Raw genomic sequence first — 115,343 nt, 5'->3', positions numbered from 1 at the left:
GTAATTAAGCTGAGGGGAATTTCACTAAAATTTATTTATGATAGACAATATTATGAATTTATTATTTAGGTTTGTTGAAAAGGACGCGTTATGAGTGAGACTGTTGTTTCCAGGAAAAGAGACGGATTTGCGGGCCAGCAAGCCATTGTGCTACCGAAAAGTGTGGTTGACATTTGCTCGGAAACCGCACCGATTAATGCCATGTTCGTCACCGATATGGGATTTTATCCAAAAGCCCAGTTTCACTACCGACAGCGCCTGGACGGTGTCCCTGAAAACATCCTTATTTACTGTGTAGACGGAAAAGGCTGGGCGCAAATGCCGGATAAGGGGATTGTGCCCATTAGTACCGGAGAATTTCTGATCATCCCGACCGGGACACCTCACCGGTATGGAGCCGATGAGGCACACCCGTGGAGTATTTTCTGGATGCATATTAAGGGCGAGCAAGCGACTGCGATTGCCAAATTGATGATGGATTCGGGGAAGAGCCATATCAATGCGGTGCCTTATGATGAAGAGCGCGTCCGGTTGTTTGATGATATGTACTACGCGCTGGAAAAAGGATATGGGCTGGACAATCTTATTTATGTGAACATGACGCTCTGGCGGTTCCTGGTGTCATTTATTCAGAGTGATAAGTTTACTTTGACAAGGAAAACGATTGACAAGGACGCCATCAGCAAGACCATTGATTACATGCAGGAGCATCTCGATGCTACTTTAAAACTGGATGATTTTGCTGCCTATGTCAACATTTCGCCATCCCACTATTCCGCGCTTTTTAAGAAAAAAACAGGTTACGCTCCGATTGAATATTTCAATCATTTGAAAATTCAGAAAGCATGTCAGTACCTGCAATTTACAGATCTACGGATTGGTGAAATCGCGCAGAAAGTCGGGATCAGTGATCAATACTATTTTTCCCGGCTTTTCAGGAACATTATGGAATGCCCGCCGATTGAATACAGAAAGAAACGGTTACTGATCGAAGATAATTTTGCTGCGCGACAGGTATAAAAGTTCTTTATTTAATAAAAACCTTGTCAATATCAGACTCTGAAATTTCTACTGATGGGTTGAATTTTTTGCTGTTCAAATAGTTAAACAAACTGTATCGCAGCTGCCGCGCTGAATGTCTTTCACCAAGATCGGATTCCAGGTCTGCGCTGCAAATCAATAACTTTCCATTGCCCATTTTTGCCTCAAATAACAGCCCCAGTTTTCTGTTCTCAAACCAGGTATCTATCGGTTGAATCAACGGTTTTAAATTCGGGTCAAATTCGCCTAACATCATTGCCTGAGAATGGCTTACGATTTCCTGCCATTGATAGTCGCTGTGGAAGTCGGTCGGGAAGTTTCCAAACAATGGATGCTTGGGATCAAGCAGCAAGCCCAATGTGTGGGGGCCTTGCCCTTTTGTCCAGGATGTGTTCCAGAAAATGCTTGAAAAGCCAATCTTAATGTCGCCACCTTGCTCTTTTTTTACCTTTCCAAATGCTTCGAAATACACTGTTGCGCCATTTTTGATCTGATCCAGCACTTCACGGGTTAGCGATTTGACCACCAGTACCTTGTCCGTGTTTTCAGCCACTTTGTCCGGGTACACCCAGACATTCCAGCTGTTGTAAATGGATGTGCCTTTTAATTGAATTTTCAAGGTAAGTCGTTGTGCACGCTTGAAATTGGCCAATGGAAACGTAATCGAGCCAATGGACTGCGCATTATCGATCAGCACACGGTCTTTCCGAATCTCGCCACTCTTTTGCGTTTTGCCGGTTTCGTCTATAATGCTCCAAATTAAAGTCTGATTCGTCAATTGGTTCGCTCCGAAATGAGCAATTTCGAGATCTGCTTTGAATGTGTCGGACGATGTGAAGAGCAACTTGTTCATTTTGGCCAGCAGGACAGTTTCGTTGCAAAAAGTCCTGTATTCTTCCGGGGTAATGTATCCTTTGGACTGCCAAAATGCATCCAATACGCCCACCAATGCAGTTCCCTGGCCTGGGAAATCGTGTAAGCCCAAAAGTTGAAACCCTGCAAAGCCTGGCGTGCGTAGCGCAGCCTCGATGTCAGCTTTATAACAAAGTGCTTGCAGCTTGCCTGATGACATCAAAAAGGGTTTCGCCAGGTTTCCCATTCCATTCTTTTGCAGACTTTCTTTAAAAATCTCAAAATTCCCTGCCCTCGTTACCCCAGTGTATTTTGCGATCTCGTCGAAATTCGGATATGCACACCATTGCCCGATTTCATGGCTGACGTAAGGCCGGTGGTGCGATTTTATGATCTCCCGCCAGTCGTAAGCCGTATTCGGAGTTCCTTTGTTGATAATGCTGGTTAGCTCTTCTCCCCACCGCTGGATCCGCGCATCAGAATGAATGTCAAAATCATTTTCGGGAATAGAAGGCCACCCGGCGGCGCTGGTATATAGTCTCCGGCTGTCATATTGTTTGAAAAAATTCACATACCTGCCCAGAAATGCCTCCTGATCAGCACCCGCAGGCTCGTTACCATAGGACATAAAGCAAAATGACGGGTGATTGCCATATTCTGCGATGATCCGCAGAGATTCGTCGTAGATAAATCGATCAATGATACCGTCCGTTCCGACGGCACTTCCCTGGTTAGCCCACAGTGGCGCTTCTACATACAGATACAATCCAAGCCTGTCCGCCACTCTGAATGCTGCGTCAGGAGGGCACCAGGAGTGAAACCTGAGGTGATTGAGGCCATAATCTTTTGCAGTTTTCATGATCGTTTCCCATTCCTGCTCAGAAGTCGGAGGGAAGCCGGTCAATGGGAATGCGGCACAATCGACGTCACCTCTCAGGAAAACTGGCCTGCCATTCACTGTTATCCGCGTGTCTTTTTTACCAAGTTCCCGCAAACCGAAAGTATGCTGCTGATCCGAAACAAGTTGTCCATCCTTACTTTTAAGTTGAACAGACATCGTATATAGATTCGGCGAAAATTCGTCCCAGAGTTTTGCATTGTCAATCTTGTAACTAGCGAAAAGCGTGGTGGTGTCATTGGTCAGCCGCACCGGAAACTCAACGATTTTACCGTTTTCGCCCACTTTAATGGCAAGAGTACCTTCAAAAACCCGGTTTCGGTCCTGACGAACTTTAATGATCGTGTTCACTTTGCCAGCCGCAATGTCGGAATGGATCTGAACGTCGTCAATATAGGTACGATCAGATACCTGCAAAGACATACCGCCTATCAATCCATTCCAGTTGGTCTGGGTGTGGTCGGATACGCTGTGAGAATTCGGGCCAACATTTATTTTAATTCTGTTATCAACCCTGATCACTATGGAATTGCGTCCTGCCTTTAAATAAGGCGTAACATCAAACCGGTGCGGCGCTACCAGGCTATTTCTTGCTCCGCAGAATGTACCATTAATGTATACTGACGTTTCCCAGTGGCACCTTTCGAGATTAAGCGTGATCTTTTGTTTTAACCATTTTTCAGGGACGTCGATGCTTCGTTTGTACCATGCGGGGCCGACGTAGTATCGCGTCGGATTCAGCCAAAACGGCACTTTTACATGTCCTTCTCTATAAGTTTTATATTTGTCCGATCTGAAAAAAGTACTATCTATCAAATCGCCCGTCCAGGGTGTATTCACGCTGATCGTATCTCCAATACCGTTGGACGTAAGCGATCCGGGCAATTTTACTTTGTCAGGATAAGCTGCATTCCAGTAGTGGCTACGCACACCTTTGTCAGTCGGATCCAAAAGAAGCGCCCAGTCGCCCTGCAAAGAAATGGTAGATTGGGCTGATGAACTGAAATGTCCGGTAATGATCAGAAAAAGCAGGCCAGTCAAAAGCGATAATGTACTTAGTCGTTGCATAAAAAATCAAATACGGTTAAAAGCGCAAGTACTTACATTTTCCGTCCGCACTCAATGGATAGCAATCGGAATTTCATGGATTATTCTGTTTTATTCCAATATTAAATGGAGTTAAAGCCATAGGAGTATAGTTCATCATTTCGATAAGTTAGTCCATTCTGTAATTCAAATCAAAAGGGCATTTTTGCATATTAATGCGTTTATAAAAACTGATATGATCGACAAGCCAATACAATACAATGGTGGTTACGTTTTGGGCATTTCGCTTATTTCCGCACTGGGGGGCTATCTTTTTGGATTTGACTTCGCTGTAATCTCCGGTGCGCTGCCATTTCTCAGAGCCGAATTTCTGCTTGATGTATGGTGGGAGGGTTTTCTGACCGGCTCACTCGCACTGGGTTGTATGCTGGGCTGCATGGTTGCGGGTAAAATGGCGGACCTGTATGGCCGCAAACCAGGACTGGTACTCGCGGCAGCGATATTTGCGCTGTCGTCCATTGGTATGGCTTTGTCCGGCAATCTGTCGGTGTTCATTATCATGCGGTTCGCAGCGGGTATAGGCGTGGGGATGGCGTCCATGCTCAGTCCCATGTACATTGCGGAGGTATCGCCTGCGGAGATGCGCGGCCGTAATGTATCCATTAATCAGCTGACGATTGTTTTCGGGATTCTGATTACCAATTTGATCAATTATATGCTGGCCGACACCGGGCCCGATGCCTGGCGCTGGATGTTTGGCCTGGGCGCTGTACCTGCCGTTCTGTTTCTGATCGGAGTCATATGGCTTCCTGAAAGTCCTCGCTGGCTTATGAAGGCGGGTCAGCATGAAAAAGCGAACCGGGTACTGGCGAAAATTGGCAATGAACATTTTGTTGAAATGACCCAGGCAGCGATCCAAAAAACATTGGTAGCGGCGCCGAAAGCTTCTTATGCCGATGTATTTCAAAAAACTGTAAGACCTGCGTTGCTCGTGGGGATCACGCTGGCAGTATTCCAGCAGCTGTGCGGGATTAATGTGGTCTTCAATTATACCTCCACCATATTCGAATCCGTTGGCGCGGACCTGGATCGTCAGCTTTTTGAAACGGTGGCCATTGGTGTCGTAAACCTTGTTTTTACCCTTGTAGCCATGTGGCAGGTGGATAAATTGGGCAGGCGGCCGCTCATGCTCATCGGTTCGCTCGGGCTTGCGGTCACTTATCTGGTTCTCGCATTTGTTTTGCAAAACGGCGCATCAGCGGGCATTGTATCGCTACTGGTCCTGGCGGCAATCGCTTTGTATGCCACCTCACTGGCGCCTGTGACCTGGGTTTTGATCACCGAAATATTTCCGAACAGCATTAGAGGCGTCGGTATTTCCATTGCGACAGTATCTCTCTGGGGCGCTTATTTCGTGCTGGTTTTTACATTTCCTGTACTTGCAAAAACTCTGGGCGCATACGGGCCTTTTTATCTCTACGCCGCCATTTGCCTCCTTGGTTTTGTGTTCATCAAAGCGAAAGTAACCGAGACAAAAGGGCAGACATTGGAGAATCTGGAAGAAAGTTATATCAAACATTAATCAAATTATCACGGTAATGAATAACGTCGAGATTTGGGAGGCAAAAGTCACCATTCCTACTTATGAGGTTGGTGAGCCTGAGAAAAATCCCATGTTTTTTGAGAAAAGAGTATACCAGGGAAGCAGCGGCGTGGTTTACCCGAATCCGGTGATCGAAAAAATATCTGATACCAAAATTGAAAAGGAGTATACCGGTCTTTTTCTTGAAAACAAGTATCTGAAAATCATGATCTTGCCCGAGCTGGGTGGTCGTGTTCAGATGGCTTATGACAAACTCAAACAAAGGCATTTTGTTTATTATAATCAGGTAATCAAGCCAGCTTTAGTAGGTCTTACGGGGCCGTGGATTTCCGGCGGCATCGAGTTCAACTGGCCGCAGCACCACCGTCCGTCCACTTTTGAAAACGTGGATTACCGCATTGAAGAGAATGCTGACGGCAGTAAAACGGTTTGGGTGAATGAGATCGAGAAGATGTTCAGGACAAAAGGAATGGCTGGTTTTACACTATATCCCAATCATGCCTACCTGGAAATCAAAGCCCAGCTTTACAATCGCAGCACGCTGCCACAGACATTTTTATGGTGGGCAAATCCGGCCGTGAAAGTGAATGACGACTATCAGTCTGTGTTCCCGTCCGACGTCAATGCCGTTTTTGATCATGGAAAAAGGGATGTGTCCACTTTCCCGATAGCCACCGGTACCTACTATAAAGTGGATTATTCTCCCGGTACTGATATTTCGCGGTACAAAAACATACCGGTGCCTACCTCCTACATGGCCATTAATTCCGACTATGATTTTGTAGGAGGTTATGAGCACGATGCCAGGGCCGGGTTGCTGCACGTTGCCAACCACCATGTATCGCCGGGGAAAAAGCAATGGACATGGGGCCACGGTGATTTCGGGCAGGCGTGGGACCGCAACCTTACCGATGAGGACGGGCCTTACATTGAGCTTATGACCGGCATGTTTACCGACAATCAGCCTGATTTTACATGGCTGATGCCTAATGAAGAAAAGTCATTTACACAGTATTTTCTTCCTTATCACGAACTCGGAGTGGTCAAAAACGCCACGAAGGATATATTGATAAGTCTGGAAACCGAAGCTTCGGAGGTCAAAATTCAGGTACTGGTCACGTCCGATCAGGAAAATCTGCGCATTAAATTGGCGCAGGGTTCTGAGGTTATTTTTGAAATCCAAACCAATATCACGCCAGAGCAGATCTTTGAACACACATTAATCCTACCCGCTCACATTGATCCTGCCCAACTTTCGCTGGCGGTTTATGATCAGTCAGGAAAAGAGAAAATCCGCTTTGAGCCTTCTGTTAACCGTAAAAACGAAGTTCCCAGTCCCGCAGCTGCCCCGGCTGCTCCGGCAGAGGTAGAAAGTAATGAGCAGCTTTTCCTTATTGGTCACCATTTGGAGCAATACCGGCATGCTACTTACAGCCCGGTACCCTATTATGAGGAGGCGCTTCGCCGCGATCCTTCCGACATTCGAAACAACAATGCATTGGGTGCCTGGTACCTCAGAAGAGGACAGTTCGCGAAGAGTGAGGTATATTTTCAAAAAGCGATTGAAAGCGCAACCAGCCGCAACCCAAATCCCTATGACGGCGAGGCTTATTATAATCTGGGTATTTGTTTGTTGTTCCAAGACAAAACGGACAATGCTTATAAGGCGTTTTACAAAGCGGCCTGGTCTTCGGCCTGGCAGGATGCGGCTTATCTGTCTCTTGCACAGATAGATGTGAAACGGGGAGACTATGAACTTGCGCTGGAACACATTTGCTTTTCGCTTGATCGTAATGCACGCAGCAGCAAGGCATATGTAGTGAAATCGGCGATTTTAAGGAAACTAGAACGCTTCCGGGAGGCTGCTGCCGTGTGTGAAGAAGCGATACGCAGAGATGGGTTTAATCTGGCTGCCAGGTACGAGCTTGTTCAAACCGAGCAGGCCTTGAATGGTGCTGCCGAAGACCTTTCTCAAATTGAAAAACTGGCAAGAAACGATGATAATAACTACATCGAGTATGCATTGGATTACTTCTGGGCGGGCTTATACGGGGAAGCGCTGGACTTTCTAACCCTTGCAGAAAAATCGGGCTCGGGCAACCCAATGGTGTATTACCATTTGGCACACATTCATAAAGCTATGGGCAATGGCGAGCTGGCGAGTGGTTATCTTGCGAAAGCAGCAGCTCAGAAGCCGGAATATTGTTTCCCGAATAAACTGGAAGACATTCTGGTTTTAAGGTCCGCCATTGAAAATAATCCGTTGGACGGTTATGCGCCGTATTATCTGGGGAACCTGTTTTACGACAAACGGCAATATGCCGAGGCGATCACGTTGTGGGAGCAAGCCATTAAGATCAATCCTGACTTTCCCACGGCATTGCGAAACCTGGGTATAGCTGTTTTCAATAAACGCAATGATGCGTCGCTGGCAGTGGCGTATTTTGAAAAAGCTTTCGCCCTCGATCCCAACGATGCGCGTATATTGATGGAGGTTAATCAGCTGTATCTGCGGCTGAACAAGTCGCCGGAAGAGAGGCTGAGCTTTTTAATGCAGCACGCTGATACGGCCGCCAAAAGGGATGACCTGTATCTTGAAATCGCTGCGTTACGCAATTTGACAGGAGAACATGCCACAGCATTAAACCTCATTGAAAACCGCAAATTTCACCCTTGGGAGGGTGGGGAAGGGAAAGTTTCAGGTCAGTACGTACTTGCATTGGTAGGTCTCGCGCAGGAAAACCTGACCAATGGTAATTATCAGCAAGCGATAGCGCAACTCACAGCAGCTCAGACGTTACCTCACAACCTGGGAGAGGGAAAGCTGCCGGACGCGCCTGAGAATGATATTTTCTACTGGTTGGGATGTGCCTATGAAGCATTGAATGAGCCTGATATTGCAGCAGTGTGCTTTAAAAAGGCCACGAGAGGTATTAGTGAACCATCGGCAGCCATATTTTATAATGATCAGCAGCCCGACAAAATATTCTACCAGGGACTTGCATGGAAGAAGCTCGGACAGGCGGAGATGGCGGTGGCAATTTTTAAAAAACTGATCGGGTATGGCGACGCGCATCAGGACGATCAGGTCGTACTGGACTATTTCGCGGTATCCCTCCCGGATTTATTGATTTTTGATTCAGACCTGAACGTGCTTAACCAGATCCATTGTCTCTATATCAAAGCGCTAGGCTATCTCGGTTTGGAGAATTATCAGATGGCGGACGATTTGTTCAGAAAAGTGCTCGCTAAGGATCAGGCACATGCCGGTGCGATCATTCATTTGGGACTGATCAGAAAAACGCAGGCTATCGGGTAGACGGTGACGTCAATTCGCCACAAACAAAAGAGCCTTGAAATTTACGTTCCAAGGCTCTTTCCAGTCTTACTTCATGATCACAATTTCCAGCCTGGTCTCTCAAAGTGGCAGGTATATCCTCCCGGGTGTTTTTGCAAATAATCCTGGTGTTCGACTTCTGCATTCCAGAAATCAGTGGCAGGTACTACTTCGGTGACGATTTTGCCTGGCCATACACCCGAAGCTTCCATCTCGGCGATCAATGTATCCGCAACTTCCTTTTGGTTTTCGTCCAAATAAAAGATAGCAGACCGGTAGGAAGTTCCAATGTCGTTTCCCTGACGGTTTCGTGTAGTCGGATCGTGGATTTGAAAGAAATATTCAAGGAGTCCGCGATAGGTTAATTGGGCAGGATCGAACACGATCTCAATACCTTCTGCATGCGTTCCGTGATTCCGGTAAGTAGCATTTGGCACATCTCCGCCTGTGTATCCCACTACCGTTGAAATAACGCCGGGCTGATGTCTGAAAAGTTCTTCTACTCCCCAAAAGCAACCACCTGCCAAAATGGCTTTTTCAGTATTCATATAGTTTGTTTTAATGTATTAATCCCATTGTAAAAATTCCATGCCCTCAAATTACGGCCGCTTACGAGATACTAGTAAAACCAGCGGGCTTTGTAAACGTGAAGATCGGGGAAAGCCATTCTTCTCGCTGGGTTTTTGAAATTAACATGAAAAGTCCACCAGCTTTCTTCCGGATAAGTGTAGATGTACTGCGAAGATTGATCCAGGCCCAAACTTTTGATATTCTCCCGATCCGGGAAATCCTTTATTTTTTCAAATTTCTGGCTTTGAAGATCGAATATCCAGGCACCGTGGTGCTCGGTCACAAACAATTGATTATTGTTCGGTGACATCAGCAATTCATGCCCGCCAATACCCGGGATTTTCCAGTGTCGCGTGAGATCCAGTCTGTTGCCTGAAATTTTATATTCCCTCAAAACCTCGTATCCGAGCGTGTAAAGACGCTTGCGGGTGTCGTCCCAAACGGTTCCGTGAGCCGAATAGAGCGTATCGGTGAATACCGGCTCATTTCCTTTGGTCATATCAAAAAGCACGATCTTGTTCCCGGTTGTTGCGGTGGAGGCAGCAGCTACCAGTTTATTGTCGGGTAATAGGGCAATGGAATGTGCATTGGGTACTTCTGCGTAAAATCCTACTTTTTTGGTAGCAATATCAACAATGGCTATCGCGCCGGAGGACGAGGATAGTAACACCTTTTTTCCGTTTGCGATAGCTTTGCAGTCGTCCATCGTTTTAAATTTCGTAGTCCGGTAGCTTTCCGGAATGTCCACCGCCTGTCGCGCGTCCCACGACCATATCACCGCAGGAATACTGTCTTTCGACTGGTTGTAATCTACTATCAGCACCTGGCTGTCTCCGCATACGAGGAAGGATTTGAGCGGGATCGTCTGCGCATTGCCGGAAAAAGGGGCGCAGAATGTGCTCAGTAGGAATGAAACAACCGGGATCAGGAATAACTTTTTCATGTTTTGGATAAATTCTATTGCCGTAAATTGTTGTGGGTCAAATACTAAATTATTTATGTACTAAGCTCTCTTGCGAAATGTTGTCGGACTGCTGCCCGTATATTTTCTGAATTGTTTACAAAGGTGGCTTTCATCCGTATAGCCAAATTCATCTGCAATTTCGGTAAGGGTAAGCTGGCTGTAAAGCAGGCGTGCTTCAATGAGTTTGATCTTGTGCCGGATAATGTACTGTTTGAGCGGTTCGCCGGTTTGTTTTTTGAAAAACAGGCTGATATAGGCAGGTGCATAATTGAATGTACTGGCCAAATGCTCAATACTCAGGTCTTCCGGTTGGTAAATATGTTGCCTTATGTACATCAGGATTGCTTCTATCGAATCTTTTAAAACGGGCCTTGCCGGTGTCTGACTGAACAGGTTCCGGGCCAGAATGACCAGCATGCTGCGCATCAGGCTGTCGCGGATCATTTCAAAATATGGGGACTGATCATTGGCATATTCCGCCTCCATCACGTGAAGTAAATGGTGCAGTTTCTGCTTCTCCTGCTTGTCCGCCACAATGGAACCACGGCTCTGGGACGAAGTATTGAGCAATGTCCGGATGACAGGCTGCCAGGGCCGGTCCTTGTCGCCCGGATATTCCTTGTGGATCGACTCATTGAAACGGACAAAGCAAAATTCAGTGGGGTCCCCGATATCAAAATGATGAAAATCCTCAGGCCCTAAAAGAAAAACATCCCCCTCGTTATACTGGAATGCATTGCCATTGATATGATGGATACCATTTCCACGGAGTATAAAAATAATCTCGAAATAGGTATGCTTATGGACCGAATGCGTCCAGGTGCTGGTCTCGAAATGATAAATGCTAAAAGGAGTATGCAGTATGTATCGTTTCATCGGGATTGGTCGTGGTCATAAACCTACCGATAAATAATGGTTTTTTACAATGAGATCATCTGTGAGGCCTCCTATTTTTGTTTCCTGTACCTGGCATACTGTTTGAATACAGGTTAATTTGAAGATAATGAACCACTCTGATGGATTTTATTTCAAATAAGATGAGCGCCCGAATGCAACGGAAATATACCCAAAACCTGTACCGGTTATTCGCTGCTAAACATCATTTTTAACTCAATTTTAAACGACAGAAACAATGAAGGATCAATCACGAAGAAATTTTGTCAAAAGCAGCGTGGCTGCCGGACTGGGTATCCAGCTATCCAATGAGTCAGCTCCGAAGGACATATTCATCCACCACGTATTGTTTTATCTGAAGAACGCGGGCAATGCTGCCGACAAGGACAAATTGCTCGAAGGCCTGAACAAGCTGGCCAAATGCCCGACTATCAAGATGGTACATATAGGCACGCCCGCCGCGACAAACCGTGAAGTGATCAACAGGGATTATGTGTACTCATGGCTATGCTTCTTCGATAGTCCGGCCGACGAAGAGCTGTACCAAAAGCATCCTATCCACGATGATTTCAGAAATAACTACTCGCACTTGTGGGAAAAGGTCGTGATTTATGATTCGGTTGGACCAAAGCGGTAAACCGAACGTATCCGCCAATTATTTCTCGGGATCATTTTTCCTTTTTGAATGCGACGGCTTCAATTTCCACCAGATAATCAGGGTTAGCGAGGCCAGCAACAACGATTCCGGAAATGATTGGGGGATTACTTAATTTTTTCAAGAACCCCTGGGCCCCTTCAAAACCCTTCAAGACATCCTGCCCCTGGACAATGTAAATTGTCAGTTTAAAGAGGTCGTCCAGCGACGCATCGCAAGCGTCCAGGGCGATTTCAATGTTTTTTAGAATGTATTCCGTTTGTTTAGCGATATCGCCTTTCTCGATTATTTTCAGGTCTTTGGTGATGGCATTTTGCCCGCCGATGTAAATGGTGCTGCCGTTTCCCCTGGTAACCGCGATCTGAGTGAACGCGGGATTTTTCAGGAGCTCATCCGGATTCAGAAACTCTACGCCTGATTTCATATCTCAATTATTTTATGGTGTTGTTGATAAAGTTACACTAGCCACAAAATAGAAGAGTATCGTTTACGGTAGACTAAAAGTAAATACATGGTCTCAGAAAGTCAATTTTCACTCCTCGTAATTTGAGGCTGAACTTCTACATTGGCGCGTATCGTTGCCATCATAAATCACCAAAACATTGTCTTTTTTGTAAAATATCAAGTTCTAATATGGGGATTTTTCTTTCTGCTTGTCTGTAAGATGATTTGTTACGAATTACTTCTTACTAAAAGCACGTTTTATGAAAAGATCAATCCGAATGATGATCCTGTTGATTGCACTGACAGGAGCCCTGAATTTTGTAGCCAAAGCACAGACTTACAACTGGAAACCGGTACGGATCGGCGGTGGCGGTAATGTGACGAGTATCAAAGCGCATCCCAAAGTGCCCAATCTCTATTTTATTACTACGGATGTAGGCACACCTTACCGCTGGAACCATGCTGCCCAGAAATGGGAAGACTTGATGTGGTACAACAAAATACCGACGAACTACTGGAACTGGGAAGCAGCCGCCAAATGCGGGGACCTTGCTTTTGATCCCAGCGATGCCACCGGAAATATTCTTTACGCAACGCATCAGACAGGAATGGGTACAGTTCCCGGAGGAGGCACTTCCCCGGGAACCGTCATGAAGTCGGTGGACCGGGGGGCTACCTGGACAGACAGCCAGCTTCGGATCACAGTTCTGCCTAATAGTGACCAGACTTTCACGGACCGTGTGGCAGTTGATCCAAACAATAGTAATGTAGTGTATGTCACAAGCCGGGCGAATGGTACCTATAAAAGTACAGCCGCAGGAGCGGTAGGTTCATGGACGAAGGTGAACACTACTTTGCCGGATTCAGTGTCGGGCAGGTTTATCTTTTTTGACAAAAGCGGCGGTGTGGTCAATGGCGTCACCCGAAACATTTTTCTCGGCGGCAAGGCCGGCGTATATCGCAGTACAGACGGAGGAAATACTTTTGCATTGATGGCTGGAAGTCCGGCCGAACCAAGGCGTGCCAGCATCGCCGATGACGGTACTTTTTTTGTGAGCCGGTTACCATCAGCCAGTTATCGCCCATTGGGAGGTTTTACATTGCATAAATGGAATGGAAGCAGCTGGATTGATATTACACCGGTTGCCGGTAAAGAATTTAGCAGCGTAGGCGTCAACCCTGCCAATAGTAATGAAGTGGTCGTAGCAACCACCGGCTCCTGGAACCACGATGTCGCTTACCGCAGCATTTCGGGCGGAAGCCAGGGTAGCTGGACGTCGATGGTACCGGCAACACGGGATGTCTCCGAAGCGCCGCATTCGGCAGGAAACGGGGCCGACGGAAATATCGGTCATAATGTCAATGGTTTCGCGTGGGATCCCTTCAATGCAGGTCATGTCTGGTTTACGGATATGCTTGATGTTGGACAAACGACCAATGTCTGGGAGAGTCGGGTTACCTGGAAATTACGGGATAACGGATTGGAAGAAATTGTGGTGGCCGGGCCAATGGTTTGTCCGCCTTCGGGCCCTAACTATCTCGTTTCTACAACAGGCGATGTAGGCGGTTTCGACCACAAATCACTGGATTCACCCCCCGCAAAAGGAATATCCGCCTGGTTTGCAACCCAAACCGGGTGCAACACATCCGGAGGCGCCATTCAGTATTCAGACCCGAATTTTATAGCGCGCGTAGGAAGCGATGGCTGGAATGGTCCGGGCATAGGAGGCTATTCAACCAATGGCGGAGATTCTTACCTGAAATTTCCTTCCATTCCGGGAGCAAGGGGCAGGATCGCCGTTTCTGCTACCAGCCGGAACATGGTCTGGGTCACGCAAGGCGGCTTGACTTATCGTTCCGATAACCTGGGTACGAGCTGGACGGCCTGTAACGGCGTTCCCAATGCGGTTTTAAAGCCAGGCGATATTTACCAGATCTGGGCCGGAATGCAGCCGTTGGCAGCTGATAAGGTGAATGGTAATGTCTTTTATATTTATGCCAGTGGTAAGATTTATAAGAGCACCGATGGCGGGGTTAATTTCGCTCCAACTGCGGCGACTAATTTGCCAAACGTTGGCAACGTGGCGCAGATGAACCTTGAAACCACACCGGGCAAGGAAGGCGATATCTGGATAGCATTCTCCGGTGACGGCCTGTTCCACTCTACTGATGGTGGCCAGAGTTTTACCAAAGTGAACCCCGATGTTATTAAAAAACCGAAATGGGTTGCAGTCGGTAAGGCAGATACTACGGCATCTTCCAACCCGGTGATCTATGTTAGTTCGGAAGGCACTGCGATGAACGGTGTTTCATACGGAGTTTTCAGGTCCGACGATAATGGCGCTACCTGGACGACGATCGTTAACCCGGTTCCGGGCATTGTGAGTAACATGACGGCCGATTTGCACGGCAGGGTATATCTCGGAATCGGGGGCAATGGCATTTTTGTGGGCGAACCCGCAGGCGGACCGGTTGTTTCTGTGGCCGTAACGCCCGCTGCCGACTCTGTTATCGTAGGTTTTACGAAACAATTAAAAGCCACGCTTACCCCTGCTTACCCTACCAACAATGCAATCAGCTGGGCGTCATCTGACCCGGCAATTGCAACAGTTAATGCAACCGGACTCGTAACCGGAGTCGCCCCAGGCGTTGCTACCATTACAGTGACGACACAAGACGGTGGAAAAACTGCCCAAAGCAGCATCAAGGTTACACCCACTATTGGTGTGACTGGTGTAACGCTCGACCCGGCCATCTCAATGGGATTAGGTACCAGCAAAAATCTCACCGCAACGGTGCTTCCTGCCGACGCAACAAACAAAAAGGTGAGCTGGGCTTCAACAGACACTACCGTAGCCAGGATCAATTCCAGCGGACTGGTGACCGGTTTCAAGCTGGGTACGACTACCATTACCGTCACCACGGAAGATGGGGCAAAAACAGCGACATCCCTTTTGACGGTCGGAACTGTTGTTGTCGCGAATAACTGCGGCGGCCCTACGATTGGAAATTTTGTTGCTGATTCACCGCAGTCGGGGTACCAGTGGACAATATCTACACCAACAGCTATTGATTTAAGCGGCGTAGGTACTCCGGCTCCGGCAGATGCATACAGGTCACAGCGCAACGGCGGCCAGCCGCTTGTTTACTCCTATGGAAACCTGGTACCCAACAGCTTGTATGTTGTGAGGCTTCATTTTGCTGAAATTACGACAGGGATTACTGCGGGAAAGAGAAAATTTAATGTGACGGTCGGTGCAGATACATTGCTTAAAAACTTTGATATTATCGCGCAGGCCGGTGGAAGATACAAAGGCATTGTCAGGGAATTTGCGGTCCGGTCAAATGCCTCAGGGGTGCTCAATGTTGTTTTCAGGCCCATACCGAATTTTGATTATGCTGCCGTCAATGCCATTGAAGTGGGACTTACACCAGTTACTTCGGTTGCTGTAAACCCCTCCACCGCTGCTGTCGGTGTAGGCGACACGACCCGCTTGGCGGCCACCATAATGCCCGTCAACGCCACCAATCAAAAGGTCGTTTGGAGTTCCTCGAATACATCTGTCGTAAGTGTGGACGGAACAGGACTGGTAAGGGGCGTATCTCCCGGTACTGCCACCATTACCGTTACCACTAACGAGGGCCAGAAAACGGCTTCATCCACTGTAACTGCCTCCAATATTGACGTAAGCGGCGTTACGGTGTCACCTACGACCTCCGTTGGCGTGAATAACTCCGTCACCCTTGTCGCAACTGTACAGCCTGCCAATGCTACCAATAAAACACTGGCATGGTCAACGTCCGATGCAGGCATTGTTTCGGTCAGCCAAAGTGGCGTATTAACGGGCGTTTCGCCTGGAACTGCAACCGTTACAGTCACGACGCAGGATGGAGCCAAAACTGCAAGCAGCGTGGTCACGGTTTCCAATGTTTTGATCACATCCGTTACATTAAACAAACCGTCAGCGACTGTTGGTGTAGGGGACACAACTTCCATTAAGGCAGCGATAGCCCCGCTCAATGCAAGCAACAAAACGGTGGTATGGAGTTCATCCGATCCATCTGTGGCCACTGTGAATGCAACCGGGATTGTAACGGCTGTTGCTGTCGGTAATGCTACTATTAATGCCACAGCACAAGATGCAGGCGGTGTTTCCTCCGGTTCGGCGGTGACGGTCGTCAGTGCAGGTGCATGTGGTGTGCTTACCAACAATGGTTTTGAAAGTGGATTTGTAAACTGGATCAGGAACCCGAATGCTACCGTTGCCACCATTGGGATCTCGGCTCAGAGCGGATTGAAGAGTGCTGTCATTACCGCCGATGGCGGAGCGATTAATTACGGGAAGACAATTACCGTAACCGGAGGCAGGGAAATCACTTTTGAGCTCTGGGCCAAAGTGGAGGGAACACCTAATCCCGCCAATGCCTCTCAATTGATCATGCCTTATTGGGCCGGTATCGGGATTGATTTTTATGATGCGCAGGGAGCGAAAATTGCCAGCGGTACTACCCAGTTCCAGGCTTATCCATCAGCAACGCCGACTGTATTTACCAAGTATTCGGTCACAAAGTTGGCACCTGAGAACGCCGCAACGATCGGTTTTTGGGCGTCAAAAGCGGGTCCGAGCGGAAAGCTGATACTGGACGAGTTCTGTCTGACTATCGCAGCTCCTCCTATGGTTGCACAAACGCTTTCTATGGATAGTTTGATGCACAAAACTGTGGGTGATGCCGACTTTGATCCAGGTGCTGTGGCATCGTCGGGTTTGCCGGTAAATTATGGAAGTTCGGACACAACAGTGGCGATTATCTCGAATGGAAAAGTACATATCGTTGCACCAGGGACTACTGTGATCACTGCTTCTCAGAACGGGAATGAAGCATATAGCCCCGCTCAGCCGTCGAGCCGTATACTGGTAGTGTCATCCGGTTTGAAAGTGCTTTCTAAGGATGGCGACAATGGCCAGGTCAATAACAATACCGTCAAACCATACCTGACCATTGCCAACGAAAGCACTGTGGCGGTTCCGTACAGCGAACTTACCGCGCGCTACTGGGTTACTGCCGAGAATTATGCAGGTATTAACAAATGGGTCGATTTTGCCGAAATGGGCAACGGCAAGGTTTCGATGAACTATGTGGAACTGCCCAAACCGCGCGATGGCGCATTAGGTTACGTGGAGGTTGCATTTAATGCATCAGCCGGTAATTTGAATGCAGGTGCCAATTCGGGCGCCATCCAAACCAGGTTTGCCAACGTGAATTGGGCCGATCTTTCGGAAAGTGATGATTATTCTTTCAAAAGTGGTTCCGCTTACGTTGTGAATGACCATATCACTTTGTATCGCAACGGAAAACTCTGGTGGGGCGTTGAGCCAGATACAACAGCTGCGGTTATGGATCTGAAAGTTTATTCAGAAAACAAAAATACCAATGCAGCGCCAACCTCGCTGAGCACGTGGATCAAGGTGGAGAATAAAGGTAATGTACCGGTCGACTATGCCGATCTCGCGATCCGCTATTGGTTCACATCGGATGGTAACGCCAGTCTCAACCATTGGATCGACTTCGCTGCACTGGGTGCTGCAAACGTGAGCGGCCAGTTCACGGGTAATCAGCAGAAAGTCAACGCGGATACCTATTTTGAACTGAAAGGCGCGCCGTCGCTAGGGAAACTGTATCCTCTGAGCGGCACAGGTAATATTCAGTACAGGATCGCCAAGGCGAATTGGTCTGTATTTGATGAAACGAATGATTATTCCTTCAAAGCCGCCGCCCCGTTTGCTGAAAACAGTAAGATTACTGTCTACTACAAAGGGCAACTTGTGTACGGCCAGGAACCGGCAGCTCAGGCTAATGGAAGGTTTGGTGTAATCGAAAATGAAATAGCGCCAGCCAAACTGACTGCGACGCTGATGGGAAATCCGGTAAGCAGCGACCAGGCCGAGGTTGTCATAACCGGCGCCAACGCATTGCCGCTCCAAGTGACGGTTACCGACTTGAATGGCCGTTCATTATTCAGCAAATCGATCCCCAAACCAGCCGACCAGGAGCGACACACATTGCCGCTCGGCAAAACCGCAGGGCTTTACCTGATCAAGATAGGTTCCACGCGGGAGGTGGTTGTGTTGAAGGTTGTGAAACCTTAATTGTTAAAACACCCGCTAGCGCCAATCCCGTAGAGATGCAATATCGGCGGCCGCCGATTGCATCCCTACGGGATTATTATCATTTCGACCTGTTGCCGGTACCTTTAGCCCAGGGCTTCAGCCCTGGGCTAAAGCATCTCCAAATCTGAATGTAGGGCTTTAGCCAAAGCCGTTCGAGCTCAATGACGGGCTAGGGGATGGCGTGACACACGTTCTTTGGCTAAGGCCGGTCTTGGTTTCCTTAGGGTTCTGGTACCCAAGGCTGAAGCCTTGGGTTACGGGGCTTCCTCTAGCCACGCTAGGCGTCTATCGAGATTTTGATTTTGGGGGTAATAAATCCATAGATGAGCAATAGCGCCCACCACCCATGGCCTCAGCCCTGCGAGCATCCCCAAACTTTTAATTGAATTATTTTCTGAAAAAAAAATATTATTTATAGTATGGGGATGAGGCTTGCGGACTTGTCTGTGTGAGAGAACTGCAAATATGCAGCTGGGTTAATGAAACGATATGGCTATTAATTCTATCAAAAAACTACCGTCCCCATCAGCCGAAAAAGACAGCATCGATTTGTCTGTGCAGGATAACGGATCAACGATGCTCGACGACGAATACCTGATCCGCAAGACGTTCAGCCAGGACCCGCAAAAAGGGTGCGAGCTGCTATTCCGAAAGTATTACACCAATTTATGCAACCACGCAATCCGGTTTGTCCATTCCAGTGAGGTGGCGGAAGACATTGTTTCAGAGGTATTTGCGGCGTTTTGGCAAAGCCGGACTTTTGAACTGATCAACACTTCGTACCGCGCTTATCTGTACAAATCTGTCCGGAACCGGTCCTACAACTATCTGAAATGGGACCTGAACCGCACGTCCCCAATGGAGGTGATGACCACACCTTTCGCCGCCCACGCGCTCAACCCGTGTGAAGCATTGCAGTACAGCGAATTGCACCAGCAGGTCGAGCGCATTGTACAAGACATGCCCCCGCAATGCAGGAAGGCCTATTTGCTCAAACGCGTTGAAGGTAAATCGCTCGAAGAAATTGCGGCTGAGCTTCAGATCACCCCAAAATCTGTGGAAGCGCTCATCACCCGGGCCATTGCGAGACTACGCAATGGGCTGAAAGACAGCTGGTTCATATGCCTCGCGCTGATGCTTTCAATTAAAATATAAACCCGGCATGGGGTTAGGAACACCGTACTTGTCTATCCGGTAAGATTACCATTTATGCACGTTTCAGGGTCGCATTTCAAATGGTCTTTTTGAGTGCCGTGAATTATCCAAACAGCCCTCACCGGACTGTAAAAGCTAAAAAATATAAAATGAAAGAATCCCTATCTAAAGATGTCCTGTTCGATTTTTTTGACGGAAGGACCACATCCATTCAGCGTAAGCTTGTCGAAGACTGGCTCGCCGACCCGCAGAATGAAGAACTCTACTACCGATATCTCGATGAATGGGAAAGCCGTCATCCACAGTTTTCGCCACAGGTCGAAAGCGCTCTGTCCGAGTATATAGCATTGATCAACAATGAAGCGGTAGACGAAGAGATACCTTTTCCCCAGGCAGAAACAAGGCAATTCCTGATCCTGAAAAGCGCGTGGCTTTATAGTGCCGTGGCGGCTTGCCTGCTGATAGTGGCTGGCTTTGTTTTCAGGAAAGAGTTGATATATAAATCGTTAACGTCGGAGAATGGCCGGATCGCTTCGTATCAGCTTTCGGACGGAACGACGGTGGTACTGAATGCTAACTCGGTACTCAGAGTTCCGAGACTTGGCTTCGGATCCGGTAACCGCGAGGTAATGCTGGAAGGAGAGGCTGAGTTCAAGGTGGTGCATACGGAAAGAGACAGTCGTTTCATTGTGAGAATGGACAAAGATTATCTCATTGAGGTACTGGGGACCGAATTTGTGGCTTTCTCCCGGGAGCGCGGTACCAAGGTTTTTCTGACCAAAGGAAAAGTGAAATTGAGCCTTCCGAAAGGAAAACAGCTTTATATGAAACCTGGAAACCTCTTCTCGACAGAGAAAAACGGGCAGTTTACCCTCACTTCTTCGGCTACGCCGGCCCGGTTCGTGGCGTGGAAACAGGATATGTTTTATTTCGACAATACACTTTTGTCAGAAGCGGTGGAACAAATGAACGACCGCTTCAAGGTGGATGTGCGTATACTAGATCCCGTTCTCGGCAAGCGTCGCATCGGCGGAGTCTATAAAGCTAAGCAAGCCGACGACCTGCTGGCCATATTATCCGAATTGCTTCATCTGGAAGTGGTCAAACACAATGAATTTATTGAATTGAGAACATCAGTAACCAATCCTAACCATGAGTAGCAGATTTCTACAAAAGACCCGTATCGTGCTGACCATGTTATCTGTTCAGCAGCTTTGCACGGCGCAGGGAATTTCATTTGCAAGCCAGTCAGCCCAGCGGAATGCCCCTCAACTTGAAGAAAGCCGTAACAAAGCTAAGAACCTGAAAGACTTACTAATAGATCTGGGCAAGCAGCACCAGGTAAGCATATTGTTTGAAGAAGAAACGGTCAGAAATATCACCATTACCGGCGCGGACTACCGCCAGGAAGGGAGCAAGCTCGAAAAACAACTGACCGACCTGCTCAAACCGTTCAACCTTCGTTTCAGAAAAGCCGGTAAGGAGGCGTATGTAATCGTGTCGCGGTATGAAAAGAGGACTCCCGAGGCCGGGGTCGCCACCATTGAAAGTGCGACCATTGCCCCCGTTTCTCCCTCTGAATCGATGAACAGGCCTGATGTTTCCATTTCCAAAATAACAAAGGCCGGTCCGAAAGAGGTAACTGTGAAAGGTAAAGTTAGTGATGAACGAGGTGAAGGGTTGCCCGGTGTTAGCGTGGTGCTCAAAGGCTCTCAGCGCGGCGTTACTACGGATATATCGGGTAAATATGAAATTACCGGCGCTGGTTCGGACGCTACGCTGATCTTCTCATTCGTGGGTTATCTGCCAAAGGAAGAGATTATCGGCAATCGTACCGTGGTGGATGTTTCGCTCTTGGTTGATACCAAAGCTTTGGAGGAAGTGGTCGTGATCGGCTATGGTACTGCCAAAAAGAAAGACCTTACCGGGGCAGTTGCAGTGGTAGGTCGTAAAGAATTTGGCGATGTATCCGCCACGTCCGCCCAGCAGCTTTTGCAGGGAAAAATAGCGGGTGTGCAAATCGTCAATACTGGTGGATTGCCAGGTTCCAATGCCAAAATCATCATTCGTGGCGTCGGTTCGCTGACCAATTCGGATCCATTGTATGTGATCGACGGGATTCAGGGTGGCGATATTAACTCAGTGAGTACTTATGATATTCAGGACATTACGGTTTTAAAAGACGCAGCGTCCGTGGCAATTTACGGCGCATCGGCTGCGAATGGTGTAGTGCTCATTACTACCAAAAAGGGAAAAGCCGGAACGCCAAAAGTGACTTACAATGGCTACGTGGGCGTGGCGCAGGCTTGGAGAAAACTGGATATGCTCAATGCAACCCAATACGTTCAGCTGGTGAAAGACATTGACGAGGTACAAGGAAATAAGGTGCCCGACAAGCTGAATACACCCGATGTGCTGGTGACGAGGACCGACTGGCAAAAGGAGATTTTCAGGAATGCAAAAGTGACCGAGCATCATGTGAATGTGACCGGCGGAAGTGATAAAGCGACCTATAATTTTTCGGCCGGTTATACCAATCAGGAAGGTATTATGAAGGATTACGGCTACCAACGAATCAATTTACGGACACAGCTTGAAGAGCAGATCGGCAAAAGAATACGACTGGGACAGACTATTAATTTTAAATACACCAGGACGACCGGCAATGCCGCCAGTTTTGTGGAAGCCCTCCGGATGCCGCCCTATGCACCCACAATGGACCCTACGAACCTTGGGGGATACAGCAAGGTCACGACCATCATTGACCAGAACGATGCACTTAATCCCCTGCCAGGTATTTATCTTACTGAAAAACTGGGAAGAGGCGTTTCCAACCTGTTTCAATTGTGGGGTGAAATGGATATTATCAACGGTCTCAAATTCAGGACCCAGGCAAACATTGGTCTCTCGAATGGCAACAGTTACAATTACACAGGCGAATATTTGAATGGTAATACCAAAACCGATCGTAAAATCGATGAAAGTTATTCATTCAGTGTTTCTCCCATTATCGAAAATATCCTGAGCTACACCAGGACATTGGGCCGCCACGATTTCTCTCTCACGGTCGGTAATACCTTCAACGAAGGCAGCAGGAGCAGGAGCGTGAATTTGACAGGTTCTGGTTTTACCAATGACCTTATCAAACAGATCGGCGTTTCCAAATCCAACAGTATCACAGGCACCGGTTCGAGTATTTATGCGTCGCGCTCCTATTTTGGCCGTCTTACCTACGCTTTTCATGACAGGTATCTGGTGAATGCGTCTATCCGCCAGGACATTAACCCCGCATTTGGCAAGGCTTACCGGAAAGGCAATTTTCCTTCGGTCGGTGTAGCCTGGAAGGTTGCCAATGAGGAGTTTATGAAAAATATCTCTTTCGTTTCCGATCTGAAAATCAGGGGCAGCTGGGGTATTACCGGAAACGCGAATATTGGCTTATTCCTCACAGATCCGACGGTTTACCGGGGCTATGGAAACAACAACATTGTGTATTCTTTTGGTGAAAATAAAGCATTTCAGCAAGGTGCTACCGTTACCCGCGTACCGAATCCCTTCCTGAAATGGGAGGAAACGACGCAGACAGATTTCGGACTGGATTTTGGCCTCTTGCAAAACCGGTTACAGGTTAGCCTTGACTATTACAGGCGCAACAGCAAAGATCTGCTCCTCGATGTGAAACTGCCCGTATCAACAGGTCTGGGAGACGTCTACAATGATGCTAGTATGGTGCAGAATGCGGCCAATGCAGTTAATAAGGGCTTTGAAGCATCTCTTTCATATGCCGGACAAGTTGGCGATTTCAGTTACAGCATATCTGCCAATACAGGTTATAACGAGAACAATGTGGCATCTCTCGGTAACGGTGGCCCTATCGTGAGTGGTACCACCAATGGCGGGATCAACATTACCAAAACGGACGTCGGCGCAGCGATCGGTTCATTCTACGGCTTTCAGGTGGACCATGTGGTGTCGAGTAATGCTGATGTGAACAAATACAATGAGCAGGCGATTGGTAAAGGTTTCAAGACCTATCAGGACGGATTGAAAGCAGGTGACATTGTTTATAAGGATTTGAATGGTGACGGGCACATCACAGACGCAGATCAGGCGTTTTTGGGCTCGGCAATACCAGTATGGACTTATGGAGGCTCTGTGAATTTGTCTTACAAAGCATGGGACCTTTCCATGGGGCTGGCCGGGATCGGAGACGTGAAAGTGTACAATGCGCTGCGCTACTGGACAGAAGGTACAACCCGGCCGTTTAATTCATCCACGGCTGTTTTGAACGCGTGGAAAAAGGAGGGGGACATTACCGACATGCCAAGATCAGGACAAAATACACCATCGAATCTGCGCGCTTCCGATCGTTTTCTTGAAAATGGTTCCTTCATGCGGCTGCGCAACCTGACATTAGGATTCTCAATTCCCAAATCGGTACTGAATTCAGCGACCGGGAAAGTATTTTCAAGCTTCCGCATTTACGCGACGGCGATGAACCTGCTGACATTGACCAAATACAAGGGTTATGACCCCGAAGTAAGTGCCAGTGTGAATGATGCCAAGTCCTTTATTTTTACAAAAGGCGTCGATACAGGTCAATATCCACAGCCAAGGACATTCCTTCTCGGATTGCAGGTCGGGTTTTAATTCTTTCCATTCAACTCATTTTCGTGATAATGAAAAAGCAAATACTTTCGCTGGGAACACTGGCCTGCCTGACCATCGCTGGCTGCGACAACTCGCTGGACAATGTCAAAAACCAGTCGAGCTATAACGACGATACCTATTTTACGACACCGGCCACGATTTCAGAAGCGGTAACTGCTACATATGGCCTGATGCTCTACAAAGGGCTATATTCAAGGGATTTCTATTATTTAATGGATCTCACGGGCAATGAAGCAGAGGCAGACGCGCCGCTTTTGGGAGATGTTTTGCAGCTGCACGATTACAGTTACGCTGCCAACCATGCGCAAATCAATGACCTCTGGTCTACTGCCTACAAAGTGACATTCAGGGCCAATCTGGTGATCGATAAAGCCGCCAAAGTTACTCCCGCCTCGGATGCTGAGAAAGCCAAACTGACCCAGTATGTTTCCGAGGCCTATTTTCTGAAAGCTTATGCGGAGTTTTTGCTGGTAACCCTTTGGGGCCGGGTGCCCATCCGCAAGGATTACAGTGAAAACGATGAATTCTATTTACCAAGGGCCAGTACCGAAGAAAATTGGAAGCAAATAGAGTCTGACCTGGTCAATGCGATCGCAGGATTGCCAGCGAATTATGCAAGCGCAAACGATCTCGGCAGGGTTACCAAAGGAGCGGCCATTGCATTGCTGGGCAAGTCTTATCTGTACCAGAAAAAATATGCCGAAGCCGCTACACAGTTCGATTTGCTGACCAAAGCGCCTTATACCTACGACCTGGTGCAAAACCTGGACGAGCTTTTTACCAAATCACCGGTAAAAAATGCTGAAACGGTCTTTGACATACCGCATAAAGCATGGGGAGGCTGGGCCGAAGGAAGTCCTTACTATATGTTCGGCTCACAGGAAGGATCGGGTAGTGGTAAAAACACGCTGACCGGTCGCGCGATGGAATATGGCTGGAACGACTGGCGCAATGTATTTATCTCCGATGCGGCGGTAAAAGCCTTTACCTACAAGGATGAAACCGGTAAAACCTACGTCGATCCGCGGGCCAGGAACACTTTTTACGGAGACAAAGCGAGTGGTGGCGATGTGACATTCTGCGATAACTGTACCGGCGGCGCGAAGCCATATCCTTTTGCAGAAAATGGCAATGGGTTCCGCTGGAGAAAATATGAACCTTACGAGTACAAGGAAAAAGGAGAGCTGCCCCAGTCCGACATTAATTCGCAAGTGATCCGCTACGCCGATGTGCTGCTGATGCTTGCCGAGGCGCAGATCAATGTAGGTAAGATAGCCGAGGCGCTTCCGTTGATCAATAAAGTACGTGCGCGCTCAGGTGCATTCGCCTATACAACGCTCGGCACCAAGGATGAAGCCATGAAGAAGATCATGCTGGAACGTCAGCTTGAACTTTCCGGTGAACAAGTGCGCTGGTTCGACCTGATCCGCTGGGGTATTGCAAAACAAACCCTCAATGCGGAAAAAAAAGAGAAATATCCGACTTCAAGCCAGTCCTTTTTTCAGGATAAACACGTACTGTTTCCTATACCCCTGACCGAGAAAAACACGAACCCACTCGTTGCCAAAGATATCAGCAATGACTGGAATTAAGTCAATATGTGCCAATAGTCAAATCAGCCGGCGATACCGTCGGCTGATTTTTTTGCCCAAAAGCTCACCTGTTCACCGGCTGCGCGAGTTTTCCCGCCCAGGCAATGCCCCCGATCATGTGACGCATAGCCGTTGGGTCCGAGAATGTGTCTGCGTGATGGCCCATTGCCGTATAAAACATCCTTCCTTTTCCAACCCGATGCGTCCAGGAAATCGGGTGATCGCCGTTCATTTTGTACCAAAAGGAAGGATATGAGCCATCATTGAGGCTCAGCAGGACCTGGAAACCTTCATTTTTTCGAATGTTTTCTTTGAAATTATACCATTCATCGGCCTTTGTCCATCGCCCTGGCAGGCCGCGGTTTGCCGGGTGAGCAGCGTTTTCTGTGATGATTTCAGCCTCAGGTAAGTGAAGGGGCAGGAATGTGTGGTCACGGAAGAATGTGCCCAGTAACTTCCCGTACCAGGCCCAGCCGTGTTCCGTATCCGAGGCAGAATGAATGCCTGCATACCCTCCGCCATTCTCAATGTATTTTTCAAACGCTGATTTTTGAGCAGGAGTCAGTATTTCACCGGTTGTGGAAAGAAATACAACGACTTGGAACTGATGAAGGTAATCCGAATTGATCAGCGCACCGTTTTCAGTTGCATGGACATCCCAGCCATTTTCAAGACCAGCCTTTTTGAATGCTGCGATACCCACTTCAATGGATTCATGCCGGAAGCCATTGGTCTTGCTGAAAATAAGAACAGCATGGGCACCAGTGAGCGGAAGAGTTGCTGGTAAGGCTGTATCAAATACAGGAGATTGCCAGGGTAACATCCTCATACTGTGCAGCACGTAAGCTCCGAGCGACAAGCATAGGGTTAAAATGCCAGGAAGCAGATACAGAAATCTTTTCCGAAAAGTACTAGCCATAACGTTGACAATATACTGGTAACACCTATTTGGAGAGCTGGTTCCCAATCCGGGACATATACTGAAATAAACTTTGAAAAAACGCATACCTACGAAAAATCCGGACCAGGATATTCCAGGCCCGGTTCCCTGTGGTCACTGGTTGGTTTCAAAGACCATATTTTTTGCAATGAATGGGAGTAATCTAGTATAAAACCGGCCGTTTTCGGTCCAGTTCTTGCTCCACGGATCACCACGATATTCTTCGGCCTGGTGTTCGATACCGAGTTCGTCGAGCTTCCTTGTGAATGACTGATTGGAAACCACGTGGTCCTGATTTGGATCGTAACGTCCCCAATCGAAGCCGATAGCCCGCATTTTTCTGAGATTTTCCGCTCGGGTGCCGAGCATGTGATCGAGCAGAAATCCTGTTTTTAGCTTCTCCGAATTTTGAATGTTGAGCACAGGCTTTCCGTTTTCCATTTCAACCATAAAATCGCAATAAAAAGGTGGGCGATTTGGATTTGGTAAAAATGCCTGGGAAATGCTTACGAATGGCCGGGCGAAATCCACGCCATCCAGCTCTTTCAATTCTTTGGCATTATGGATTTTGTTCCAATCGGTTTTCCAGGCCATTGGGGTCGATCCCACGCCGGTAGCAACCGGGTGAAGTGCATAAGTGACACTGAAAAGATCGGGGTAAAGCATTGCAAATAGCAATGCGCCGCGACCGCCGACGAAATCCCCCGCAACTGCCCGGCTGTCGCGGTTGCGGATGGTACGGAAGCGGTTGTCTATAAACGGTACCAGTTCCTTAACAGTGAAATCGATCCATCTGCCCGTAGTGGGAGAGTTTTCATACCAGCTTACCGAAGTAGGAGTACCATAGGTCGCTGCTACGAGGATAAACTCTTTTACGACACCATTCGCAAATCCCCGTTCGAGTAACTTCACCAGATTTCCATCTGCAAACAGCTGCTCGGCATTGAAATTGAGATTATGGCAGTAATACAGGACAGGGTAGGAGCTGCCCGAAGTAGCATAGCCCGGTGGCAGGTAAACCTTCACAGTGCGATTGAGGTCAATGCCAACAAGGTTTTCGCTGAGTTCGATGGAATTAATGTGCTCGGTGACGACTGTGCCCTGTTGCCCCGATACCGAAGTAAGTGTGGCGCAGATGAATATTCCAATCAGGATTTCGATTTTGAGTGAGCGCATGGGATCAATGGTTTACACTTAATTTTTTTGTTTCAAAAAGCAGGTGCCGCTGAAAAAACGGAAGTAGGCGGGAATAAAACCGTCCATCTTCGGCCCAATTTTCAGTCCAGTAAATGCCGCGATATTCTTCGGCTTCATGCTCGATTCCAAGGCGTTCGAGTTTTCGTGTAAAATCCTGAGAACCATAGATATGGTCCGGGATAGGGTCGTAGCGCGACCAGTCAAATGCAATACCGCGCAGCTTTTTGAGGTTGGCCGCATATTCGTCCAGCCTGTCGTTTAATGAGAACCCTGCGACCTGCCTGCGTGCATTTTCACCGTTATATATCAGCTTGCCACCCGCCATTTCCATGATAAAGTCGCAGTAGAATGGCGGGCGATTGGGGTTAGGAAGAAATGCCTGTGACATGGTTACAAAAAGCTGCGAGATCGGCTCACTTTTGAGATCAGAGAAAGACTTCGCTTCATGCATTTTCTGCCAGTTCGGGTAATTTTGAATGGGCAGCACACCTTGGCCGGTACCCACCGGGTTCATCGCATATACAACGCTGAAAATCTCGGGATTCCGCATTGCGAGCAGCAAAGCGCCGCGCCCTCCCATCATATCACCGGCCACAGCGCGGCTTTCGGGGCGCGGCAGGGTACGGTAGCGGCTGTCGATAAATGGTACCAGCTCCTGGATCGTATAGTCGAGCCAGCGACCGGTAGCGGACGAGTTTTCATATAAACTGCCCGTCGTGGGTGAACTGTAATCGCCGACCACGAAGATAAATTCCTGAATAATGCCACCTGCAAATCCTCTCTCCAGCAATCTTACCAGGTTGCCGTCTTCGAACATTTTCTCGGGATTCTGGAAAACGGTGTGACAATAATAAACAACCGGGTATGCCTTGCCAGACTGCTCGTAACCAGGCGGAAGGTAAATTTTGATACTGCGGGTGGTATCAAGCCCGGTACGTGTCCCGCGAAGTACCGTGGAGATCAAACGCTCGGTAACAATGCTGCCATGCTTTGTCGGTTGGGCCCAGGTACCTTGTGCACCCAGGTAAAACATTACTGCGAACAGTAGTATGGATTTGGTTCGTATCATCTTCCGGATGAAGCGTTTAAGGTGGAATATTCGCTGCGCTAACTGAACTGATAGTCAAAGAAACGAATGCTGTACCAACCTGGAAAAGTGCGTTGACGACCGGAATGATTTAATTGACGAAATGCATTTATATTCCTCAAAATGAGAATACTTTGCCGATAAAAGGCCAGCGCGGAAAGTATCTGCGCCGGAGTTATAATCTGGGTAGCTTTTTAAGTTTCAGATCGAAAAGTGAAGGGGATTTGTCAGCCATGAAAATAAATCGGGGCAATACAGTAAATTACACGATATGAAATTTTATTATATATTGTGTAGTATATTGCAGTGCCCTGAATCATTGGTTCACGGATTTACCGAACTAAGCCAAAAGTGATGACACGATTATCAAAACTGCCGAATTTGTTCTTTTTGCTGACATTAACGCTGGTTGTCGGTTGCTCGGATGAAAAAGACAAACTAGGAAAACCGGTCGTCGGAACGGAAACTTCAATGTCTGATTTTACACATTTTTGGTCCTACTACTCGACGCATCTCAAATTTTATAAGCATTTTGATGCATTCAACACAGATTCGAAGCCTATGCCGGTTGATAGTTTCATGACCAAATATGCGACAGGTAAATATATGGTTTATAAGTACATTGCCCGTGATTCGGTTATTCAATACAAACTGGAACCGCTCAAACCGGATGCCGAGGACAACATCAAAAATCAGCTGCTCGCCCAGGCTTATACGGACTATCACTACTATCTGAAAATGGGTAAACCGCTAGCCGGACTCCATTTTACCGATCTGGACGGTGAGGCTTATACACCCGAAAATACACAAGGCAAATATGTAGTGATGAAATTCTGGTTTATCGGCTGTATACCCTGCGTGGAAGAAATGCCCGAACTCAATGAAATCGTTGCCAAAAATAAAGACCGTGACGATGTTGTTTTTCTGAGCGTCGCGCTGGATTCGGAGAATGCATTAAGGAAATTCCTGAGCAGACAGCGTTTCGATTACAAAACAGTTGGAAATAAAAAAGGTTACGTAACGGATACACTCCAAATCAATCAGTTCCCGACGCATTTGATCATCAACAAAGACGGCAAAGTAATGGGCCTCTGCAATTCAGTGAAGGAATTGAAGGATCTTAGTTCACAGACTTCGATTGCTATTTGAGAATGGGTCATTCTACAAACCCAGGCCCTTTCACGAACCTGCCCGGCCTGGCATTGGTATGTTCTCCATTTTTCAGGACGAGCACGCCATTTACGAATACGTCTGAAACGCCCGTTGCAAACTGTTGCGGCCTGTCATAGGTGGCGTGATCCTGTACTTTTTCAGGGTCGAAAATGACTACATCGGCATAATTGCCGACTTTCAATTCGCCGCGCTTTTTCAGTTTCAGATTCGTCGCAGGTAATTTGGCGAGTTTATAGATCGCTTTTTCTAATGGCAGTATTTTTTCATCCCTCACATAATGGCCGATCACCCGGGCGAAGTTTCCATATGATCGGGGATGGGGCTGCGATTTCAGAAAAACACCCTCAGGAGCATAACTTCCTGCATCAGACCCAAAGCTCACCCAGGGCAAAGCGATTTCTTTTTTCAGGTTACTTCCGGTCATGAAAAAGTACGCGACGTCTATCCGGGTGCTGTCCTGAACGATCAGGTCCATAGCCGTTTCCTCTGGCGAAGTACCTCTGATTTTGGCGACCTCGGCCAGTGATTTGCCGGTATATTTTTTCAGTGAATCCTGCTTAAAGCCCAGCAACAGCACTTTTTCAGGCGATCCGGCACCGTAGTACAGGTTTTCCCAATCTTTGGGGTTCGAGTTCATCACCTTCTTCATTTGCGACCGAATGGCCGGATCTTGCAAGCGTTGCCTTAATTTGCCAAAGCCTCCATCCTGCAATGAAGGAGGGAATGCAGAAGTCAGTCCCGTCGCACTAGCCTCATACGTGTACATGTCGGCGGTAATGTGCAATCCCTCCGACCTGGCCTTTTCAATGCGTTTGATGATGCCATCCATTTTATGCCAATTGTCTTTACCCACGGCTTTAATGTGATATATCTCAGCCGGAATGTTGGCCTCTTTTGAAATGGTGATCAGTTCCTCAACGGCCTCATCCAGTTTGTTTCCTTCGCTTCGCATATGGGAAATGTACATGCCGCCATGCTTCGCAGCTTCTTTACAAAGCGCGATCAGCTCCTGGGTATCTGCAAAAAAATCGGGCGGATAAATCAGGGATGACCCTACGCCCATAGCGCCTTCCTCCATGGCCCGTTTCACCAGTAATTGCATGCTGTCGAGCTCGGCGGCCGTCGCCTTCCTGTTGTCCTCGCCCACCACATAAGTGCGGACAGTGCCGGCGCCAATAAACGACGCAACATTGCAGCTGACACCTTTCTTTTCAAGGAAATTCAGGTATTCCCCGAGCGTGTTCCATTCTACTTTGTATTTGATGTCGCCCTGTCCGGCTTGCCACTCGCGTTTCATCTTCGCATTAAATGGTCCGGCACTGGAACCTTCGCCCATTACTTCCAATGTGACTCCCTGCCGGATATCGCTCTGACTACGACCATCTTGTATCAGCGTTTCAACCGCCCAACTAAGCATATTGATAAACCCGGGAGCTACCGCTTTACCTTTTGCATCAGTCTCATTTTTTGCTTTCGCATTCTTCAAATCTCCGATAAAAGCAATGGTATCCGCGTTGATGCCAATGTCAGCCAGATAAGGCTTTTCACCATTGCCGTCGTAGATCATCCCGTTGCGGACAATGGTTTCGTACTCAGGTTTTGTCTTGCAGGACAATGCAATAGTGAAGATCAGGAGCGATATGATCAACTGTTTCATAAGCGTCGGGCCGGTAAAGGAGTGAAGGTTGTATTTTTCAACTAAAAGATAAATGTGGTTTAATTATCAATTTCCAAAATACTATGAATTTCTAACAATGGGACGTTTTTCGCTCCGCTAATAATCATTCAAAAGAAATGGATTTATCGGGCTGCTTGCCTCAGCGTGGATTTTAACCCTATTTCTAAATGTTGGGTAAATAGTTCAGGTACCTGTCGCTACGAGAAAATTACTAACTTGGGAACCCAATTACCCATCAGAATTCCCGGTTATGACTAACTTTTACAAACAGAAAAAACAATGCATGCTGATCGCTTTAGTGATGCTATTCTGTACGAATGCGTATTCTCAAAACACTGATTATAAGGTTTATGCCATCAAGTTCGCCGATTCAACCTATCCTTTTACAATTGGTGATTGGGCAGACGGGGGCCCAAAAACGGAAAGTGTCGAGATAGATTTCATGGTCTGGCTGATAAAAGGCAGCAATGGGAAAGGAATATTGGTGGATGCAGGTTTTTTGGGTGATACCAAAGATGCAGCGGATTTCAAGCTAGCCGGTTACATCAGGCCTGATTCCGCGATTTTAAAAGTTGGGGTGAAGCCAGAGGACATCACAGATATTATTTTAAGTCACCCGCATTGGGACCATATGGGTGGCATTGGTCTTTTTCCTAATGCCCAGATATGGATGCAGCGAGACGATTTTGAATATTTTGTAGGAAAGGCCTGGCAAAAAGATGGTAACAAAGGCGGTTTCGCCAAGCGTGATGTTCAACAAATTGTAGACCTGAACCTGAAAGGTAAAGTGACCCTGGTTGAAGGGGATGACAAACAGATACTCCCAGGCATAACCGTATATACAGGGTCGAAACATACATTTGATTCACAGTATGTGCTGGTGAATACGGGCAAGAATAAGGTGATCCTCGCCTCGGACAACATTTGGGTCTATTACAGTCTGGAACATTTAGCGCCTGCTTCGCCGGGTGGTACGCTGGATCCGGCCGGATACGTTAGGGCGATGCAACGAATGAAATCCCTGGTGAGCGATCCAAAGTTCATCATTCCCGGGCATGATTCGGCGGTATTTGGCAAATTTCCCGCTGTTTCTGAGGGCGTTGTCGAAATAAAGTAGTGTCGTCCGGCTGACTATGAGGTCATTTAAGCAGGCTGTTCTTTTTTTATTGAAAACACACATCTACTTTTATCCTTATTTCTTAAACCTGATTTATGAAGTCCTTTTCCCCCGGCTTAGTTTTAACGACATTACTCATTATCCTTTGTGGGCGATCCTCAGCCCAGACCAATAAAGTTCCTGCGCCGCTGGTACTATGGTACGACAGCCCTGCCACCGAATGGATGACCCAGGCATTGCCCATTGGCAATGGACATGTGGGTGTCATGTTTTTTGGCGGTGTGGATGAAGAACGGCTGCAATTTTCGGAAGGAAGCCTTTGGTCCGGTGGTAAAAATGCAAATGCCGAGTACGATTTCGGGCTCAAAAAAGGAGCCAGCCAGTATCTGCCAAAAGTGCGCGAACTGCTCGCCGCCGGCAAAATGAAAGAGGCGCACGAACTAGCCAACAAAGAGCTTACCGGTGCCATTCATGAGAAAAAAGAGAACACCCCGTCCAGTGATTTCGGCGCGCAACAGACTGCGGGTGACCTGTATGTGAAGGTATCACATCAAGGGACCATTCAGAACTATCATAGAGAGTTGAACATTGCCGATGCAGTAGGAAAAGTAAGCTATGACGCAGGTAGCAGCCATTTTGAACGAACTTTTCTTGGCAACTATCCATCGAAAGTAATGGTATACCGGTTCACATCTTCCACACCTGAAACGTACTCAGTCCGGTTCACGACACCGCATCATAAAGGATATGAGCAGTTTGAGAAAAACCAGTATACATTCGGAGGTAGCCTGAAAGACAACCACCAGGAATTTGAAACCACTTACCGCATTGATACGGATGGTAAGACGGAATTCAAAGATGGAATTTTGACGGTAACCAATGCGAAGTCTGTGGTGCTTGTTCATACCATCGCCACGGATTATGTGATGCAATTTCCGTCTTATAAAGGCAATGATTATAAAAAGGCCAACCGCACTACCATGGCCAATGTGGTAGCAAAGCGTTTTGAAGCATTGTATGCCGAGCAGCAGAAAGACTACCATAGTCTTTTTAACAGAGTATCGCTGCGGCTTGGCAAAGAACAAAGCAAAAATATGCCGACTAATCAACGCCAAATTGCTTACTCGCAGGGCCAGGCGGACAATGGGCTTGAAGAATTGTATTTCCAGTACGGCCGCTACCTGATGATCTCTTCGACCCGCCCGGGGACCATGCCGATGAGCCTTCAGGGCAAATGGAATGATAGTACCAATCCACCCTGGTCGAATGATTACCATACCAATATCAATGTTCAAATGCTATACTGGCCTGCCGAGGTTACAAACCTGGCGGACTGTCATTTGCCGTTAATGGACTTCACGAAGTCGATTGTAGAGCCGGGCAAGCTGGCAGCGAAGGAGTTTTTTAATGCAAAAGGATGGATTGTGAACACCATGCTCAATGCTTATGGTTACACGTCGCCAGGTTGGGACTTTCCCTGGGGTTTCTTTCCGGGAGGCGCGGCTTGGCTTTCGCAACATTTGTGGGAGCATTATGCATTTACCAACGACAAGGTTTTTCTAAAAAATACGGCCTATCCGGTGATGAAGGAAGCGTCTCTCTTCTGGATGGACTACCTGGCCGATGACGGCAAGGGAAATCTGGTGTCCTCGCCATCGTATTCGCCCGAGCAGGGAGGGATTTCCACCGGGGCAACGATGGACCATGAAATTGCCTGGGACATTCTCAACAATACAGCGGAAGCGGCAGCTGTACTGGGTATCGACAAGGATTTTGCAGAAAAGGCGGCCAAGATTCGGGATAAAATCCTGCCGTTGCAGATCGGAAAATGGAAGCAGTTGCAGGAGTGGCGGGAAGATGTGGATGATTCTACTAACCATCATCGTCACGTGTCACACCTTTTTGCATTACACCCGGGAAAGCAAATCTCGATCGCCAAAACACCTGCCGAGGCAGAAGCTGCCAAAATCAGCCTCAATGCACGCGGAGACGACGGAACCGGATGGTCGCTGGCGTGGAAGGTTAACTTTTGGGCACGTTTGCAAGACGGAAACCGTGCGCACAAATTGCTAAGCAGCGTTCTCAGGCCTGTAAATAGCCAGGGTACCAATATGGCAGACGGCGGAGGCTCTTATTCCAACCTGCTTTGCGCCCACCCGCCGTTTCAGCTGGACGGTAACATGGGCTCGACCGCTGGTGTAGCCGAAATGCTGGTGCAATCTCAGACCGGCATCATTGAATTGTTGCCCGCATTGCCTGATGCCTGGCCAGCAGGCGAAGTGAAAGGATTGAAAGCAAGAGGAAATGTGACCGTAGACGAAGTTTGGGAAAATGGCAAGCTCGTATCAGTGTCTATCACGTCGCCGCAAGCCCAGAAAAGGACTTTGAAATATGGCGGGAAAACAATGGAAGTCGCGCTCACTGCGAACGGCTACAAAACGCTTCTTGCAAAGGATTTCAAATAAAAAACATTACCCGGGGTTAAAACTTAACCCTGGGTAATGCAGGTTAATTCTTCTTACTTTCCTGAAAGCTGTCGATATTAACGAAGATTTTTTTGTCGGGCATTTCAACGATCTCCATCAGGAAAGTAATCTTTCCGGCTTTGCCCTCCGTAGTCATCGTGGCATGCATCTGAGCACCTGACGGCCCATCAAAAACCGCTTTAATAACCGTGTTCCCCTCCTGATAGGCGCTTGTCCAATTACAGGTGGTGGACTCGATCTTTCCCACCATTTTGTGATCGGCATTGCCGGGTGTAATGGTGATCTGCGATTTATTAATTTCAATGATGCTTTGTTCATCCTCCTCTCGCTCCACAGCGCCTGAGCCATTGAGATACGTCGTTTTTGATGCCGTGAGTGTCACATCCTGATCGCATTGACCAAAACTGATTGTCGCTACCAGCAGCAAAGCCGCTATTAATGTACTTTTTTTCATAGCTGTTTAAATGTTTAGGTGAAAAACATTCAAACATAGTTTTATGCAAGGTACTATGCAACGCAATGTACCTGGTTGCGCTTTGAATTTTGATAAAAGGTTAGTTATCAGGATGAATGGAGAAAATTTTGGCTATTTATCATATTTCCAGAACCTTCCCTTGCCTTCGGATATCCATTCCAATGATTCGTCCATTCTTTTTTGCCGGGTCGCATCGGTTTTGGCGTCCGTGATCCATATGATGTAGTCTTTGCGGAATGAATCCGACTTGCTGTCAAAAACTTCCTTCGCTCTTGGATTGGCAGTGAGCTTTTCTGCAAAGTAATCGGGCAGTTCAAGCACTTTGGGCGCATCTGATTTGACGGGAGGTGTCACCTTTATTCCCTTTTCATTGAGGTCCATTGCCTCTTTGATAAACGCAATAAATTCCTCGTCTGGTGGCAGGTCGGACATGGTTTTGACTTTGCCTAAAAATCTTTGAATAGGTTTCAGGTTTTTACTTTCCTTTAACCGCGGATCGCTCATCAACTCCGCCTTGATAAAAGTGAACGAACAATGACTTTTGTAAGAAGCCATCACACACATAAAGTCACCTTTATAGTCAAAATGCGGAATGCTCCATTTGATAGCCTCGACCATTTCCGGGCAATGATCGTGGACGAGTTGCCGCCAATGTCCTAAAATCGGTTGTGCAAATGCCTCTGAATTTGCAATGTATTCGTCCACTTTTGAATTGAACTGTGCCATATTTTGCTCGTTGATTCTTGTGTTACGCTAATTTTAATAACAGGTCGTCTAACCGTTCCATGGTCGACGTCAATCCATCTTTCAATCCCATTTGAATCACTGCTTCCAGGTCTTCCAGGGATTTATAGGTGACGATCGTTTGTACAAGCGAATTTTCAACCTGATCCTGAAACGTAACATCCCATTCGGCCCGGGGGAGTTCAGGGTTAAGGTCACCATTCTCATCACAAAAGCCGTCCAGTCCGGTGTAACTTTCGATCGGGTTGATCTTCAAATAGTCCATGCGGCCCCAGTAAGTTGGCCCATCCGGTTCCACCATGCCGTAAAGCCAATGTCCTCCTTCGCGGAAATCCATAAACTTTGTTTTAGTCGTAAGTGGTTGAGGTGCAAACCATTGATCGAGTAGTTCACTTTTAGTATGGCAGTCCCAGATCAGCTGGCGGTTGGCAGCAAACTCTCTTTGAATAGTAATCGTGTTCTTCTCCTTATCGACAACGAAGTCGAAATGCAGTCTGTTTTTCATTTTTCTTTTGTTTGGATAATAGATATTAAAGTGTCAAGCTGGTTATAGCGGTCCTCCCACATCTTTCGGAATTGGGTGAGCCATTTATCGATTTCCTTCATTTTGTCAACCTTCAATTCATAAAAAATCTCGCGGCCCTTCTGATTAGATGTGATCAGTTCACACTCATTCAGAATTTGAATGTGCTTGGATATGGTAGGGCGGGCCACATTGAAATTGTCGGCGATAGCCCCTGCGGTCATCGTTTGCACGGCCAGCAGTACCAGAATGGCCCTTCTGGTAGGATCTGCTATTGCCTGAAATGGGTCTCTTCTTAGTTTCATTTTTTCAACATCATTTCAAATGTGAAGTTATTTGGCTACAAATATATAAATGCGAAGTTAAATGGCTACATATTAATCCAATTTTTTTTCAGAAACGAAAATCATGCGGGAATGACGGGGATTTTTCTGAGTTGCTGATCTTTACTAGCCAAAGCCTGACATAACGTGATTTTGAACAGATAGGCCTCCAAATTTATGAATCGTAACAAAATTGCATTGTTGTTTCTGGGTTTGCTTTTACTGAAAAGCAGTGTTTTTGCCCAAATAAAAAAAGACGCGTTTGCCGTAACCGATGACGGTTACCGCCTTTGGCTGAAATATGACCCGATCGCGGATGTCGGGGTCAAAAAGGAGTATCAAAAATTTACTCAATTTATTGCAGCACCGTCGGCAAATCCGGTGGTAAAAAGTGCTACTGACGAGGTACAGCAAGGATTATCGGGTCTACTTGGCAAAGTGGTACCGGTGGTTTTATCGGCCAAAGGCCAATCCGGCGGTATTGTATTAACCTTAGTAACCGATAAAAGTCAGGATTTTGCCAACAAGGAAGGGTATAGCATTGAAACCGTTCAGGGAAACATTCGTGTCAGTTCGGAGAGCGAAGTGGGATTATTGTATGGCAGTTTTGCATTGCTGCGACATATGCAAACCCTCCAATCGCTTAGTGCCATCACATTAAGAAGCAGTCCCAAAGTACGGTACCGGATGCTGAACCATTGGGATAATCATGACGGGACCATTGAGCGCGGCTACGCGGGTTCGTCGCTTTGGAAATGGTACGAACTGCCGGAGAGGATTGATCCGCGGTACCGGGACTATGCGCGTGCGAACGCGTCGTTGGGGATCAATGGCTCGGTGCTCAACAATGTAAATGCAAGCGCACGGTTTATGTCTGCCGAGTACATTGAAAAGGTGGCCGCGATCGCCAATGTATTTCGTCCGTATGGCATTAAGGTATATCTGTCGGTTTATTTTGCTGCACCCAAAACATTGGGCGGCCTGGGTACATCCGACCCGTTGAATCCCCAGGTACAGGCTTGGTGGGCGGCTAAGGTGAAGGAAATCTATCAATACATTCCTGATTTTGGTGGGTTTTTGGTTAAGGCTAATTCCGAAGGCGAGCCCGGCCCGCAGGACTATGGCCGTACGCATGCCGACGGGGCGAACATGCTCGCAGCCGCATTTAAGCCGTACGACGGCGTGGTGATCTGGCGGGCGTTTGTTTACAAATCCGATCCAAAAGGAGATCGTTTTAAGGCTGCTTATGAGGAATTTACACCATTGGATGGCCAGTTCGATGAAAAAGTGATCGTTCAGGTCAAAAACGGCCCCATTGATTTCCAGCCCCGCGAGCCATTTTCACCACTGTTTGGCAATATGCCCAAAACACCACTGGGTATGGAATTTCAGCTGACGCAGGAATATCTGGGATTTGCCACGCACGCCGTGTACGAAGCCCCGATCTTCAAGGAATGTCTTGACGCTGATACTTATGTGAATGGGAAAGGATCTACGGTCGCCCGGATTGTGGACGGTACTTTGCACGGATATGCAAGAACGGCGATGGCAGGAGTTGCCAATACCGGGTCAGTGCGGAACTGGACGGGCCATCCGCTGGCGCAGGCGAACTGGTACGCTTTCGGGAGGCTGACCTGGGACCACCAGCTATCTTCCGAACAAATCGCCCGTGAATGGGTAGCATTGACTTTAACCAAAGACAAAAAAGCGAATACGCAAATCGTGAACATGATGCTCCATTCCAGGGACATTTATGTTGATTATAACACGCCGCTCGGACTTTCGCGACCGTGGACGGGTGTACATTTTGCACCTGAGCCTTGGCAAAACCGCAGTTCCCGCCCCGACTGGACGGCCGTTTATTACCACAAAGCCGATTCCGTAGGCCTGGGCTTCGACAGGACTGCCAATGGAAGCAATGCGCTGGCACAATACCGGCCCGAAGTTCAGCGGCAATGGAGTAACCCGGATAGCTGCCCATTGCCTTACCTGCTTTGGTTTCATCATGTATCATGGGATAAAAAATTGAGCACCGGGCAAACATTGTGGCACGAAGTATGCAGCAGGCTATACGCCGGGGCAGATTCTGTTCTGTGGATGCAGCAGCAGTGGGATCAGGTGAAGGCGCATATAAACCCCGAAACTTTTGCTGACGTAGAGGCAAGGCTCCGGACTCAGCACAAAGAGGCGATCTGGTGGCGAAATGCCTGGGTGCTTTATCTGCAAAGCTTTGCCAGACAGCCCATTCCACCTAAATTTAAAAAACCTGAACAAACTTTGGAACAGGTGATTAAGTCGGTAGATGTGTATTTGTTGAGGTAGTTTCAAGCTCGTGGGCTGATCTTTCCAATTCCGCGATCGTTCTGGAAAGGGTTTGTTTCTCAGCTTTGGATTTGGTCAGGTTCACCGCCTGCTGATAATGAAAAATCGCTTTTCGATGATCTATTTCGGTATATAAGTAACCCAATAATGAATGGTAGTAGCTGTTGTCGGCGAGATGTAGTTTTTCGGCTTCTTCCAGACCGGCGGCGTTTCCGTAAACTTTGGCGAATGCGAAGGTGCGGTTTAATGCAGTCATCGGAGAATATTCGCTTACAATCAGTTGGTTATACAAGTGGAGAATCTGCGACCATTTCACCGACTCTTCGGAGGTAGTATGCCAATAGGCAATTCCAGCCTCCAAATGGTATTTTGAAATTTCATCGCCTGAGCACGCATTGATCAAATAATAATGTCCCCTGTCGATCAATTCCTGATCCCAACGGCTTCTATCCTGCTGTTCAAACAGGACGGTATCCCCGTCATCATCCAAGCGTGCGTGGAAACGGGAGCTCTGGTAGCACATTAAAGCCAGCAATGCCTTTGCGGGAAGCATGTTACTCAGGTTGCTTTCGGCCAGAATGACGGCCAACCGCATTGCTTCCGAGCAAAGGTCTTTTCGGATCAAATGATTGCCGGATTTGGAAAAATAACCTTCATTGAAAAGCAGGTACAAGGTTCTCAAAACAGTATCCAACCGGGCTGCAGTGGCAGATTCTTCCAATTGGCTGATCTCAAAATAGTCATTGCGCAATGCGGCGCGAGCACGTAACAACCGTTTTTTAATGGTTTCCGTTTTGGTAAGGAACGCATTCGCGATTTCTTCAACAGTGAAGCCACACAGGATTTGCAGAGCGAGGCAAATCTGAGATTCTTCCGAAATAGCGGGGCTGCAAACGGCAAATAGCATCGAAAGCTGGCTGTCGGCAATCGCCTCATTTGTAAATTCGAAGTCAGGCTCCGGCTGAAACGTTTCCTGATCAATGGCATTTTTAACCCGGTTTTCAAAAATGGAAGCTCTTTTCAGGTAATCCTTTGTCTTGTTTTTGGCGACTGTATAAAGCCAGGCAGAGGGATTTTCGGGAAGTCCCTGATCATTCCAGGTTTCGGTGGCCTTCAAGAATGTCTCACTGACGATATCTTCTGCAATTTCAAGCTGTTTCAACCCAAAATGACGGCATAGTACCGCCGTCATTTTGGTATACTCCAACCGGAACAATTGGTGTAGAACTTGATTCAGCTGTTCATCAGGTCGGGTCATCGAAATTACTTACGTTGTACGATTTCTCTCACTTCGATGTTGCCACCCATTTTAAAAATAGGATTGGCTTTCGCCAATTCCACTGCCTCGTCAATGGTGTCGGTCTTTACGATGACATAACCACTGATAAATTCCTTAATCTCCGTATAAGGCCCGTCGGTCACGACATTCTCCGCTCGTACTGTTTTGGCGCTTTCGTTGGACAAGGTATTGCCTTTGTCCGCCAATTTATTCTGCGCGGCGATACTGGCAAGCCAATTCATTCTCTCCTGAATCTGCTCAGGCGTTGTTTTGAGCTCCATTTGATTGCTGAGCCTAAAAATTAATGCGAATTCTTTCATGATTTTCAATATTGATTTACCCCATAACGATCAGGGAACTTCAATGGGGACAGCCCAGCCGCGCAAGTATTTTCTGTCCCCGTTTTTCAATATCAGTCGTCATCTGATCAAACTAAAATTAGGAGAAAGATGAACACTGACAATTTGTTTCGACCATTTAATTTAAAATCACTGCATACGAAAAACCGCTTCGTGATGTCGCCCATGACCCGCGCATGCTCGCCCGGTGGGATACCTGCCGGTAATGTCGCGGATTATTATCGTAAACGGGCGGAGGGAGAAGTGGGACTTATCATTACCGAAGGAACGGTCATTGACCGGCCGTCTTCGAAAAATGATCCTGGTGTACCGCACTTTTACGGGCACGATGCGCTTGCAGGCTGGCAAAATGTGCTGGATGGCGTTCACAGCGCAGGCGGACAAATGGCCCCGCAGCTGTGGCATGTAGGTATACAGGAAAATCACGCTTCTGGCTGGCTTCCCGGCGTCCCGTTTGAAGGCCCGTCGGGGATCGGCAATGGAAAGGTAATGAGCGATGCCGACATTGCGAATACGATTCAGGCTTTTGGGCAGGCTGCATTAAACTCATTCCGTATGGGTTTTGACTGCGTGGAGGTACAGGGTGCGCACGGGTACCTTTTAGACCAGTTTTTTCGGCCGGATACCAATCTGAGAAATGACTTTTTTGGAGGTAAAACGATAGGCGAGCGCACCAGATTTGCGGTGGAAGTTGTCAGGGAAATTCGCAGGCAGGTAGGGCAACATTTCACATTAATGATGCGGATTTCTCAATGGCGGTTTTCAGATTACAATAGTCAGCTTGCCAGCACGCCGAAAGAAATGGAGGATTGGCTGTTACCCTTGGCAGATGCAGGGGTTGACATTTTTCATTGCTCGACGAGGTATTTTTGGAAACCAGAATTTGCTGGTTCTGACCTTAATTTTGCGGGCTGGGCTAAAAAGATAACGGGTAAAGCCACGATCATGGTAGGTTCCGTTGGATTGGAAAAGGACATTACGAGCCTTTATCGTGGCGAGAATTCTGGCGCAGCTTCTTTGGATGAACTTGTAAGAAGAATGGACAATGATGAATTCGATCTGGTAGCAGTCGGTCGATGTCTTTTGGCTGATCCGCATTGGGTTCAAAAGGTAAAGCAAGGCCGTCTGGCAGAGTTACGGGGTTTTACGAAGGATGCATTGTACAGCTTAAACTAACTGGCAATGATCGACCTGGTTTAACGGCTTTTGTATTGGAATAATAGTGATTTGTCGCCTGAGAAACGATGTCTGTCGATGCGGCTTTAATACCGTGAACGGCGGCTCTAACTTAGGCGATAAATCATTCATTATTAGCCAGAAAAAGTGAAAATAAAGCGACTATTTTGGGCAGTACTGGCCTTTGCGGGCTGCTCGGACCCTGATCCCGACATTGCGAACAAGTTTGTCGGAACATACATTCACGAGGAGCAAACTCCGAACGAGTCAGTACTTACCCAATGGAAAATCTGGAAGGCCGGATATAAGGACCGGATAAGGATCGAGATAAATATTAAGACCGATTTTGCCGATCCGGGAAGACAGGACGCGATCGAAAGCCTGTCCGTCGATTCAGTGCTCGTGGACTCGGATTATACATTATTTTTCAAGAATCGCTACGTCGGCGGAGAGGTGGGCCGCAAGATTTATGGACAGGCCGTGTTATCCGGCCAGGAGTTGACGGCAGATATCACGATAGTCAGCCAGAACGGACATTCCGATAGCCAGAGGTTAAGGTTTGCGAAGACGAAATAGGGTCTGGGGGCAGTAAAACTATTAGATAAATGTATCAACACCAGTTTTTATTTCAGGTGATGTCCTTTATCTTGCCCATTCATTCCCCAATCCCAAACCATGAAACCTACCTTCAAAGCAACCATATTATTTTTGTCCTTGCTGACTTCCAGCCAGTTATTCGCACAATCAAAGTCTGCGGCTGAGGAGGCTAATGGCAAGCAGTTCATAATCGACTCGGAGATTCCGTGGCAGGATCTGGGCGGCGGGCTGAAACGTAAGATCATGTCTTACGACGAAACGATGATGATGGTGAAAATCGTGTTCGAAAAAGGGGGCATAGGTACGCCGCACAAGCATGTTCACACCCAGATGAGCTACGTGGAAAGCGGTATGTTTGAGGTTACAATCGGCGATAAAAAGCAAATTCTTAAAAAAGGGGATGGCTACTACATCCCGTCCAATGTTATGCACGGAGCCGTGTGTAAGGAGGCCGGCGTGCTGATCGACATGTTTACACCCATGCGGGAGGATTTTGTAAAATAGAAACTAGTATCTATCATTCTTTTTCCTCGATTTTTGGCCATGATCTTTAATTATTTCAAAATTGCCTGGCGCAACTTATTGAAAAGCAAATTCTACTCCCTGATCAATGGTGCCGGGCTAACCCTCGGGCTGGGCGTCGGGATACTGATTTTGTTATGGGTGCAGGATGAGCTCAGCTTCGATCGTTTTCACAAGCATGCCGATGACATTTACAAGCTTGAAAACCGGGTAGGGACGGGTTCAAGCAAGCAGATATGGACCACGACCGTGGCACCCATTGCCATGCTGGGAAAAAAGGAATTGCCGGAAATTAAAGACGGAGTGAGGTTGTGTTACAATGAATCTTACATTCTGTTCAGGTATAAGGACAAGGTTTTCAATGAGGAAAACTCACAATTTGCCGATCCTGGCCTGTTTTCAGTATTTGATTTCGGATTGGTACAAGGCGATGCGAGAAAACCATTTACTGACGATAATTCAGTGGTACTGACTGAAACCACGGCTAAAAAATACTTTGGAAACGAGGACCCGATCGGAAAGATTCTTGTGGTAAATGACCAGATGAACTTCAGGGTAAGCGGCGTGGTGAAGGATTTCCCAAAGAACTCAACCATTCAAGGCGACCTGTTTCTGCCGATCAGCAAGTTGTTCAACGACATGTATAGCAGACGGCAGGACGGCCGGAACCGGGACAATGATTTTCATCAGTTTAATTACAATACCTACCTGCTGCTACAACCCGGGCAAAATATTTCCGGACTAGCCGACAAGCTCAGGAACATTCATTTGCGCAACAAACCGGACGATACCGACCTTACTTACCTGTTGCAGCCGCTGGTTAGCAAGCATCTTTATAAAGCCGATGGATCGGACGGAGGCATTGAAACCGTCAGGATGTTTATCATCATTGCATTGCTGATTTTGGGCATTGCCTGCATTAATTATGTCAATTTGTCCACGGCGCGTTCCATGTTGCGGTCGAAGGAAGTAAGCATGCGCAAGATCGTCGGGGCGGCACGGAAGCAGCTTTTTACACAATTTATCATTGAAACTGCCCTTGTTTTTGGCATGGCGTCCGCAGTGGCTGTCATTTTGATTTATTCTTTTTTACCACTTTATAATCAGTTGTCAGGAAAGCAGTTGGTTTTTGATTTTGCCAATTTTCAGATCTGGAAAGTGATCGGGCTAACACTTTTGGGGACATTGGCGGTGTCCAGCATTTATCCGGCGTTGCTATTATCCTCTTTTGATCCTTTGAAAGCATTTAAAGGAAAAACAGCAACGGGAATCAGCGACGCGGCATTACGGAAAGTACTTGTGGTAACGCAGTTCGCTGTTTCGGTTATTCTGATCATCGGCACATTCGTCATCAGCACGCAGCTGAAATACATTCGTTCCAAAGCGCTTGGTTACGACAAAACACATGTTCTGTCATTCGGAATGCGTAATATGAACAGCCACTTTGAGGCAGTGAAAGCAGATTTGCTTAATCAGCCGGGCGTTATCGGGGTTACCCGTGCCAGTTCCAACATTGTCAGGATTGGAGGGCAAACCGGTAGCAATGAATGGGATGGAAAAGAAGTCGGCGAAACAATGATGTCGCGACCGATGGCGATTGAGAAAGATTTTTTATCATTTTTCAAAATGCAGTTGGTTGAAGGAAAGGGCTTTACGGGTTCCGTGTCCGATTCCTCGCATTTTATACTGAATGAAACGGCTGTAAAAGCGACCCGTTTGAAGGACCCGATTGGCAAACGTTTCAAACTCTGGGATAAGGAAGGGACGATCATTGGCGTGGTTAAGGATTTTCATACCACCTCCATGAGGCAAAAAATTGACCCATCCGTTTTCTATTACGACGCGGGGGACGCGAACAGGATCTATATTAAAACAACAGGTAATGACGCGGAAAAGGCGATTGCAGCCGCCGAACGTTCCTGGAAGCGGTACAATGGCGATTTCGCATTCACCTATGGTTTCCTGGACGATGCATTCAACGACATGTATAAATCCGAGCAGCAGAGTGGGTTTCTCTTCAATTTGTTTGCGGGAATCGCCATTGTCATATCTTGTTTGGGATTATTCGGCCTGGCGGCGTACACGGCGCAAGTCCGCACCCGTGAAATAGGTGTGCGTAAAGTTCTGGGTTCCAGTGTTACCGGCATTGTCAGGCTGCTCGCCAGTGACTTTATCCGGCTCATCGTCATCGCCATCGTGATCGCGGTGCCCATTGCCTGGTATAGTATGAATATCTGGTTGCAGGACTTTGCCTACAAGATCCATATTTCCTGGTGGATGTTTGTGGCTGCCGGAGGTCTGGCGTTGGCCGTAGCTATGCTGACGATCAGTTTTCAGAGCATCAAGGCTGCATTGATGAACCCGGTAAAAAGCCTTCGCAGCGAATAATCTCACGAATGCGCCGGGAGGCTTCGCAGGCATTTGCTGATGCAATTATCGAGCTCGATCGCTATTGAACCGGCAAATGACGTAAATTACGCTCTGGAAATAAAAAGTTTTAGAGTGAGATCACAAGCATTCATCAAGCCGGGGAAATTTTACCTTTTGATATTTTGCTTCCTGATGGTATGCGAGGCGGCGGTAGCGCAGATCAGGGTGGAAGTAGTACGTGTTGCCCCATTTATTACTGCCAATACCCGCATATTTTTAGCCTGTGATTGCAATCACTGGGAGCCGGGAGGGCTTAGCTACGAGCTCATCCGACAAGAAAACGGTGTCTATTTTATCAATCTTCCCGACTCGTTGACCCAGTTCAAATACAAGTTTACACAAGGTAGCTGGGGGCTTGTAGAAGGTAATGCCGACCGGACCAGCAGGCCTGACCGTAGTTACAACAAGAGTTCAGCGGCTAATCCCAAGGTCGTCCGGGACACGATCCAGGGTTGGGAAGCTAAACCTACTTACCGTTTTGTAGTCAACAAGCTTCCTGCCAATACGCCCAAAGATGCCGTGCTGTACATTACCGGCAATTTCAACAACTGGAATCCTTCTGACGAAAGTTACCGACTGCAAAAGCAAGCCGATAATACATTCAGAATAGCAGTTGTTTCGGATCTTGAACAGTTCGAATACAAGTTTACAAGAGGCGACTGGCAAAATGTGGAAGGGCAGGAAAATGGTAAAGCGCGGCCCAATCGCGTTCTTTTTAGAAGTACCGTCAATAAGATCGACAACATACCCGTTGAAATCATCAGCTGGGAAGACCTGTCCGGCACATTCAATTTTTTCTCCCTTTATGACTTGCTGCTGCTATTTTCGGCATTTCAATGTCTGCTGCTCATTGTAGCCATTCCGAGCATCCAGGACTACAACAGAAAGGCCAACCTGTGGCTTGTGATATCCATTGCTTTTATCGCGGTAATGGTGGGGATCAGGGTGGTAAGCGACTATAGGGATGTGGCGCAGACATATACCAAATTGCTCCTTATACCGGACTTTGCCGCGTTCCTTTACGCACCGCTGTTCTTCTTCTATATTCGGAAACTGCTCTTCAAAACCCCTACATTCCCTGATAAATGGTGGCTTCACTTTCTGCTTCCATTAGGACAACTGCTGGCATACATGCCGTTTTTCCTGTCTGAGAAGAAGGTGCTGCAACTGAAAATCGTGAACCATTCACCTGATCTGCAAACTCTGTACATCATCACGGGCATCATTGCCCTCGGGACGAATACCTGGTATTGGTTTCAATGCAGGAAAATGATTTTCACCTACAAGCGCCAGTACACTACGCTCGCTTCCGACGAACAAAACCTGCAATACTTGTCTACTGTACTGGTCATCCAGGCCATATGTCTGGTATTCTGGCTCTTTTCGGGCGTTTTGTCCGCAGCCGGCCAGATTTTTCCTTTCGAGACTGGCTACATTACCAGCAGAAGTGTTGATTTTATCTGGTTTGTTTTTTCGCTGATCCCTTATTTTCTGGGCTACTTTGCCATTCATCAGCCCGAGATTTTCAAGATCGCAAATGACCAGATCGTCCCGTTTTTTAATACAGAAGAAACGGTACCCTCTGAAACCAACGGGTTGACAGTACCGGAAAGTGAAAAGGCGCCCGATATCTCCGACCAGCATTTGCAGGAATGGAAAGAGAAGATCGGTACTTACATGCAAAAGAGCAAGCCACATCACAACCCCGGGCTGACGCTCGGTAACCTTGCCGCCAAACTGAAAATCTCTCCGCATTTGCTTTCAAAAGTGATCAATGAAGCGTATGAAAAGAACTTCTTCGACTTTGTGAACTCCTACCGGATCGAGGATTTTAAAGAACGTTTTGAAGACCCGAAGAACAAACATTTCACGATGCTCGCCATTGCTTTTGAGGTAGGTTTTAATTCCAAAACTGCTTTCAACAGGGCCTTCAAAAAGATGACCGGGAGTACCCCGAGGGAGTACTTTTTTGAGTCCAGATTAGAGGATTAATTTTCTGCTTTCCTATAATTTTCAATAAAAATGAGGTGCCACATTATAAAGTGGACACCTTTTTTTTTGTCCAAATATTTATGAATCAAATACTTATATTCTGCTGCCGATAATCATAAAAATTCTGGCTGGATTTATAAAGTGGCGCGACAAGGGGTTATTTGACTGGTACTTTTGCAAGAACATTTTTAATAAAAGTGTGAAGCAAAATGATACCTGACCAAATTTTAATCTAAAAGTTCGCAAAGTAATGTTAGAAATCTACAAACTTCCCGGCAGGAAATTCTGGTCTGCCGGTTGGACAAAACCGAAGATTGCATGGGTGCTGATGCTGGTATTGACGGGGCAGATCGCTATCGCTCAAAGCCAGGTCACGGGGACTGTGAAAGACGGAAGCGACGGTTCACTCATACCGGGTGTGACGGTGCTGGTAAAAGGGAGCGGGAATGGAACGCAGACTGGCATGGATGGTCGCTTTACATTGAATGGCGTTTCTCCGGAATCAGTTCTGGTATTCAGTTTTGTGGGTATGCTCACGCAGGAAATTCAGGTGGGCAATCAAACCAATCTGGATGTGAAACTGGCAAGCGATTCCAAAGTGTTGCAGGAAGTGGTAGTAGTCGGTTACGGAACTCAAAAGCGGCAGGACCTTACCGGTGCGATCACTTCCATCAGCTCCCAGGACTTTGTAAAGGGTAACGTCGTGACGCCCGATCAGCTGATCGCCGGAAAGCTTGCCGGTGTGCAGATCACTTCCAATGGTGGGGCGCCGGGCTCAGGCAGCCGCATCCGTATCCGTGGCGGGTCTTCATTGAGCGCGAACAACGATCCTCTTATTGTAGTAGATGGTATTCCGCTGGATAACAGCGACATCAAAGGTGCGGCGAATGCGCTGAGCTTCATCAATCCCAACGATATCGAATCATTCAATGTACTGAAGGATGCTTCGGCGGCAGCAATATATGGCTCCCGCGCAGCCAATGGTGTCATCATCATTACTACCAAAAAGGGAAACAAAAAGGATAAGCTTCGGGTTAATTTTGGCACATTGTTTTCTGCCAGCACCATCGCGAAAAAGGTGGACGTGCTGTCGCCGGAGGAGTTCAAAACAGCCGTGGGAACCTATGGTACCGATGCGCAAAAGCAACTTCTGGGAACTTCCAGTACCGACTGGCAGGATCAGATCTACCGCACTGCATACAGCACAGGCAACAATCTCAGCCTAACGGGTGCCCTGAAAAGCATTCCTTACCGGGTTTCAGTGGAGTATACCAAACAAAACGGGGTGCTGAAAACCTCCGATATGTCGCGTACTTCCGGTTCGCTGGGCCTTACGCCCATGTTGTTCAAAGACCATTTGAAGATTGATATCAATGTAAAAGCATCGTCGACCAAGAGCAATTTTGCAGACGAAGGTGCGATTGGCAGTGCGATCGGTTTTGATCCTACGCAGCCTGTTCGCACCGAAAACGAAAAATTCGGCGGCTATTTTCAATGGCTTAACCCGCAAGGGAATATTGAGTCACAAGCTCCTTCCAATCCGCTGGCTTTGCTCGATCTGAAAGGTAATGAAGCGGTTCTTAAACGGGTTATCGCCAATGTGCAGTTCGACTACAAATTCCATTTTCTGCCCGATCTCCGTGCTAACTGGAACATTGGAGTAGACCAATCCGATACGGATGGGGACGAATATGCTTCGCCGCTCGTGTCAGCCAGCTCGTTTACCAACAACGGTTCGACAGGCTACTATACCCAGTCCCGCAAGAATTTCACCAACCAGTTTTACCTCAATTATGTGAAACAGGTAGGGATTCAAAGCATTAATGTAATGGCCGGTGTTGAAAATCAGGGTTTTGTAAGAGAAAATAAAAATGGGACGACCTACGGAGCCCCGGACGTTCCTGCCATTAAATCTTATTTCAAAACTGATTATGCATTGCTGTCTTACTTCGGTAGGGTCAATTATGTGCTCAATGACAAGTACCTGGCGACAGTAACGGTACGCCGTGACGGTTCTTCGCGTTTTGCCAAACAGAATCGCTGGGGAACATTCCCGTCGGTGGCGCTGGCCTGGAAAATCAACAAAGAGTTTGTCAGGGACGATATTTTCTCAGATCTGAAACTACGTGCAGGCTGGGGGATCACCGGGCAGCAGGACCTTTCGACAGGTGATTATCCTTACCTGAACGCATACACTCCCGGCCAGGGTATCAAGTACCAGCTGGGCAACACATTTGTAAGCGTGCTCCGCCCCAATGCCTACGATCCTGACATTAAATGGGAGCAGACGGCGTCGAGCAACATCGGTCTTGATTTCGGGTTGAGCAAAGCGCGGATATCGGGTAGTATCGATTTTTACCTCAAAAAAACGACCGATCTGATCAATGAAATTGACGTTGCGGCTGGTTCTAATTTTAGCAATAAAGTGACAACCAATGTCGGAAGCCTTGAAAACAAAGGTGTAGAGGTGGTTTTGAACTATACCCCGGTGTCAACCGAATTCCTGACCTGGGATGTCAGCGCCAATTTTACCTACAATAAAAGAAAGATCACAGCCCTTACCAAAGTCAATAACCCAACTTATGTGGGTGTTTTGGTAGAAAGTGTGGAAGGTGGAACCGGTAACTACGGACAAGTGCATTCAACTGGTTTTGAACCTAATGCATTCTTCGTCTACAAGCAGGTTTACAACGAAAACGGCACGCCGGTAGAAGGTGCCTTTGAAGATCTGAACGGCGATGGCGTGATCACCGAGCTGGACCGTTATCGCTACCAGGCTGCCGCTCCGAACTATTTTCTGGGTTTCAGCTCTCAGCTTGCCTACAAAAAAGCGAGCATTGGTTTTGTGATGCGGTCGAACGTGGGCAACTATGCTTACAATAATGTGTATTCCAATCGCGGGACTTACCAGAATCTGACGGGTACCGGTAATTATATCAACAATCTCTCAGCCAATGTGCTGGAAACCGGTTTTAAATCCCGTACAGACCAGTCCATTCTGTCCGATTACTATGTTCAGAACGCCTCTTTCCTTCGTATGGATAACATTAACCTGGGTTATAATCTGGATAACCTCTTTAAAAACAAGAAGATAAGAGCGCAATTGAGCCTGGTAGCACAAAACGTGTTTGTCATTACCAAATACAAAGGCCTTGATCCGGAGATCGCAACAGGTATCGACAAGCAGGTGTATCCGCGTCCGCGCACCTATTCATTGGGGCTGAACTTAAACTTCTAAATCAGAAAATCGTGAAAAATATAATCAAATCAGCTTTTTACGCGGGTACGGCATTGCTGGCGTTGAACTCCTGCAAAGACCTGGATACCAAGCCATACGTGGGGGAAGTTTCCGAACTTGTATACCAGGACCCGGCCAGTTACAAGCAGATACTTGCGAAATTATATGCGGGGCTTGCGGTATCGGGCATTAAGCCAAAAGACGACGATGTAGATCTTAAAAATTACGACGGAGGCTCCCAGGGCTACATGCGGGTGTATTGGTACCTGCAGGAATTCCCTACCGACGAGGCAATCGTAGGATGGGGAGACCCGGGGCTGCCCGATCTTCACAAAATGAGCTGGACAGCGTCGAATCAATGGAGCTCCGCTTTTTATTCACGGATATTGTATCAGGCAACGGTCGCCAATGAGTTTTTGCGTGAAACCACGGATGAAAAATTAAGTGCCCGTGGCATTCCAAACAGCGATGATATCAAGAATTTTCGCGCCGAGGCCAGGTTCATTCGTGCATTGGTTTATTCACACGGAATTGACCTTTTTGGCAGCATTCCATTGGTGACGGAACTGGACAAGGTAGGCTCTGCGCTACCCAAGCAAGCAACACGGGCTGAATTGTTTACCTACCTCGAAACCGAGCTGAAAGCTTTGGAAGCCGAATTGCCCGATGCACGTACCAATGAATACGGCAGGGCCGATAAGGCGGCAGCCTGGATGACACTCGCCAAATTATACCTCAATGCAGAAGTGTATATGGGTCAGGCCAAATACTCGGAAGCAGCTGCTTATGCGAAAAAAGTGATTGATGCAGGTTACGTGTTATCCGCTGACTATCAGCATAATTTCCTGGCGGACAATGATACTTCCAAAGAAATTATTTTTCCAATCAATTTTGACGGAAATGAAACGCAAACCTGGGGTGGTACCACTACCCTGATCCATGCATCGATTGGCGGGACAATGAACCCGACGGACTTCGGTGTGGACGGTGGCTGGGGCGGTTTCCGCACTACGAAGGAGCTGGTAGGGCTTTTTACAGATAAGAATGATAAAAGAGCCTTGTTTTACAGCAGCGGCCAGAATCTGGAAATTGATAACATTACCACATTCACAGACGGTTATGCCGTGACGAAATGGAAGAATGTCAAAAAAGATGGCAAGCCCGGTAAGAACCTTACCCATACCGACACTGATTTCCAACTTTTCAGGCTGGCGGATGCACACCTCATGTATGCGGAGGCGGTGGTGCGCGGCGGAACGGGCGACGCGACGCTGGCGCTCACATTGGTGAATGCATTGCGGACGAGGGCAGGAGCAGCGAAACTGACTGCTCTTACACTGGACAATCTTTTGGCAGAAAGAGGCCGGGAGCTGTTCTGGGAAGCACATCGCAGGACCGACCTGATCCGGTTTGGAAAATTCACTACCGGATATAACTGGGCCTGGAAAGGCGGTGTGAAAGCGGGAAAAGACGTAGAAGCTTTCCGGACATTGTTCCCGCTGGCCGCTACCGACCTTGTAGCAAATCCAACTCTTAGACAAAATCAGGGGTATTAGGCGGCTTTCGGCAATCGGCAATCGGCTTTCGTTCTTTTTTGACGGCCGACTGCTGACAGCCGAGGTCATGCGCAATCCTATCAAACTATATGAAAACATTGAACAAAATAATTTTCCTTGGGCTGACTATGGTGGTTGCCTGGGGATGTGAAAAGGAGCAGGATATGGCCATTCTGAATGCTGGGGCGGTGCCGGTGGTCAAATTATCTTCCGGCGAGGTGCTGCTGGACAAGGATAAAGCCGATGCGGATGTGCTAACGGTTTCCTGGGACACTGACTTTGGCTACCAGGCAGCGGCGAGCAATACGATCCTGATCGATAAAAAAGGAGCAGATTTTTCGAAAGCGGCCTCGATTTCAGCAGGTTCGTCTAAGTCGAAAGTGTTCAAAGCTTCTGAACTGAATGCGATACTGATCGGCCTGGGGCTCACTGCCGGTACTGCCGGCGAGATTGATATCCGCGTTACTTCTTCCATTGGAGCGGCGACGGTACTGACTTCAACGCCTGCGGTTTTGAAAGCGACTGCTTATTCGGTGCTGCTGGACCTTACTTCGAAATGGGGGGTGGTTGGAAGTGCTGCTAATGATTGGGGTGCGTCGCCTGACCTGCCATTTTATAAAACCGACGTAGCCAATGTTTTCGTAGCTTACGTAAATCTGATTGACGGGGAAATGAAATTCCGTGAGAACAACGACTGGGCTGTCAACTACGGTGGCGCAAACGGTGTTTTGAAAGCCGGAGGCGACAATATCAAGATCACGAAAGGGAGCTACAAGATTACATTCAATCCGGTAGCATTGACCTACAAAATTGAAAAAGGTGTTTTCTGGGGCATCGTTGGTGATGCTACTGCGACAGGATGGGGAGATAAACCTGACCAAAAATTTAGCTATAACCCTGGTTCTGAAACCTGGTACCTGAACAATGTCGTTTTGAAAGATGGCCAGATCAAGTTCAGGCTTAATGATGACTGGGGTGCGAACCTAGGCTCCACGGCAACAGCAGAACCTGATCCTATCGCCGCGAGCGGTGCATTGAAGGATGGTGGCAAAAACTTTGGCGTAAAAGCGGGCACCTGGAATTTCGAATTGAATGTAAAAGATCCGGCAAAGCCAACTTATAAGGCTACCAAGATCAAATAGAAATCTGTTATCATCAACTTACTTAACCAGGCGGGCACCGGAAAAAAGTGCCCGTCATTTTTCCTGTTTACGCCTTAATCCTGATCACCGATGAAGAACATTTTTACATTAGTGCTGTTTTTAATGTTTGGCCAAACCTATGTGAACGGTCAGGCCCGGATACAGCATCTGGAACCCATGAACTGGTGGGTTGGCATGAAAAATTCTAATCTGCAACTGCTGGTACACGCGTCCGGGATCTCTGACTATCAGCCTAAAATTGACTACAAAGGTGTCAGAATTGAGAAAACACATAAAACCGTCAATCCCAATTACCTGTTCATTGACCTAGTGATTTCTCCCCAAACAAAAGCGGGCGAATTTCAGATTGTTTTTGAAAGTAGGGGCAAGCCGTCGATCACACATCCGTACTCGCTCAGGGACAGGAAGCAAAAGTCTGCGGAACGAACTGGCTTTAACACCAGCGACGTAATCTATATGATCACTCCTGACAGGTTTGCGAATGGAGACTCCACGAACGATTCGGTCAAATCACTGGTGGATGGATTGAACCGGGGCAATATCAATGGCCGGCACGGCGGGGATATTGCAGGAATTATCAATCATTTGGATTACATAGGCGGCCTGGGAATGACCGCGCTCTGGATTAACCCATTACTTGAAAACGCGCAGCCGAGAGATTCCTACCACGGCTATGCGATCACAGATTTTTATAAGACTGACCCACGGTTTGGCAACAATGCAGACTATGTCCGGCTTTCGGAAGAAGCGAAAAAAAGAAATATCAAGCTGATCGCCGACATGGTGCTCAACCATTGTGGCTCAGAGCATTGGTGGATGAAAGACCTGCCGGACAGCAACTGGGTAAATTACCAGAACAAGCCATTAACGATCACCAACCACCGCCGGGAGAGCCTGCACGATCCTTATGCTTCCGACTACGACCGTACATTGCAGAGTGACGGCTGGTTTGTTCCGACAATGCCTGATCTGAATCAGCGCAATCCTTTTCTTGCCAAATATTTGACTCAAAATTCGATCTGGTGGATAGAAAGCGCGGATCTGAGCGGAATAAGAATGGATACTTATCCTTATCCTGACAAAGATTTTAGCGCTAAATGGAGCGGCGAAGTAATGCGGGAATACCCGGATTTTAATATTGTGGGAGAAGAATGGTCATTGAACCCCAGCCTGGTAGCGAACTGGCAGCGCGGGAAGGTTAACCAAAATGGCTACCAGTCTAATTTGAAAAGTCTGATGGATTTTCCTCTCAACAATGCGCTGATAGAAGCGCTCAATGCGGATGAGAAAATATGGAACCGGGGCTGGACCATGCTGTACCAGACTTTGGCCAATGATTTTGTTTTTGCACACCCCGATAACCTCGTGATTTTCCCGGATAATCATGACATGAGCAGGTTTTACACCCAGCTGCATTCAGATTTCAGCAAGTTCAGGCTCGGTCTTGCATTTTTGCTGACTACGCGAGGCATTCCTCAGATTTACTACGGCACTGAAATCCTGATGTCGAACCCTAAAAGTGATGCGCATGGAGAGATTCGCGGGGATATGCCGGGGGGATGGCCAGGCGATAGCAGGGATGTTTTTAAAGAAAAAGGCCTTACTGTGCAGGAAATGGAAGCAAAGCAGTTTGTTCAAAACCTGGTACGGTGGAGAAAAGGCGCTGCCGCAGTTCACTGGGGGAAACTCAAACAGTTCGCTCCCGAGAATGGGGTCTACGTGTTTTTCAGATATGATGACAAACAGAAAGTGATGGTAATCCTGAATAAAAATACTACGGCTTATACATTGGAATTGGGGAAATTCAAGGAAATACTGGCGCCGGTTTTCAATGCCCGGGACATTGTTTCTCAAAAGACATTGCAGGTAAAGGACCGGATCGTATTGGAGCCTGGGCAACCAATGATCCTTGACATTAACCCGTAGCCGCAACTTTTGAAACAATGAGAAAACTATACATTACGCTTTGTCTTACCCTTTTAAGTACATTTTGCTTCTGCCAGGCTATTACGGTTTCCCCGTCATTTCCGGCAGCAAACGGAGCTGTTACATTAACTTTCGATGTCAGCCAGGCAAAGGATAGCCGTAAAAGCGGATTGCTCAATCAGTCTGGTGGACTTTATGTTTGGGCGTGGGGTGGGCCCGACGTAAAAACGCGGAATGTTGAATATAGCCCTGCCGGACAGTCCAGCTTTGATCAGCCTTTCGCGCCTGGTCTGTTAAAAAAGGTGAGCGATAATGTATGGACCATTACCATCACGCCGGATCAGTACTACAATATCCCGGCCGGTAAAAAGATTACCTGGATCGGTGTTTTGGTTAAAAATGCCACCGGAAGCGCGCAAACAGAGGATTTCCTGATAGACTTATACGAGCCGGCAGATTTGTTTGTCCGTTTTCAAACTCCCGCGGACGATAATTTCTTCATTGAAGCGAATAAAGAATTGGCCGTAAAGGCAAGCGCTTCGACGAAAGCTGACCTGCGTATTGCGCTGGACGGCAATGTCATTGCAACAGCTACCGACACAGCATTGACTGCAAAAATTAATACCGGAAATACCAGCGGTCAGAAACATATGGTGGAAGTAATCGCTACGGAAAACGGAAAGACAGCCACGGATCAATTTACATTCACTGTCAGTCCAGAGCCCAAGGTTGCGACGCTTCCGGCAGGGCTGAAAAACGGCATTAACTATACCTCGGCTACTTCCGCGACGCTGGTACTGTTCGCACCTGAAAAGAAGTTTGTGTATGTATTGGGCGAATTCAATAATTGGGAAAATCAGCCCTCATTCCTGATGAACCGCACGCCAGATGGACAGACTTACTGGCTGGAAATCAAAAATTTGGTCACACAGAAAGAGTATCCTTTTCAGTATCTGGTTGACGGCGTCATTCCGGTTGGTGACCCTTTTTCGGAAATGATCCTGGACCGCAACGATGATAAATTCATCCCGGCAGCCAGCTATCCCGACCTGATTCCATTCCCTGGTAAAGCGCAGGGCGACATTGTTTCTGTTTTGCAAACCGGTCAAATTCCATATCAATGGAAGGCAGGCAACTTTAAAAGGCCTTTGGCGAAAGATCTTGTGATTTATGAGCTGCTGGTCAGGGACTTTACAGCCGCACGGTCGTATCAAATGCTTTCTGACACCATTGCTTATTTGAAGCGGCTGGGTATCAATGCCATTGAGCTGATGCCGGTCATGGAGTTCACAGGGAACGATTCCTGGGGTTATAACCCGATTTACTACACCGCGCCAGACAAGGCATATGGGAACCCGGCCAGTCTGAAAGCATTCATCGATAAGTGCCACGAAAATGGCATTGCGGTGCTGTTGGATATGGTTTTGAACCAGGCTGACTATGAATTTCCGTATGTCAAAATGTATTGGGACGGCACGCAGCCAGCGAAAAACAACCCGATGTTTAACCAGCAGGCAACCCATCCTTTCAGCGTATTTTTTGATTTCAACCACGAATCCCCTGCTACAAAATCATATGTGGATCGGGTGACGAAATTTTGGCTGGAAGAATACCATTTCGACGGGTACCGGTTCGATTTGTCCAAAGGTTTCACGCAGGTTAATTCCGGGAATAATGTCGCGGCCTGGGGAGCTTACGACGCCAGCCGGGTTGCAATCTGGAAACGTATATATGATCAGGTACGTAGCGCAGACTCCACTGCGTACGTGATTTTGGAACATTTTGCCGATGATTTTGAGGAAGCTGAGCTTACCGGGTATGGAATGCTGGTTTGGGATAATCAAAACGGGGCTTTTCGGGAATCGATTAAAAATGGGAAAGGGAATTTCAACCGGTTGTCGTGGAAGTCTCATACAGGTTTTCAGAAACCGGCCACGATAGGATACATGGAAAGCCACGATGAGGAGCGGCTGGTTTACGACGCGCTCACCAATGGTAGCATTGGAAATGGGTACACTGTGAAATCACTTCCGTCGGCGCTCGAAAGGGTGAAAGCGGCGGCAGCATTGTTTCTGCTCACGCCCGGCGCGAAAATGATCTGGCAGTTTGGCGAGCTCGGCTATGATGTTTCGATCAATGAAAATGGCCGTACGGGGGCGAAACCCGTGAAATGGGATTATTATAAAGATCCCGAAAGACTTAAACTTTACAAGGTTTTCGCCGAGCTGATCCATTTGAAATCGTCACTGGCCGCGGCATCAGGTGATACGTTTGAACTGGAATCTGAAAATACAGTCAAAAAGCTGTCACTCACTAATTCGGTCATGCAGCTGCGGGTAGTGGCCAATATGGATGTGAATGATCAAAATATCTTGCTTCCCGAAGGACAATGGTTTGATTACTTTTCAGGACAAGAGATCACCGTTTCTCCATCCGATCCGCCATTGAACTTTAAACCTGCTGAATTTCATGTTCTTACGAGTATGAAATTGTCTGACCCTGAAAAGGACCTGGTACCCTGGAAAATTCAGTTGATCACAGCCATTGAGCCAATACACTCCGGCACTACCGTGCTGTCGCCAGTTCCGACGGACTCATTTTTGAAATTAAGACTGGAAAATCCTTACCAGGGAGAAGTAATGGTAAGCGTGCTGAACATTGCCGGCCGGGAGTATAAAATGCATCATTTTCTCAAACACGGTTCGGTATTGGAAGCAACCATTGACGTTGAAGATCTGCGTGCCGGGTTGTATTTGCTCAGGATTCAGCAGGGAGCTGAGGTGATGGTCAGAAGATGGGTGAAAAAGTAGGATTGCTATTGTCATTTGTTGGCTTTTTTTGTTAATTATTGCCGCTTTGAAGCATTCAACAGCATTTACCCGAAAATATCACCTGACTACCACGACCATTAACGAACTAATCATGAATATAGAAAGACGCGATTTCTTATCCACTTTGACGCTGGCAAGTGCCGCTACATTGTTTTCCGGTAACCCGCTGCTGGCTTCGATCTCGCCAAAAAAGGATAAACTGGGCATCGCACTCGTAGGTTTGGGTTACTACAGCACCGACCTTCTTGCGCCTGCATTGCAGCTGACAGAGAAATGTTATCTCGCAGGCATTGTAACCGGTACGCCTTCGAAAGCAGAAAATTGGAAAACGAAGTACAATATCCCTGATAAGAACATTTACAACTACCAGAACTTCGATCAGATCGCTAATAACCCTGATATCGACATTGTATACGTGGTGTTGCCGCCATCCATGCACCGGGAGTTTGTGGTGAGGGCTGCGAAAGCGGGTAAGCATGTATTCTGCGAAAAACCAATGGCACCGTCCGTGGCCGACTGCGAGGCAATGATCAGTGCCTGTAAAAGCAACAAGGTAAAGTTGGCGATTGGCTACCGTTGTCAGCACGACCCAAATATTCAGGCTTATATGCAAGTGGCGAAAGATCAGAAATTTGGTAAAGTGAAAATGGTGACCAGCGCCGCTGGCTACGTCGATAACCGCACCACACATTGGAAACAAAATAAAAAACTGGGCGGCGGCGCGATGGGTGATATGGGCGTGTATGCATTACAGGGCGCAAGGCTGGCGACGGGCGAAGAGCCTATCAGCGTGATCGCGCAGGCGTCGACGACCCGTCCGGAGATATACAAAGAAGTGGAGGAAACGATGATGTTCATGCTGGAATTCCCCAGCGGCGCACGCGCATCGTGCCAGACGAGTTTTGGGATCAATATGAATTATCTGCAGGTGAACTATGAAAAGGGCTGGCTCAAAATGGAGCCGCATTCCGCATATACCGGCAATAAAGGAAGCATGTCGGATGGTACGATCATCAATGTTCCTCTCAAAAGCCAGCAGGCGAAACAAATGGACGAAGATTGCACCGCCATCATGGCCGGTACCGACCTGATCGCCCCGGGCGAAGAGGGGTTGCGGGATATCCGCGTGGTGGAGGCGATCTACAAGTCAGTCGCCTCCGGCAAGAGTGTCAAAATATAGGCTTATTCTTTACAAATTCTGCTTCTTTAATTCTTCCACGGCATGGTTGGCGGCTCTGGCCGTCATCGCCATGTATGTGATCGAAGGATTGACGCAAGAGGACGAAACCATTGCCGCACCGTCTGTAACGAACACATTTTTGCAATCGTGGACCTGATTGAATTTGTTCAGAACCGACGTTTTCGGGTCTTTTCCCATACGTGCGGTCCCCATATCATGTATGCCCAGACCCGGATGCGTATCCTGGCGGTTGAATCCTGAAACGTTTTTAAAGCCGGCAACTTCGAGCATTTCAACAGCCGAAGCCATCATATCTTTTCGCATAGCCAGCTCATTTTCTCCAAAAGCAGCATCAAAAACAATCATCGGAATTCCCCACTTGTCTTTTTTGTCTTTGTCAAGAAACATACGATTGGATGGGTCTGGCAGAATCTCTCCAAAGCCGCCGAAACCCATTGTCCAGGTACCCGGACGCGTCATATCCTCCTTAAAACTGGCCCCGAAACCATCCATCGTGATCCCACGTTTCCAATCGCTTTTGCTGGCACCACCCTGGTAACCGTAACCGCGCAGGAAGTCTTTTTTATCGGTTCCCCAGTTTCTGAATCGGGGTATATAGAGCGCATTCGGCCTTTGACCAAATACATAATCGTTTTCAAAGCCTTCGACTGTCGCATTCGCGCCGACTCCCAAATGATGGTCCATAATATTGCGGCCTACCTGGTCGCTGTCATTGCCTAGCCCGGTAGGAAAGCGGCTTGATTTCGAGTTGAGCAACAAAGCCGCAGAATTCATGGAACCCGCATTCAGGAAGACTATTTTGGCAAAAAACTCTTCCACAGCCATCGTATTCTGGTTAATAACCCGAACACCTTTTGCCTTTTTTGTTTTCTCATCATAGATCACTTCACTGGCAATGGTATCATGCAAAACCGTGAGCTTGTTGGTTTTACGCGCAGCTGGAATTGACCCTGATAATGAGCTGTAATAACCACCATACGGACAGCCACGGGCACATTTGCTGCGGTATTGACAGGAGGCGCGGCCCAGCTCCGTATGCCATGGTTGTGGCTTGGTAAGGTTGGCAATGCGACCGATCGTGACGGGGCGGTTGAGCTTTTTCATCATGGTTTCCCTGAAATAAAGCTCAGGAGCGCTCATGGGCATGGCAGGCAGGTAATGTCCGTCGGGCAGTACTTCCCAGCCCTCCGCCTGGCCGCTGATCCCTACAAATTTTTCAACATGCGTATACCAGGGTTCAAGGTCTTCATACCGGATCGGCCAGTCGATAGCGATGCCATCTTTGGCATTCGCTTCAAAGTCTTTTTTGTTCATCCGGTACGACTGCCTGCCCCAGTGCATTGATTTTCCACCGGTATGATAGGCCCTGATCCAGTCGAATGGCCGTTTTTCTATGTATGGGTTTTTCTTGTCATCGGTAAAAAACTCGCCGGTTTCTTCATTGGCCAATGTTCCGAACCTGCTGTTTGCCCAGTACTCTTCGGCAGACTGGATCGAAACTTTTCCCCGATGTGGGAATTCCCAAGGGCCTTTCATCGCCGTATCGTAATCTTCAATGTGCTTCACTTCCCTGCCGCGCTCGATCATCAGCACCTGCATGCCGCGTTCGGTAAGTTCTTTCGCAGCCATACCGCCCGTCATGCCGGAACCGATCACGATGGCGTCGTAGGTATTTGCTTTTTGTGCTTTTAAATTCAAATTCATGGTGATAGCAGGCTAGTAGGCGAAAGATTTTTGATTGGGTTTCAACTGGATCATTTCCAGTCTGCCGGGAATAGGCACGTAGTCAAATGACGATTTGATGCCTTCTTCGGATGTGAAGTAGCCGAGCATGGTCAGTTCCTTCATCAGTCTCCAATAGGGTATGCCCTTGGCTTGCGCGGCCATTTGTTCCCGGTCCTCATTGTCGCCCATTTTGGTTTGCTGGACCTGATAGGCCTTCATTTGTTCAACAGTATCACGTTCAACCTGTTTGAGGGCTTCCGTTCTTTGAGAATCGTCAAGTTTGAGAAAATCTTTTTGTTCCAGATTTTTGATGCCTTCCAAAAAGCTGACGTGTTCCGGTTTTTTATAACAATCCTGCAACATCATCACGATGAACGCGGGTACGCCTGCATCCTTCGCGCCGGGCGTGCCGGTTCGTGGAATGATCATCTCTGCCACCTCGGCAATGATCAGTTTTTGCTGGTCGGTAACATTGAAATCAATGGCGGACGCGCTTTTACCCGCATTGCCTTCCCAATGATTCATGGCCAGCAATGTGGGTGCTGAAAATGTTCCTCCCAATAAAAGGGCAACACGCTGAATGGCATCTCTTCTGTTCATCTTTCCTTTCCGTTGGTTTAGTGTAAAAGCAAAGGCATATCCTTTTTTAATGATCAATTTTTGAATGTACTTTAGGCTTGGGAAACATATAACGGATTAGTAACAAATCGTTAAAAAATCCGGAGATCAGATTCGTGCATTTCATAGTCAATTAAAACAGTACGAAAAATGGAAAAAGCTGAAACTACTTTTAACAGACGGTCATTTTTGAAAGCCTCGGCCTTGTCCGGCGGGGGAATGTTGCTGAGCATTGGCTGGCTGTCAGGTTTTAAAGCAGAGGCGATGCCGAAGAGCGGCGGTACTACTGTTGATTGGAAAGAATTGAATGGTTATATCAAAATCACACCGGATAATGTCATCCACATCATGTCCCCAAATCCGGAAGGTGGGCAAAATGTGAAAACTTCCATGCCCATGATCGTGGCCGAAGAGCTGGACGTGGATTGGAAAGACGTAGTCGTGGAACAAGCCCCGTTGAATACGGATCGCTATACCCGGCAATTTATAGGAGGTAGCCAGGCCATTCACCAGAGCTGGGAAAGGCTTCGTGCTGCTGGTGCCACAGGTCGGCAAATGCTTCGCGAGGCGGCTGCCAGCAAATGGCAGGTGCCTGTGGAAGAGGTAAGTACTGACGCCAGTGTGTTGTATCATAAAAAATCAGGCAAGTCGGCGAAATATGGTGAAATGGCTTCTGCCGCCGCGCAAATACCTGTTCCCAAAGAAGTAAAGTTGAAGGATGTAAAGGAGTTCAAGATTATAGGCCATTCGCAGAAAAACGTGGATATGCCGAAAATCGTAAAAGGAGCACCCCTTTTCGGTATTGACCAACACCGGGATGGCATGCTCATTGCGATGGTCACGCATCCGCCCGCTTTTGGAATGAAATTGAAGTCAATGAACGATGCTGAGGCCAAAGCGATGCCGGGTATCAGGGATATTTTCACAATCAAATCCATGATGGACGACTATGAAAGGCAGCAATTTGACACCTGTACCTTTCCCGAAGTAGTGGCCATCGTCGGTAGCAGCACCTGGGAAGTAATGAAAGCAAAAAAGGCTCTGAAAATCGAATGGGAGCCATTTGCAGATTACACTGAAAAGAAAGCCGGCCGGCCTGAACCTGCAAAAGTCCCTGCCGGGCTGGAAAATACAACCGATCACTATTCAAAAATGGCCGCTATGGCCAGTCAGCCAGGTAAGGTTCGTCGTAAAGACGGTGACCCCGAAACGGCGTTCCAAAACGCTGCAAAAGTGATCGAGCGAACATTTACCGGGCCGTTTTTGGCGCACAATTGCATGGAGCCAATGAATTTCTTCGCACATGTTACCGACGAGAAGGCAGAACTTTCAGGCCCTCTTCAAAAGCCGGAAATTACAGAAAAGACTCTTTCGGTCCGGCTGGGAATGCCACTTGAAAAAATTGACATTCAGATGACCCGGCTTGGTGGAGGATTCGGAAGGAGATCGTATGCCCATTTTTTATTGGAAGCGGCACTTATTTCCCAAAAAACCAAGGCACCTGTCAAGCTGATCTATACCCGGGAGGACGATATGACTTCGGGCATTTATCGGTCCACATATTCAGCGACTTACCGGGCTGCCTTGGACGCTGACCATAATTTGATTGGTTTTCATGTCAAAGCTGGTGGCATTCCTGAGTCGCCCCTGTTTGCAAACCGCTTTCCGGCAGGAGCCGTTGATCATTACCTGGCCGAAGACTGGACCATTGAATCCAACATTACCGTAGGCTCCTTCCGCGCACCCAGGTCCAACTTTATGGCCGCTGCCGAGCAATCATTCCTGGACGAAGTGGCCGAGGCGGCAGGCAAAGACCCCATCACATTCCGGCTGGAACTGCTCAACCGCGCCAAAACAAAGCCGGTAGGGAAAGATAACGAGTATGATGCGGCACGGTACGCGGGAGTACTGGAACTCGTGCGGGAGAAATCGGGCTGGGAACAGGTTAAAAAGACGAAGAATGTAGGTGTTTCAGCCTATCTCTGTCACGATACCTATGCCGCCCACGTGCTCGATCTGGAAATGAAGGACGGGCAACCGGTTGTGAAAAAAGTATGGTGTGCAATCGACTGTGGCATTGTCATCAATCCCGATGCTGCCATCAATATGACCGAGGGAGCCATTGTCGACGGCATTGGAACGGCATTGTTTGGCCAAATGACATTCACAAAAGGAGTGCCTGACAAGAACAATTTCAGTACCTACCGAATGATCCGCATGAACGAAGCGCCAAAGGAAATTGACGTTCATTTTGTACAAAACACCATTGATCCTACGGGAATGGGCGAGCCGGCTTATCCTCCGGTTTTCGCAGCATTGGCCAATGCGATCTATAAAGCTACTGGCAAACGCTTGTACAGTCAGCCATTCATGTCAGCGCTTTCGCAAGTATCCGGTTCGTAAGTGATGCTAGGCGATAATGCCTTTCACCAGTTTTCCGGCGACGTCGGTTAATCGGTAGCGCCGTCCCTGATGTTTGAAAATCAGTTTTTCATGATCGAGCCCCAGCTGGTTCAGGATCGTTGCGTGCAGATCGTGCACATGCACAGGGTCTTTAATGATGTTATATCCAAAATCGTCCGTTTCGCCGTACACCAATCCGGGCTTGATACCGCCACCCGCCATCCAGATTGTGAAGGCCCTGGGGTGGTGGTCCCTTCCATAATTGTCTTTGGTGAATGTTCCCTGGCAAAAGTTGGTACGCCCGAATTCTCCTCCCCAAATCACGAGTGTTTCATCGAGTAAGCCCCTTTGTTTCAGGTCGGTAACCAATGCTGCCGAAGCCTGGTCTACGTCCATGCATTGTCCTTTGATCTCATTGGGCAAGCCAGCGTGCCCGTCCCAACCCTGGTGGTAAAGCTGCACAAAACGCACGCCTTGCTCGGATAACTTCCTCGCCAAGAGGCAGTTTGCGGCATATGTTCCCGGTACCAGGCATTCGGGGCCGTACATTTTTACGATCGATTCCGGTTCTTTGCTCATGTCGGTTATTTCGGGAACCGCCGTCTGCATCCGGTATGCCATTTCGTATTGCTGGATTTTTGCGCTGACCTCGGGATCGCCAAATTCATTAAAAGTACCCTGGTTCAAAGCAGCCAGCCTGTCCAGCATCTCACGACGCTCCGAGCGGTCCATGCCGTCGGGATCGCCGAGGTACAGTACCGGGTTTTCGCCGCTGCTGAATTGTACTCCCTGATGGACGGAATCGAGAAAACCATTGGTCCATAATTTGGAATAAACACCTTGCCCATTGCCTTTGCCTCTGGACAGCAGCACGCAGAAACCTGGAAGGTTCTGGTTTTCACTGCCCAGGCCGTAGCTGAGCCAAGATCCCATACTGGGCCTGCTGCCTACCTGAGCGCCGGTTTGGAAAAAAGTCAGCGCTGGATCGTGGTTGATCGCATCGGTGTTCATTGATTTGATAATGCAAAGATCATCCACAATGCGGGCCGTATGCGGCAGTAACTCGCTCATCCAGGTACCTGAGCTGCCATGTTGTGCAAATTTGAAAGCAGATCCTGCCAGCGGAAATTTGGTCTGGTTGGACGTCATACCCGTCAGCCGTTGTCCGCCACGGATGGATTCGGGGAGGTCTTCGCCGAACATTTTGTTAAGCAGCGGCTTGTAGTCAAAGAGCTCAAACTGGGACGGTGCGCCATTTTGAAATAAATAAATGACCCGCTTGGCTTTGGGAGCGAAGTGTGGCAGGCCGGATACAATGTCGTTTACGCCACCATCACTGCCCGTTTTGAACATATCGGGGATCAGCAGCGATCCCAGCGCAGCACTCCCCAGGCCCAGACTGAGCTTCGACAGAAAATGCCTTCTGTTGGTATTCATTCCAAAATCAAAAACCTGCTTTTCCATAGGTAATGGCTTTTTGCTGAGGGCGTCTGGCCTTGCGGCAGACAGCGATCAGCTTTTTGTTATCGTTTCTTCCATGTTATAAAGTGTATTGATCACCCGCATCCATGCAGCAGCCTGGCTTTCATTAACCCTGGCTTCATGCACGTAATCACCCACATTCAATACCCTTTCCGCTTTCTTTTTATCTTTCGAAAACCGGTTCAGCTCCTGATCGTAGTACTCCACAAGCAATTTGACGTCCGTGGTACTCGGGCTACGGCATACAATCCGCTGAAACAGCTCCCTGATGTTATCTTCGGTTGAATTCTTTCTGAAACTCGTTTGCTCGGCAAGTACCCGCGAGGCTTCCAAAACAGTCGGGTCATTGAGCATGACGAGCGCTTGAAGCGGCGTATTCGTTTTTTGCCTTTTTACCTCGCAATGGTCCCGGTTACTACCATCGAAAATGATCATGGCGGGCGGAGGTAATGTCAGTTTGATAAATGTATACAGGCCGCGCCGGTACAGCTGCCCTCCCTGGTCCTGTACATACTTAGTAAGGCTGCCCCTGTTTGCGGTTGTGGCCTCCCATATGCCTTTGGGCTGGTAAGGTTTTACGCTCGCACCGCCAATTTCATGATTCAGCAATCCGCTGGTTGACAATACGATATCCCGTACGAACTCAGCAGGTACACGCGACCGGTCCATTCTCGACAGATAGATGTTGTCGGGATCTTTCTCGCGTTTTTCATTGGTTTGCATGGATGATTGGCGGTAAGTAGCGGAGGTTACCATTTGTTTTACCAGCCTTTTAATGTCCCAGTTATGTTTCATGAAGTCTACCGCGAGCCAGTCGAGAAGCGCGGGGTGGGTGGGCAGCTCGCCCTGCATTCCGAAATCGCCGGTGCTTTTTACAAGGCCCCGCCCGAATATTTCCTGCCAGATCTGATTTACAAATACACGTGCGGTCAGCGGATTATCTTTACTAACTGTCCATTTCGCCAGGCCCAACCGGTTTTGCGGATACTTTACAGTGTCAAATTTCATTACGGCTTTCAATCCGCTCGGGGTTACTACTTTTCCCGGAGCGTCGTATACACCGCGATTGAGGATATGGGTAGGGCGGGGCGTATCATTTTCGCCCATGACCGACAAAACGATTTTAGCGGTATCCCTGCTATTAACAAATGAGAGCAGATTTTTAACGTCAGCATTGGATATCGTCAGAACAGGCGTTTTGGCCGGGCCGCTTCCTGCACTTCCTTCAAAACCTTTTTCTTTTGAATTATTAAAAAACGCAAATAACCTGTAATAATCTTCCTGGGAAATTGGGTCGTATTTGTGATCGTGGCATTGGGCGCATTCGACAGTGAGCCCAAGCAAACCAGAACTGAATGTTTTTGTTTTATCAAGATGGTATTCAATCCGGTACTCTTCCGGAATCACGCCGTCTTCCTCTGTATACTTGTGGTTTCTTAGAAATGCAGTGGCCAGAATCTGCTCTTTGCTTGCATTGGGCAGCATATCACCTGCCAGTTGCCAGGTCAGAAACTGATCATAAGGCATGTTGCGGTTAAACGCGTGAATGACCCAGTCCCGCCACGGCCATTGCGTCCGCACATCATCATTTTGATATCCGTAAGAATCGGCAAACCGGGCGACATCCAGCCAATGGACAGCCATTTTTTCTCCATATGATTGCTGCGCGATCAATTCGTCGACCATTCGTTCGTAGGCCTTTTCAGAATCGTCCGCAGCGAATTTCCTTTGCAATGCCAATGACGGCGCTAAACCGGTGAGGTCAATCGACAACCTTTTTAGCAATTGCTCCTTGGTAGCTTCTTCATTTGGTTCCAGCCCCACTTCCTCCATTTTGGAAAGCGTAAAATGGTCAATCTCGTTTTTTGCCCAATCCTTTTTGCTTACCTCAGGCAGCGGATTTTGCTTCGGCGCGGTAAACGCCCAATGTTGTTCGTATTTGCCTCCCTGCTGTATCCACTTTTTTAGCAAACCGATCTCACTATCATTCAAAAGACCCAAATGCGACTCGGGCGTAGGCATCTGGTAGTCGGGAAGGGTGGAGGTGATCCTTTTATATACTTCGGATGCTTCGGGGTTACCGGGCACGATCGCAAAACCTTTGCCGTCCTTTAATCGGGCGTAGGCACTTTCGGCCATATCAAGCCGCAGATTTGCTTCGCGCTTTTTTGCGTCGGGGCCGTGGCAGGCAAAACATTTGTCGGAAAGGATTGGTCTTACCTGAAAACTGTAAGATATCAGATCGCTGGCTGCCTGTTGTTTTGTTGCTTCCTTTTTTTGAAAAAATAAAACGGAAACGGTTATAATGACTAAAACCGAAACCAACAAGAAGTACTTAAAATAGCGTCGCAGGCCCATTGAATTTCACTATTGATAATGTACAAATCTATTAGCATAAAGTCCGGTGAGTTGATTTTATATTGATATTTTCTAGTACTACATTGGCTTAAAACAAAGCCCTGCAAGTTTTTGACTTGCAGGGCTCAAACTTCGCATTACTGATTCAGATTCCGGTGTACCAGGCCCAGCCATAGTCTCCCTGATCTAAAAATTCATCGGTGACCACTATCTTCTGTAAATACTTCATGCTTTTATATCCGATCTGTGTTTCCAGCCTCAGACGAAGCGGGGCGCCGTGTGCAATGGGCAGGTTGCGGCCATTCATCCCGTAGGCCAGGATAGTTTGTGGGTGGAATGCATCGAGCAAATCTATGCCGTCGATAAAGCCATCGTACGCGAAAAAATTGACGTAACGTGCGCTGGGGAGTATGCCCGCATTTTGAAGTACGAGACTCAGCGGCACGCCGGCCCATTCTGCAATCGCCGTCCAGCCTTCCTCGCAGGTATGTCTGGTGATCTGTTTTTTGACTGGAAACCGTTGAAGGTCAGCGATGGAATATGTTCCCGGTTTTTTTACGCGTCCCTCCACTTTGAGGTCCCAGTTGGAGAACGCATCTTTTTGAAAGCGGGCGTAATCTTCATTGAAGCCTGGGTGGGATGTGTCACCAGGATTGGTGGTGCCGGTAGCCGGAAATGACGATATGTCCCGGAAGGAATACTCTTTCACAAGCGACTGGCCGGGCAGCAGCGCGCGGTGCGCATGATACGTGAGCATGTCGCCCATGCGCAGGATGTTCCCGTAAGTCGGTGGTGAGGTTTCCGAGCATCCGTTCAGGAGCAATGCGCCCAGTGACGATATTCCGGTGATAATGGCGCTGCGACGGGTGATGAGGTTGTCCTTTTTCATCGGGTCTTTTTTAGCTCTTTTTGATACTTATTTTTCCAAAAGTCATAGCCCGGATATGTTCTTTGAAACCTGTCCGGATGATCATCACAACGTGTACCAGCAGAAAGATTACCAGTAATGTGGTAGCAAAGAAATGTATCGTACGCGCCGACTGTGCCCCGAAAAATACTTTCAACAGGAAAGGGTAGGCAGCAGTGACAGCGGGCGACATGGTAAGGCCCGTCAACACGATCACTGGCAACAGAAAAAACAACACGCCGAGATAGGTAAGCTTCTGTAACAAGCCGTACTGCGGGCCATAAACGACGGACAACACATTCATCCGAAAATGAGCTGCTATGTCTGCGGCGAACACTTTCCATGAAAATTCACGGCCATTTGGAAAAAGATTACGGCGGAAATGACCGCTGAAAACCCCAAAGATCAGGTAAATAGTGCCCGTGAAAACCAGCAGCCAGGCCGACAGAAAATGAAGGCTCCGGCCCCAGCCATTCTGGTTGAAAATATTAAATGTACGGCTGGAACTTACTGGCGATCCGGCATAGTTAAAGAACGGGCTGCTCTTTTCCCAACCACCGTGCTGGTAGTTTTTGCTGATGGGCAGTTCGAATAAAGCAGGTGTAAGATCATTCCCTACCTCGCCCCAGTAAAGCCGCGGATGTGCCATGAGAATCACAAATCCACTGAACACGAGCAAAAAGAAACTAACCGTACCGATCCAGTGGGTGCTTTTTACCCAGGCCCGGTGTCCTGTTCCACTGGTAATTTTAGGAGGAGGAGACAGCTCTGTTCGATCCATTGTCGATTGCTGATTTAAGTATCTAATAAATATAGAACCTTGCTGATAATTAACCAAATAGGCTGATCGAAAGGTAAAATGCGCAGGCGGTTTTCTTTAATCGTCTGTCGATACTTTGCAGAATAAGCGTTTTCTTAGCCGTTAAATTAAACCTAAACCCAAATGTCTGAAAAAGCCAAACCCGGCGCAGCGGGGCAGCCGGGAATATTTAGTCTGCTGGCTCCATATAAGGGGTTGATTATCTTGCTGTTGCTTTTTGCCTTGCTAAGTAATGGCATTAACCTTTGGTTGCCCAAGATCATTGCGGACGGGATCGACGATTACACGCACCAGCGTTTTGACCTGAAATTTACGCTGATCGAATTTTCCATAGCGGTGGTTCTGGTGTTTATTTTCGGGTACCTGCAAAGCATTATCCAGGTGTACGCTTCCGAAAAAGTAGCCCGCGATCTGCGCACCCGGCTGTCGGACAAGATCTCGCGGCAAAGCCATGCTTTTATCGAAACGGCCAATCCGTCCAAGCTGCTCACGAACCTCACGGCCGATACCGATTCGATCAAGCTTTTTGTATCCCAGGCCATTGTTTCCATCGTTTCTTCGTTGTTTATCATCATCGGTGCGAGTATACTTTTAATAAGTATCAACTGGAAACTGGCATTGACGGTGATCGCCATTATCCCGATCATCGGCGGTACATTTTTTCTGACATTGCGCAAAGTACGGGCTCTTTTTATCCAAAGCCGGGAGGTGATCGACTGGCTCAACAAGATCATTAATGAGAGCATTCTCGGCTCGGCACTGATACGGGTTGTTAATTCCCAGCAACTCGAATACGCGAAGTTCCTGGAAGCAAATACCAAAGCAAAAGACTTCGGATTGGCTATTTTGAGCCTTTTTGCAGCATTGATACCCGTTATTACATTCACCGCCAATCTATCGGGGTTGACGATTCTGGTACTTGGCGGGCATTTTGTCATTGACGGTTCGATGACGCTCGGCAGTTTTGCTGCATTCAACAGCTACCTCGGTATGCTGATCTTCCCGATCATGATCATCGGGTTCATGAGCAATGTGATCGCGCAGTCGACAGCCTCGTTCCAACGGATCTCGGCAGTCTTGAATGCGCCGGATCCCGAGGAAAAAGGGAAGGCTCAGGACGTATTAAGAGGCGATATCGAGCTGAGAAATGTGTCGGTGAAGTATGGTGAAAAGCCTGCGCTCAAAGAGGTTTCCATGTCCATCCATGCAGGTTCCAAAATAGCGGTCATTGGTCCGACAGCTGCCGGGAAAACACAACTGTTATATCTGCTCACCGGGCTGATCGCCCCACAGGAAGGAACTGTTGAGTTTGACGGAAAACCGATCGACTACTACGACAGCGAATCGTTTCACCAGCAGGTGGGGTTTGTTTTTCAGGATAGCATTGTTTTCAATATGAGTATCAGGGAGAACATTGCGTTCAGCAGCACGGTGACCAATGAATCTCTCCAAAAAGCGATAGACACTGCCGAATTGACCACATTCATTGAAAGCCTGCCCGACAAGCTGGATACCATTGTTTCGGAGCGGGGATCGAGCCTTTCGGGCGGACAAAAGCAGCGTATCATGTTGGCCCGGGCACTGGCGATCAATCCCAAAGTGTTGTTGCTCGACGATTTCACTGCTAGGGTTGATACCAACACAGAAAAGAAGATCCTCGCCAATGTGGAGCAGAACTACCCCGGCATCACATTGATTTCGGTGACCCAGAAAATCGCGGCCATTGAGCATTATGACCAGATCATTGTACTGATGGAGGGAGAATTGATCGCCAACGGTACGCACAACCACCTGATGGCCACGAGTCCGGAATACGTTCAGATTTTTAATTCACAACAGAGCACCAGCAACTATGAACTACGATCTTAACAAACTTTCGGAGCCGGAGCAGAAAACTTCCACCTACAAGGCGCTCGGAAAACTATTGAAGCTGATCTCTCATGAGCAAAAAAACCTCTCGCTGGCGTTTCTCGCGATCATTCTCAATACGTCTGTCAATTTGTTCGGGCCTTTCCTGATCGGTCACGCCATTGATAAATATGTGGTTACCAAGCAATTTCATGGCTTACTGGTTTTTGGCGGGATCCTGCTGGGAATGTACCTGATCGGACTCGTCACTTCGTACCAGCAGACGATCCTGATGGGCGGGGTAGGGCAGCGGCTCCTGTTTACATTGCGCAATGCCATTTTTAACAAATTACAACAGCTACCCGTCGCGTTTTTCAATCAGAACAAGGCAGGCGACCTTATTTCAAGGGTCAATAATGATACCGATAAATTGAACCAGTTCTTTTCACAGTCACTGATGCAGTTTGTGGGCAGTATTTTCACCATGCTCGGCGCGGGGATTTTTCTCCTGGCGATCAATGTCAGGCTGGGTGCTGCAGCGCTGTTACCGGCGGTACTAATCCTGGTCTTCACAATGGTGTTGTCGCCGTGGGTGAAAAGCAGCAATGCCAAAAACCTGAAAAGTACCGGTGGGCTGAGTGCCGAAATTCAGGAGAGTCTTAGCAATTTCAAAGTCGTGATCGCATTCAACCGTAGAGATTATTTCAGAAAACGCTTTCAACTGGCTAATTTGGACAATTACCAAACCTCGATCCGGGCGGGACTGGCCAATAACATTTTTATGCCCGTCTACACGCTGTTTTCCAATATTGCCCAACTGATTGTCCTCACCTATGGTATTTATCTGATCAGCATGGGTGAGTTCACCATTGGTTTGCTGGTAAGCTACCTGGCGTATGCCGTCCATTTTTACAATCCATTGAGGCAGCTGGCTGCGTTATGGACCAACTTTCAGGTGGCTATGGCAGGCTGGGACCGCATTTCGCACATTCTTACCCTGGAAACGAACTTGACCGCCCTGCCGGAAACCGAAACGGTTGCCGGACCATTACTGGAATTCAGAAATGTGCATTTCGGATATGATACCAAGGAAATATTACATCATGTAAGCTTCAAGTTGGAACGCGGCAAAACCTACGCGTTGGTAGGTCCAACAGGCGGCGGTAAAACGACCACTGCTTCGCTGATAGCCCGCCTCTACGATCCAAAAGAGGGTACCGTTTTGCTGGACGGCAAAGATATCCGTAGTTACAGCGCCGAAGAACGCAGCCAAAAGATTGGTTTCATTTTGCAGGAGCCATTCCTGTTCAGCGGCACGATCCGCGAAAACATCCTTTATGGCAATGAGCAATTGAAGGATCATTCCAATGAAAAGCTCGAACAGGTGATCCTGAGTGCTAATATGGGCGAGATACTGGCCCTGTTTGATGACGGACTGGATACGAAAGTAACTTCTGCGGGCGATAGCATTAGTCTGGGCCAAAAACAGTTGATCGCATTCATGCGAGCCGTTTTGCGGAGCCCGGAGGTATTGATCCTCGACGAAGCGACGGCCAATATCGATACGGTTACGGAGAAATTACTAGGTAATATTTTGAAACAGCTTCCCGATTCTACCACCCAGGTTATTATCGCGCACCGGCTGAATACCATTGAGAGCGCGGACGAGATATTTTTCGTGAATTCGGGAGAGGTAAACCGGGCAGGTTCGCTGGACGATGCTATGCATATGCTACTGAAAGACAACAGGACCAGTTAACCGGCCCTGTTTGTCTTCTTTTTATTATTCCTCCGGCACTCCTACGACTTTGATGTCAGTGATAGCCCCATGTTTTGTCAGCAGGGATCTCAGTTTTTCATAGTCAACTTCCTGGACGGTACTTTGGTTATCAATCGCCATTACTGCGGCGGTGCCGACGGCCTGGCCCAGCGCCATAAACGTCCATTCAATGCGGATAGCGCCATAAGCAAGATGGCTCGACGAGGGGCAGGTAGGCGTGAGCAGGTTCGTGCATTCCGACTTTTTGGGCACCAAAGCGCGGTACGAAATCGGCAACGGCCGCCAATGTGCATCGCCTCCGAACACAGATCCCTCATTATATGCCGCTCCATCCCTCACGATGCGCCTCACGCTATGCAGGTCGGTGGGCCAGTAGGCAATGGTTACCGGGTCGGCCACGGGCGTCGGATTGTCCCGCTTTACATGATGCTCGGTGATCACGTAATCCGACACCATTCTGCGCGCATCCCGGACGTAAAACATTCTGGGAAATCCATTGTTGTCGGTGAATTCATCTTTGGCATAGCCCCAACCCGACCATTTCCTTTGCAATGTACTGTCGAGCCTACCCACTTCCGGGTCATTGGCCAGAAAATAAAACAGCCCTTTTGTAAATGTCTCGTGCTCGGCCAGTATGCGTTTCCGCGTTGCATAGTTGCCTTCGGGATAGTCGACATTCAAGCCGTACAAGTTATGCGAAAGGTCATGCCATGCTCCCAGATCGGTCTTTCCATTGGGTAACTCTGCGCCGGGGGTATATAATTTGCCTCCCGCTTTCAGGTACCGGAGATAAATCTCATAATCCGCTCTTTTGAAGTTTTTCGGTGTATAAAAAGCAATCTTGTTGCCGGTTTTTTGAGTCAGGCAAACACGGAAGCAGTAGGCCTGCAAATGGTTATCACCCGCGCCGGGTATACCCAGTTTCTCATCCTGAATGGTAGGGATAAGCCCGCTGGTACTGTCCCCCGGGATCTTGTAAGGATCTACTTTTACCAAAAACGGCGCATGCGTGTTGGTTGCCCGGATACCATTAAACGTTTCGTTGTAAGTGGCGTTAGCCTCCCTGCCCACTGTCGTGCTCACTCCTGCCGCAGCCAGTAAATCGCCCTCAATGGTAGCATCAATGAAAATTTTGGCTTCGAATGTGCTGCCGGTTTCCGTTTTGATGCGTGTGATTTTAGTATCTTTTTTTAAAACCGCATTCTTCGATTCGCTCAGCCGGGTTTTGTAAAAAAGGCTGATCTTGTATTCTGCCAGCCATGCTTTGATCACTTTTCCCGCCACGCTGGATTCCAGTCGCCAGAGGTTCGGTTTTTTCTCACCGTCCCGGAGCATTTTTTCAAAAGCTTCGTCCCGGCCGTAAGCCTTCGCGACACGCTTGTAAAATTCCAGCGCAATCCCGCTCACCGCCGGACTGTTGCGGAATTCTTTATGATTATCCACGTCGGTACCACCCAGGCCTTCCACCACATGACCGCCAATATGAGCTGTCGGTTCCAGTAGCGCCACCGATTTGCCCATCCTCGCCACCTGGATAGCCGCCGCGTACCCACCGGCCGAGCCACCGTAAATCACCACATCGAACTTGTGCTGCCCGGCTGCATTGAATGCGGTCAGCAATAAAAGAGGCAAGACCAAACTCAGCTTTTTCATAGCCCTATTTATGAACATCTTTACCTCCATTCCAAATCTGATGATCGATGCTAATGATAACTCCTTTTTCTTTTAACCGTCCTTGCAACTCACTCACATTCAGTTGCTGAACATCCTTCTTTTGCTTCGACGCCATGGCCGCCGCGATTCCGGCGCTATTACCGAGCTGCATCCAGGTACATTCCACACGGGCGGAGCAAAATGCAACGTGCGACACTGATAAACAGCCCGGTACCAGCAGATTACTACATTCGGTCGCCTTCGGTGTGATGGTGCGATAGGAGAATTCGTAAGGCTCGGTAGTTGCATGCCAGATGCGGCCTTCATTCACAAACTGCGTTTTGGAAACCGCTACCCGCTGCACATGATGGCTATCAATCCAATGTGATCCGAGACAGATAGCGTCCGGTTTTTTACGGTCTTCCAGAATGTCCCTTTGAGTCTGGATCAATGCCCCCTTCATCCGGCGGCCTTCGCGGATATATAAGTAGTAGGGAAAATTGCCATTGTCCTTGAATTCGTCCGCCGTAAAACCATATTGATTTACTTCATCGTGAAGCTTTTGCGGCACCGAAGGATCATTGGCCAGAAAATACAACAGTCCCAGCGTCCAGTTTTTGTGGTCGTCGTAAATGACCTGGCGTTTTTGGTAATCAGCATCCGGATATTCTACATTACCTCCGAAATGTCCCAGGGAAATGACCGATTTTTGCTTATTGTTGGTCTCAAACTTTCCTTTGGGATAAGTCCACGAGTACATGTCAATGATGTCCCGGAATTGGGTTTCAGGCTTATTTTTCAATAATCTGGACAAAAGAACGTACCGGTTCACATCATAATGTTCCGGTTTTGGAAAAGCAACACGATCGGCATTGGAAGACATCATGACCCTGAAATTGTAGTTCATCACCCTGTTATCGGCCTGGCCTTCGGTGAGTGTGCTTTTTTCAACAAACCCCGGTAACAACTTCCCCGAATCGTCATATGGAGAAGCGTCGATGGGCTCGTCCATAAAACGTACTCCTGCATACGACTCCCCGTATTGCGCCTTACTTTCCCGACCGTAAGTGTACGACACGCCTGCTTTTGCCATAAGGTCACCCTCATAGGTAGCATCAATAAATACATTCGCACTTACTTCCTCGCCATTTGTGAGGCTGATGGTCCTGATTTTCGCACCGTCTTTTTTTACTGTTTGGACAAAATTTTCATAGATCACTTTCACCTTCGCTTCGGTGAGCAGGTCATTAAAAGTCTTTTCTGCGACGTGCGATTCGAAATAAAATTCAGTTTTGGGTTTTCCGTAAAACTGGCTCATCCGGCTGTAAAATTCCAGCGGCAACCCCGAGATCGTTTCCTCGATCATATGTTCCGATTCCGCAGTCCCGATTCCGCTGGTATTCATGCCGCCAACGTGTCTGGTCTGTTCAATGAGCAATACTTTGGATCCTTCCCGCGCGGCTGCGACTGCGGCGATCACGCCACCTGGCGTCCCGCCGTACACGACTACGTCATAACTGCCTTGCGCAGAGGAAAATAGAAAAGTAAAAGAGAGTAATATGGTCAGTAACAGTTTCATTTTTATTTAATTAAGAATCAAAGGCTGGCTTCGTTGCCGCCAGCCTCCGACCGGTGAGTTTCGATTAAAAATGATCATTAATAACCCGCATTCTGCACAAGTGCCGGGTTGACGTCGATTTCCTGAAGAGGTATCGGGTAGAGCAAATGTTTGGCATCGGCAGTAACGCCAATCGCTTTCATCGCCTCCACATACTTGCCGGTCCGCAGCAGATCCCAGCGCCGGTGACCTTCAAAACTTAGCTCCCAGCCCCGTTCCTGCAAAACCGCATCCCGGAACTGTGCCTGAGAAAGCCCGGCCAGATCGGGTAATACAGTAGCCGCAGCCCCATTTCGGGCTCTTGCCCTCACCAGGTTGATCGCATTGTAAGCCTCGGCCGTCGGAGCACCCAACTCGTTCAATGCTTCGGCGTACATCAGGAGCACGTCGGCATAGCGGGTTACGATGAAATTGTTCCGCGCCGACGACTCTCCGCAAGCCAAAGGGTCCCAGTATTTATCCGTATGCGGGCCTGTCCTCGACGCTACTATCGTGCCGTTCGCCAGTTTTTTCTCCGTGATCACCGTTACTTCTTTGCGGTAATCGCCTTGTTGGAAGGAGCTTGCAAATGCTGGTACTACCTGGTAGGTACCGCCCGTGAGGTTGATAGGATAAGTAAAAAAGATGGCAAAGCTGACGGCCATCTGGCTTCCATAAGTGGGCAGCACGCAGCTGTACTGAATGGAAAAAATGTGTTCGGGACCATTCTCTTTTTCAGGAACAAACAGGTCATGATAATCAGGTACGAGGCTATATGCTTTTGAATCAATGACTTCCTTTGCTTTTGCGGCAGCATTCGTCCAGTCTTTGCGGGTCAGGTATACTTTGGCAAGAATGGATTTGGCCGCCCCCGAAGTAGCGCGGCCGATTTCCGTATCTGCCGTGAATTTGACGGGCAGTACCTTTTCAGCCTCCTGCAAATCCTGGATGATCTGCTGGTACACCTGCTCCTGCGCGTCGCGCGGGATTTGCACATTGACCACATCATTGCTCACAGCGGTTACCAGCGGCACATCGCCAAAGGCCCGGACGAGATTGAAGTAGGCCAGCGCGCGGATAAACTTCGCTTCACCAACGATCTGGTCGCGAAGCTTCACGTCCATTGTAATCTTGGGAACATTGCCAATGACCCGGTTTGCCCGGTCGATCAGAACGTAGCTCGCTGTATAAAACTGGTCAAACAGCCCTGTACCGCTATTGAACAGGTTTTTGTGGATCTCTGTACCACCGCCATTCTCTTCCCGCACCTGACATTCGTCCCCATTCAGGTCAGCCAGGTTGATCATTGTCATTCCGTAAACGCCTTTCAGCCGGTCATAAACCGCGTTGATCGCGGACGTTGCATCGGCGGCGGAATTGAATGAATTGGATTCTTCGAAAAAGCTGAGCGGTACTTCTTCCAGGTTATTTTCACAAGATGCCGAAACCATCAGCAGGAGCAGCATACATATGTTTAATATTTTCATTTTCAGGTCGATTTAAGGGATTGATGTCAGAATGATAGTGAAGCCCCAACTGTGAATGTTCTTGCGGCAGGGTAGGAATAGTTGTCCAGCCCATATTGCATGTTGCTGCTGAAATCCGAATTCACTTCCGGGTCGTATCCTCTGTATTTGGTAAAAGTTGCCAGGTTCTGCGCGCTCACATATACTCTTGCACGTTTGAGCCAGTTGGTTTTGACTTGAAAAGCATAGCCTAGTGATATGTTTTTCAGGCGAACGAATGATCCGTCCTCAATGTAAAAGGAATCGGTATTCGTACTTCTCCATTGCCTGATCGACGGTAAGGCGTTGGATGGTCTGTCGGCGCGCCAGGCTCCGTTGATGACCGTTTTGAGCAGGTTGTCACTCGGGTCGGACTGCTCCATGGATTTACGCGTGGCATTCAGTATCGTGTTGCCCTGTACGCCCTGGAAAAATACCGAAAAGTCAAAGCCCCGGTACGAAATGTTATTGGTAAGCCCGAAAATAAACTGTGGCATTCCTTTGCCCAATATCTGGCGATCTGATGCCTCGTTGAATACACCGTCGCCATTTACATCCTTGTAATGTATGGCCCCGGGCAGGTCACCAGCCCTCGCGAGGTTTCCGGCAGCCTTGATTTCGTCGGTACTCTGCCAGATTCCTTCAAAAACATTGCCATAAAATGAACCCACTGATTCTCCCACTCTGACGATCGAGTTGCCGAACAGAAACTGGTCTGCATTGTTCAGTTTGATCACTTTGTTTCTATTGACAGAAATATTTCCGTTGGTTTTCCATTTGAATGCGCCGTCAACATTAATGGTGTTGATCCCGAGTTCAAAACCTTTGTTTTCCAGGCTGCCAATGTTGCGGGTAACGCTTGTAAAGCCGGTTGTGGAAGGCAACTCCACGGCCAGTAAAAGGTCCGTGGTGGTTTTGATATAATAATCACCGGTAAGCTGTATACGGTTGCTGATCAGGCCCAGGTCGAAACCAATGTCAAACTGTGCGGTTTTCTCCCAGCGCAGGTCCGGATTGGCAATGCGGGAAGCCTGGCTGGCGAGTACTTCCTTGTCGCCAAATACGGTACGGGAGGTGTTATACTGCGAAAGCGAGTTATACAAACCAATGCCGTCGTTGCCGGTAATCCCGTAGCTGACCCTCAGTTTCAGATCACTGACCGACTTGATATTTTTCATGAAACTTTCGTCGGTAACGCGCCACGCAAATGCCCCGGAAGGGAAGAATCCATATTTATTATTAAGCCCAAAACGCGACGAACCATCGATCCGCCCCGTTAATGTGAACAAGTAGCGATCCAATAACCGGTAATTGACGCGCCCCAGATAAGAGTTAAGGCCCCATTTATTCAATGCACCTCTTGCTGGCAAAGGCTTATTGGCGAGACCAATGTTATTGGCACCCAAGGTATAACTCGGGAAATCCTGCGCCTCGGCATAAGTCCGTTCCTCACGGTTGCTTTGGAAAGTCACACCGGCGACAACGTCGAAAGCATGCGCATTGAATTTTTTGGAATAAGTAAGGATATTTTCATTCAAGAGGTTGAGATTATTGGAAGTGCCATTGCTACCGTAACCATTGACGGTATTTCCCAGCAGCGTTTGCGGCGTGTAGAAGATATTCCGACGGGTGTTCAGCACATCCGCACCCAGGCTGATCCTTGCGCCAAGGCCTCCGCCTATCGTGATATCACCGAACATATTTCCCAAAATGCGGTCGGTAGTCAGGAGATTCGTAGTCGTTCTGGCGACAGCGACGGGGTTAGCGACGGAATTAAATCCTGAGCCGGAGCCCACGTTGAGCAACTGGTAGTTTCCGTTAGCATCAAAAACCGGGCTCGCCGGAGACACACGGACGGCTAAACCCACCACTCCATTGGCGCCTACTTCATTCACGCTGTTGTTGTAGCTCCTGGTCATGGTGAAATTCGTGCCAATTTTCAGTCGCTTGCTTATTTTCGCGTCCAGGTTGATCCGGGAAGTATATCTTTTGAAATTCGAGGTAATCACAATACCGTCCTGATTGAAATAATTGCCGCTAACCACATACCTGATTTTATCGGTACCTCCTGAAAAAGACAGCTGATAATTCTGGATCGGGGCCGTGCGGTATATCTCTTTTTGCCAATTGGTACCCACGCCATATTCTGATGGTTTTTTGGGATATGCGCCCGCCGGGTTACCGTAGCGTTCCGCGAAGTTCAGGTTTCGGAGTTGTTCGTTTTTCGCGCCGGTGTGGTCCTCTGCTGTCGCCAGGTCAAGCATTTTGGTGATTTCCTGCACACCGTAATAGGCATCAAAATCAACACTAACCCGTCCTTCGTGGCCTCGTTTGGTGGTGACGAGTACGACGCCATTGGCACCCCTGGAACCGTAAATGGCTGTTGCAGAGGCATCTTTCAATATTTCAATGGACTCAATATCATTGGGATTGATAGAAGCGAGCGGGTTGGGGAATGACGAGGAGTTGCCCGCTCCGGTAGCAGGATCAGGACTGGTTACCGGAAATCCGTCGATCACGTACAATGGATCATTACTGGCGGAAATAGAGTTGCCGCCCCGCACACGGATCGTAATTCCTCCACCTGGTGCATTGGATGAGTTGGTCACCTGTACACCCGAAACGCGTCCCTGCAAGGCCTGGTTGAATGAACTGACAGGCTGTTCCTGTAACTCAGCAGAACCGATTGAAACGACGGAGCCGGTCAGGTCCCGTTTTTTGACCATACCGTAACCTACCACGACGACCTCATTCAGGGTTTTATCGTCGGCTTTCATGGAAACGTCGATACTGGTACGGTTTCCGACCATAATTTCCTGGCTGAGGTAACCAACGAAAGAGAAAACGAGCATGGCATTCGGATCCGAAATGCTGAGTTTGTAACTCCCATTGTTGTCGGAGGTAGTCCCATTCTGCGTGCCTTTGACCAGAATGCTCACGCCCGGCAGGCCCGCTCCGGTATCGTCGGTAACAATACCCGAAACCTGGATCTCATTGGATTGCGTGTGGTTTAATAAATTACTTTGGCCCGATTCGTTTGCGGGCGGGTCAGGTATATCGCGTTTCAGAATGATCTGTTTGCCGACGATTTCGTACCGGAGGTTGTATGGGGCCAGCAGTTTTTCGAGTACTACCGAAAGCTTTTCATTGGACAAATTCAATGTGATTTTCCGCGAGGCCTGAATCAGGTTGGGGCTGTACGAAAACCTTACGCCGGCGTTCTTTTCTATACCGGACAGCACGGTTTGGATCTTCTGGTTTACAGCCTGGACGGAAATCCTCCTGCTGAGCAACTCCTGCGCATTGACGTCAATGGCCAGGGAGATACCCGCAAAAGTGACTGCGATAAAGAGTTGAAGGACAGACCACTTCATGATTTTTACTACCCAATACAGGGCAGGGTCAATTATTTTCATAATTTTGATTGTTTTGATTGAATTCACATTTGGCAAAACGGCCCGCATCGGTCTCAAGCGATGTCATGGTAACATGAATGGGCATTCGGGGTCGGTAGTGTTAGCGCATTACCGGCTTCTCTTTTTGGTACTGTTTCTTTTCAAATCATTTTTTAAGGGTTTAGGGTTGGTTATTGACGATCGACCATTGACTTGCATCAACCGCACCCCTTCCCGCTGACAATAATCCTCGCGTCAACGATCTGGTAGGTGGCTTCGATACTTTTGCAAATAATGTCGAGCTTATTGTATAGTGATTCTTCTGTGAGATTGGCGGTAAACTGGCAATTGTTGAATAATGCGTCGTCAAATTCGATGTGCAACCCATAGGCTTCCTCCAAAGTTTTAAAAACCTCAGCTGCCGGCGCAGCCTCGAAAACGAAACGCTCATCCAATGGTTTGCGATTTTTGCCAGCGAGCGAACCCGGCTCTTCGACCAGCGATTTGACGAGCTTAATGTCTTGCCGCGACAAAACCGCTTGCTGATTGGGTAGCAGCAGAACACCATCCGACGATGGAGCATTCTTTGCATCTGTGATTGCCTTGGCTACTGCTACTGAAACGCGGCCGGTACTTACTTTGACGGTCACATTCTTATCATCCTTAAATGCTCTGACGTTGAAGCTTGTGCCTAAAACTCTGGTAACAAGCTCGTTAGCGTATACATAGAATGGTTTGTCCGGGTTTTTGGTTACCTCAAAAAACGCTTCCCCGCTCAGGTAAACTTCCCGCTTGGCGGAGGTATTGAATGTAACAGCGAAGCTGATCTTGCTATCCGGTTTCAAAAAAACGGTACTACTGTCTTCCAGCGTGATGACCATTGGCTGGTCGGTATTGTTCACCTTTTCGATCAATGCTACTTCTGCGTGTTCCAGGTTGGTTTCGTAAGAAAGTTGTGACGCAGATTGCTTGTTTAGAAACCACCAGCCCATTAAGAAAATAACGGAAGCTGCCGCTGCCCAGGCTGGCCAGGAAGCGAGGCGGCGAACTGGTGTTTTCTGTTCCAATCCGGCCTGCTCCCTGATGCGCTGAAATACCGCGTCTTCATTCGATTTGTTCGAAAAGTCAGACTCAACCTGGTTTTTGACGGCGAGAAGTAAGTTTCGCGCATTGGTAACCTCCTGAATTTTGCCCGGATGCTTTTCGCGAAAACTTTCCCAAAAAGCATTGGATGCGTCATTGGGGTTTTGTACCCACTTTCGAAAATAGGGGTCCTCAACAAATTCGCTTGTGGTGTATTTTGAATATTTCATGTTGACTTTATCGGAAATAATTGAACTATTCCCTTTAAATAGATAGAGCAGGATGAAATCAGTTTCAACCTTCTAAAACATGAAAATTTTTTGAAAAACTAATAATTTATTTCAAATGCAATGAAAATGAGATAGATAGCCATCTTTCTAAGAATGTAAAGTGCCTTCTGTACCAGGTTCCGGGCGGTTTGTTCCTTGATGCCGAGCATATCAGCAATTTCCGGATAGTCCAGATTATGATAGTACCGAAGCACGAGGGCCTCATTTTGCCGGGGAGGCAGGTTGCTCAGCCAGCTATTCAGTTGCTCTGTCCTGATGTTGGTCTCTTCGTTGATCGAGAAACTGGTTTCGGCTGAGATTTGAGTCGGCAGAAGGTCTTCGGTTACTGTTTCCCAATCTTCGCCATTCACAGTTTCCTGTTTTTGTGATTTGTGAATTTCTCTGCGGAGCGAGCGGAAAAGGTAATATTTCACCGAAATGGCCTGGTTCAATGATTGCCGGCCGCGCCAGATGTTGACAAAAAGGTCCTGGATGGCGTCATTAACAGCATCTTCATCGGGTGTAATGCGTTTACCGTAGCTGAACAAAGTTTGAAAATAACGGCGATACAAAGCCTCGAACGCGAATGTGCTTCCCGTTCTCATCGATGTCCAAAGCATCTCGTCGTCAATATTTGCTTCGTTTTGTTCCAATTTTTCAACAAAAATCAACAAATAAAAACAAGAAATCGGGAAAAATTAAAAAAGTAAAGCACGTGCTTTCTCAAAGCATCCACTTTCGCTCGGTGGTGAATGATATGGTGAGCCACATTTCGTAGTCGCCCTTGATGCGGTCGTGCAGTTGCTGGCGGATCTCATCCAGTTGTGAGACTTGCATATCCGCCAAATTTTTGGGAAGTAAAAAATCAATCTCAATGGTATAGCTGCTGCCGGTTTTGGCCACCCGTACTACTGAATCAATAAAATCGTATTGCTCTGCTATCTGTTCCGAGACTTCATGAATGTTGTCTTCAACTTCATCATCGGGCGCGAATTGGAGGAGCTCGCGTACATTTTTCCAAAAGGTAGTAGCCGGTATCCTTAAAAATACGATCGATATAATTACGACCATGGATGGATCCAGATAGGGGATCAGATGCGCCAGGGAGCCGTTTTTCAGGAAGTATCCGAGGGATAATACCGCCAACACGCCGACGCTCAGCAGTGCATCCAGCTGCCATTCCGTCGATTCGATTCTTACATATTCGGATCCCAATTGAGCCGCTTTGCTCTTGAAAAACAACCATAGCAGGAAGCACACAAAGATGGAGGCGATCAGGTAGGGCAGGGCAATGTCCAGCTCCACGATTTTTCCGCCATTGATAATGTCGATTACGGAGGTAGCCAAAGAATACAAACACAGAAAAATAATCACCGAAGATTGTAATGTGATCGCGAAAGGCTGAAATTGAGACCGGCCGAATGGCAGGTTGTCGTCGTCGGGTTTGCGGATAAAATTGTGGACCAGCAAAGAAACACCCGAAAGGCTAAGTCCTACCATTGAAAAGAGCGCGTCGAAGATAATGGATTTGGAATCACCCATAATTCCGACGACAATAGCCCATGCGGTGAGTAGCGAACCGATCGCGATCGAAATCTTAATGAGTTTTCTTTCTTCTAATCTTTTCTGCCGGGAGTTCATAGCAAGGTCTGGTGTGAAATTGGTCCGGTTTCCTGCATAACGAATCGAAGTGAAATTAATTAACAGGGACAAAATTATTCAGGGCTACATTACCAGACGGTTAAGTTTAGCCAATAGTTCCGTAATGTTGGTTCAAGTGGTTATCAGGTGTTATTTTGCGAGAGAACCTCTTTTTAGTTTGATGAAAAGTAATGCAAAGGTTGGGCTTTCATACCTGGTTTATGTACATTTTCAATACGGAAACGATCATGTACAGCCACAACGGTAGCGGACCGGGCGTGTCTACATACATGTTATATGACCCTTTTCGAAAAAAAGGACTGATCATTCTGATGAACGGGGAGCTGTACGATTACGTGAGCTGGAGAAAACTGATTTCGCTTTTCTATTCCGACATTTAAGTCATGAAAATACATATCATGGGAGCTTCCTGTGCCGGTTCTACAACATTGGGCAATGCGTTGGCTGAGCGGGCGGGGACACCGTATTTCGATACAGACGATTATTTCTGGGTGCCCTCGGAGGTGCCGTATACAGTTAAACGAAACCCGGCACTTCGGAATCAGATGCTCATTGAAGATCTGTCTCGTCAGGAAAGCTGGATACTGGGAGGCTCGCTGATCAGCTGGGGGCCGGAATGGCAAGCCATGTTTGATCTGGTGGTGTTCTTGTACGTACCGCCAGAAATCAGGCTGCAACGTTTGGTACAAAGAGAACTGGAACGGTATGGAAACACGATTTACACGGATCCCGAACGTAACCGCCTGTTTCAGGAATTTATGGAGTGGGCATCCAAATATGACGACGTGACCTTCACCGGCAGGAATATCAGGATACACGAAAGCTGGTTGAAGGAAATCCCTTGCAAAGTGATTGAGATCAGGGGCGACACGACCGTCGAAGAGCGTCTGCGACTGGTTTTAAATGCGATGGAAGGATGATGTTTTTGGCTTTGCTTTTTTCTGTGAGCGATTACAGTTCACAGGTCGAAAATTGAGTTTAACCTAAGATATATTACAACCTGGCTGGCTCGTGTTTGCCGGGTCATGATCGCTGCATCACATTTGTACAGACTTTCAAATGAAGGTTCTTACATTATTTATTAGCGATCATGAAAAATTCAATTGTTTTACTTATTGCCTTCTGGTTGTCCATCGGATATGCAACCGCTCAGGATTCGGCCCGCTATCAGCTTCGTCTCTCAGTACCCATTATTGATCTGCCGCAAAATAAGGATTTGCCGTATAGCTACCCATCGATGAACCAGGCGCTGGAATTTTCGGCTGACTTGTACGAACTGAGTTACCTGGGTATTGACAAACTGGGTAATGCCCTTTTTAAACCCAGAAAGAAGGAATATACCCGGGGCAGGAAGATATTGAATGGCGCGTTTAAGTATCTGGCGAGTCTGGGTTTTGTGAAATACGGCAGCGAACTCCCGATTCCGTTGGGCGTGTGGGCGCACGAAGAGTTTCACAGAGCGGTACTAGGTGTCAACGACATCGATTCCAAAAATGGAAACTGGTTTCCACATCGGTGGGACGGGACGGTCTACGGGGTGGGCGACCAGGACCTCAGTATTCTCAAAAGCAAAGATCCAAGTCAGTTGCTTTATTCCTATGTTGCTGGCGTACAGTCGGAAATATTGCTCAATCGGAAAATATCGGTTCAGGATTTTTACAAAAAAAGGACATTAGCCAAAAATGCATTGATACTTTACAATGCATGGTATGTATGGGATTATTTCAAATTTTCTGCCAGTTCTCAGAGCGATTCCGTAAAAGTATGGGTGTCGAAAAACGAAAATCCAGATCCCAAAGAGCGTGATTTCGCCGGTGCCGACCTTACTGCCTGGGCCTACGATATGTTTAGTCCCGAAAAGCCGTACACCGACAGGGATAAGTTTCCGAATGGGGAAGGGGTCAACCGCAGAATTGGTTATTCGGAACTGTCTGAGGAAGCTCAAAAATACCTGTTGAATCAAAAGAAATTGTCCCTGCTCAACTTCGTGAATCCGGCGATTTTCTTCATCAACCGCATTCCGCTGGGTAAGCATTCTTCATTCAATTTCTTCCTCCAATATGCACCGACGCATTTTGGTAACAATCTGGCGCTCATGCTTCCGGTACAATACCGTAACACTGATTTTCTGATTGGGCTGCATCGGTTCAGCAATTTTAAGTCGCAAGGCTACGGACTTGATCTGGGGTTATACAACCGGCAACTTTCAAAACGATTGAAAACTGACGTGGTACTACACTTTTGGGACCAGCCCACCTCTTTTTATAAGGACAAAAAGATTACGGGCGGTTCTTTCCAGATTGACGGACGATACCGGGTAGCGGGCAATGTTTCAATTTCGTTGTCTGTGGTGGGTAAAACCAAGGGCTGGGAGATGGGAAGTCCCTACCTCAAATCCAATGTTTCGTCACGTCTGGGACTTGCGTATGCTTTGAAGTAAGCTGTAAAACTCTGTATAAACACAAAAAAGGTTAAGGGACAACTCCCTTACCTTTTTTGTGTTGAATGTGATATTCAATTCAGTCAATTTGTGCCGACGATGTCTTCCAGCGCCAGGAAGATATTCAATGGATATTCGGCGATGCGGTTGCATAAGTAGAGATACCATTCCTTGCCGTACACAAAATACAGCTTCGTGGCATAACCTTCGGCTTTCAGATCCAGAAGCTGCTGAGTACGGATTCCGTAAAGGCTCTCGAATTCATACAGATCTTTGTCAGGCTGATATAGGTCAACCAGTTTTTTTGCCCTTTGCTGGATCGTGCCGTGGTGCGTTGCAATGGAACATTTGTGCTTGCGGGATAGCAGTTGATCTATAAAATTCAGGTATACGTCGTCGAGCTGCTCTCCTCTGGATAGTGAAAGCCCGTTTGGAGTTTCAAATGCGCCCTTCACGATCCTGATCCGACCATTTCGTTTGATTACTTCCTGAAAATCATCCTGCGTTCGGTGCAGGTAGGCTTGCAATGTGATGGCAATGTTGCTATGGGTTTTGGAGATTTCAAAATAACTATCCAGAATCGCATCGGTGCGTTCTGTGCCTTCTGCACTGATAATTACCTCAATTCCGGCGGCAGAAGCCTCGGTGCAAATCAGGTTTAAATGATGCAGGCATAAATCCTTTGAAATAGCAAGACCAATGTGAGACAAGTCCAGTGAAACGGTTGAATGCAGGCCTGCTGAATGTATTTTTCTGCAAATTGTGACAAACTCGTCGGTTGCGTCGCGGGCCTCATTTTCCGTCCTGGTACTTTCACCGATAAATTCCAGTGAGCATTTAAACCCGTTCTGATTTTCCTTAGCAACCTTGATCGCTGCTTCTTCCAGCGTTTCCCCGCCAATGTACCGGTCTGCCGCCCGTTTCAAGGTTTTAAATAGCACCGGATTGTCCAGTATGTATTCCTTCGCGCCTTCGTTTAACGCGGCTTTTTTCAAGGCATTTGTGCCAATGCTGAGCAAGTTTTCCAATGTGATTTTTTATAAATGGCCAATAGTACCGTATTGGTACAAAGGTGGCTTTTTGCTCCCGAAAGCGATAAGATAATCGCAGCCAGTTCGTGAACGGTTATTCAAAAATGCTGCTAGGGAAATAGTATTGCCTGTGTAATAATTCGTATATTACTCTGCATAAATTCGCGAATTAATATTACGTCCCCGAAGCGACATATGAAGTTTATTCTTTATTGTTTTTTATCTATTTCGGCGCTGTGGGTAACCTCATTAGCCGCGACCGCCCAAAACAAACCGATTCATTTCAAACGTCTTTCCGTTGAAAACGGGCTGCTGAATAACGACGTAAACTGCGTTTTTCAGGATAGAAAAGGCTTCATTTGGATCGGGACCAATGGGGGACTGAACCGGTACGACGGACATGAGTTCAAAGTGTATAAGAATAATGAAAAGGACGCAGGTAGCCTGAGCAATGACGTGGTTATGAGCCTTGCGGAGGACAAGTCGGGAAATCTCTGGATTGGAACCGCCGGTGGAGGGCTTAATATGCTGGACCGGGACAGGGGCACTTTTCAGACTTATATGCATGACGAGAAAAATGAAAAAAGCATTGCCGGTAACTTGATCCATCGCATTGTTTTTGACAAAAATGGCAAATTGTGGGTCGCAACCACTGCGGGCCTGGATGTGTTCGACACCAGCGAAAGGGTTGCGGCCACTCATTATAAGTTTAATACCAAAAATCAGAAAAGCATTAGCAGCGACAATGTATACGCCGTTTTTTGTGACCGGGAAAACAATATGTGGGTAGGTACCTCACAGGGTCTTGACCTGCTGGACCGCAAAACCGGCCTGTTCAGCAGATTGATTCCTGCCGAGGAAAAAGAAAACCACCACCCTGCAAATGATGTCCGGTGTATTTATCAGGACAGCAAAGGCAGGATGTGGATCGGCAGCTACCGGGGTGGACTCAGTTTGTACCAGAAAAATGACGGGACATTTCGCCGGTTCAAAAATGACCCCGCTAATCCTGCATCGATATCGAATAATAGTGTCACCAGCATCAACGAGAATGAGGGGGACATTTGGGCGGGAACAGAAAACGGGGGACTCAACATTCTGGATACAGAAAAGTGGACATTTGCTGTGCACGCCTACGACGAAGTTGACCCGAGCAGCATTGGAGGAAATTCGGTAGACTGCATTTACAAGGACCGTGAAAACAACTTGTGGCTGGGGATATACAGTGCCGGGACCAGCACTTATAAAAGCAGCAATGGTTTCGAGCATTATCGGCACGATGCCTCTGCGGGCAGCCTTTCGCACAATTTTGTCCTATGTTTTTTTGAAGACGAGGATAAAAAGCTTTGGATCGGTACCGATGGTGGAGGCTTGAATTTATACGATCCGGTTACTTCTAAGTTTAAGGCTTACCGACAGCAAAAATCGGGTACCGGAATTTCGGGTGATTTTGTTCTCGCCATTGTGAGCGACGATGAGCATAAGCTTTGGATAGGAACTTGGGGGGAAGGTGTGAATGTGTTTGATCCAAAAACGGGACAGTTTAAGGTCTTCAAACATCAGGCGGGCGTGGCCAATAGCTTGCAGAGCGACAACGTATACGCAATCGCCAAAACACCTGACAAAAGGATATGGCTCAGCACCTATGGAGACGGAATAGATGCCTACGACCCGGAAAAGAAGGTTTTTGAACATTATATGAACGTTCCCGGCAAGGCGGGAACCCTTTCCGATAATACTGTCAATTGTTTGTTAACCGACCGTAAAGGAAACCTATGGGTGGGTACAAGTACCGGAGAGCTAAACCGCTATGACCAGAAGACTGATCAATTCGCCGTGTACCGGTTTTCTGGCAACGGACGGCAATCCAGTGCGATCCATAGCCTCACTGAGGACCGGCAAGGGATATTGTGGCTTTGTACCATCAAAGGACTGATCCGTTTCGATCCGCGAACGGGTATTTTTAAAAAGTACACGACAGAACATGGGCTGATCAGCAATGTCACAGAAGCCATTGTCGAAGATAACCAGGGAATGCTCTGGATCGGTACGATAGCGGGACTTGCCATGCTCGATCCCAAAACTGAAAAATTTAAAAATTATTCGATAGAGTATGGGCTGCAGGGCCGGGAGTTTAAACAAAAATCGGCCTTTCGGGATCATGAAGGTAAATTATACTTCGGCGGTGTTAATGGGTTCAACAAGTTCGATCCTGCCGGAGTCCATGCCGATGCGACGACTTACCCGATTGTCATCACCAATTTCAGGGTCAATAATAAGGAAGTGATGAGGACAAAAACCGGAGCGCAGGTGACATTATTGCCCCATGATATTTCGGAGACGACGTCGATCACACTTCCTTATAATCAGTCCTTTATATCCTTCGATTACTCGGCACTGGATTTTACGTCGTCCCAAAAGAATTATGCATACTTTCTCGAAAATTTTGACAAAGACTGGAATTATCCGGGGGTAGAAAATACCGCAGTCTACACCAACCTGCCTCCCGGGGAGTATTTTTTTAAAGTCAAAGCGCAAAACCTATCAGGCGACTGGGTTGTAAGTCCTAATGCGCTGACTATCATCATTACACCGCCATTCTGGGCGACCTGGTGGTTCCGGATATTGGCAGTTCTGTCAGGGGCTTTGCTCGTTTATTTATTTTACAAACAACGAGTTAATGGCATTGTCAGCCAGAAAGCGGAACTGGAAAAACTGGTAGAAGAACGTACGATGATTGTGCAAAAACAATCGGAGGAGCTGCACGCCCAGTCGGAACATTTGCAGTCATTGAATGAAGAATTGCAGTCCCAGTCCGAAGAACTGAGGGTTCAGGCAGAGGAATTGCATGAGCAGCACGAGCAGGAACAGCTTGCCAGGGAAGAGGCCGAGAGGGCCAATCAGGCTAAGAGTATTTTCCTGGCGACCATGAGCCATGAAATCAGGACACCAATGAATGGGGTCATCGGCATGACCGCATTGCTATCAGAAACTGAATTGACGAAAGAGCAGGAGGAATATACCAGGACGATAGCCGCCTGCGGCGAAACGCTGGTGAGTGTGATCAACGACATTCTGGATTTTTCTAAAATCGAGTCTGGTAAGATTGACCTGGAAGAGCGCGAATATGAGCTCCGGCTTACCATTGAGGAAACGATGGATCTTTTCGCATTGCCTGCGTTTAGGAAAAATATCGATCTCGTTTATTTCATTGATCCCGATCTGCCCGAGTACCTGATTGGCGACAGTTTGAGATTGAAGCAGGTTTTGATCAACCTGATCAACAATGCCCTTAAATTTACAGCAGAGGGTCAGGTTTACATACATGTGTCCAAATATGCAGATGCGGCTCATGGTGAAATGGGTGTTGGCTTTGCTGTGGAGGACACCGGGATCGGGATCCGCGAGGATAATCTGTCCAATTTATTCAAAGCGTTTTCACAGGTCGATTCCTCTATCAATCGCCGGTATGGAGGCACGGGGCTTGGTTTGGTGATCTGTGAACGGCTGATCCGTTTAATGGGCGGGGAGATCAGCGTGAAAAGTGAGTACGGCAAGGGTTCCGCATTTCATTTTTATATTTCTACAAAATTCAGTGATAAAGCCTCAGAAGAGGCGGGCGGAGCCAATGCTTTATCGGGGCTTGAAGGCAAGTCGGTTTTACTGGTTGACGATAACCAGACCAATCTGGGCATCCTAAAAAAATATCTTCAGCAGTGGAAAATTGACCCGATACTGGCCTCTACGGCGAGCCAGGCCCGTGGTATTCTGGCCATTAATAAAAGCATTGGGCTGGTCATTACGGATATGCATTTGCCGAAAGAGGATGGCCTCTCCCTGGCACGGGCGATCCACAAAGAGAAGCAGCCGCGTCCGGTTATTCTGATGACTTCTGCCGGAGAAGAGGTAAAAGCGAAATCCCGTGAGCTGTTTTCGGGTATTTTGAGCAAGCCGGTAAAAAGATCACATTTGGAAAAGAGCATCTACGCCGCTTTGACCAATCAGGTGCATTATCCTTCTGAAGCAGCTGTCGATACCAAAATGCTGGATGAAAAATTCTCGAAGGAATATCCGCTCGAATTGCTGGTTGCGGAGGATAACCTGGTCAACCAGAAGTTTATAGAGTATGTTTTAAAGAAATTGGGTTATGAAATTGTCATTGCCAACCACGGGGCAGAAGTTTTGGAAAAGCTTTCACAAAAGTCTTATGATGTGATATTGATGGACGTCCAAATGCCAGAAATGGACGGCCTGGAAGCTACAAGAATAATCAGGCAGCGGTACGGACCCCTGCCTTACATAGTCGCCTTGACGGCCAATGCAATGAGCGAGGACAGAAATAACTGTCTGAATGCCGGAATGGATGATTACATGGCGAAACCGATGAAGCTGGATGTGATCAAAATCGTACTCAAAAGAGCATTTCAAAAGATCCATCACCTGGAAGTGGACGCCTGATGAAAGGAGCATTATTTGCCATTTATGGTAATATTTTTCAATAAAATGACCTTAAAATTATAAAAAACATCAAAATACAGTCATTACTAATCAAATCAAGAAGTGTTTTTAGTATTATTTTGCTTTAAAATTGTATTGTGAAAATCGATCGATTTCTACGTACTAGTTTTGGTCAAATAATAGTATAAATACTACTTATCGACTGTTTTTAACATTTTATGGACAAATCACAACAAACAGATGAAGACAAAAAACCATTCTTTCTTTTAGATATCCTCTAAACCGCAAGACAGTTTAGACCCGCAAGTGCTTCTGACAGAAGCGTGATGGCAAAATGACGCTTACAAAACCGCATGGTTTCGGACAGTACCCGCTTTTTCTATGAATTCTCTGGCCAGGAAGGATTGAAAAGGGGTTTATGAGCTTTCTAAACGGATAACGAATGTATGAACACGATCGCGGAGGGTCGCCTATGAATACTGAAAAGCGCTGATGAATCATTAACGTGTATAGTAAACCGTTCGATGCATTCGGCTGGCATTACTACGCGCATTGACAGCAGCTCACATTTTTCATTTCTCACTTAACCAATTAACTTTTTATGAACCAAATAATACAAAGCTCCATGATGGGGCATTGCAGGCTTCTTTGTGCCATGCTGGTGACGGGAGTTGCAGTTTCCCGCGCGCCGGTCAACGCAGCGATGGCCGCCAAAACAGTGGAAATCCACCTTAACCTGCGAATTGACAAAACGCTGACCGGAAAGGTTAGCGACGAAAAAAATGGTGCGTTACCAGGTGTAAGCGTCATTGTGAAGGGTACAAGCCGCGGTACCACTACAGGCAGCGACGGTAATTTCAGTCTGACGGTCGAAGACGCGGCGCAGACCTTGACATTCTCCTTCATTGGCTACACTTCCCAGGACATTGTTATTGGCAATCAGTCCTCATTCAATGTTACATTAGTTCCCAGCAGTGAGGAGCTTACCGAGGTGGTTGTGGTGGGTTATGGAACGCAATCGTCGGCGGCGGTGACAGGCGCTGTGAGTAATATTCAGGCCAGGGACCTGATCAGGACTCCGTCGATCGGAACTTCAGACGCACTGGTGGGCCGGGTGCAGGGTATCACGGCACGTAAAGCCGATGCCCGTCCCGGTGCCGCTACTTCCATTCAGATCCGAAACCTTGGAACGCCGCTGTATGTCATCGACGGTGTTCCTTCCGATGCGGCCAACTTCAATAACCTCGGGCAAAACGATATTGAAAGCATTTCGATCCTGAAAGATGCATCCGCGGCAATATACGGCCTTCGTGCTGCAAACGGGGTTGTGCTCGTGACGACTAAACGTGGTAAGGCGGGCGATGGTCCGGCCAAGATCAACCTTTCGGGTTACTATGGACTTCAAAACTTTACCAGATATCCGAAGCCCGCCAGTGCCTACCAGCATATGCGTGGCCTTGTGGAGTCGGATGTGAACCAGGGACGGGTGCCTTCTATCACGCCGGAAGAACTGGCCAAATGGAAAGCCGGGACTGAAAAAGGTTACCAGAGTTTTGACTATTACAAGATGGTGATGCGTCCCAATGTGCCTCAGTTTTCGCTGAATGCCAACGTTTCTGGTGGTACCGAAAAGATAAGTTATTTCCTGTCCGTCGGGCACCTTAATCAGGATGCTCTTATCCGCGATTACAGCTTCAAACGTACCAACATTCAGGCGAACGTTGAATCGAATATTACCAAAAGGCTGAAAGTAGGCGCGCAGATAAGTGGCCGCATCGAAGACCGTTTTCAGGTAGGTGTACCGGGTCTGGACGATTATTTCAACCCTTTCCTAAGTATTTTCACCATGTGGCCGACGGAGCGTCCTTATGCGAACGACAATCCAAAATACATTAACCAGACTCACAATGTGAATGTAAACCCTGCTACCTACAAAAAGGAAGTGACGGGGTACATTGACGAAATAGACCGCGTTGTCAAAGGCAACTTTTACGCAGAATATGATTTTGCGTTTGGACTGAAAGCGAAAGGTACCTATTCGTACCAGTTCCGGAATTTTGACTTCGACGGTTTCGAATATACCTACGATGCTTACTCTTATGACAAAACCAATGATACCTATAATGTAGTGCCCGGTGGCGGTAATCAAAATCCGTGGCGTGAACGTCGCAAACGGAATGTGGTGGACCGGTTTGCACAGTTTCAGCTGAATTATAGCAAAGTGTTAGGTGATCATGAAATATCCGCTGTGGCGGCGTACGAGCAATCCGACAATGTCAATACTTATATGGTTGTCCACACTGTGCCGCCGAATAACTATATCCCATTAATGTCATTTGCGAATCAGGATCTGCTGATCGATGAATGGAGTACCGAGGCAAGGGCAGGGTATATTGGCCGGGTCAATTATAGTTACAAACAAAAATACCTGATCGAAGGTGTGGGGCGCTATGACGGGTCATTCCTGTATGCGCCGGGCAAACGTTTCGGTTTTTTTCCTGGCGTATCGGCCGGATGGCGTATTTCGGAAGAAAATTTTTTCAAAGGAAAGCTTGAAAACGTATTCAGCAATCTGAAAATCCGTGCCTCTTATGGCCGTACGGGTAGTGACAGGCTTAGCAATGACGCATTCCTGGTGACACCGTTCAGTTATTTGCCGGGGTATAACTTTTTGCAAGGCAGCGCGATTTTCAATGGTACCTATAACATTGGTGTGAGGCCGAGAGGGTTACCGATCACTACATTGTCCTGGATCACCAATATTTCCACCAACATTGGCTTGGATTTTGGTTTACTGGAAGGAAAATTAAATGGCCAGGTTGATATTTTTGAAAGAAAAAGAGAAGGACTTCCTGCGGCACGTTATGATGTTTTGCTGCCGTCCGAGGTAGGTTACACATTGCCCAACGAGAACCTGAACAGTGACACGCACCGTGGTATCGAGGGCGTATTGACCTATAAAAGCTCAGTAGGGCAGATTGATTATACGATCAGCGCTAATGCAACACTTTCGCGTCGCCGTGACCTGGATTTCTATAAACCACGCTTTGGAAACTCTTATAACGAGTACCGCGACTCTTTTGTGGATCGTTGGGGAAACATCAACTGGGGTTATCAGGTGGTAGGACAGTTCCAATCACAGCAGGAAATAGAAAGCCACACGGTCAACAATGACGGCCAGGGTAACAGGACCCAGCTGCCGGGGGACTTCATTTATAAAGATGTAAATGGTGACGGTATCATCAACAACCTCGACGAGCGCCCGATCGGGTATGCCGAAGGAGCGAACCCATACATGAGTTTTGCATTGAATGGTAGTGTGGCGTACAAAGGCTTTTCATTGTTTTTTGATTTTGCCGGTGCGTCTCTGCAAAGCTTCCAGCGCAATTGGGAGCTGAAAATACCTTACCAAAACAATGGAACTTCACCCCATTTTATGCTGGAAGACCGCTGGCATCGCGAAGATCCGTACGATCCAAGCAGCAAATGGATTCCTGGTACTTATCCTGCGATCAGAAAAGATAATTCGAGCCATGTTAATTTCCGGAAAAGTGATTTCTGGATTACTAACGTCAGGTACATCCGTTTGCGCAACATTGAACTGGGATACAATTTTGATCAGAAAATTTTCAAAAAACTGGGACTTCGCGTGTACGTCAATGCCAGCAACCTGTTCTCGATCGATAATGTAAAAAAGTATGAGATCGATCCGGAGATTTCGTCGGGCAACGCGCTCGTTTATCCGCAGCAGCGACTGTTCAATGCAGGTTTTAACATCACTTTTTAATTCAAATCAGCTATGCCAAAATTTTCAAAATATATCCTGGTCTTAGCGATCCTGATCCTCTCGGGATGTGCGGAAGAATGGCTCGACAGAAAGCCACAGAACATCATTCTCGAAGAACAGGTCTGGAATGACTCGAAAATGATAACCGGCCTTCTTGCCAATTATTACGATCGCCTGCCTGCCCACACGTCGCTCACCACGGGCTGGGCCGAGTTTGCGGCTTATGATGAAGCCATGTGGTCCAACAATGACGATGGCAGAAACAATATCGTTTCTTATCCGTTCGATCGGTGGCGGTATTGGGACTACGGCCTGATCAGGGACATTAACCTGGCCATCGAGAACATTGGAACATATAGTACTTCGCTGTCGGAAGTGCAGAAAACACAGTTTTCGGCTGAATTCCGTTTCCTCAGGGCATTCGTTTATTTTGAACTCGTAAAACGAATGGGCGGAGTGCCGCTTGTGACCCAGCAGCTTATTTACGATTACAACGGCGATCCGTCCTATCTGCAGCTGCCGCGCAGCAAGGAAGAAGCAGTATATGATTTTATTGCATCGGAGCTGGATGCGATCAAAGAGCAGCTGGGCAATGGCGGCAGCAACACGCGGGCCAACAAGTTTACTGCTATGGCATTAAAAAGCCGTGCGATGCTGTACGCCGGATCCATTGCGAAGTACAATAGCCTTTTGCCTTCACCGATTTCCACACCGGGTGGAGAGGTAGGTATTCCTGCGTCAAGGGCTAGTGATTATTATGCCAAATCGCTCGCTGCATCTGAAGAGATTATCAATAGCGGTGCCTATCAGCTTTACAAGACCAACCCTGATCTGGGGGAGAACTTTTACGATGCCATTACCAAGAAATCGGCCAACCCGGAGGTGATCCTGGCGCAGGACTTTTTGGTCAGTAAGGATAAACGGCACGGGTTCACGTACGATAACATTGCCCGCAATGTACGTGAGGACAACCTTTCGTCCTCATCCATCACGCCGTCGCTCAATCTGGTGGAAGATTTCGAGTACCTCGACGGTACCTCGGGCGAGTTGAAAACCAGAAATGCGGGTAACACGGATTATATTTACTATGACAATGTACAGGGCGTTTTTGCTAATAAAGATGCGCGTCTATATGGTACTGTCATTTATCCCGGCACTTCATTCCGCGGCATTCCGGTGCAGATTCAAGCTGGTGTGAAAGTTTGGAACCAGGCCACAAGCAGCTTTCAGAATGTGGAATCCAATACATTGGGCTCAACTTATGAGGATGGCGGCTTACTGACCGGGTCGTCGGGCCCACAGCGCTCCCAGACTGAGGTGACTAACTCAGGTTTTTATCTGAGAAAATATGTAGACCAAACTGCCATGTCGAGCACGCGTGGTATTCGCAGCGATATGTGGTGGATCCGTTTTCGTCTTGGGGAAATATATCTGAATGCGGGCGAGGCAGCTTTTGAATTGGGTCAAACCGCCAATGCACTTAAATATGTAAACCTGGTGCGCGAACGTGCAGGATTTGGTGCGAATAGCCTTAAAACACTGACATTGGACCGGTTGAAAAATGAAAGACGCGTAGAGCTGGCGTTCGAAGATCACCGGGTTTGGGACCTGATCCGGTGGAGAACAGCCCATGAGGTATGGAATGGAAATGCTTCCAATCCTGATGCGGTTATTTATGCGCTCTATCCTTACCGGGTTGTGCGCCCCGGGCATGCCACGCACGGAAAATATGTGTTTGATAAGCTGGTAGCGCCTCGTTTCCGTGCACCACGGTTTTTTCAAATGGGCAATTACTATTCGTCCATTGAACAGATTGTCATCGATAATAATCCAAAAATCGTTCGGAACCCATTCCATTGATCCATTGATATGAAAACGAAAATATTCATGATCGCGCAGCTGCTGTGCGTACTTACATTCGCCACCGTGCTGTCGTCCTGCGAAAAGGACAGCCGGCCTGAGCCAAAGTCTGTGCTGAAAGGCCGTGTGGTTTACGACGGCCAGCCTGTTAATGTGCGTTCCAATGGCGTACAGCTTGAAATATGGCAGCGAGGCTATCAGCTGTTTACCAAAATCCCGGTTTATGTAAATCAGGACGGCACATTTTCCGCATCGCTTTTTGACGGTAACTACAAGCTGGTGCGTCTGCCCGGAAATGGTCCGTGGCTTGACAATAAAGACACCATTGAGGTAGAACTTCGTGGTACCAAAGAATTGGACGTCCCGGTTCAGCCCTACTTCGTTTTTCAGAATGATACCTACTCGAAAGGAGAGGGGAAAGTGTCGGCAACCTTTAACTTAAAGCAGCTAAACACCTCACGAAATCTGGAAAGGGTCAATCTGTACATTGGAAAGACGACGATCGTTGACCCGAACAACAATGACGGGAATGCTCAGGAAGTGGCAGCCAATATCACGGATCTGACCAAGCCCATCTCCCTCACGGTGACACTTCCGGCAGCATTGGCTGGCCGTGACTACATCTACGCCAGGATCGGTGTGAAAACATCAGGGGTGGGTGAAATGCTTTTTGGCGCACCCCAGAAGGTGATGTTGAAGTAGTCAGGCTCAGAGTAAAATGAAGCCTTCCCTGTTTTCAAAATGGGGAAGGCTTCATTTTTTTGGGTAAGTATGCTCTTTCATGGCCAGCTTCGGCCTTTTGTCGATTTCAATGCCTACGTTGCCGCTGGGTACGGCTTACACGATTTGGACGGTCATAGTGCCGCCGGTGCGCTGATCGTCGGAGTAGTATTACTTGGTGAAGAAATAACGGTAGCCCGTTCGCACGCTGCGCTGCTGATTGTGGCCGGAATCGTTCTAATGAAGCTTTCTGCAAGCCACTGATATCATTGATTAGTGACTAAAAAATCATTAAAAGACTTTTATCTATAAAACTACTTGGTTATGTGAAAGAAGGATTTTGTGCCGTTTTTAGGTCAAAAAGGCACAAAATATTGAAAAGGGGCTTCTAAACGTAAAATAAAGTAAAAATAACTTTGGATTATACCATTTTAAATATACTTTTAATTCCTTATCGTCAAATTAATATTACAAAATTAACAACAACTACCCTGCATGAAAACAAAATTTACCTCCCTATCAGTACTCGTATTAGCTTTAAGCTTTGGTCTTTCAATGTCTGCGTTTGCGCAGGGTAACATTGATAATCACAATATCACAGTTGTCATACCGACTGTGGCATTATTGGATATCGAACCGAGCGGATCAAAAGATATTACTGCAACATTTGTCGCCCCTACCGAAGCTGGTGACAAAATTACTCTGCCAGCCAATAACACCTCGTTATGGTTAAATTATTCATCTATTCAGACCGGTAGCACATTAAAGCGCGTGAGTGTTGAAGCAGATGTACTTGTGGCTGGTATCGACATTAACCTGGTAGCAGGTGCCTCCGGAACAGGCGATGGAACGCTTGGAACCCCCCAGGCAGCGCTCACCCTTACGATGGATCCTCAGATACTTGTCAATGGAATCGGGAGCGCTTACACAGTTTCCGGCCAAAATCAGGGGCATCAGCTTACTTACTCATTTGTTGCGGCTGATGATAACTATGCAAACATCCGCTCCGGAAGCCCTGTAGTGGTAGTCACATACACGCTGGAAGATTACTGATCGTCTATTATCCGGGCCTGAGCTATGTTCAGGCCCGGATGAAGCAAGTTTTGTCGAACGATTTCTTATTTGCAATGAAATTAGCAGCTGTATTAGCCCTTATACTGCTGACTCCCTGCTATATACAGGCATCAGTGGTTATCTTGAATGGATTGTCACACACACATACGTTGAGCAGCGTGGACACTCCCGTTCAGGGAGTTATCCGCGTTAAAAATGAAGGCCCGAAAGAGTCACGTATAGTAGTATACCGTCAGGATCTTGTTCCTGAGTGTGGAAAGGGATTTTCATATCCTCAGGCCGGAAGCCACGCCAGGTCGCTGGGTAATGCACTGAAAACGAATGTCGACGAGAAATTGCTGGCTTCCAATGAAGAGTACGACCTTCGTTACGTGATCGGGATGGATAAGGACAAAACATCTCCGGGGACCTACTGGGAAGTGGTGATGGTGGAGGTTGGTGAGCCCATCCGGGAGCGGCAAAAAAACGGCATTGAAGTAAGTTCAAGCGTGCGCTACGCCATACAGGTAATCGTGGATGTTGCCAGTTTTGAAAGTCCGGAGTTAACGTATGAAAATGTAACTTTTAACAAAGTACCGGATCAACAGGGCTCGCTAAACATTACGCTGAAAAATAAAGGGGTATTCGGTATCCGTGCCAGCGTGGTGTTGGAGGTTTACGATGCTTCGGGCAACAAGGTGAAGACAACTGAACCTATTAACCGAATGCTTTATCCAGGCCATTGCAGCACATTTGAAATAGCTCTGAACAATTTGCCCAGAGGCAAATACGATTGTGTCATTGTTGCGGATACGAAGCAGGATTTATTCGGTTCGAATATCTCGTTACAGATTGAGTAACCATTAAAAGTATATTGATCCGTCTCGTTTTTATATTAATTATGCTGATCAATCTTGACGGGTTTGGGCAATCTCCAATACTTGTCAGGTTATCAAATTCGCCGGGCCCAGTAACTCCCGGGGGATATTTTACCTTGTTTTTTGACGTAACGTCGCGTGATCCTCTGTTAGATTCAATTCAGGAATCGGTTACCCTTCCGGACAAGTGGAAATTACTTTCCAAACGCAGACCGGAACGGGTAACCGGCCAGAAAGAACTACGGTATTTTTTTGTGATCGGAACGCCGGAAAGTGAAAGTGCAGGGGATTTTCGGATCGATTTTACCATCAGATCGGGAAATGAGGTCGTTACTACCCCAGCAGTGATCAGCATTCAGGAAATAAGGAAGCTTGAAATTTTTATCGTCTCCCAGCCTGAATTTATCAAGGAGGGTGATACTTTGCGTGTTCAGTACCTGGTGAGGAACTCTGGAAATAAGCAAGAGAAATTTGCCGTAAAGACTAACTACGGCATTGTCGAAAATGTGACAGACAGCCTTATCCTGGCACCTAATTCCCAGGTCAATGTCACAACGTCGCAGATTATCCCTTTCACAGAAAAAAATGCCTGGGAAAGATCGGCAGACTTATCGGTAGGTTCTCCTGACATTCCAAAAGATGTTTATGGGGTTGTTTCGGTTCCTGTTTTTTCTACCAAAGTCAAGAAAATAGACCCTTATTTCCGTTTGCCGGCTGAAATCGGGGGCGGATATTTGAGTTATACATATGGGGGCAGCACGCGGATTGCCTATCAGTATTTTGCTGCTGGACGAGGATATGTTGATCAGAAAGAGAAGCATCATGTCGATTTCACAATTCGGGGCCCGAACCAGATCATTTTCCCGGCAGCAGGAGGTTACGACCAGTACTCATTGGAATATCAATACAAAAAGAACACTGTTATTTCGGCAGGAGATTACGTATTGCAACTCAACAACCTGATGGAATTCGGCCGTTTGGGCCGAGGGGTCAAATTGGAGCAGCAATTCCAAAAACTAGACTATACCGTCTTTTATCAAAAGGCCCGCTTCACCCAAAGTCAGAAACAGGCATTTGGAGGTAAGGTAACTTACAAAATGAGCCGGTTTTTCAATTTAGGGGCCAGCTATGCGACTAAGGACGTTACATTTCAAAGGCAAAATTTCTGGACTCATTTGGCGGGGATTTCCGGTCGTTTGAGAACCGCGAATATCGGCTTTGAAACAGAACTTGTTGCCGGTAACGCGAAACAGAAAACGGATTATGGTGTCTTCGCACGACTTCAATTAGCCCGAAAATGGGTGACGGTGACCAGTAACTTTATTTATGCCGGCAAGAATTTCTATGGATTTTACCACAACAGCCTGCTGATCAGCAACAATATCGGGATTAACATTACAAGAAAACTGACACTGGGTTTAGGTAGTAATTTCTCAGATGTCAATCCAAGTCTTGATGCAACTTTTTACAGTATTTCACCCAAGGAACGTAGCTATATGGCTTATGGGTCGTATCAGATTAATAAACAAAACAGGCTTCTTGTTTTTTATTCAATTCAGGAGAGGCAAGACAGGCAAGCGCCGGCTTCATTTCATTATTCCGAAAATTTCGGGAACCTGTCCTACAATCTTGATTCCGACAAATTTGCGTTGTTTTATCAGGGACAGTACGGCTATTCCCGAAATCACCTTGTCTTCGACAACACGGCTCAAAAAGAGTCTTTTTCGAACCTTGTACAGCCTAGTGTCCGGTTTTTTCCCTGGATTTGGGTTGGCGGATACCTGCAACATCAGCATACCAGTAAATTTTCATCTTCCAATATCGTTGAAAATCTGTTCTTTTACGGAGGCAATGTGAGGATCAATGTCGGACAAAAGCTGCTGGTTAATTTCATGTACCGGAATAATTATGCACCCGACGAGCTGTATGTCAGAAGAAGCTTCCTTGATGCATCACTGCTGCTCGATTTGAAAAGGCATCGGATTACAGTTGCGGGTGGTCGCTCTTATGTTCCCAATATGGAGAACACGGGTCAGAACACATTATTCTTCTCGTTAAAATATGCGCTCAAATTGAATGTGCCGCTGTCGAGAAAGCGAAACGTAGGTTCAGTCAGCGGAAAACTGACCGGCACCGGATTTTCCAAAACAGGCAATCTGATTCAGCTGGGCAGTCACAAATTCCTGACCGACAGCACGGGAGAGTTCTATTTCAAAGGCATAGCACCCGACCGCTACTATCTGAGTGTGGTTCAAAATGAATCAAAGCAAGTGGGGGTCATACCAAACATCAGAATTCCGATGTATCTTGACGTGAAGGCGGATAGTGTAAAAGTGATTGAGATTCCATTTACGAGAACAGGTAATATTATCGGGAAAGTCGATTTTGTAAAGCCCAGCCAAAACGGATTATCGTCGGTACTGAGCGAAAAACCAACAATCCTGATCAAATTGTCTAACGAAACGACTAGCTTTCTCACGGAACTGACGCCCGAAGGAAAGTTCTCATTTAAAGAAATGAAACCCGGAAACTGGAACATTTCAGCATCCATTCCCGGTAGCCAGGATCGTTTCATTATTGAAGATGCCAACCGGTCGCTCCATCTTGAAATCGATAAAACCATGGACATTATTTTCAGGGTAAGACCGAACGAAAAAAGAATCCATTTTTCCGAAAGGAACTTTGAGGTATCCGTCAAAAAATGAAGTACCTGATATACATATTACTTTTTTATCAATGGTTTGACGCACTGGGACAAGCTTCGACTACTGTGAATGTCAGCATTTCCATGCCATCGGTAGCACTGATAGACGTCCTGCCGTCGGGTTCGCCCAATGTTACATTAACGATGACGGCTCCGACCGAAGCCGGCGATTTGGTGGGTACGGGAACTTCCAATTCTTCCAACTGGCTGATTTTTACCTCGGCGGTGGCGACCGGGGCGTCCAGGAGTATTCGGGGAGATTTGGTGGGGACATTACCAGCGGGCGTATTGCTCAAACTGGTGGTTTCGCCCTATGTGGGTAGCGGACTCGGCTTTACGGGCGGCAAAAGTGCAGTTACCAGCAACACTTATCTGACCAATACTTCGACACGTTTTATAGACAATATTCAAGGTGCCTATACCGGTACCGGTTATGGGACTAGTGGATTTAAATTGACATATTCGCTGGAAATTCAGAACTATGCTAACGTGAAAAGCGGGACTTCGAACGTAACGGTACGCTATACAATGACTGACAATTGATGAAAAAATATACACTATTGTTCCTGATATTGATCGTCGGTGCTTCTGGTTTTTGTCAGACAATTGCCATTTCTACCAGTACCCCTGCGGGCGGCACCTGGTCCGTCACCAGTCTGTCTTCGAGTTTGACCAGCGCTGGAAGCAATTACACCCATGTTGAAGAAAGCAGTGCATCGCATACAATGCTGAAAGTAACGGCCTTGCTTTTATATTCTGTCAGCGCGCATCAAAACGTTACTTCCAACTGGGATTCTTCATTGCTATTATCCATTAAAAGGACGGGAAACGGAACCGGCAGCGGAACCATCGCGAACGGGACCGACTACATTCAGCTTACAACATCGCCGCAGACATTTTTTACAGGTAGCCTGGGCCTCGGTTTAAGCCGAGATAATATTCCCGTTCAGTACAAAATTACCGGCTTGTCGGTCATGTTACCTGTAAAAACTTACACAACTACTATTCAGTATACGATAACGGGGTTGTGAGGTGGTTGTTAAATCGCGCCTCTGTGAAAGCAAGTACGTAATGGTTAATGAAATTTGTTGTCAAGGTTCAGTAACCCTTGGCTTTTAAGTTATTATCAATTGATAAAAAGGCTTCTTTGATCTGAGTATGACAAGCGCATAAATTTGGAATCAACATGATAAGCTTAGCGCAATCGCCATCTGGATTACAGACTTCGGTATTGTATCTTGAAATTTCAGACGGAAATTCTCTCTCAAATTCTACAAACCACTTGTGAAATAAAGAATTTCGGTCAGGTAAATCAAAAAAGCTTTTCGGATGACGTTGCAGATTCCAGGTCACCGGAAAACTGCATGGCGTAGTACCAACCCGGCGAAAGCTGATCCTCCGGAATAGGATATAATGTTAATTTGAAAGCTTCCCGTACCCGGGTCAGGGAAGCAGGTGTTTCAATTCGTCTTGGATAAATGGAATACAGAAAATGCGTTCCTGCCATTCGATAACCAATAACCGGACAACCGGGAACCAACCTGAAAATTGAAATGAAAATCAAAAATCTGCTGCTAGCAGCGCTCGTTTTCTCCGCCGGCAACAACTTGCTTCTTGCCCAGAAAGGAAAACAACTTTTTCCTGAGATGCCTGGAATGGTGTCATATACGTATCGTTCGAGTTTGTCCAAAAATACTGCCGTTACATTGGACACATTGAAAGGTTTGGGGATCAAAGACATGGAATTTTCGAGTTTGTTTGGAAAAACTGCCGCCGAACTCAGGAAGCTGCTTGACGAGCGCGGGATGAAATGTTCCTCGTTTGGTGTGAGCTATGAGCAGGCATTGAACAAAACGAAGGAGGTAGGAGAGAACGCCAAAACATTGGGCGCGAAGTTTGTCCGGGTAGCCTGGGTGCCTCATAAAGGCGCATTCACAGTCCAAAAGGCTGATAGTACCATTGCAGATTTCAATGCGATTGGCAAGAAATTGAAGGATGAGTTTGGTCTGACATTCTGCTATCACAACCACGGCTACGAGTTCGAAAAGCATGAGGACGGTACATTGATGGACTACATTATCAAGAAAACAGACCCTAATTATGTGAGCTTCGAGCTGGACATTCTCTGGGCGTTTTTCCCAGGCGGCGATCCTGCTGGCTTGCTCACGAAGTACCCGACGCGTTTCAAACTGATGCACATGAAAGACCTGCGCAAAGGTGTGGAAGGAAATCTGTCGGGCGGTACACCGGTGACGAATGACGTTGCATTGGGTACCGGCCAGTTGGACATTCCCGCGATACTGAAAGCTGCTAAAAAATCAGGCATTGAGCATTACTATATCGAAGACGAGAGCCCAAGCTACGCCACACAGGTTCCACAAACGATGGCTTATTTGAAAAGTCTGAAAAAATAGTTTTGAACGTATCATTGGTCAGACGGTATTTATAATATCGTCTGACCATTTTTTTTGCCTGCCGGTACAATCCCCTCTGATAGATTCCTATCCTCAGAAAAAATTGACTCATTTGAAAGCAATTACCTGCGAATGAATGTCAAAATAATTCAAATAGACTATGCGACAGCGGATGATTTCCTGTCTTGTAGCGGTTGCCATTTACACCTGGCTCTCTTAAGTTTGCAGTGGATCCGGTAACCACGATTTCTTCTCAACTCTTCTCATAGTTTTCTAATTGACTCATTAGTAATTAATTAAAAAGCGAAATGGGTATTTCATTTCATGGCGAAGCTTTGCATCTACTTCTGATTCTCCTCCAACAATATTTTTATAATGACATTAAAAAAACATCACACACGAAAATCCTTAATAGTAGCAGTGGGACTGATTTTCTCGTTCTACAACACCTTGTATGCACAGCAAAAATTTGAATCCAATCAGTATATCAACCGAAGTCTGGTCACAGCTTCGCCTGTTGCATCCGGATTTGGTGTTTTTGGCGATGTTCCTGTCAGCCATTTTACGGGTACTCCCGACATTAATATTCCACTCTATCAAGTAGCATACAAAGAGCTTTATATTGATCTAAGCCTGCGCTACCATCAGGCCATTGGCACGAAACCGGATGCATTTCCCGGAATTACAGGCAATGGCTGGATGTTGAATACGGGCGGTGTCATCATTCGGGTGTCGAGAGGAACGATTCCTTATAATTTTCCGAATAATGTTCCGGTCCCGGTTAATTTCAATCCTACGAAAGATCCAAACTGGTCGTCGGCGGCAACTATGCAAACCCATCTGAAGAATCAAACTGTTTTCGTAAATGCCGAAGGCCGCTATGATGAGTACCAATATAATTTTGGCGGGCGAACTGGTAAATTTTATATAGACCATACCGATGTGTTTCGCATAAAGAGCGAGCAAGGGGAAGATATTTTGGTGCAAAAGGATCCTGCTCTTAGTTATAAGGAATTCACAATGCCGGCGGAGCCGCAGCTCCCGCTTTCATGCCTGGCAACAGGAGTAGCCTATACGGACATCATCAAGCAACGCAATTTTGTGTATAAATTCACGCTCACCGACAGTCAGGGAGTCAAATACACATTTGGAGGAACCGATCAGTCCATTGAATTTACGCGTCCAGGCATGGTTTATAACGGGTTCGATTTGAAGGACGAAAACACCCTCCCTACCAGTTGGTATTTAACCTCCATCGAATCTCCGAACGGATACAAGATTGACTTAAATTACAAAAGGGATAAATTTTACATTACCAGCGAAGCTTATGTCAGCGATAAGATTATCTTGCCCGGGAAGTTTGCCGATAATGACAATTCACCAAAAGGAAGGATCATCAAAAGCACGCTTTATCATCCCTGTTATCTGGACGAAATTATAACGCCCATTAGCAAAGTCAAATTTGACTGGAGTATTGCCAATCAGCAATTGGGATATACTTTCAATGTGGTTAATCCGCCTCTTCCCAATTGTGGCGCTGTGCCCGGAGATTTGCATAGTCAGTTCCATTTCACCAAATACCCGGAGATCAGGGATGCACCGATAACCGGTCGGTTTCCAAACAAGCTGGACAATTTTGTGGTTTCCAACTCGGTTGGGGTTCGCAAGATGAAAGTGGAATTTACTTATACGAATTTGGCCACTACCCGCTTAAAACTGCTTTCTGTTAGATTAAAAGGCGAGTCAGATACGCCACAGAATATTCCTACCTACAGCTTTGAATACAATCCACTGGCCTTACCGGAATATCTGTCCTACAAGAACGACGATTATGGCTTTTACAACAACAAAAACCCATACATCACTTCTTCTGATCCGATATACTATTACAACATGTTCACCAATGCGGCTACGCGACAGCTTTATCTGGATTCCCGTAAACCCGATATCGACTTCACGAAAGCAGAAGTACTTCAAAAAGTGACCTACCCGACAGGCGGGTATACGGAATATGAATTTGAAAACCATGAATACGGCCGTACTGCAAAATACTGGCCGGCATCGGTTCAGGAGAATGCAAACGGAGCCGTATATACAGGAGGGTTAAGGATCAAGCGGATCAGTCACTATGATTATCTCAATCACAAAGCCACGGAGAAAAAATACTTTTACAAGCTCAATTATGCAGCGGCTGGTGCGACTTCGAGCGGTGTTTTAAATTACGAACCCATGCATTTCGCTTACTTCAATGGCGCAGTACAAGCGCCTGCGAAATACGCAGGGACACCCGGGGCACCCAATTTCGAGGGCAACATGACCTACACCCAATATAGTACTGATCCTCTGAATGCCAGCGGCTATAGAAGCAACCATATCAACTACTCGGAAGTGGCGGAGGTAGACCTGGATGGCAGTTATAGTGTTTACAAGTATAAGAACTATGACAATGGATACCACGACAAACCAGCCGAAAACATGGTCTCTGATAATGTCAATGTGGGCGAATTCTGGAAAGAAGATGAGATGAACAGTATGGAACTGGAACGCGGACAGATATTATCGGAGCAATCCTATAATAGTGCTAATTCCCTGAAACAAGATGCGGTCTACGCTTATAACGATGATATCAACAGGTTCAATTCCCATGTGCGCCGGATCAAAATGGTGCCCAACCCGATTTTTACGATGAATTATCCGTCGCTCCGCTATACTGCTTCCTTAGTTTACACGTATTATCCGTTCCTAAAGACCAAAACCACAACCCATTATGAAACGGGCGGTAATGTAGTCAATGCGGCCACGGCCACCTATCACGCGACAAACAGGTTGATAGCTTCCGAGACTTCAGTAGACAGCAAGGGGCAGACTGTGGTAATTTCCTATAAATACCCACATGATTATGCGGCAGATCCGGTAAGTATTGCCATGTCCAGCAAGCATATGATAGCGCCCGTTTTTGAAACTAAAACTACGGTCGCAGGCACCCAGGAAAGCCTGGTGCAGACACCCTACTATTCACCATCAGCAAATATTTATGTTCCACAAGAAGTGAAAGTTCAAAACGGTCCTGGCGCTTTGGAGACCAGGTTACAATTTACCAAATACGATTCACGAGGGACGTTGCTCGAACAGCAAAAGCCTGGTGACGTGAAAGAAAACTTTTTATGGTCGAGATCCCACTATTTAATGGCAAAGGTTGTTGGGAGTGACCATAACACAATTAGTGCCGCAATTGACCAGAGCGCATTGGGTAATGGGGAAATTAATGAGTTAATGATCCCGAGTTTCTTAGATGCAATGCGGAACGATATCGCATTGACTCACAAGATGGCTCAGATTACGACTTATACTTACACCGGCACTTGGTTATTTGGTCCTAATGCAGTGACCGATCCCAACAGAAAGTCACTCCATTACTTATATGATTCCTTTGGCCGGTTAAAAAGTGTAAATAATGGAAATGGTATGGCTTGGAGTACTCTAAGGGCTTCATACTGTTATAATTATGCAGGCCAACCGGTGGATTGTTCAACGATGGCCTCAATCGGGAGCATTGCCGCACCTCCCCTGACACTTTTGGGCGAAGGGGCGCTTCCTGTTACTTTGATCAGTTTTGAGGCCGTTAAGCAGGAAAATATCGTAAAACTGAACTGGTCGACAAGTTTTGAAACCAATAGTGACCGGTTCGAAATTGAGCGGAGTATCGATGGTAAACAATGGCTTAAACTTGGAATCGTTTCATCTCAAGGTGAAAGCAATGCGGAACACGAGTATTCCTTTACGGATAATGGCCCAATTAAGGGCGGCCCTTCCAAAGGCGAAAACCTGTACAGGTTGAAAATGGTAGATGTTGATTCCACCTTTACGTATAGCCGTATCCGAAGCGGAGTTTTCGGTCAGGAAGGCGACGTTGCACTGTACCCGAATCCCGTAACCATTGGGGATGAGCTTACTTTGCTTACCGATGATATGAGCAGGATCGCCAGTGTCAAAATCTATGACAGTTTGGGGAAATTGACACACCAGGCTCCGGCTTCCAAACAGATCAATACCCGAAAGCTGCAAGCCGGGCTATATATGGTCCTGATTACGTACATGGATGGAAGTATCAGCTCCCACAGGGTAGTAAAGCAATAAACTTCGGCTCTCGGCAGTCGGCTTTCGACCTGATTTGACAGCCGATAGCTGACCGCCGATAGCCAAAAACACACATTATTAATATCGAAAAACTAATGAACCATTTTCATAAAAGCATAATCATGCTGCTGGGATTTCTGGCGCCATTCATAGTGCGGTCTCAGCAAACTAACAGCCAGAACTACATTATTTCGAAAATCTACAAGCAAGCTGGTGCTAACGAAAACGATGTTAGCCAGGTCGTTACCCAGGTCCGGTATATTGACGGTCTGGGACGTCCTTTGCAAAACGTAGGCGTTAAGCAAAGCCCGACTGGTAATGACCTTGTCCAACCCGTCGAATATGACAACATCGGAAGAAAAGCAAAAGATTACCTGCCTTATGTTGCAGCAGGGAATGGAGCGTATCATGCAAACGCGCCAACGGCTGTGGGTAACTGGTACACGACTAACAGTGCCGGACTTCAAAAATTTGCGGCCACCGATCTGGACAGGCCATTCACCGAAACGTACTTTGAACAATCGCTAAACAGACCCACCGGAGGACGTGCACCAGGTAACAGGAGCGCCAGTTCATCCACACAGTATTCAGCCAACACGGCAAACGAAGTAAAACGATATGATTACAATGTGGGTGCCAACACCATTGCGCAAAATGGGACTTATGGTGCGGGTACCCTTACAAAGGTCCAGGATACCGACGAGCAAGGTGTTGTTACGAGCCAATACTTGGATAAAGCGGGGCAAATGGTTTGCAAGCACGATCCCGCAACCGGTTATACATATTATGTGTTCGACAACCTGGGATTGCTGAGAGGTGTTTTGCAGCCTAAGTTTCAGGATGATGCCAATTTTGGACATTATGCATTTTTGTATGATTACGATTCCCGTAACCGGATCGTCAGGAAGCAAACCCCGGGAGCCGGAGCAGTTGAAATCGTGTATGATAAGTTTGACCGGCCTGCTTTGTCCCGTGATGCCAACCAGCTGGCCAGAAATATGTGGGGTTTTACAAAATATGATTCACTTAACAGGCCCATTGCAACCGGTGAAATAGCATCAACAGATACTAGGGTACAATGGGTAACAACAGTCAATGCAATTGCAAATCATCATGAAACGAGAAATAATGCGGTAACGGCAGGCTATTCATTAAACCAGACAGCCCCAACAGGAGCTAATGAAGTTAACTTGTTGACCATTACTTTTTATGATGACTATGCATTTTCAAAACCTGCCGGATGGGCTTTTGCTGCGACCTACTACCCGGGTTTTAATGGAAAGGTGAAAGGCCAGCGAACCGGTGGGAGGGTAAGAATGCTGCCTGGTAACGGAGCGGTCGGTGGCTGGCTTTCAACTGTAACTTACTATGATGCAGAATACCGTCCCATTCAATTTTTGCGCCAATTGCACGACCTGGGTGCGACCGCGTATGAGCGTGTTTCCATCAAATACAAATTTGACCTGGCAACCGTTGTAGAAGAGCAAAAAACGGAGCAGGTCCTTTCCGTGGCCGTCACCCATACACACCTGGCCACATATAGTTATGATCATGCGGACCGGATGTTAAGTGTAAAAGAGAAAATTATAACAGGAACAAAAACCAAAGAGGTGTATACGGTTGCCCACAGGTACAATGACCTGGGCCAACTGCAAAGTAAATGGCTGCACTCCTACAATACCGGTACGAAGTACCGTCGCCGGATCGATTATACCAACAATATCCGTGGCTGGCAGACAGATGCCAAAACAGTTTACAAACCTGCGGGAGTCGAAGTTCGATTTTATGCAACCCATGTCAGTTACCGGAACAGTGCTAATTATAGCAACGGCAGCGTCGATTCCCTGGCATGGCGTGGTAAAGACGAGATTGCGTTTTCAGCAGGTTTAAAATTCACCTATGACGGAGCAAGCCGCCTGGCCGGCTCAACCGGGATATTTGGCAATACGAATATAGAAAGCGGTATCACCTATGATAAAAATGGAAACATTACCACGCTGGCCCGCAGTGGTGTTGCGGTTGATAATCTGACTTATACTTACCTCGGCAATCGGCTCTCGGCCGTCGGCGATGCATCCGGAAATAATACGGGTGTGAAGAGTGGTAACAGCAATTATTTGTATGATGCCGATGGTAATATGCTTACGGATGGTAACAGGGGAGCAACTTTAACTTATAACTACCTTAACTTACCTAAAACCGTTACGGTTGGTGCCAATCCTGCATTTACTTACGACTATGATGCATCAGGGGCCAAGCATAAATATGTGAACACAACCGATGCATTTACAGCCAAGTACGCCGGCATTGTTGAATATGACGGCACGAATGTGTTTAAAAGAGGGGCTACCTCAGAAGGACAAGTGATACTGACCCCGGATTCACTAACCTTCAACTATTATATTAAAGACTACTTGGGCAATGTAAGGATTGTTTTTAATGAGAAAGGGGAGATTTTACAGAATACAGAGTATTATCCCTTTGGGTTAGCTATTCCGAAGGACACTCCGACACAGACTCCGGCTGCCAGAAATTTGGTAAACCGTTACCTTTATAATGAAAAGGAGTTACAAGTCGGCAGTGGGTATCTCGATTATGGGGCGCGGATGTATATGCCGGAGCTTGGGCGGTGGAACGCTGTTGATCCGCTAAGCGAAGTTTCAAGTCGGTGGAGCCCCTATGCATACGGGAATAACAACCCGTTCAGATTTATTGATCCTGACGGAATGCTCTCAGTACACGTGAATGAAGAAGGAACCGTTCTTGGAAACTACAACGATGGAGACCAAGGTGTTTACCTTCATGAAGGAGCAAAATCATCAAGAGATTATAAAAAAGACTATGATAAAAAGACCAATACTTCTGCTAACGGTGAAAAATTGGGTGAACTAGGAAGCGGAATCAATGTAGACAAAATCTACTCGAACATCTTAGAAGAAAATTCTTCTGAGGCAGAAGGAATGGGTTTGGTAGAATATTATAACAAGGTAAAAAATGGTGCAGAATGGGATTACAAAAATCGGGCGAACACAATTTTTGGTTTGGTAAATCGCTTAGGAGATAACACTAAATTTGTGTTTGAGGGGAACAAAATGGAGGCACAAGATATAGGTAATCATCATTATGGAGTCCTAGGCAGGGCGGCAGGATTTAACGAAAGGCTTTTATTAGAGCAGGCAGGCGTAGCGCAGATCAGAGGGGGGACCTCAATGGCTGAATGGCAAAACTATAAATGGATCACTGTGCCAGGTTCGGCGGTCAGCATGCCATCCTTAGTGCCGCTACCTCCCTACGGCGATGATCCAAGAGATCAGCGATTTATTAAAAATGGATTTAATTATTTTAACCGGCATAATCGTGAAAGGTAAAAAATTGTTTGTAGTCGTGCTTGTATCATGTTTTCTCTTGATCTTCTCAGTAGTCTTCTTATTAAACTATCCATGGCTCGCTGGTGACAATAGGCCCCTCGCTAAAATTTATTTTAACGAAACCGCTCTTGATATTACATTCATTCAATCACCTATATCACGAGATTTTGTTCAGATTATTTATACTGACAAAAAAGGAAATCAGAAAATAGTTAAAAACATTGAGGACAAAAATCGCCTTGACGGATATCTCATCCTAAATGACTCAACAATCAGGCTAATTTTAAATAGAGGTCGCCGAATTAACAAGGCAGACACGGTTGACGTATCGCTTCAATTATATGAAAAATAATAATGCCATTGATATTGGCAATTTATCATCGATCAAAGAATTTTAACCACAAAACGAATCAGAATCTTAGTGAAAAAAGAAAAATGTATCTTTGGTCAGATTAAAAGTTCTTTGGCTTATTTGTTGAAAACCAGTCGTCCGCGTGAGCTAAAAGTGGTGCGATGGTGGTAGTCGGTCGATCCAATGTCAGATAAATGGGGTGAGGTTTCTCCTTATTCATTTACTTTGACATATTCAAATTTGTCATGGGTTAAGACAAACCCAAAATAAATATGAAAGTAATTTGCAAATTCAATGCCCCTTCTAACGTTCCTGACAATATCCCCAATGATTTCGATTTCGGGCTTTGCACCGGAAAAGAATATACTGTAATGGGGATGCTGACTTTTAAAGGATCAAATAATCTACATTTCTTGGTGGATGAGAATGGCCGACTCAGTTGGTTTCCGTTCCAAATATTTACTATTTCCAACAATGAAGTGCCTGAAAACTGGTTTATCAATATTAATGTCGATGATATACATGTTGACTATCTGAATCTTCTATGCTTTGATGAGCTCTGCAACAAAAAGGACTTCTTCAATCAACTATTGGAACGAGACGAAGAGGCTATATTTTAGGCGAAAAATTGAGATAGAAAATGTCTGATTAATCGACAGGGAAAGTTCGATTTGGGTTTAACCCGTCCCAGGAGATCCCCACCCAAAAAAATAAAAATCGCCACACACGTTACTTCCAAAACAAAACCCCGTCATAAGGTAAACTTTTGACTCATGAAAAAATCCCGTCCTTCCTTCGATTTTAATAC

At 47.2% G+C, this 115,343-nt stretch carries 75 protein-coding genes (1 of these 75 cut by a window edge); 45 read left to right on the top strand and 30 right to left on the bottom strand.

Going from position 1 to position 115,343, the window contains the following annotated elements; genetic code table 11:
- Positions 1 to 90 precede the first annotated feature (90 nt).
- On the top strand, positions 91 to 1,020 hold the full coding sequence (locus ON006_RS12535) for an AraC family transcriptional regulator (protein WP_244820131.1): 930 nt from the start codon (positions 91 to 93) through the stop codon (positions 1,018 to 1,020).
- Positions 1,021 to 1,027: 7 nt separating this feature from the next.
- Here ON006_RS12535 and ON006_RS12530 read toward each other — a convergent pair whose 3' ends face one another.
- Positions 1,028 to 3,859 carry a DUF8487 domain-containing protein gene (locus ON006_RS12530; protein ID WP_244820130.1) on the bottom strand — a complete coding sequence of 944 codons (2,832 nt, stop codon included), beginning with the start codon at positions 3,857 to 3,859 and terminating at the stop codon, positions 1,028 to 1,030.
- A 214-nt stretch (positions 3,860 to 4,073) separates the two neighbouring features.
- Between ON006_RS12530 and ON006_RS12525 the strand changes: the two genes are divergently transcribed.
- Positions 4,074 to 5,420: a sugar porter family MFS transporter gene (locus ON006_RS12525; protein ID WP_244820129.1), complete on the top strand. Its 1,347-nt coding sequence runs from the start codon at positions 4,074 to 4,076 to the stop codon at positions 5,418 to 5,420.
- A gap of 16 nt (positions 5,421 to 5,436) precedes the next feature.
- Positions 5,437 to 8,760 (top strand): tetratricopeptide repeat protein, encoded by a 3,324-nt coding sequence (locus ON006_RS12520; RefSeq protein ID WP_244820128.1) that lies wholly within the window; start codon positions 5,437 to 5,439, stop codon positions 8,758 to 8,760.
- 77 nt (positions 8,761 to 8,837) lie between these two features.
- On the opposite strand, the gene msrA is transcribed toward ON006_RS12520, so the two are convergent.
- The 3 genes from msrA to ON006_RS12505 form a co-directional block, all read right to left on the bottom strand.
- Positions 8,838 to 9,326, bottom strand: a complete 489-nt coding sequence (gene msrA / locus ON006_RS12515; protein ID WP_244820127.1) for a peptide-methionine (S)-S-oxide reductase MsrA — start codon at positions 9,324 to 9,326, stop codon at positions 8,838 to 8,840.
- 71 nt (positions 9,327 to 9,397) lie between these two features.
- Positions 9,398 to 10,291 carry a DUF6528 family protein gene (locus tag ON006_RS12510; protein ID WP_244820126.1) on the bottom strand — a complete coding sequence of 298 codons (894 nt, stop codon included), beginning with the start codon at positions 10,289 to 10,291 and terminating at the stop codon, positions 9,398 to 9,400.
- 60 nt (positions 10,292 to 10,351) lie between these two features.
- The gene (locus ON006_RS12505; RefSeq protein WP_244820125.1) at positions 10,352 to 11,188 is read right to left on the bottom strand and encodes a helix-turn-helix domain-containing protein; all 837 of its coding nucleotides are present in this window, start codon (positions 11,186 to 11,188) and stop codon (positions 10,352 to 10,354) included.
- Positions 11,189 to 11,444: 256 nt separating this feature from the next.
- Between ON006_RS12505 and ON006_RS12500 the strand changes: the two genes are divergently transcribed.
- Positions 11,445 to 11,843, top strand: a complete 399-nt coding sequence (locus ON006_RS12500; protein ID WP_244820124.1) for a Dabb family protein — start codon at positions 11,445 to 11,447, stop codon at positions 11,841 to 11,843.
- 31 nt (positions 11,844 to 11,874) lie between these two features.
- Here ON006_RS12500 and ON006_RS12495 read toward each other — a convergent pair whose 3' ends face one another.
- Positions 11,875 to 12,285, bottom strand: a complete 411-nt coding sequence (locus tag ON006_RS12495; RefSeq protein WP_244820123.1) for a RidA family protein — start codon at positions 12,283 to 12,285, stop codon at positions 11,875 to 11,877.
- Between the two features lie 280 nt (positions 12,286 to 12,565).
- Between ON006_RS12495 and ON006_RS12490 the strand changes: the two genes are divergently transcribed.
- The 5 genes from ON006_RS12490 to ON006_RS12470 all read left to right on the top strand — a co-directional run bounded on the left by ON006_RS12490 (position 12,566) and on the right by ON006_RS12470 (position 25,893).
- Positions 12,566 to 18,454, top strand: a complete 5,889-nt coding sequence (locus ON006_RS12490) for an Ig-like domain-containing protein (protein ID WP_244820122.1) — start codon at positions 12,566 to 12,568, stop codon at positions 18,452 to 18,454.
- Positions 18,455 to 18,964: 510 nt separating this feature from the next.
- A complete protein-coding gene (locus tag ON006_RS12485; protein WP_244820121.1) occupies positions 18,965 to 19,630 on the top strand; it encodes an RNA polymerase sigma-70 factor in 666 nt (221 codons plus the stop codon).
- Positions 19,631 to 19,779: 149 nt separating this feature from the next.
- Positions 19,780 to 20,790 carry a FecR family protein gene (locus ON006_RS12480; protein ID WP_244820120.1) on the top strand — a complete coding sequence of 337 codons (1,011 nt, stop codon included), beginning with the start codon at positions 19,780 to 19,782 and terminating at the stop codon, positions 20,788 to 20,790.
- Positions 20,783 to 24,280 carry a SusC/RagA family TonB-linked outer membrane protein gene (locus ON006_RS12475; protein WP_244820119.1) on the top strand — a complete coding sequence of 1,166 codons (3,498 nt, stop codon included), beginning with the start codon at positions 20,783 to 20,785 and terminating at the stop codon, positions 24,278 to 24,280. The genes ON006_RS12480 and ON006_RS12475 overlap by 8 nt, the downstream gene beginning before the upstream one ends.
- A gap of 29 nt (positions 24,281 to 24,309) precedes the next feature.
- Positions 24,310 to 25,893 (top strand): RagB/SusD family nutrient uptake outer membrane protein, encoded by a 1,584-nt coding sequence (locus ON006_RS12470; RefSeq protein ID WP_244820118.1) that lies wholly within the window; start codon positions 24,310 to 24,312, stop codon positions 25,891 to 25,893.
- Positions 25,894 to 25,957: 64 nt separating this feature from the next.
- Here ON006_RS12470 and ON006_RS12465 read toward each other — a convergent pair whose 3' ends face one another.
- The 3 genes from ON006_RS12465 to ON006_RS12455 all read right to left on the bottom strand — a co-directional run bounded on the left by ON006_RS12465 (position 25,958) and on the right by ON006_RS12455 (position 29,099).
- On the bottom strand, positions 25,958 to 26,812 hold the full coding sequence (locus ON006_RS12465; protein ID WP_244820117.1) for a ThuA domain-containing protein: 855 nt from the start codon (positions 26,810 to 26,812) through the stop codon (positions 25,958 to 25,960).
- 135 nt (positions 26,813 to 26,947) lie between these two features.
- Complete coding sequence (locus tag ON006_RS12460; RefSeq protein ID WP_244820116.1) at positions 26,948 to 28,009, bottom strand: alpha/beta hydrolase; 1,062 nt, start codon at positions 28,007 to 28,009, stop codon at positions 26,948 to 26,950.
- Between the two features lie 4 nt (positions 28,010 to 28,013).
- Complete coding sequence (locus tag ON006_RS12455) at positions 28,014 to 29,099, bottom strand: alpha/beta hydrolase (protein WP_244820115.1); 1,086 nt, start codon at positions 29,097 to 29,099, stop codon at positions 28,014 to 28,016.
- A gap of 372 nt (positions 29,100 to 29,471) precedes the next feature.
- On the opposite strand from ON006_RS12455, the gene ON006_RS12450 reads away from it, so the two are divergent.
- Positions 29,472 to 30,266, top strand: coding sequence for a TlpA family protein disulfide reductase (locus ON006_RS12450; RefSeq protein WP_244820114.1), 795 nt, complete (start codon positions 29,472 to 29,474; stop codon positions 30,264 to 30,266).
- Positions 30,267 to 30,273: 7 nt separating this feature from the next.
- Here ON006_RS12450 and ON006_RS12445 read toward each other — a convergent pair whose 3' ends face one another.
- Entirely contained in the window at positions 30,274 to 31,947 is a 1,674-nt protein-coding gene (locus tag ON006_RS12445) for an N-acyl-D-amino-acid deacylase family protein (RefSeq protein ID WP_244820113.1), read from the bottom strand.
- A gap of 304 nt (positions 31,948 to 32,251) precedes the next feature.
- On the opposite strand from ON006_RS12445, the gene ON006_RS12440 reads away from it, so the two are divergent.
- Together ON006_RS12440 and ON006_RS12435 are read left to right on the top strand one after the other, a co-directional pair.
- On the top strand, positions 32,252 to 33,085 hold the full coding sequence (locus ON006_RS12440) for an N-acyl homoserine lactonase family protein (RefSeq protein ID WP_244820112.1): 834 nt from the start codon (positions 32,252 to 32,254) through the stop codon (positions 33,083 to 33,085).
- Between the two features lie 95 nt (positions 33,086 to 33,180).
- On the top strand, positions 33,181 to 35,550 hold the full coding sequence (locus tag ON006_RS12435) for a glycoside hydrolase family 95 protein (protein WP_244820111.1): 2,370 nt from the start codon (positions 33,181 to 33,183) through the stop codon (positions 35,548 to 35,550).
- Positions 35,551 to 35,593: 43 nt separating this feature from the next.
- Here the strand turns inward: ON006_RS12435 and ON006_RS12430 are convergent, their stop codons facing one another.
- From ON006_RS12430 to ON006_RS12415, 4 genes are all read right to left on the bottom strand, one after another.
- Positions 35,594 to 36,025 (bottom strand): hypothetical protein, encoded by a 432-nt coding sequence (locus ON006_RS12430; RefSeq protein ID WP_244820110.1) that lies wholly within the window; start codon positions 36,023 to 36,025, stop codon positions 35,594 to 35,596.
- 132 nt (positions 36,026 to 36,157) lie between these two features.
- A complete protein-coding gene (locus tag ON006_RS12425; RefSeq protein WP_244820109.1) occupies positions 36,158 to 36,772 on the bottom strand; it encodes a YdeI/OmpD-associated family protein in 615 nt (204 codons plus the stop codon).
- 22 nt (positions 36,773 to 36,794) lie between these two features.
- Complete coding sequence (locus tag ON006_RS12420; RefSeq protein WP_244820108.1) at positions 36,795 to 37,295, bottom strand: SRPBCC family protein; 501 nt, start codon at positions 37,293 to 37,295, stop codon at positions 36,795 to 36,797.
- A complete protein-coding gene (locus ON006_RS12415) occupies positions 37,292 to 37,618 on the bottom strand; it encodes a metalloregulator ArsR/SmtB family transcription factor (protein ID WP_244820107.1) in 327 nt (108 codons plus the stop codon). The genes ON006_RS12420 and ON006_RS12415 overlap by 4 nt, the downstream gene beginning before the upstream one ends.
- Before the next feature lie 195 nt (positions 37,619 to 37,813).
- Here ON006_RS12415 and ON006_RS12410 point away from each other — a divergent pair, with 195 nt between their 5' ends.
- Positions 37,814 to 39,958 carry an alpha-glucuronidase family glycosyl hydrolase gene (locus tag ON006_RS12410; RefSeq protein WP_244820106.1) on the top strand — a complete coding sequence of 715 codons (2,145 nt, stop codon included), beginning with the start codon at positions 37,814 to 37,816 and terminating at the stop codon, positions 39,956 to 39,958.
- Here ON006_RS12410 and ON006_RS12405 read toward each other — a convergent pair.
- Positions 39,927 to 41,216, bottom strand: coding sequence for an RNA polymerase sigma factor (locus ON006_RS12405; RefSeq protein ID WP_244820105.1), 1,290 nt, complete (start codon positions 41,214 to 41,216; stop codon positions 39,927 to 39,929). The two genes, ON006_RS12410 and ON006_RS12405, sit on opposite strands and share 32 nt — an antisense overlap.
- Positions 41,217 to 41,221: 5 nt before the next feature.
- Positions 41,222 to 41,557: a YciI family protein gene (locus ON006_RS12400; RefSeq protein WP_244820104.1), complete on the bottom strand. Its 336-nt coding sequence runs from the start codon at positions 41,555 to 41,557 to the stop codon at positions 41,222 to 41,224.
- A gap of 129 nt (positions 41,558 to 41,686) precedes the next feature.
- Between ON006_RS12400 and ON006_RS12395 the strand changes: the two genes are divergently transcribed.
- The 11 genes from ON006_RS12395 (at position 41,687) to ON006_RS12345 (ending at position 60,207) form a co-directional block, all read left to right on the top strand.
- The gene (locus tag ON006_RS12395) at positions 41,687 to 42,772 is read left to right on the top strand and encodes an NADH:flavin oxidoreductase (protein ID WP_244820103.1); all 1,086 of its coding nucleotides are present in this window, start codon (positions 41,687 to 41,689) and stop codon (positions 42,770 to 42,772) included.
- A gap of 147 nt (positions 42,773 to 42,919) precedes the next feature.
- A complete protein-coding gene (locus tag ON006_RS12390) occupies positions 42,920 to 43,348 on the top strand; it encodes a hypothetical protein (RefSeq protein ID WP_244820102.1) in 429 nt (142 codons plus the stop codon).
- Positions 43,349 to 43,447: 99 nt separating this feature from the next.
- Positions 43,448 to 43,873: a cupin domain-containing protein gene (locus tag ON006_RS32155; RefSeq protein WP_310590191.1), complete on the top strand. Its 426-nt coding sequence runs from the start codon at positions 43,448 to 43,450 to the stop codon at positions 43,871 to 43,873.
- Between the two features lie 39 nt (positions 43,874 to 43,912).
- Entirely contained in the window at positions 43,913 to 46,279 is a 2,367-nt protein-coding gene (locus ON006_RS12380; RefSeq protein WP_244820101.1) for an ABC transporter permease, read from the top strand.
- A gap of 114 nt (positions 46,280 to 46,393) precedes the next feature.
- The gene (locus ON006_RS12375; RefSeq protein WP_244820100.1) at positions 46,394 to 48,313 is read left to right on the top strand and encodes a helix-turn-helix domain-containing protein; all 1,920 of its coding nucleotides are present in this window, start codon (positions 46,394 to 46,396) and stop codon (positions 48,311 to 48,313) included.
- 250 nt (positions 48,314 to 48,563) lie between these two features.
- Positions 48,564 to 51,551: a SusC/RagA family TonB-linked outer membrane protein gene (locus ON006_RS12370; protein ID WP_244820099.1), complete on the top strand. Its 2,988-nt coding sequence runs from the start codon at positions 48,564 to 48,566 to the stop codon at positions 51,549 to 51,551.
- Between the two features lie 11 nt (positions 51,552 to 51,562).
- Positions 51,563 to 53,107 carry a RagB/SusD family nutrient uptake outer membrane protein gene (locus ON006_RS12365; protein WP_244820098.1) on the top strand — a complete coding sequence of 515 codons (1,545 nt, stop codon included), beginning with the start codon at positions 51,563 to 51,565 and terminating at the stop codon, positions 53,105 to 53,107.
- An 89-nt stretch (positions 53,108 to 53,196) separates the two neighbouring features.
- On the top strand, positions 53,197 to 54,249 hold the full coding sequence (locus ON006_RS12360) for a SusE domain-containing protein (protein WP_244820097.1): 1,053 nt from the start codon (positions 53,197 to 53,199) through the stop codon (positions 54,247 to 54,249).
- Positions 54,250 to 54,339: 90 nt separating this feature from the next.
- Positions 54,340 to 56,196, top strand: a complete 1,857-nt coding sequence (locus ON006_RS12355; protein WP_244820096.1) for a glycoside hydrolase family 13 protein — start codon at positions 54,340 to 54,342, stop codon at positions 56,194 to 56,196.
- 17 nt (positions 56,197 to 56,213) lie between these two features.
- A complete protein-coding gene (locus tag ON006_RS12350) occupies positions 56,214 to 59,006 on the top strand; it encodes an alpha-amylase family glycosyl hydrolase (protein ID WP_244820095.1) in 2,793 nt (930 codons plus the stop codon).
- Between the two features lie 112 nt (positions 59,007 to 59,118).
- Positions 59,119 to 60,207, top strand: a complete 1,089-nt coding sequence (locus ON006_RS12345; RefSeq protein ID WP_244820094.1) for a Gfo/Idh/MocA family protein — start codon at positions 59,119 to 59,121, stop codon at positions 60,205 to 60,207.
- 9 nt (positions 60,208 to 60,216) lie between these two features.
- Here the strand turns inward: ON006_RS12345 and ON006_RS12340 are convergent, their stop codons facing one another.
- Positions 60,217 to 61,932, bottom strand: coding sequence for a GMC oxidoreductase (locus tag ON006_RS12340; protein WP_244820093.1), 1,716 nt, complete (start codon positions 61,930 to 61,932; stop codon positions 60,217 to 60,219).
- Between the two features lie 12 nt (positions 61,933 to 61,944).
- Positions 61,945 to 62,553: a gluconate 2-dehydrogenase subunit 3 family protein gene (locus ON006_RS12335; protein WP_244820092.1), complete on the bottom strand. Its 609-nt coding sequence runs from the start codon at positions 62,551 to 62,553 to the stop codon at positions 61,945 to 61,947.
- A gap of 168 nt (positions 62,554 to 62,721) precedes the next feature.
- Here ON006_RS12335 and ON006_RS12330 point away from each other — a divergent pair, with 168 nt between their 5' ends.
- Positions 62,722 to 64,974, top strand: coding sequence for a xanthine dehydrogenase family protein molybdopterin-binding subunit (locus ON006_RS12330; protein WP_244820091.1), 2,253 nt, complete (start codon positions 62,722 to 62,724; stop codon positions 64,972 to 64,974).
- A gap of 6 nt (positions 64,975 to 64,980) precedes the next feature.
- Here ON006_RS12330 and ON006_RS12325 read toward each other — a convergent pair whose 3' ends face one another.
- The 4 genes from ON006_RS12325 to ON006_RS12310 all read right to left on the bottom strand — a co-directional run bounded on the left by ON006_RS12325 (position 64,981) and on the right by ON006_RS12310 (position 70,502).
- Positions 64,981 to 66,438: a DUF1501 domain-containing protein gene (locus tag ON006_RS12325; protein WP_244820090.1), complete on the bottom strand. Its 1,458-nt coding sequence runs from the start codon at positions 66,436 to 66,438 to the stop codon at positions 64,981 to 64,983.
- Positions 66,439 to 66,486: 48 nt separating this feature from the next.
- A complete protein-coding gene (locus ON006_RS12320) occupies positions 66,487 to 68,814 on the bottom strand; it encodes a PSD1 and planctomycete cytochrome C domain-containing protein (protein WP_244820089.1) in 2,328 nt (775 codons plus the stop codon).
- A 145-nt stretch (positions 68,815 to 68,959) separates the two neighbouring features.
- Entirely contained in the window at positions 68,960 to 69,703 is a 744-nt protein-coding gene (locus ON006_RS12315) for a molybdopterin-dependent oxidoreductase (protein WP_244820088.1), read from the bottom strand.
- 10 nt (positions 69,704 to 69,713) lie between these two features.
- Positions 69,714 to 70,502 carry a cytochrome b/b6 domain-containing protein gene (locus ON006_RS12310; RefSeq protein ID WP_244820087.1) on the bottom strand — a complete coding sequence of 263 codons (789 nt, stop codon included), beginning with the start codon at positions 70,500 to 70,502 and terminating at the stop codon, positions 69,714 to 69,716.
- Positions 70,503 to 70,664: 162 nt separating this feature from the next.
- Between ON006_RS12310 and ON006_RS12305 the strand changes: the two genes are divergently transcribed.
- Entirely contained in the window at positions 70,665 to 72,410 is a 1,746-nt protein-coding gene (locus ON006_RS12305) for an ABC transporter ATP-binding protein (RefSeq protein ID WP_244820086.1), read from the top strand.
- The gene (locus ON006_RS12300) at positions 72,394 to 74,148 is read left to right on the top strand and encodes an ABC transporter ATP-binding protein (RefSeq protein ID WP_244820085.1); all 1,755 of its coding nucleotides are present in this window, start codon (positions 72,394 to 72,396) and stop codon (positions 74,146 to 74,148) included. Before ON006_RS12305 ends, ON006_RS12300 begins: the two co-directional genes overlap by 17 nt.
- A gap of 24 nt (positions 74,149 to 74,172) precedes the next feature.
- Here ON006_RS12300 and ON006_RS12295 read toward each other — a convergent pair whose 3' ends face one another.
- The 7 genes from ON006_RS12295 to ON006_RS12265 form a co-directional block, all read right to left on the bottom strand.
- On the bottom strand, positions 74,173 to 75,822 hold the full coding sequence (locus ON006_RS12295; protein ID WP_244820084.1) for an FAD-dependent oxidoreductase: 1,650 nt from the start codon (positions 75,820 to 75,822) through the stop codon (positions 74,173 to 74,175).
- Between the two features lie 4 nt (positions 75,823 to 75,826).
- The gene (locus ON006_RS12290) at positions 75,827 to 77,401 is read right to left on the bottom strand and encodes an FAD-dependent oxidoreductase (RefSeq protein ID WP_244820083.1); all 1,575 of its coding nucleotides are present in this window, start codon (positions 77,399 to 77,401) and stop codon (positions 75,827 to 75,829) included.
- Positions 77,402 to 77,478: 77 nt separating this feature from the next.
- Positions 77,479 to 78,906, bottom strand: coding sequence for a RagB/SusD family nutrient uptake outer membrane protein (locus ON006_RS12285; protein WP_244820082.1), 1,428 nt, complete (start codon positions 78,904 to 78,906; stop codon positions 77,479 to 77,481).
- Positions 78,907 to 78,932: 26 nt separating this feature from the next.
- Positions 78,933 to 82,340 (bottom strand): TonB-dependent receptor, encoded by a 3,408-nt coding sequence (locus ON006_RS12280; RefSeq protein ID WP_244820081.1) that lies wholly within the window; start codon positions 82,338 to 82,340, stop codon positions 78,933 to 78,935.
- A 197-nt stretch (positions 82,341 to 82,537) separates the two neighbouring features.
- Positions 82,538 to 83,632, bottom strand: a complete 1,095-nt coding sequence (locus ON006_RS12275; RefSeq protein ID WP_244820080.1) for a FecR family protein — start codon at positions 83,630 to 83,632, stop codon at positions 82,538 to 82,540.
- A gap of 98 nt (positions 83,633 to 83,730) precedes the next feature.
- Entirely contained in the window at positions 83,731 to 84,324 is a 594-nt protein-coding gene (locus tag ON006_RS12270) for an RNA polymerase sigma factor (protein WP_244820079.1), read from the bottom strand.
- A gap of 70 nt (positions 84,325 to 84,394) precedes the next feature.
- Positions 84,395 to 85,312, bottom strand: coding sequence for a cation diffusion facilitator family transporter (locus ON006_RS12265; RefSeq protein WP_244820078.1), 918 nt, complete (start codon positions 85,310 to 85,312; stop codon positions 84,395 to 84,397).
- 221 nt (positions 85,313 to 85,533) lie between these two features.
- Between ON006_RS12265 and ON006_RS12260 the strand changes: the two genes are divergently transcribed.
- From ON006_RS12260 to ON006_RS12250, 3 genes are all read left to right on the top strand, one after another.
- Positions 85,534 to 85,713 (top strand): hypothetical protein, encoded by a 180-nt coding sequence (locus ON006_RS12260; RefSeq protein ID WP_244820077.1) that lies wholly within the window; start codon positions 85,534 to 85,536, stop codon positions 85,711 to 85,713.
- Between the two features lie 3 nt (positions 85,714 to 85,716).
- On the top strand, positions 85,717 to 86,253 hold the full coding sequence (locus tag ON006_RS12255; protein WP_244820076.1) for an AAA family ATPase: 537 nt from the start codon (positions 85,717 to 85,719) through the stop codon (positions 86,251 to 86,253).
- 170 nt (positions 86,254 to 86,423) lie between these two features.
- Positions 86,424 to 87,773, top strand: coding sequence for a hypothetical protein (locus tag ON006_RS12250; protein WP_244820075.1), 1,350 nt, complete (start codon positions 86,424 to 86,426; stop codon positions 87,771 to 87,773).
- Between the two features lie 83 nt (positions 87,774 to 87,856).
- On the opposite strand, the gene ON006_RS12245 is transcribed toward ON006_RS12250, so the two are convergent.
- A complete protein-coding gene (locus tag ON006_RS12245) occupies positions 87,857 to 88,801 on the bottom strand; it encodes a proline dehydrogenase family protein (RefSeq protein ID WP_244820074.1) in 945 nt (314 codons plus the stop codon).
- A 198-nt stretch (positions 88,802 to 88,999) separates the two neighbouring features.
- On the opposite strand from ON006_RS12245, the gene ON006_RS12240 reads away from it, so the two are divergent.
- The 10 genes from ON006_RS12240 to ON006_RS12195 all read left to right on the top strand — a co-directional run bounded on the left by ON006_RS12240 (position 89,000) and on the right by ON006_RS12195 (position 105,295).
- Positions 89,000 to 93,262: a hybrid sensor histidine kinase/response regulator gene (locus ON006_RS12240; RefSeq protein WP_244820073.1), complete on the top strand. Its 4,263-nt coding sequence runs from the start codon at positions 89,000 to 89,002 to the stop codon at positions 93,260 to 93,262.
- A gap of 703 nt (positions 93,263 to 93,965) precedes the next feature.
- Positions 93,966 to 97,049 carry a SusC/RagA family TonB-linked outer membrane protein gene (locus ON006_RS12235; RefSeq protein WP_244820527.1) on the top strand — a complete coding sequence of 1,028 codons (3,084 nt, stop codon included), beginning with the start codon at positions 93,966 to 93,968 and terminating at the stop codon, positions 97,047 to 97,049.
- Positions 97,050 to 97,061: 12 nt separating this feature from the next.
- Positions 97,062 to 98,909, top strand: a complete 1,848-nt coding sequence (locus ON006_RS12230; RefSeq protein ID WP_244820072.1) for a RagB/SusD family nutrient uptake outer membrane protein — start codon at positions 97,062 to 97,064, stop codon at positions 98,907 to 98,909.
- Positions 98,910 to 98,918: 9 nt separating this feature from the next.
- A complete protein-coding gene (locus ON006_RS12225) occupies positions 98,919 to 99,611 on the top strand; it encodes a DUF3823 domain-containing protein (RefSeq protein WP_244820071.1) in 693 nt (230 codons plus the stop codon).
- 39 nt (positions 99,612 to 99,650) lie between these two features.
- The gene (locus ON006_RS32435; RefSeq protein WP_244820070.1) at positions 99,651 to 99,893 is read left to right on the top strand and encodes a DMT family transporter; all 243 of its coding nucleotides are present in this window, start codon (positions 99,651 to 99,653) and stop codon (positions 99,891 to 99,893) included.
- A 231-nt stretch (positions 99,894 to 100,124) separates the two neighbouring features.
- Entirely contained in the window at positions 100,125 to 100,682 is a 558-nt protein-coding gene (locus ON006_RS12215) for a hypothetical protein (RefSeq protein WP_244820069.1), read from the top strand.
- Between the two features lie 74 nt (positions 100,683 to 100,756).
- Complete coding sequence (locus ON006_RS12210; RefSeq protein WP_244820068.1) at positions 100,757 to 101,542, top strand: hypothetical protein; 786 nt, start codon at positions 100,757 to 100,759, stop codon at positions 101,540 to 101,542.
- A 41-nt stretch (positions 101,543 to 101,583) separates the two neighbouring features.
- A complete protein-coding gene (locus ON006_RS12205; RefSeq protein ID WP_244820067.1) occupies positions 101,584 to 104,265 on the top strand; it encodes a hypothetical protein in 2,682 nt (893 codons plus the stop codon).
- Positions 104,262 to 104,807: a hypothetical protein gene (locus tag ON006_RS12200; protein ID WP_244820066.1), complete on the top strand. Its 546-nt coding sequence runs from the start codon at positions 104,262 to 104,264 to the stop codon at positions 104,805 to 104,807. Before ON006_RS12205 ends, ON006_RS12200 begins: the two co-directional genes overlap by 4 nt.
- On the top strand, positions 104,807 to 105,295 hold the full coding sequence (locus ON006_RS12195) for a hypothetical protein (RefSeq protein WP_244820065.1): 489 nt from the start codon (positions 104,807 to 104,809) through the stop codon (positions 105,293 to 105,295). Before ON006_RS12200 ends, ON006_RS12195 begins: the two co-directional genes overlap by 1 nt.
- Before the next feature lie 281 nt (positions 105,296 to 105,576).
- Here the strand turns inward: ON006_RS12195 and ON006_RS12190 are convergent, their stop codons facing one another.
- Positions 105,577 to 105,771, bottom strand: coding sequence for a hypothetical protein (locus tag ON006_RS12190; RefSeq protein WP_244820064.1), 195 nt, complete (start codon positions 105,769 to 105,771; stop codon positions 105,577 to 105,579).
- 46 nt (positions 105,772 to 105,817) lie between these two features.
- Here ON006_RS12190 and ON006_RS12185 point away from each other — a divergent pair, with 46 nt between their 5' ends.
- The 5 genes from ON006_RS12185 to ON006_RS12165 all read left to right on the top strand — a co-directional run.
- Positions 105,818 to 106,678: a sugar phosphate isomerase/epimerase family protein gene (locus ON006_RS12185; protein ID WP_244820063.1), complete on the top strand. Its 861-nt coding sequence runs from the start codon at positions 105,818 to 105,820 to the stop codon at positions 106,676 to 106,678.
- 375 nt (positions 106,679 to 107,053) lie between these two features.
- A complete protein-coding gene (locus ON006_RS12180) occupies positions 107,054 to 110,815 on the top strand; it encodes a T9SS type A sorting domain-containing protein (protein WP_244820062.1) in 3,762 nt (1,253 codons plus the stop codon).
- Between the two features lie 95 nt (positions 110,816 to 110,910).
- Positions 110,911 to 114,183, top strand: coding sequence for a DUF6443 domain-containing protein (locus ON006_RS12175; protein ID WP_244820061.1), 3,273 nt, complete (start codon positions 110,911 to 110,913; stop codon positions 114,181 to 114,183).
- Positions 114,184 to 114,807: 624 nt separating this feature from the next.
- Complete coding sequence (locus tag ON006_RS12170; protein ID WP_244820060.1) at positions 114,808 to 115,155, top strand: hypothetical protein; 348 nt, start codon at positions 114,808 to 114,810, stop codon at positions 115,153 to 115,155.
- Between the two features lie 153 nt (positions 115,156 to 115,308).
- Positions 115,309 to 115,343, top strand: partial view of a Crp/Fnr family transcriptional regulator gene (locus ON006_RS12165; protein ID WP_244820059.1) — the 5' end (the start) only. Its footprint extends 556 nt past the window's final position; 35 of the gene's 591 nt are visible here — the first part of the coding sequence; its start codon is at positions 115,309 to 115,311; the stop codon falls past the right edge of the window.

The organism is Dyadobacter pollutisoli (assembly GCF_026625565.1).
Taxonomy (GTDB): Bacteria; Bacteroidota; Bacteroidia; order Cytophagales; family Spirosomataceae; genus Dyadobacter; species Dyadobacter pollutisoli.
The sequence above is the reverse complement of the archived record's forward strand: the minus strand, read 5'-3'. Positions and strand labels throughout refer to the sequence as shown.

Excerpts from the sequence above, each read along its gene's own strand:
- ON006_RS12535 (WP_244820131.1), top strand. The coding sequence starts at position 91 with ATGAGTGAGACTGTTGTTTCCAGGAAAAGAGACGGATTTGCGGGCCAG.
- ON006_RS12530 (WP_244820130.1), bottom strand. The coding sequence starts at position 3,859 with ATGCAACGACTAAGTACATTATCGCTTTTGACTGGCCTGCTTTTTCTG.
- ON006_RS12525 (WP_244820129.1), top strand. The coding sequence starts at position 4,074 with ATGATCGACAAGCCAATACAATACAATGGTGGTTACGTTTTGGGCATT.
- ON006_RS12520 (WP_244820128.1), top strand. The coding sequence starts at position 5,437 with ATGAATAACGTCGAGATTTGGGAGGCAAAAGTCACCATTCCTACTTAT.
- msrA (WP_244820127.1), bottom strand. The coding sequence starts at position 9,326 with ATGAATACTGAAAAAGCCATTTTGGCAGGTGGTTGCTTTTGGGGAGTA.
- ON006_RS12510 (WP_244820126.1), bottom strand. The coding sequence starts at position 10,291 with ATGAAAAAGTTATTCCTGATCCCGGTTGTTTCATTCCTACTGAGCACA.
- ON006_RS12505 (WP_244820125.1), bottom strand. The coding sequence starts at position 11,188 with ATGAAACGATACATACTGCATACTCCTTTTAGCATTTATCATTTCGAG.
- ON006_RS12500 (WP_244820124.1), top strand. The coding sequence starts at position 11,445 with ATGAAGGATCAATCACGAAGAAATTTTGTCAAAAGCAGCGTGGCTGCC.
- ON006_RS12495 (WP_244820123.1), bottom strand. The coding sequence starts at position 12,285 with ATGAAATCAGGCGTAGAGTTTCTGAATCCGGATGAGCTCCTGAAAAAT.
- ON006_RS12490 (WP_244820122.1), top strand. The coding sequence starts at position 12,566 with ATGAAAAGATCAATCCGAATGATGATCCTGTTGATTGCACTGACAGGA.
- ON006_RS12485 (WP_244820121.1), top strand. The coding sequence starts at position 18,965 with ATGGCTATTAATTCTATCAAAAAACTACCGTCCCCATCAGCCGAAAAA.
- ON006_RS12480 (WP_244820120.1), top strand. The coding sequence starts at position 19,780 with ATGAAAGAATCCCTATCTAAAGATGTCCTGTTCGATTTTTTTGACGGA.
- ON006_RS12475 (WP_244820119.1), top strand. The coding sequence starts at position 20,783 with ATGAGTAGCAGATTTCTACAAAAGACCCGTATCGTGCTGACCATGTTA.
- ON006_RS12470 (WP_244820118.1), top strand. The coding sequence starts at position 24,310 with ATGAAAAAGCAAATACTTTCGCTGGGAACACTGGCCTGCCTGACCATC.
- ON006_RS12465 (WP_244820117.1), bottom strand. The coding sequence starts at position 26,812 with ATGGCTAGTACTTTTCGGAAAAGATTTCTGTATCTGCTTCCTGGCATT.
- ON006_RS12460 (WP_244820116.1), bottom strand. The coding sequence starts at position 28,009 with ATGCGCTCACTCAAAATCGAAATCCTGATTGGAATATTCATCTGCGCC.
- ON006_RS12455 (WP_244820115.1), bottom strand. The coding sequence starts at position 29,099 with ATGATACGAACCAAATCCATACTACTGTTCGCAGTAATGTTTTACCTG.
- ON006_RS12450 (WP_244820114.1), top strand. The coding sequence starts at position 29,472 with ATGACACGATTATCAAAACTGCCGAATTTGTTCTTTTTGCTGACATTA.
- ON006_RS12445 (WP_244820113.1), bottom strand. The coding sequence starts at position 31,947 with ATGAAACAGTTGATCATATCGCTCCTGATCTTCACTATTGCATTGTCC.
- ON006_RS12440 (WP_244820112.1), top strand. The coding sequence starts at position 32,252 with ATGCTGATCGCTTTAGTGATGCTATTCTGTACGAATGCGTATTCTCAA.
- ON006_RS12435 (WP_244820111.1), top strand. The coding sequence starts at position 33,181 with ATGAAGTCCTTTTCCCCCGGCTTAGTTTTAACGACATTACTCATTATC.
- ON006_RS12430 (WP_244820110.1), bottom strand. The coding sequence starts at position 36,025 with ATGAAAAAAAGTACATTAATAGCGGCTTTGCTGCTGGTAGCGACAATC.
- ON006_RS12425 (WP_244820109.1), bottom strand. The coding sequence starts at position 36,772 with ATGGCACAGTTCAATTCAAAAGTGGACGAATACATTGCAAATTCAGAG.
- ON006_RS12420 (WP_244820108.1), bottom strand. The coding sequence starts at position 37,295 with ATGAAAAACAGACTGCATTTCGACTTCGTTGTCGATAAGGAGAAGAAC.
- ON006_RS12415 (WP_244820107.1), bottom strand. The coding sequence starts at position 37,618 with ATGAAACTAAGAAGAGACCCATTTCAGGCAATAGCAGATCCTACCAGA.
- ON006_RS12410 (WP_244820106.1), top strand. The coding sequence starts at position 37,814 with ATGAATCGTAACAAAATTGCATTGTTGTTTCTGGGTTTGCTTTTACTG.
- ON006_RS12405 (WP_244820105.1), bottom strand. The coding sequence starts at position 41,216 with ATGACCCGACCTGATGAACAGCTGAATCAAGTTCTACACCAATTGTTC.
- ON006_RS12400 (WP_244820104.1), bottom strand. The coding sequence starts at position 41,557 with ATGAAAGAATTCGCATTAATTTTTAGGCTCAGCAATCAAATGGAGCTC.
- ON006_RS12395 (WP_244820103.1), top strand. The coding sequence starts at position 41,687 with ATGAACACTGACAATTTGTTTCGACCATTTAATTTAAAATCACTGCAT.
- ON006_RS32155 (WP_310590191.1), top strand. The coding sequence starts at position 43,448 with ATGAAACCTACCTTCAAAGCAACCATATTATTTTTGTCCTTGCTGACT.
- ON006_RS12380 (WP_244820101.1), top strand. The coding sequence starts at position 43,913 with ATGATCTTTAATTATTTCAAAATTGCCTGGCGCAACTTATTGAAAAGC.
- ON006_RS12370 (WP_244820099.1), top strand. The coding sequence starts at position 48,564 with ATGTTAGAAATCTACAAACTTCCCGGCAGGAAATTCTGGTCTGCCGGT.
- ON006_RS12360 (WP_244820097.1), top strand. The coding sequence starts at position 53,197 with ATGAAAACATTGAACAAAATAATTTTCCTTGGGCTGACTATGGTGGTT.
- ON006_RS12355 (WP_244820096.1), top strand. The coding sequence starts at position 54,340 with ATGAAGAACATTTTTACATTAGTGCTGTTTTTAATGTTTGGCCAAACC.
- ON006_RS12350 (WP_244820095.1), top strand. The coding sequence starts at position 56,214 with ATGAGAAAACTATACATTACGCTTTGTCTTACCCTTTTAAGTACATTT.
- ON006_RS12345 (WP_244820094.1), top strand. The coding sequence starts at position 59,119 with ATGAATATAGAAAGACGCGATTTCTTATCCACTTTGACGCTGGCAAGT.
- ON006_RS12340 (WP_244820093.1), bottom strand. The coding sequence starts at position 61,932 with ATGAATTTGAATTTAAAAGCACAAAAAGCAAATACCTACGACGCCATC.
- ON006_RS12335 (WP_244820092.1), bottom strand. The coding sequence starts at position 62,553 with ATGAACAGAAGAGATGCCATTCAGCGTGTTGCCCTTTTATTGGGAGGA.
- ON006_RS12330 (WP_244820091.1), top strand. The coding sequence starts at position 62,722 with ATGGAAAAAGCTGAAACTACTTTTAACAGACGGTCATTTTTGAAAGCC.
- ON006_RS12325 (WP_244820090.1), bottom strand. The coding sequence starts at position 66,438 with ATGGAAAAGCAGGTTTTTGATTTTGGAATGAATACCAACAGAAGGCAT.
- ON006_RS12320 (WP_244820089.1), bottom strand. The coding sequence starts at position 68,814 with ATGGGCCTGCGACGCTATTTTAAGTACTTCTTGTTGGTTTCGGTTTTA.
- ON006_RS12315 (WP_244820088.1), bottom strand. The coding sequence starts at position 69,703 with ATGAAAAAGGACAACCTCATCACCCGTCGCAGCGCCATTATCACCGGA.
- ON006_RS12310 (WP_244820087.1), bottom strand. The coding sequence starts at position 70,502 with ATGGATCGAACAGAGCTGTCTCCTCCTCCTAAAATTACCAGTGGAACA.
- ON006_RS12305 (WP_244820086.1), top strand. The coding sequence starts at position 70,665 with ATGTCTGAAAAAGCCAAACCCGGCGCAGCGGGGCAGCCGGGAATATTT.
- ON006_RS12300 (WP_244820085.1), top strand. The coding sequence starts at position 72,394 with ATGAACTACGATCTTAACAAACTTTCGGAGCCGGAGCAGAAAACTTCC.
- ON006_RS12295 (WP_244820084.1), bottom strand. The coding sequence starts at position 75,822 with ATGAAAAAGCTGAGTTTGGTCTTGCCTCTTTTATTGCTGACCGCATTC.
- ON006_RS12290 (WP_244820083.1), bottom strand. The coding sequence starts at position 77,401 with ATGAAACTGTTACTGACCATATTACTCTCTTTTACTTTTCTATTTTCC.
- ON006_RS12285 (WP_244820082.1), bottom strand. The coding sequence starts at position 78,906 with ATGAAAATATTAAACATATGTATGCTGCTCCTGCTGATGGTTTCGGCA.
- ON006_RS12280 (WP_244820081.1), bottom strand. The coding sequence starts at position 82,340 with ATGAAAATAATTGACCCTGCCCTGTATTGGGTAGTAAAAATCATGAAG.
- ON006_RS12275 (WP_244820080.1), bottom strand. The coding sequence starts at position 83,632 with ATGAAATATTCAAAATACACCACAAGCGAATTTGTTGAGGACCCCTAT.
- ON006_RS12265 (WP_244820078.1), bottom strand. The coding sequence starts at position 85,312 with ATGAACTCCCGGCAGAAAAGATTAGAAGAAAGAAAACTCATTAAGATT.
- ON006_RS12260 (WP_244820077.1), top strand. The coding sequence starts at position 85,534 with ATGTACATTTTCAATACGGAAACGATCATGTACAGCCACAACGGTAGC.
- ON006_RS12255 (WP_244820076.1), top strand. The coding sequence starts at position 85,717 with ATGAAAATACATATCATGGGAGCTTCCTGTGCCGGTTCTACAACATTG.
- ON006_RS12250 (WP_244820075.1), top strand. The coding sequence starts at position 86,424 with ATGAAAAATTCAATTGTTTTACTTATTGCCTTCTGGTTGTCCATCGGA.
- ON006_RS12240 (WP_244820073.1), top strand. The coding sequence starts at position 89,000 with ATGAAGTTTATTCTTTATTGTTTTTTATCTATTTCGGCGCTGTGGGTA.
- ON006_RS12235 (WP_244820527.1), top strand. The coding sequence starts at position 93,966 with ATGGCCGCCAAAACAGTGGAAATCCACCTTAACCTGCGAATTGACAAA.
- ON006_RS12230 (WP_244820072.1), top strand. The coding sequence starts at position 97,062 with ATGCCAAAATTTTCAAAATATATCCTGGTCTTAGCGATCCTGATCCTC.
- ON006_RS12225 (WP_244820071.1), top strand. The coding sequence starts at position 98,919 with ATGAAAACGAAAATATTCATGATCGCGCAGCTGCTGTGCGTACTTACA.
- ON006_RS32435 (WP_244820070.1), top strand. The coding sequence starts at position 99,651 with ATGGGGAAGGCTTCATTTTTTTGGGTAAGTATGCTCTTTCATGGCCAG.
- ON006_RS12215 (WP_244820069.1), top strand. The coding sequence starts at position 100,125 with ATGAAAACAAAATTTACCTCCCTATCAGTACTCGTATTAGCTTTAAGC.
- ON006_RS12210 (WP_244820068.1), top strand. The coding sequence starts at position 100,757 with ATGAAATTAGCAGCTGTATTAGCCCTTATACTGCTGACTCCCTGCTAT.
- ON006_RS12205 (WP_244820067.1), top strand. The coding sequence starts at position 101,584 with ATGCTGATCAATCTTGACGGGTTTGGGCAATCTCCAATACTTGTCAGG.
- ON006_RS12200 (WP_244820066.1), top strand. The coding sequence starts at position 104,262 with ATGAAGTACCTGATATACATATTACTTTTTTATCAATGGTTTGACGCA.
- ON006_RS12195 (WP_244820065.1), top strand. The coding sequence starts at position 104,807 with ATGAAAAAATATACACTATTGTTCCTGATATTGATCGTCGGTGCTTCT.
- ON006_RS12190 (WP_244820064.1), bottom strand. The coding sequence starts at position 105,771 with ATGGCAGGAACGCATTTTCTGTATTCCATTTATCCAAGACGAATTGAA.
- ON006_RS12185 (WP_244820063.1), top strand. The coding sequence starts at position 105,818 with ATGAAAATCAAAAATCTGCTGCTAGCAGCGCTCGTTTTCTCCGCCGGC.
- ON006_RS12180 (WP_244820062.1), top strand. The coding sequence starts at position 107,054 with ATGACATTAAAAAAACATCACACACGAAAATCCTTAATAGTAGCAGTG.
- ON006_RS12175 (WP_244820061.1), top strand. The coding sequence starts at position 110,911 with ATGAACCATTTTCATAAAAGCATAATCATGCTGCTGGGATTTCTGGCG.
- ON006_RS12170 (WP_244820060.1), top strand. The coding sequence starts at position 114,808 with ATGAAAGTAATTTGCAAATTCAATGCCCCTTCTAACGTTCCTGACAAT.